The following is a 113,369-nucleotide window of genomic DNA, read 5'->3' on the forward strand; positions in this document are numbered from 1 at the left end:
GCGAACGGGTAGGCGGTGTTGACCCAGGAGAACGGCCGCGACGCGGCGAGGACGTCCCTCACCGCGGCTCCGGGCCGTCGGCCTGGGGCTCGGGCGCGCTGGTGGCCGGTGGGCGGCGCCGGTCGCCGAGCACCGTCCAGAGCACCGGCATCCCCAGCGCCGCGGCGATCGCGTACGCGAAGTCCTCGAGCGGTGCGCCCCAGAGGTAGACACCGAGGATCTTGTCCGGGTCGTAGACGTAGAGGTCGGCGGCGATCATCAGGGTGTCGAACACGAGCGTGAGCACACAGAGCACGACGGTGGTGCGCACCAGCGCGCTGGCGCCCAGGCGCCGCAGCACGCGCCACGAGACCGCGACGAGCACCGCGAGGACGAGGATGTTGAGCACGATGTTCGTCACGCGCCTCCCTCCCCCGTGCCCGACCTCCCGGCCGACCGCGCGGACCGCGCGCGCCGCGCCGTCGTCGGGCCGTCGTGGCGCAGCCGGACCACGCGCTCGAACCAGCGCCAGACGATCAGCGCGACGTAGCACAGCAGCGTGAGGAACACCGCCTCCTCGACGGGCAGGTCCGGGGCGAGCAGGAGGCCCGTCATCCACGGGCTCTCCCCGCGCGCGAAGATGCCCAGCGCCAGCCCGGCCACGTCCCACAGGAGGAACCCGACGACGCCCAGGCCCACCGTGAGGGCGGCGCGCCGCCAGTCGGACCAGAACGCGAGGCGGAACCGCCGGTCGACCAGGGCGAGGCCCCCGAGCGAGACGGCGAGCGCGCCGAGGTACGCGAGGCCGGTCACCGGCGCACCTCGACGGGTCGACGGTCGGCCGGCCCCAGCCGCTCGGGCCGGCGGCTCGCCGCGAGGTAGCCGGTACGCAGCGGCGCGGGCAGCGGGCGCGACGACGTCTCGCCCAGCAGTCTCTTCGCGACGAGCTCAGCGCTGATGAGGCACATCGGCAGTCCCACGCCCGGGATCGTGCCACCTCCCGCGTGGTACAGCCCGTCGACACGACGGGACGCGGTGCCGGGCCGCCACAGCGCGGACTGGCGCAGCGTGTGCTCCATGCCGAGCGCACCCCCTCGCCACGCGGACAGCTCGGTCGCAAAGTGGGCGGGCCCGAGGACACGACGCGTGACGACGCGGCCCGGGAGGTCGTCGATGCCCGCCCACCGGCCGACCTGGGCGAGGTAGCGGTCCGCGAGCGCCTCGAGGGTGCGCCGCGAGGGGTCGTCGGCACCGAGCGTCGGGTCGGGGGGGAACGGGACGAGGACGAAGAGGTTCTCGTGCCCCGGCGGCGCGGCGGGGCGGTCCGACGACGGCCCGTCGGTCGCGGACGTGCGGGACACGTAGAGCGAGGCCGGGTCGGGCACGCGCAGGCCGGCCGGGTCGCTGCGACGGTCCGTGCCGAGCACCGCGTCGAAGTTCGCGGGCCAGTCGCGCGTGAAGAAGAGCGAGTGGTGCGCGAGCTCGGGCAGCTCGCCCCGGACCCCGGCGAGCACGAGCAGCGCGGAGATCCCCGGCCCCTTGTCCTCCCACGCCGCGGCGGGCAGGTCGGCCCACTGGGGGTCGAGCAACGCGGTCTCGATGTGGTGCCGGTCCGCGGCCGACACGACGACGTCGGCCGCGACCACCTCCCCCGAGGCGAGCCGGACGCCGGTCGCTCGCCCGCGCCGTCGGGCACCGGCGACCACCTCGATCGCGGCGACGTCGACGCCCGTGCGCAGCTCGGCGCCCTCGTCGCGCGCGAGACTCGCGACGGCCTCGATCAGCGTGTGCATCCCGCCGCGGGGGTACTGGACGCCGTCGACGAGGTCCAGGTGGCTCATGAGCGAGTAGAGCGCGGGGGCGCGGTAGGGCGACGAGCCGAGGAACACGGCGTGGTACCCCAGGAGCTGGCGCAGCCGCGGGTCCTCGACGGTGCGCGCCGCGCGGTCCGCGAGCGGCTCGCGCAGCAGCGTGGTGAGTCGCGGCAGACGGCGCAGCACCGCCGGGGAGAGCGCGCGGTCGGGCCGCTCGAACGTGGTGTAGAGGAAGTGGTCGAGCGCGAGCCCGTACGCCTCGCTCGCCTCCGCCGCGTAGGCGGCCATGCGGTCGCCGGCGCCGGGCTCGACCGCGTCGAAGCGGGCGCGGTTCACCCCGGGGCTCGCGGAGAGCTCGAACGGCGACGCCACGCCCCCGTCCTCGTCGGGCTCGAAGAACACCCGGTACGCCGGGTCGAGCGGGACGAGGTCGAGATGGTCCTCGACCCGCGCGCCCAGGAGCGCGAAGAAGTGCTCGAACACCTCGGGCATGAAGTACCAGGACGGCCCGGTGTCGAAGCGGAACCCGTCGAGCTCGAGCGTGCCGGCCCGGCCGCCCAGCGTGTCGTGGCGCTCCAGCACCGTGACCCTCGCACCCCCGCGCGCGAGCAGGGCCGCGGTCGCGAGCCCCGAGATCCCGCCCCCCACGACGACGACGCGCGGTGCCCTCACGCGAGCACCTTCCGCGAGCCCGCGGACCGGGAGGACGCCACCTGGCCGAGGAGCTGGCCGCCGGCGGCGCGGGCCGCGAGCGCGACCTTGACGGTGTCGGGGATGCGCACGCGGGCGCGCAGGATGTCCTCCGGCGGCGTCGCCGCGAGGCGGGCGAGCAACCGCTCGTAGACCGCGACGGTCGCCGCGACGGCGATCCGCGGCCGCACCGGGAGCCCGGGGAGCGCCGCGCGCGCCGCGGCGAGGTCCTCCTCGACCTCGCGGCAGAACGCGTCGACGTCGCGGCGGCGTAGGCGGCCGGGGACGACGCCGGGCAGGTAGGCGCGCCCCAGCTCCTCGTGGTCGGTGCGCAGGTCGCGGAGGAAGTTGATCTTCTGGAACGCGGCTCCGAGCGCCCGCGCTCCGCGCACGAGCACCGGGTCCGCGACCCGCAGCGGCTCGCCCGGCCGGCGGTGCGCGTTGAGGAAGACCGCGAGGCACATGAGCCCCACGACCTCCGCCGAGCCGTAGACGTAGCGCTCGTAGCTCGCGCGGTCGTGGACGCGCACCGTGAGGTCGGTCCGCATCGACGCGAAGAACGGGTCGACCTCGTCGTGCCCGAACCCGCACCGCCGCGCGGCGCGGGCGAACGAGTGGACGACGAGGTTGGTCGACCACCCCCGGTCGAGGGCGCGCGCGGTCTCCGCCTCGAGCTCGTCGAGGAGGTCGGCGGCGCCGTCCCCGCGACGCGTGTCGACCACCTCGTCGGCGATGCGCACGAGCCCGTAGACGGCGTCGATCCCGTCCCGGGTGGGAGCGTCGAGCAGGCGCGCACCGAGCCCGAACGAGGTCGAGTAGGACGCGATCACGACCCGGCTCGTGCGCGCGGCGGTCAGGTCGTACAGCCGTGCCGGGTCTTTCTCGTCGCCCACGTCGCCGTCCCGTCTCCCGTCGCCGGGGCCCTTCCCCGGACATTGCTCAGCATGCTGAGGGATTAAGGATCGCACGGACGGGCGTCGATCACACCTCGGGTTCGCCCTGCGTGCCACCGACCCCCGCGACCTCGATGCGGCGCGGACCCGACTGCCAGGCCTCCCAGGCCGAGGAGATGATCTCGGGCAAGCCGTTCGTCGCCCGCCAGCCGAAGAGCTCGTTGATGCGGCGCGGGTCACCGACGAGCTGGGGCGGGTCGCCGGCCCGGCGCGGCAGGACCTCCGGCGTCACGTCGAGCCCGCTCACGCGCCCGATCTCGTCGATCACCTCGCGCACCGACGAGCCCTCGCCCGTCCCCACGTTGAACACGTCGAAGGGTCGCTCGTCGACGTCGAGGTATTCGAGCGCGGCGAGGTGCGCGTGCGCGAGGTCGAGCACGTGGATGTAGTCCCGGATGCACGTGCCGTCCGGCGTCGGGTAGTCGTCGCCGAAGATCTTGGGCTGCTCGCCGCGCTCCAGACGGTCGAGCACCATGGGCACGAGGTTGAGCACGGCGGGGTCGCCGAGCTCGGGCCAGCCCGCGCCCGCGACGTTGAAGTAGCGCAGCGCGACGAAGCGCAGCCCCCACGAGCGCCCGGCCGCGCGGCCCAGCCACTCCCCGACGAGCTTGGTCTCGCCGTAGGGGTTGATCGGCTCGGCGTGCAGCTTCTCCTCGACGAGCGACACCGACGGCATGCCGTACGTGGCCGCGGAGGACGAGAACACGAGGCGGTCGACGCCGGCCGCCTGCATCGCGGTGACGAGGTTCGTGAACCCGCCCACGTTCTGCTGGTAGTACCAGGCCGGCTTCTCGACCGACTCCCCGACCTGCTTGCGCGCCGCGAAGTGGATCACCGCGCGCACGTCGTGCTCGGCGAGGGCGCGCGTCAGCACGTCCACGGCGTCCGGGGACGCGACGTCGACCTCGACGAGCGTCGCGTCGCCGACCCGGTCGGCGCGACCCGTGCTGAGGTCGTCGACCACGACCACCTTCTCGCCGCGCTCCTGGAGAAGGCGCACCACGTGCGCGCCGATGTACCCGGCTCCGCCGGTCACGAGGATCGTCATGCCTCCCACCCTAGTGGCGTCGGGCGCCGCCCCCGCCGGGTCGCCGCACCCGGGGATGCCGGTGCTCAGGCGTGGCCGTGCGCCTCGCGGTCGCGCAGCGCGGCGGTCTCGAGCTGGAACGTCGAGTGCTCGACCGAGACAGGGAAGTGGTGCGCGACGCACGTGCGGACGCGCTCCGTGATCTCGAGCGCGTGCCCGTCCCGGAAGCACGCGTCGTCGACGACGACGTGCGCCGAGATGGTCGGCAGGCCCGTCGCGACGGTCGAGGCGTGGAGGTCGTGCACGTCCTCGACGTGGTCGAGCGAGAGGATGTGCGCCCGGACGTCGTCGAGGTCCAGGCCCTCCGGCGTGAACTCCATGAGGACCGCGGTCGCCTCCCGCAGCAGGCGGAAGGCCCGGGGCACGATGAGCACCGCGATGAACAGGCCGGCGAGGGCGTCGGCCTGCTGGTACCCGGTCGTCGCGATGACGACGGCGGCCACGATCACCCCGACCGACCCCAGCGCGTCGTTGACCACCTCGAGGAACGCCGCGCGCAGGTTGAGGTTCGCGCGACGCCCGGACGCGAGGACGGCGATCGCGACGACGTTGCCGACGAGGCCGACGACCCCGAAGACGAGCAGCTCCGCCGAGGGGACGTCCGGCGGGGAGAACAGGCGCCGGACGCCCTCGACGACGGCGTAGGCGCCGACCGCGAGGAGGAGCGCCGCCTGCGCGAGGGCCGCGAGCACCTCGACGCGGCGGAACCCCCATGTGCGGCGCTTCGTCGCCGGCCGGAGCGCGAGCGACGCGGCGACGAGCGCCACCGCGAGCCCCGTCGCGTCGGTGAGCATGTGCGCGGTGTCCGTGAGGAGCGCGAGGCTCCCCGTGAGGACGGCGCCGACCGCCTGCGCGACGAGGATCGTCGCGGTGATCCCGAACGCCACCGCGAGCCGCGCGCGATGGTCGGGCACGGCACCCCCCGCGCCGTGGTCGTGACCCGCTCCCATGTGCCCTCCGTTTTCATCGTTGAATACCGATGATATCGGTGAACAGCGATGAATGCCAGGCGCACTGCGCCTCGGAGACGCGACGCGCAGGGGTCAGGGAGCCAGCGCGACGTGCTCGGCGTCGGCCAGCAGGTGCGCGACCTCGGGCCGCACGAGCCGGTACCAGGAGGAGCGCCCCTCGCGCCGGACTGCCACGACGCCCACCTCGCGCAGCGTCGTCAGGTGCGCCGAGACCGTCGACTGGGCGAGTCCCAGCTCGCGCGTGAGGTCGACGACGCGCTGCTCCGCGCCGGCGAGCAGGTGCACGATCGCGAGCCGGCTCGGCTCCGCGAGCGCGTGGAGCAGGCGCGCGACGGCCTCGTGGTCGTGCGCACCGTCGTGCCAGGGGCCGCTCGCGGCGCTCGTCGTCACCTGCCGATCGTAGCGAGGCTCGACCGCGCGCCGCGGGCGTCAGCCCCAGCCGAGCTCGTGCAAGCGGTCGTCGTCGATGCCGAAGTGGTGCGCGATCTCGTGGACGACCGTGATCGCGACCTCCTCGACCACGTCCTCGCGCGTCTCGCAGATCGCGAGCGTGGGGTTGCGGAAGATCGTGATGCGGTCGGGCAGCGCCCCCGCAGCCCACATGTGGTCGCGCTCGGTGAGCGGCACGCCCTCGTAGAGGCCGAGAAGTTCCGGGTCGCCGTCGGGGGCGTCGTCCTCGACCAGCACCACGACGTTGTCCATCTGCGCCGCGAGGTCCGGCGGGACCAGGTCCAGCCCGTCGCGCACGGCGTCCTCGAACTCGGCCCGCGTCATCTCCACCACGCGACCATCCTCCCCCGGTCGCGGAGCAGGTCGCGCCCCGCGTCGCCGGGCGAGGAGACGGCGGCGCGCTCGCGGGGAGCGCGCGGTCACCTCGCTGTACACTGGCCGACGTTCCTGAGCCCCCATCGTCTAGCGGCCTAGGACCCCGCCCTTTCACGGCGGTAGCACGGGTTCGAATCCCGTTGGGGGTACGCGAGATCGCGTCGGCACCGGTGGCCACCAGCGGATTTACGGATCGGCTCATCGGTACGGTACGATCCTCTCGGTTCGAATGCGGGCCACCACACCACCAGGTCCACTGGTGAAAACCACCGGTTCGCCTGGTGCTAAGGTGTGTCTCGCGAAGAACAGCAAGGCCCTGTAGCGCAGTTGGTTAGCGCGCCGCCCTGTCACGGCGGAGGTCGCGGGTTCAAGTCCCGTCAGGGTCGCGTGAGGCGAAGAGCCCGGTCGGCATCGGCCGGCCGGGCTCTTCCCCCATGGCTCTGTAGCTCAGTTGGTAGAGCGTTCGACTGAAAATCGAAAGGTCACCGGATCGACGCCGGTCGGAGCCACCGAAGAGACCCCCGCCCGGGATCCGGGCGGGGGTCTTCTGCGTCCCGGCCACTGGTCGCGACCGCCCCTCCCCCGCCACCCGGCACGAGCACGCGGGGAGTTGCGCGCCGACCCGGGTGCCGGTTGAGTGGTGGGGTCACCTGCGGAAAGGCGGAGAGATGAGCGACTGGATCGACGGGCGCATCCCACCCGAGGAGCAGAAGCCGACGGTCGGGCAGCTCGTGGAGCGGCTTTCCGAGCAGGCGACCCGCCTCGTCCGCTCCGAGATCGCCCTCGCGAAGACCGAGCTCACGACCAAGGCCAAGCACGCCGGCGTCGGCATCGGGCTGCTCGTCGTCGGCGGCGTGCTGGTCCTGTACGGCCTCGGCTTCCTCTTCCACTCGGCGATGGAGGGTCTTGCGACCGTCATGCCGCCGTGGCTCGCCGCGCTGATCGTCGGCCTCGTCCTCGTCCTCGTCGCCGGTACGCTCGCGTTCGTCGGCGTCAAGCAGCTTCAGCGCGGCGTCCCGCCGACCCCGACCGGTGCGGTCGACAGCATCAAGGAAGACGTGGCCACCATCAAGGAAGGACTGCGCCCGTGAGCGGAACCGACGAGGCCTCGAAGCCCGCACTGTCCCAGTCCCAGATCGAGGACGAGATCGCGCGCACGCGCGCGGAGCTCGCGGGGACCATCGACGAGCTGACGACCCGCCTCGACCCGCGCGTCCAGGCGAAGGCTGCGGCCCAGCAGGCGAAGCAGGCGGCGTCGGACACCGGAGCGTTCCTCACGGGCGGGGGCCTGCCGGAGGAGGACCCGGACCGGTCGCGCAACGTCAAGCTGCTGCTGGGTGCCGCGGTGGCCGGCGTCGCGCTCGTCACGGCGGCGATCCTGCGCCGACGCTCGTAGTCTCCGACGAGCGCGCGCCCCGGATCATGTCGGGGCGGTTCTCCTGACCTGCCGATCAGACGCGCCGGCCGTGCCGGCGGCAGGGCGCGCGGTCGGCTCAGGCCTTGTCCGTTCCCTCCGCGGGCTCGCTCGCGGCGCCGAGCAGTGCCCGGACCTCGGACTCGCGGTAGCGGCGGTGACCCCCGAGCGTACGGATCGACGAGAGCTTGCCCGCCTTCGCCCAGCGGGTGACCGTCTTGGGGTCGACGCGGAACAGGCTGGCGACCTCGGCGGGCGTGAGCAGAACCTCGGACTCTCCGTGCATGGACATCACGACACCTCCTCCTGGTACGCGCTGGTCCGGCAGATACCCCGGATCACGACGACAGCACGACGCCAGTACCCTCCATTGTCGCAGCATGCGGATTTCGGGCGACTTGACGGACGGGTGAATTAGGCGCTCTATGGTCGGAACGGCCGGATAGGCGCTCGTGCGGCATACGGCACCTGCGGTCACGACCCGCGCGACGCTCGCGGCGCCACCGACCGACCTCTGCTCGTGGAGACTGTGTGACGGTAGGCACGTCCCCGGCCCGTCGCGGTCTTCTGAGTGGATGGAATAGGCCCGGAGCATGTACCGTTGGACCCTGAACAGACGAAACTACACCCCGGGGCCGCACGTCTGAGCACGTTGCCGCCCCGCTTCTACGTTGAGGGGGTCGGAGCCATGGGCCGCGGCCGTCAGAAGGCAAAGCAGACCAAGGTCGCTCGCGCGCTGAAGTACTACAGCCCCGAGACGAACTACAGTGCGCTCGAGCAGGAGCTCACCGGTCACAGCCACACGGATGTCGTGACGGACTCGCGCTTCGGCGCCGAGTCGGCGGACGACCTCGAGCGCTACGACCAGCGCTACAACGACTGGTCCGACGACCGCTGACGGTCGTCGGCCTCCTTCGTTCCTCCGCGATCTGCCGCGGAAGCTTCTCGACCTCGACTGCGCCGTCGCCTGCCCTCGGTAGGCGGCGGCGCGGTCGTCGTTCGTGCGCACGCAGCGCCCAGCACCTCCACGCCGCACCACGTCACGCCCAGACCTCTCCGCGCTGCGTGGTCGCACCTTCCTGGGCAGGCACCACGGCACCCTGACGCGTCGTCGCACCTGCGTGCGGGAGCGCCCTCCTCGAGCGGTCCGGCGCGTGCCGGACCGCCCGGGGGGAGGTCAGGCGCGGTAGTCGCCGACGAGGCGCACGGCGCCCGCCTGGACGCCCTTGGTGCCCGCGACCAGGTCGCCGTCCGCGACGTCGCGGGCCGCGGACGGGTCGAAGGCCTCGACCGAGCCGAGCGTCCACGCGGGGACGCCGAGCGCGGCACAGCGCGCGAGCGCGGCGTCGACGCCGTCCGCGCCGACCACCGCGACCATGCCGACGCCGAGGTTGAGCGTGTTCTCGAGGTCTCCGCGCGGCACGCCGCCCAGCTCGCGCACGAGGCGGAAGACCGGCGGGACGTCCCAGCTCGCGCGGTCGACGACGCCGACGAGCCCCGCGGGCAGGACGCGCGCGAGGTTCGCGGCGAGCCCGCCGCCCGTGACGTGCGTGAACGCGTGGACCTGCGCGGCGTCGTCGGCGGCGAGAGCCAGGCAGTCGCTCGCGTACACGCGCGTGGGCTCCAGGAGCTCCTCGCCGACCGTGCGGCCGAGCTCGTCGACGTGCCGCTCGAGGCCCCAGCCGGCGTGCTTGAGGACGGCGCGCACGAGCGAGTAGCCGTTCGAGTGCAGGCCGGACGACGCCATGGCGACGAGCACGTCGCCCTCGCGCACGCGGTCGGGACCGAGCAGCCGGTCCGCCTCGACGACGCCCGTCGCAGCACCGGCGACGTCGTACTCGTCCGCGCCGAGCAGACCCGGGTGCTCGGCCGTCTCGCCGCCGACGAGCGCCGTGCCCGCGACCTCGCAGGCTGCCGCGATGCCGCGGACGATGCCCGCGATGCGCTCCGGCACGACCTTGCCGCACGCGATGTAGTCCGTCATGAACAGCGGCTTGGCGCCGACCACGACGATGTCGTCCACGACCATGCCGACGAGGTCGAACCCGATCGTGTCGTGCACGTCGAGCGCCTGGGCGATCGCGACCTTGGTGCCCACGCCGTCGGTCGACGTCGCGAGCAGCGGCCGGCGGTACGTCGCGACCTCGGAGAAGTCGTAGAGACCGGCGAACCCGCCGACGCCGCCGAGGACCTGCGGGCCGTGGGTGCGGCGCACGGCGTCCTTCATGAGCTCGACGGCCTTGTCACCGGCCTCGGTGTCGACGCCCGCGGCGGCGTAGGTGAGGCCCGTCCGGGGCGAGTCGGCAGTCACGGTGTCGGCTCCAAGTGGTCGTGCGGCGCGCGCGCCGGGAGGGGATGCGAGCGGTTCGTGGTCAGGGGTGCTGGAGGGCGGTGGCCGCGCCCGCGGTCACCGAGAGGCTGCGCAGCCCGTCCTCGGGTGCGCCGAGCGGCAGCTCGGCCTGCTCGAGGAGGTGCTTGCCGAGCTGGTCGTCCGGCGGCAGCTCGATGGGGTACTTCCCGGTGAAGCAGGCCGTGCAGAGCTGCGACGACGGCTGCTCGGTCGCCGCGATCATGCCCTCGGTCGAGATGTAGCCCAGGCTGTCGGCGCCGAGCGACTGCCCGATCTCGTCGGGCGAGAGGCCGTTGGCGATGAGCTCGGCGCGGGAGGCGAAGTCGATGCCGTAGAAGCACGGCCACTTCACGGGCGGCGAGCTGATGCGCACGTGCACCTCGGCCGCCCCGGCCTCGCGGAGCATGCGGATGAGCGCGCGCTGCGTGTTGCCGCGCACGATCGAGTCGTCGACGACGACGAGGCGCTTGCCGCGGATGACGTCACGCAGGGGGTTGAGCTTGAGCCGGATGCCGAGCTGGCGCAGCGTGTCCGACGGCTGGATGAACGTGCGCCCGACGTAGGCGTTCTTGGTCAGGCCCTGGCCGAACGGGATGCCCGACTCGGCGGCGTAGCCCACGGCCGCGGGCGTGCCGGACTCGGGGACGGGGATGACGAGGTCGGCGTCGACGGCGTGCTCGCGCGCGAGCTGGCGGCCCATCTCGACACGGGCGGCGTGCACGGAGCGGCCGTTGATCGAGGTGTCGGGGCGCGCGAGGTAGACGTACTCGAAGACGCAGCCCGCGCGCTCGGCGGGCGCGAAGCGCTGGGAGCGCAGGCCGTCCGCGTCGATCGCGATGAGCTCGCCCGGCTCGACCTCGCGGACGAACGACGCACCGACGATGTCGAGCGCCGGCGTCTCGCTCGCGACGACCCAGCCCCGCTCGAGGCGGCCGAGCACGAGCGGGCGCACGCCCTGCGGGTCGCGCGCGGCGTAGAGGGTGCGCTCGTCCATGAAGACGAGCGAGAACGCGCCGCGCAGGCGCGGGAGCACCTCGAGCGCCGTGGCCTCGAGCGTGTGGTCCGCGTCGCCCGCCAGGAGCGCGGTGACGAGCGCCGTGTCCGTGGTGTTGCCGCGCGCGAGCTCGCCGCGGCGCTGGCTGCCGTAGCGCTCCGCGACGAGGTTGACGAGCTCCGCGGAGTTGGTGAGGTTGCCGTTGTGCCCGAGCGCGACGGTCCCGGACGCGGTGGCGCCGAGCGTCGGCTGGGCGTTCTCCCACGTCACGCCGCCCGTGGTCGAGTACCGGCAGTGCCCGACGGCGATGTGCCCCGTCAGGGCGTTGAGCGCCGTCTCGTCGAACACCTGGGAGACGAGTCCCATGTCCTTGTAGACCAGGATCTGCTCACCGTTGCTGGTGGCGATGCCGGCCGACTCCTGGCCTCGGTGCTGCAACGCGTACAGCCCGAAGTAGGCGAGCTTGGCGACCTCCTCGCCGGGCGCCCAGACACCGAAGACGCCACAGGCGTCCTGGGGGCCTTTCTCGCCGGGCATGAGGTCGTGGTTGAGAAGTCCATCTCCGCGGGGGGCCACGTACCTCAGTGTCCCACAGCGGGCGAGTCCCGACCGAAGCGCGAGGTCAGACGAGATCCGCACGGCGGCGCGCCGCGAGGCGGCGCAGCACGAGGAGCGCGGCGCCTGCGCCGACGAGAGCGACCGCGGCCGTGCCGGTCCGGGCGTCGACGCCGGTCGCGGCCAGGGCGGTAGGTGCCTCGGCATCGACCGTCCGCACGGACGTCGCGTCCCCGGGCGCCAGGGCAACCGGGGACGCAACGGGTGCCGGGGAAGGCGTGGCACCCTGGTCACCCGGTAGCGCGCCGGGCGGGACGGGCGTCGCCCCACCCGACACGACCCGATCCAGGTAGACCCAGTCCACGGGCTCGGCACGGCCGTCGACGACCTGCCGCACGAAGAGGACGTACTGGTTCGGCTGCGCGTCGGGGTGCTCGGGATGAGGTCCGCCGGGGACGAACCGGAAGGCGAACCCTCCGGCGTCGTCGACGATCACCTCGTGGTGCATGGTCGACAGGTCGATCCCCGTGTACGCGACGTCGACCAGCACCGTCGCCCCCGGCACGAAGCCCGAGCCCGAGAGGAGGAACCCTTCCTCGCGGTCGTCGTCCGTGAACGTGGCACGGTCCACCTCCACGACGGGGGCGACGAGCGTGAGGGTGTACCACCCCACGCTCGCGTAGCGGTCCGGCGCGAGACGCTCCTCGACCCACACGCGGTAGCTGCCGGGACCCGTCGTGGAGCCTTCGTCGCCCGACCGTCCCGGGACGAGGTGGAACTCGACGCCCCCGTCGTCGCCGACGGGAACGGCCTCGTAGAGGTCTGCCCCGCCTTCGCCACCGGCCGGTACCCAGAACACGACGTCCGCACCGGGCGTGAACCCTGTGCCGGTGAAGACGAAACCGTCGGCACGGTCGCGGTCCGTGAACGTCGTCCTGTCCACGTCGAGCACGCGTTCCGTCGACGGGTCGAGCACGACCGGCTCCGGCGGCGCGCCCTCTACGAGGGACGCCGGACCGAGGCCTGCGCTCGGCGAAGACACTGCCGGCTCCCCCGTCCCGCCCGGCGGGGCGTCGTCCGCGGGGGTCGGCGCGACGTTGGCCGGCGCGGCCGCCACCGCGGACCCGGACTCCTCCGCCATCGCCGGGAGCGCGGCCGGCCCGGCCACGAGCAGCACCGCCAGAAGCCCGATCGTCCCGCTGCTTGCGCGTGCCGTGCGCTGGATCACGTGTCGTCCCCTTCGGCGTGGTGCGGCGCCTCGACGCGTGCGGCGCGGCGACAAGGTAGCAGTTCCGCGGATCCCTTGACCACGGCCTCGTGCGGGCGAACGGTGCGTGCGGCACCGGCCCGCCGCCCGACCCTCCGCCATGCCCGCCGTCACGCGATCGACCATTCACGGTGCCGTTACGTCGTCCCATCTGTCGGTCAGGGGTTTCGCTGCGTGGGAACGCCACGCTTGAATCTCGACTTACCCGACCGCGGCAGTCAAGTATCGGCCTCGCTGCGTCGGTCGCTCAGCCCGACCACCCGCTCCCGGCCTCCCGGGACCCCGACGAAGGACGACACCATGCGACGCCTCCGGACGACGATCACCCTCGCGGCTGCCACGGCAGCCACCGCTCTGGTCCTCACCGCCTGCGCGCCGACCGCCGTCGACGGCTCCGGCGGGGGCGACGCCTCGGGAGACTCCACCGCCGAGCCCACCACGCTCTCCCTCGTCGGCTTCGCCGTGCCCAAGGCGGGCAACGACGCCGCGCAGGAGCTGTGGGGCGAGACGGAGGACGGCCAGGGCGTCACGTGGGAGACGTCGTACGGCGCCTCCGGCGACCAGAGCCGCGCCGTCGCCGACGGCCTGGAGGCCGACTACGTGCACTTCTCGCTCGAGGGCGACGTCACGCGCCTCGTCGACGCGGGCCTCGTCGCCGAGGACTGGAACGCGGGCGACAACAAGGGCATCGTCAGCCAGTCCGTCGTCGTGCTCGTCGTGCGCGAGGGCAACCCGAAGAACATCCAGAGCTGGGAGGACATCGTCCAGCCCGGCGTCGAGATCGTCACCCCGAACCCCGGCTCGTCGGGCTCGGCCCGCTGGAACATCCTCGCCGGGTGGGGCAGCGTCATCGCGAACGGAGGCTCGGAGGAGGACGCGACCGAGTACCTGCGGAAGTTCTTCACCAACGCCGTCGCGCTCCCGGGCAGCGGCCGCGACGCCACCACGGCGTTCACGTCCGGCACGGGCGACGTCCTGCTGTCCTACGAGAACGAGGCGATCCTCGCACGCCAGAACGGCGAGACCTTCGACTACGTGGTCCCCGACCAGACCCTCCTCATCGAGAACCCGGCCGCGGTGACGGTCGACGCCGACCCGAAGGCGCAGAGCTACCTCGACTTCGTCCTGACGCCCGAGGGCCAGGAGGCGTTCGCGCACGTGGGCTTCCGCCCCCTGACCGGGGACGACGTCGACTTCGACGTCGAGGGCGCCAACGACCCGAGCGACCCGTTCCCGGCCGTCCCGACGCTCCTCACCATCGCCGACGACTTCGGCGGCTGGTCGGCCACGAACGACAAGTTCTTCGGCGACGAGGGCCTCGTGACCAAGATCCAGGCCGAGACCGGGAAGCAGTGACCCGTGCCCTCGACCCTCGCTGAACGACCGGGCCGGGCGGCGCGCGAGCGCCGCCCGGCTCCGGCCGCGTCCCGACCGCGCCGGGTCCGCCGGGCGCGTCGGACGCCCAACGGCCCCTACCGCCTGACCGCGACCTCGGGCCTCGGTCTCGGGGTGGCGCTCGTGTGGTTCTCCGCGCTCGCGCTCGTCCCCCTCGTCGCGGTGCTCGTCGAGACGTCCGCCGGCGGCTGGCCGGCGTTCGTCTCCGCGGTCACGCAGCCGCAGACCGCCGCGGCGCTGACCCTCACGGTCACGCAGGCGCTCGCCGTGACGGCCGTCAACGTCGTCATGGGGACGCTGATCGCCTGGGTCCTCGTGCGCGACCGGTTCCCCGGCAAGCGGCTCCTCGAGGTCCTCATCGACATCCCGTTCGCGCTCCCGACGATCGTCGCCGGACTCGTGCTGCTCGCGCTGTACGGGCCGTCGGGACCGCTCGGGATCGACGTCGCGAACACGCGCGCCGCCGTCTTCCTCGCCTTCCTCTTCGTCACGCTGCCCTTCGTGGTGCGCAGCGTGCAGCCCGTGCTCGCCGAGCTCGACCGCGACGTCGAGGAGGCCGCGGCGTCGCTCGGTGCGACCCGGTCCACGACCTTCCGCCGCGTCGTCCTGCCCGCGCTCGCGCCCGCGATCACCGCGGGCGCGGCCCTGTCTTTCGCCCGCGCGATCAGCGAGTACGGCGCGCTCGTCCTGCTCTCCGGCAACCTGCCGATGCGCACCGAGGTCGGCTCCGTCCGCATCCTCAGCTATCTGGAGAACGGCCAGCCCGAGCAGGCGGCGGCCGTCGCGTCGGTGCTCCTGCTCGTGTCGCTCCTCGTCATCGCAGCGATCCAGCTCCTCCAGCGAAGGGTGGCCCGCCGTGGATAGCTCCCCCTGGGTGCGGCGCACGCTGCGCACCGTCGTGGTCGTCTACCTCGTGCTGCTCGTCGGGTGGCCGGTCTCGCTCGTCGCGAGGAACGCGTTCGCCGACGGCCTCGAGACGTTCCAGCGCGCGCTCGCCGACCCGTCCGTCGTCTTCGCCCTCCAGCTCACCGCCGCCGTCGCGGTGCAGGTCGTGCTCATCAACACGATCTTCGGCGTCGGGATCTCGATGCTCATCGTGCGGTACGACTTCCCGGGCAAGGCCCTCCTCAACGCCCTGCTCGACCTCCCGCTGTCGGTCTCGCCCATCGTCGTCGGGCTCTCGCTCGTGCTCGTGTACGGCAAGAACGGCTGGTTCGGCGGGTCGCTGGAGGACGCCGGTCTTCAGGTGATCTTCGCGCCCCCGGGCATCGTGCTGGCGACGGCGTTCGTGTGCCTCCCGCTCGTCATCCGCGAGGTCGTGCCCGTCCTCACCGAGATCGGCACCGACGAGGAGCTCGCCGCGACGAGCCTCGGCGCGAGCCGGTTGCAGACCTTCCGGCGCATCACGCTGCCCGCGATCCGGTGGGCGGTGGTCTACGGGGTCGTGCTCACGCTCGCCCGTGCGCTCGGCGAGTTCGGTGCCGTCAAGGTCGTGTCCGGCAACTTCGAGGGCCGCACCCAGACGTCCACGCTCCTCGTCGAGCAGCGCTACCAGGACTTCGAGCAGGGCACGGCCTACGCGGTCGCGTTCCTCCTCGCGTCCGTCTCGGTCGCGTGCATCGTCGCCGTCACGTTCCTGCGTTCCGACGACGCGTCGGCCAGCACGTCCTCCGCCCGCCGCCCCGCCCGCCCCGCCCGTGCCCGTCGCACGGGCGCCCCCACGAAGGCCGACGCATGAGCATCGAGATCCGCAACGTCCGCAAGACCTTCGGCGACTTCGTCGCGCTCGACGACGTCTCCGTGTCCGTCCCCACCGGTCGCCTCACCGCGCTGCTCGGCCCGAGCGGCGGGGGCAAGTCGACGCTCCTGCGCGTCGTCGCGGGGCTGGAGGTCCCCGACTCCGGGGAGATCGAGATCGAGGGCCGCGACGCCACGAACCTGCCGGCCCGACGCCGCAACGTGGGGTTCGTCTTCCAGCACTACGCGGCGTTCAAGCACCTGAGCGTCGCGCGGAACGTCGCGTTCGGGCTTGAGATCCGGCGCACCCCGAAGCCCGAGATCGCCGAGCGCGTCGACGAGCTGCTGCGCCTCGTGCACCTCGAGAGCTTCGCGCACCGGCTGCCGTCGCAGCTCTCCGGCGGGCAGCGTCAGCGCATGGCGCTCGCCCGCGCGCTCGCGATCCGGCCGAGCGTCCTGCTGCTCGACGAGCCGTTCGGCGCGCTCGACGCCAAGGTCCGCAAGGAGCTGCGCGACTGGCTGCGCCGCCTGCACGACGAGATCCCGGTGACCACGGTGTTCGTCACGCACGACCAGGAGGAGGCGCTGGAGGTCGCGGACGAGATCGTCGTCGTCAACGAAGGACGGATCGAGCAGGTCGGCACGCCCGACGACCTCTACGACCGCCCGGCGAACGACTTCGTCATGGGCTTCCTCGGCCCGGTCACGCGGCTCGGCGGCGTCCTCGTGCGCCCCCACGACATCCACGTCGAGATGCTGCCCGACGGCGTCCCGAGCGGAGCTGCTTCGGCGCGCCCGGGCGAGCCCGTGGTGGGGGTCGTGGCCCGCACGACGCGGGTGGGCTTCGAGGTGCGCGCGGAGGTGAGGGCGGGCGACGAGGTGGTGTCCGTCGTCGTGACCCGTGCGGAGGCCCGCGCGCTCGGGCTGGCCCCCGGGGTCGCGGTACGCCTCTCCCCGGCCGAGGGGGCGTCGACCTCCGCCGCGCCCGAGCCGGTCACCGCCACGGCAGCCGTCTGACCGCGTCACCCTGTGTGGCCCGCTCGCCTATCCTTCCCGCGTGGCTCGCTCCCCCGTCGACCGTCCGGCCCGCGACCCCGGCCGCCCGCGGCACCGCCGCGAGCGGGACGCCTACCGGTTCGCCGAGGTCGTCCCGGACGCGCGGCTGGCGCTGCTCGACGGTCTCGCCACCGCGAGCGGGGCGCTCCTCGTCGGCACGGTCCTCGGGTTCCTCTGCCTCCTCGGGATCACGCTGATGGGCGGCGAGCTCGTGCCCGGCGCCGGGTACGAGGCGGAGGAGGTCCTGCGCTCGACGATCGGCCGGTGGGTCCTGGTCCTGGCGGTGGTCGTGCTGCTCTTCGTGCCGACCCGTGCCGCGGCGACGCTCGGCACCGCGCGGGTGCTGCTGCAGGAGGGACGCCCGGCCACCGACGTGCCCCCGCGCTCGGTACGGCGGCGTGTGGCCGGGTCGAACCCTCCGGGGGCGCTGGCCGGGCTCGCCTGGACGGTCCTCGCCCTCGCGCTCCTCGCCGGCGGCCTCGTCGCCCCCTTCGCCATGGACCACGACGACCCGGCACGGACGCCGACGATCGCCGTCGCCGCCGTCGCCGCGGCCGGGGCAGGGGCCGTGCTGCTCGCCGTCCCGGGGCTGCGCGCCGGGTGGGCCGCCGCGCAGGAGACCGTGCGCACGACCTGGGGTCCGAACGAGGTGCGCTTCGCCGAGTCCGCCGAGCGACGACGCCGGGCGGCGCTCGGCCCGCAGGACGCGTCGACCGACGGGCGCCGCCGCGCGGCGCGGAACAGCCGTGCGGCGGCCGTCCTCGGCGGGACCGGGCTGGTCGGTTTCGTGCTGTTCATGGTGGGCGCCACGATGCGCCACCCCCGCCGGCACGGCCCCGACGAGCACTACGGGCCGGTGGGCGAGACGGCGATCGACGTCCTCGTCGGCGTCGGCGGCGCGCTCGTGGGCGCCGCGCTGCTCCTCGGCGCGCTGTGGCTCGTGGCGCCGGGCGCCCGGGAGAACCGCAGACGCCGCGAGGCGCTGACCGCGCTGCGCTCGACCGGTCCGTCCGCCCCGCCCTGCGACGACGTCCTCGCAGAGCTCCTCGCGCCCTGGACGGGGCCCACGGTGCTCGCGCTCGTCTGGCTCGTCGGCGTCGGGCTGACGATGCCGTCGGTCCTCGCGGCCGTGGCGGGCAGCGGCCTGGCGACCGTGGTCGACGGCGTCCCGTGGCCGGCGGTCTCCGTGGCTCTGGCCGCGTCGGCCCTCGGTGCGACGGCGCTCGTCGTCCGGTCCGGGCCGCGGGCCGCGGCCCGGCGCGTCGCGGTCCGCGCACGGTGGCACCCGGGCGACGACGACGCGAGCTGACGACCCACCCCGGACCGGTCGGTCCCGGGGCCGGGAACCGCGAGGGTCAGCGCCGCCCGCGCACGCTCCGCCGGTCCGCGAGGACCGCCCACAGGCCTGCGACGCCCGCGCCGAGCGCCGCGAACGTGACGACGATGACCGTGAAGTAGACACCGGGCTTGAAGACCGGCACCGACACCGGCGACTGGAGCCACGCCCCGCCGACGCCGAGCCCGAGCACCGTCCCGAGCACGACCCCGACGGCGAGGAAGCGCCCGTAGCGCGGTGCACGGCGCACGGTCGTGGGGTCGACGACGTCCTCGACCTCGACCTCGTCGGTCGCCTCGTCGGTCGCCTCGTCGGCCGCCCCGGGCGCGACCGCCGCGGGGGCCGCCACCGCCTCGGGGGCGTCGGACGTGTCGGGGGCTGCGCCGTCGGGCACGGGGGACTGCTCGGAGCTCACGAGCACGACCCTACCCGCGGTTCCTGGGAGGTCTGCACGTCTCACGGCTGCTCTCGCGCGGGCCCGTGCGCACGACGCGGACGCACCGCGGCCCGGGTCCGTCGGACGGAACCCGGGCCGCAGCGTCACCTCCTCGTGATCAGCGCGCGGGCGTCACCCGCACGAGAACGCGTCGAACGCGACGGGGTACTCCCGCACGCCCGTGCCGTCGGCGAACGACCCGGTGACGGTCACCGAGCCGGCCGGGACGGACGTGGCGCGGACCGCGAACGACTGGTACGCGGCAGCCCCCGGGGCGACGCCCGTGAACGTGCGCGACCCGTACGGCGTGCTGAGCACGACGTCCACCGGGACGTCGTCGCCGTTGACGGCCTTCACCGCCACGTAGACCTTCCCGGCCATGCAGCGCGGGCTCACGACGACGTCCGTGAGCACGGCACCCGTCGGCTCGCCGGCCTCGACCGTGACCGGGATCCGGGCGGTCGTGCCGCTCGGGGAGGCCACGACCCACAGGTCGTACTCGCCCGCCGCAGCGTCGGCCGGGACGGTCGCCGACAGCGTCGCCGCCCCGCCGGTCACCGTGGCGGTGCCCGCCGGGGTGCCCGGGTTCGCCGGGTCGAACGTGGCGTCCGCGGCGACGAGGTAGCCGTCCACGGAGGTGTTCGCCGGCGAGCCGAGCGACGTGAGGTTCAGGCCCGAGAGCCCCACGCTCACGTCGGCACCCGCGGCCACGGGGCCGGGGAGCTCGTCGACCACGACGCGCGAGCGGTCGAACGACGGCGACACCGGCGAGCTCGCCTGGAGGTAGGCGATCCACGCGTCCCGGTCGACCAGACCGGAGTCGCGCGGGTCGGTGCCGTCCGTGAACACCCGGAAGTTGTCGCCACCGGTCGCGAGGAAGGAGAACGTCGCCACGCGGTACTCGCCCGCGAGGTCGATCGGCTCTCCGTCGATCGTCACCGACGAGACGTTGCTCCCCGGGGTCGCGTTCGGGTCCGCCGTGGACGCTGTCCAGGAGACGTTGTCCGAGAGACCCAGTGCGAGGTACGGACGCGACGGGCGCGTACCGTCCGCGAGGGTCTGCCACTGCTGCTCGAGCATCTCGACGACCTGCTCGCCCGTGAGGGTCACGGTCCACAGGTTGTTGACGAACGGGAGGACCGCGTTCGCCTCGGCGAACGTGATGACACCGTCGCCGTTGTGGAACAGCTCGTTGCGCAGGCCGCCCGGGTTGACGACGCCGATGTCCGCGCCGCCGCGCGCCGGGTCGGCGAGCGTCGCGAGGAGGGAGTCGGCGACGAGGTTCCCGAGCGTCGACTCCGACATGCGGTCGTCACGACCCGAGCTCGGCGACGGGCCGGGGCCCACGTATGTGCCACCGGGGCCGGTGTACGCGCCACCGGTGTACGCCGTCGTCACGTCCGCCGTGACCTCGCCCACCGGCTGCGAGCCGATGACCTCTGCCTCGGCCAGCGCCGGGTCCAGGACGTCCTTGACGGCCTGGACGCGCGGGTACGTCGTGACGAGCTGCTCCCACGGGGTGGTCGTGCGTCGCACGTTGACCGCGGCGTGGTCGACGACCTCGTTCGTGGCCGTGTCGACGGTCAGCGTGATGCGCCCGACGAACTCGCCGTAGCTGCCCGTCTGGACGATCGGGCGCGTCGCGCCCTCGACGCCCGGGACGGGGGCCTCCCACGCGTACTGCTTGTGGGTGTGGCCCGTGAAGAACGCCGCGACGCGCGGGTCCGTCCCGGTCACGAGCTCCGCGAAGGCGCCGCCCGCGGCGACCTCCTCCTCGAGCGTCGACCCGTCCGGCGTCCCCGCGCTGGCGCCCTCGTGCACGAGCGCGACCACGACGTCGGCCTCGCCGTTGGCGGGGTCGCCGTCCTGGAGCTGCGCGGTCACACGGTTCAGGGCCTCGACCGGGTCCCCGAAGTCGAGCGACGCGATCCCCGCGGGCGTGACGAGCGTCGGCGTCTCCTCGGTGACGACACCGACGAAGCCGACGTCCACGCCGTCGATCTCGACCACGTCGTACTCCGGCAGCGCCGGGGTGGTCGTGCCCTTCTCGTAGACGTTCGCACCGAGGTACGACCAGTCGGCCTCGTCGGTCACGCGACCCGTGAGGTCCGCGAAGCCCTGGTCGAACTCGTGGTTGCCCACCGCGGACGTGGCGAGGTCGAGCGCGTTCAGCACGTCGATGGTCGGCTGGTCCTGCTGCAGCGCCGAGGCGAACAGCGACGCGCCGATGTTGTCACCGGCCGACACGAAGGCCGTGCCGTCGGGGTTCTGCGCGCGCAGCTCCTCGACCGTCCCGGCGAACGACAGCGTGTTGTTCGTGACGACCCCCGTGGTCGAGTTCGTCGAGTACGGCTCGATCCGCCCGTGGAAGTCGTTGATCGCGAGCAGGTCGATCGTCGTCGTGCCCGGCCCGACGTCGCCGCCGAGGTCGAGGCCGACGAGGACCGGGTCGTGGTCGGAGGACCGGAACGGCGTCGTGTCGTAGAGGATCGACGCGTTGTAGTTGTACCGGCTGTACTCGTTGGCGATCGGCTCGACGGAGTTGATGTTCCACACGTCGGTGCCCGTCACGGCCTCGACCGCACCGGGCGAGGCGAAGACGTGGTCGAGCGAGCCGACGTAGCCGTCGAACAGGTAGGTCTGCTCGCCCGTGGTCTTCCCCAGGTCGGCGTAGCCGGCGTCCTTGAGGACCTCCAGCGGGTCCTCCTGGGAGTACGAGTTGAAGTCGCCCGCGAGCAGGACCTTGTCCGTGCCCGCGTCCGCGGCGACGTCCTCCGCGAACCCGACGAGCGCCGTCGCCTGCGCGACGCGCGACGCGTTGAACGCACCCTGGCCGTCACCCGAGTCCTCGTCGCCGTCGAGCACGGGCGTACCCGAGCCCTTCGACTTGAGGTGGTTCGCCACGACGAGCACGTCGTCGCTCCCGGCGTCCTCGCCCTCGGAGACCCCGCCGACGGGCTGGAATACCTGCGCGAGCGGCTCGCGCGCGTTGACGAACGCCGCGTCGTCGAGCAGGATCTGCGACCCGCCGACCGGCTCGGCCGCGTCGACCTGGTAGATGTACGCGAGGCGGATGACGTCCTCGTCGGCCGGCACGCCGGCCGGTGACGGGACGAACGCCCACTCGTCGGCACCGGCGGCCGTGTTGAGCGCGTCCACCAGGTCGGAGAGCGCCTGGTCACGGTCCTTGCCGAACGCCGCCGAGTTCTCGATCTCCATGAGCGCGACGACGTCCGCGTCGAGGGCGTCGATCGCCGCGACGATCTTCGTCTCCTGGCGGTCGAGGTTCTCCGCGTTCGCGGCGCCGCGTGCGTCGCAGCCCGTGCGGACCGTGATCGGGTTGCCCGCGCGGTCCGTGTAGAACTGGCAGCCGGCGACCTGGTCGCCGGTCGTCGTGAAGTAGTTCAGCACGTTGAACGTCGCGACCGACAGGTTCCCGCCCACCTCGACGGGAGCGTCCTCACGCGTGTCCACGAACGTCGCGGGCTGCACCGACGTGGCGTTGCCGCCGTCACCCGCGACGAGCTGGGTGAGCGGCTGGAACGTCCACGCGTCGAACCGGTAGTCGAGGACGACCGGCGTCGTGAAGTCGACGCCCGCGCCGACGCGCGCCGGAGCGCCGCCCGTGAGGTACGGGAGCGGGATGCCCTTGTTCGCGGCGTTGTTGAAGTTCGTCGTCGCGCCGTCGTCGAGGACGACGCCGCGCGCCGCCCGGTCCGCCACCGCGGCCTGCGCCTCGGCAGACCCGGGGCGACCCGCCGACGTCGGCTGGAGGAACGGCTCCGTCCCGGCGGCGAGGAGGAACGACCCGTAGTAGTTCGTGTCGTAGTTGTCCGCGACGACGTAGTCACCCGCCGGCGCCACGAGCATCCCCTCGAGCACCTCGCGCTCGGCGTCGGTCGCCGGGAACGCGACGTTCGCCGGCTTGACCTCCTCGGCCGCCTCGTCGAGGACCGTCACACCGCCCGCGCCGGGGGTGATCTGCGTGAGCGTGAAGTACTCCGACACCGCGCCCGTGACCTCGACGTGGTCGCCCGCCTGGACGGCGGCGGCCCCGGCCTTCGAGTAGACGAAGATCGCGTCCGACGCCGTGTGCGACGCGTCCAGGTCGCCGCCCGTCCCCTCCGTCTGGAGGTAGAAGCCGTCGTATCCGCCCGTCGGGTAGGTCGCCGTGACGACGCCGCGCGTCGTCACGCTCTGCCCGACGAGGGGGCTCGCCGCGCCGGTGCCCTGGATCTCCGCGATCGGGACGACCTCGCCGGGCTCGGGGTCCGGCCCGCCGCCGTCGCCGCTGTTCTGCGGGGTGACGGTGCTGGAGAGCGAGAAGTCCGCGCTGTTGTCGTCCGTGTCCGCGAAGCCGGTCCGGTTGATCGACGCCGGCACGTTGTTGGCCGACGGCGCCGGGCTCACCGCGGTCTCGAAGGTGTTCGAGGTGCCGTACCCGACGAGGTCCACGACGTTCGTGGCGCCCGCGGCGTTCCCGGCGGGCAGCGTCACCGCCGACGTGGAGCGGACGAGAGCGAGCGTGCCCGTCGTGCCCGACGGGTTGAGGCCACCGGTGGCGTCCGGCGTCGGCAGCGCCGCGCCGTTCGACCCGTTGGAGCCGCCCTGCACGAGGAAGTAGCCGCCGGGCGCGACGCTGCCGGTCAGCGGCGTCACCCCGGTGAAGGCGCCCGTGCCCGTCGCCGAGCGGTACTGCAGCGACATGCCGGACAGGTCGATCGCCGCCTGCGTCGGGTTGTAGAGCTCGACGAACTTGTGGGTGTAGGGGGCGTTCGCGCTGCCCCCGCTCAGGTAGGCCTCGTTGATGACGAGGCCCGAACCGTCGGGCGCGGCGCTGGCGGCGGTGGCCGCCGCGACGGAGAAGGGCGCGGCGAGCGCCACGGTCAACGTGCTCGCCACCACCCTCCGTCGCCGCAGGTGCTGGTGGTCGGTCACGCTGACTCCTTCATCTCGTGCGGACGGCCGGGCAGCAGCTCGCGCACGTCCATCGCTCGAGGACGAGCCTCGGACGGGTCGACGCCCTGCCTCCGCAGGTCATCGCACACGGTCCCGATGAACGGACGGTTGCTGCCACGTCACCGCCGCGAGAACGTCGTCGCACGTCGTCGTGCTGGGAGCGCCCCCGCGGTCGGCGGCCGGTCATCACCGGACGCTAGCCCTCCGCGCCGAGGTCCGCCAGACCTGGGGCCGAGAACGTTACGCACCGGTAACACCCGCCCCGTCGGGCAGGGAGGGATCAGCGGGAGCGTGCGGCCTGGAGCGGCAGCAGCCACGAGATGTCGGCCCGCTCGCCCGACGCTCGGACGCGACCGTCCGCGACGGCGTCCCGCCACGCGACCTCGCCGGTCACCAGCCCGAGCCACGTCTGCGGGTCGGTCTCGACGACGTTGGGCGGCGTCCCCCGGGTGTGCCGCGGGCCCTCGACCGCCTGGACCGCGCCCGCAGGCGGGACCCGCACCTCGACGGTGTGCCCCGGCGCGACGTCGGCGAGCTCCTCGAGCGTGAAGCGGACCGCCGTGGTCACGGCCTTCCGGTCGGCCGGGTCGGCGCGCCACGCCGCCAGGGCGAGTCGGCCGGCGGCAGGGTCGGTACGTCGTCGAGCAGGCACGACAGCCAGGCTAGACGAGCCGGACCCGAGGTCGGCGGTCGCCGCCGAGGTCGGCGGTCGTGGCTGCCGATCTCGGCACGACCTGCCGACCTCGCTCAACCGACGGTGAAGCGGACGCGGCGCGCGGTCACCGACGCCTCGCGCAGCGTGACCCGGACGGGGTCGCCGAGGGGCAGGTCCGTCCCCTCGACCGGGGCGCGCACCGCCGGGTCGGCGAGGACGACCTGCCCGCGCCGGGTGCCCGTCCCGCCACCGCCCTCGCGATCGAGACGCCGGGTGCGCTCCCGGTCGTCCTCGACGTCGACCACGACGCCGTCGAACTCCTGCCCCTCGCGCCCGGCGAGCAGCGCGGCCTCGACGACGTCGACGATCGCGCGCTCGTACGACCCGGCACGCTGACCGGTGCGCGCCATCGTGCGGGGCAGGCCGGGCAGGGCGTCGAGCACCCACCGCGGGACCTCCTCGTCCGCGCACAGCGCGAGGCACACCTCGGTCCCGTAGCGGTCGACGAGGCGACGCAGCGGGGCGGTGACGTGCGAGTACTCGGCGCCGATCGCGGCGTGCGCCGCGTCGTCGGGCACACCGGGCTCCTGGCCCGTCCCGCCGAACGCCTCGTACGACGCGCCCCGGAACAGCGACGTCGCCTCGTTGAGGAACGCCGCGTGCCGCGGGACGCGCGAGTCGAGCGTCGGGACGAGCTCGGCGTACGGCGTCTCGCGCGGCCAGTCGATCCCGAGCGCGTGCGCCGTGCGGCGCAGCCGGGAGAGGTCGCGGGGGTCGGCGGCGGGCAGCGCCCGGAAGACGCCCACCCCGCCGGCGCGCATGAGGCGCGCCGCCGCGATGCCCGTGAGCAGGGAGATCTGCGCGTTCCACGCCTCCGCGGGCAGGGTGGACCGGAACTCCAGGCCGAACGTGCCGTCGTCGTGCGGGACGATCTCCTGCTCCGGCACCTCGAGCGACACCCCTCCCCGGTCCCGCTCGCGCGCGAGCCGCAGCTCGCCGACCTCGCGGAGCAGCAGCAGCGCCCCTGCGTCGGGGTCGGGGGCGTCGATCCGTGCCTGGGCCTCGTCGTAGGTCAGACGCCGGGTCGAGCGCACGACGGCGCGGCGCACCGTCGCGTCGAGGATCTCGCCGCGAGCGTCGAGCACGATGCGCCACGCCGCCGCCGGGCGGTCCTCGTCCGGCAGGAGGCTCGCGGCTCCCTCCGAGAGCACGGCCGGGTGCAGCGGGGTGCGGGCGTCGGGGGCGTAGAGCGTGGTGCCGCGCTCGTGCACCTCCGCGTCGATCGCGCCGCCCGGCTCGACGAACGCCCCCACGTCCGCGATGGCGTAGTGCACGACGAACGCGGCTCCTGCGGGGTCCGCCGACGACGCCCCTGCCCGCTCCAGGTGGAGCGCCTGGTCGAGGTCCATCGACCCCGGCGGGTCGATCGTGACGAACGGGACGTCGCGCAGGTCGGTGCGACCGTCCCCGACGACCGCACGGTCGACCCGGACGACCGCCTCCGCCTCGGCGAGGACGGCGTCGGGGAACGACCCGGGCACCTCCATCTCCCGGCGCAGGGCGGCGAGCGCGTCGGCCACCTCGGCGACGGGGCGGGGGTCGGGATCCGGCGCGGGACGCGCGAGGCGCAGCTGACGGGCGGGCACGAACCGACCCTACCCATCCCCCGGCCGGGCCGTCGCCACGGACCCGCCCCGGCGCGGCTCGCCGACGAGCGCACCCGACGGCGCGCTCGCGGACCGGCCGGCAGAGGGTCGCGCGGGCCAGGGCGTCCGACAGACCTGGCCCGCGCGTGCGTGCACGCCACCACCGACGCGCACACCGTGAGGCGGCACCCGCCGCCCGGATCGAGCGGTCGGCGGGTGCGCCCGTCTCACATGCCCCGCGTACCGAACCGGTCGCGGTCGGCGTCGCCCGCACCGGCGGCAGCGGCGGCGAGCTCGGCACGGACCTGCTCGCGCAGGCGGCCGTGGTTCTGCGGCTCGGGCGCGGCGCCGAGCAGCAGCTTCGTGTAGTCGTGCTGCGGGTCGAGGATCACCTGGTCCGACGGACCGCGCTCGACGACGTTCCCGCGGAACATCACGAGGATCTCGTCGCTGAAGTGCCGCGCGGTCGCCAGGTCGTGCGTGATGTAGAGGACCCCGAGGTTCTCCTCGCGCTGCAACCGGGCCAGGAGGTTCAGCACCCCGAGCCGGATCGAGACGTCGAGCATCGAGACCGGCTCGTCGGCCACGAGGAACCGCGCCCCCGGCGCGAGCGCCCGGGCGATCGCGACACGCTGCCGCTGGCCGCCCGACATCTCGTGCGGCTGCTTCGCCGCGAACACCGGCGCGGGCGTGAGGTTCACCCGTTCGAGCAGCTCGTGGACGCGCGCGTCGAGGGCCTCCCGGCCGCGGGCCACCTTGTGCAGGCGCAGCGGCCGCTCCAGGTGGTGGCCGACCGTGTGGAACGGGTTGAGCGACGCGAACGGGTCCTGGAACACCATCTGCACGTCGTGCCGATAGGCGTCGAGGCCCCGACCGCGCGTGGCGGACGGCTTCCCGTCGAGGAGGATCTCGCCCGACGTCGGCCGCTCGAGCTGGGCGATCATGCGCGCGACCGTCGACTTGCCCGACCCGGACTCGCCGACGACCGCGATCGTCTTGCCCGGCTCGAGCGTGAACGACACGTCGTTCACCGCGCGCAGCCGCGTCCGACGCAGGCCCTTGCGGATCGCGAAGTCCTTGACCAGGTTCCGGACCTCGAGGGTGCTCATGCGTGCGGTCCTTCCTGGTGCTCGCCGGTTCCCTCGCCCGTGCGGACGAACGAGCCGCGGTCGCCCGTGAGGCTCGGGAACGAGCCGAGCAGGCGACGCGTGTAGGGGTGCTGCGCGGACTGGAAGATCGACTCCGCGGTGTCGAGCTCGACGATCTCGCCACGCAGCATCACGGCGATGCGGTCGCTGATCTCGAGCAGCAGCGGGAGGTCGTGCGTGATGAACACGACCGCGAACTCCAGCTGCTCGCGCAGGCGCATGATCTCGCGCAGGATGCCGCGCTGGACGACGACGTCGAGCGCCGTCGTCGGCTCGTCCATGATCATGACCTGCGGGTTCAGCGCGAGGGCCATCGCGATCATGACGCGCTGGCGCATGCCGCCCGAGAGCTCGTGCGCGTAGCTGTCGAGGCGGACGGGGTCGACACCGACGAGCTCCAGCAGCTCCGCGGACCGCACCGCGCGCTGCGCGCGAGACATACCCGGGCGATGGGTCTTGAGGACGTCGCCGATCTGGTCGCGCACGCTGATGACCGGGTTGAGCGAGTTCATCGCCCCCTGGAACACCATCGACACCTTGTCCCACCGGAACGCGCGCAGTGCGTCGCCGGAGAGGGCGACGACGTCGATGTCCTCGCCGCCCTGGTCGTGGAACGTCACGGCCCCGCTCGTCAGGAGCGCCGGCGGCTTGAGGAGCCGGTTGAGGCCGTACGCGAGCGTCGTCTTGCCGCAGCCGGACTCACCGGCGAGGCCGAGGATCTCGCCGCGGTGCAGGGTGAGCGAGACGTCCTTGACGGCGTGGACGACGGGCTCGACCTCGTAGTCGATCGAGACGCCCCGGGCCGTGAGCACGGGCTCCTTGCCCACCAGGTACGCGCCGTGGGCGTCGCTCGTCAGCGGACCGGTGGTCGCGTCCGGTGCGGTGATGGCGGTCATGCGCGCACCGTCTCCTTCTCGTCGTCGGAACCCGCCTGCGTCGTCGCGTCCGCGACCTCGTCCGGCGCCTGGGGGGCCTCCGGGTCGGCGTCCACGCCGAGACCTGCCTTGCGCGCCCGACGCACGCTCTTGACGGCGGCGGGCGCCAGGCGCAGCCGCGGGTTGATGATCTCGTCGAGGCTGAAGTTGATGAGCGCCAGACCGCAGCCGAACAGGGCGATGAGCAGGCCCGGCGGGACGAACCACCACCACATGCCGAGGCTCAGCGCGTTGTTGGCGCTCGCCTGGTTGAGGATCGTGCCCCACGTGATCGACCCCGAGGGCCCGAGCCCGAGGAACGAGAGCCCCGCCTCCGCGAGGATCGCGAGCAGCACCGCCCCGAGGAACTGGGCGGTGAGCAGCGGGAGCAGGTTCGGGAAGATCTCGACGAGGATGATCCGCGGCGTCTTCTCCCCCGCGACGCGGGCCGCGGAGACGTAGTCCCGCGAGCGCAGCGACTTGGCCTGCATGCGGAGCACGATCGCCGCACCCGGCCAGGCCGTCAGGCCCAGGATCACGGCGACGATGAGGAGCGACCGCGTCTGCAGGTATGCCGAGATGACGATGATGAGCGGCAGGCCCGGGATGACGAGCATGACGTTCGTGATCAGGGAGAGCGCCTCGTCGGTGAACCCGCCGCGGTACCCCGCGACGATGCCGAAGACGATCGACAGCACGAGCGCGATCGAGCCCGCGATGAGGCCGACCATGAGCGAGCCCTGCCCGCCGTACGCCACCTGGGCGAAGATGTCGTTCCCGATGTGGTTGGTGCCGAGCAGGTGCTCGGCACTCGGCGGGAGGAACCGCTCGTTCGCCGTCGAGCGCGGGTCCTGCGTGAAGAACGGTGCCACGAACGTGAACAGCAGGATGCCGGCCACGAGGACGATCCCCGCGGTGAGCTTGCCGGACCGTCGCGGGAGCATCGCCCGCAGGCCGCGGCGCGGCGGCGCGCTCGGCACGGCCTGCTCCTCGGGGATGTCGCGGACGTCCGGGACGATCCCCTCGGTCGTGCTCGCCGGTGCGAGGCCGTCGACGACGACGGTGGCAGCGGGCGCCGCGTCGGCGGCGGGGGTCACGATCTCCGTGTCGCGGGTGTTGTCAGACATTGGCGCGCGCCCTCGGGTCGATGAAGCCGTAGATGATGTCCATGAGGAAGTTCGCGGCGAGCACGGCGAGCGTGATCACGAGGAACGTGCCCTGCATGAGCGCGAAGTCGCTCGCCTGGACGGCGTTGAACAGCAGCTTGCCCAGACCCGGGTAGCTGAAGACCTGCTCCATGACCACCGAACCGGCCACGACGAACCCGAGCGCGACGCCGAACCCGGCGAAGGAGGGGAGCGCGGCGTTGCGCGTCGCGTAGGTGAGGGCGACGCGCATGCGCCGCAGGCCCTTCGCCTCGGCCGTCGTGACGTAGTCCTCCGAGAGCGTGGACACCATCATGTTGCGCATCCCGAGCAGCCAGCCGCCCACGGACGAGAGCACGATCGTCAGCGCGGGCAGGAACCCGTGGTAGATCACGCTGCCGACGAACGCCCACGACCACTCCGGGCCGTTGTCGAAGCCGAAGATGTCGTAGCTGCCGATCCGCGGGAACCACCCGGTCGTCACCGAGAAGACCGAGACGAGGATCAGGGCGAGCCAGAAGTAGGGCACCGCCTGGAGGAGCGTCGACGCGGGGATGATGCTGTCCACCCACGTGCCGCGCTTCCAGCCGGCCCACGCCCCCAGCCCGACACCCAGGACGAACGAGATGATCGTCGCAAGTCCCACGAGCCCGACCGTCCAGGGGAGGGCCTGGCCGATCAGCTCGGTGACGGGCTGGGGGTAGTAGGTGATGGAGATCCCGAGATCTCCCTGGAACAGGCGCCCCCAGTAGGCCACGTACTGGTCCCACAGGGAGGCGTCGTCGTCCGCGCCGAAGAGGAGGTCGATGCTGTTCTGCATCTGGGGCGTCAGCTCGCCGCCCCTGCGCATCAGCTTGTCGATGAAGATCTGCCGGGGGTCGCCCGGCATGAGCTTCGGGATGAGGAAGTTCAGCGAGACCGCTGCCCAGAGGGTGATCACGTAGAACGTGATCCGCCGGACGTAGTACCTCATGTTGCGTGCCTCTCGTTCCCTGTTCCTCCTCCTCGGCGCGGTCGCATCAGCTCGCGGGCTCGAGCTTCGAGAGCACGATGCCGAGCGAGACGGTGTCCCACGACGGCGGGAACGCGTACAGGTCGTCCTCCGTCGGCCAGCCCGTGAAGTCCTTCGTGTCCACGAAGGTCTGGGAGGCGTTCACCACGACCGGGATGTAGGGCAGGTCACGGGCGATCTCGGTCTGGATGATCGCGTACTGCTCCTTCTTGGCGTCCTCGTCGTTCGTCGCCGCGGCCGCCTCGACGGCCGCGTCGACGGTCGGGTTGGTGTAGCGCGGGTAGTTGAAGAGACCCGACTCCATGACCTCGCCGACCGGGCGGGTGTAGTCGGTCGTCATCCACTGGCGGTAGATGCTGAACGGGTCGTCGAGCACCGGACCCGTGATGCCGCCGACCATGAGCTGGTAGGTGCCGGCCGCGCGCGCGTCCGACATCTCCTGCTGCGTGACCTTGTTGTGGACGATCGAGATGCCCGCGGCCTTGGCCTGCTCGACCAGCAGGTCGCCGACCGCGTTGTAGTCGTTCCAGCCGTCGACCGTGACGAGGGCCATCTCGACCTTCTGGCCGTCCTTCTCGTAGATGCCGTCCGCACCCTTGGTGTAGCCGGCCTCCTCGAGGACCTTCGACGCCGCCGCGGCGTCGGCCGTCTGCGGGCTCTCGGCCTCGACGTCGGGCGAGATCCAGCGGTCGTCACGGCCGAGCAGGGCGAAGGTCGGGGACGCCGTCGCGGAGAGCCCGGCGAACGCCTTCTCGTTGATCTCGGTGCGGTCCATGGCGAGGTCGATCGCCTGGCGCACGGCGACGTCGGTCTGCGGACCGGTGCAGCCGAGGTCGACCGAGACGCAGGTGTAGATCGTCGTCGGGTTCTGCGGCGTGTTGAGCATGCTCAGTCGACCGTCGGCGGTGATGCGCTCGGGGTCGGCGACGAACATCGCGGTCCAGTCGACCTTGCCCGTCGTCATCAGGTCCTCGGCGCTCTGGTTCGCGTCGATACCGAGGTAGCGGACCTTCTTGACCTTGGGGGCGCCGCCCCAGTAGTCCTCGTTGGCGACGAGGGTGTAGGCGGCGTCGGTCACCGTGTCGGCCTTGTAGGGGCCGGTGCCGACCGGGTTCTCGTTCGCGAAGGTGACCAGGTCGTCGACCTCGGAGAAGATGTGCTCGGGCACGACGAGCGCGGTCCCGATGAGCTGTGCCTCGGAGGTGAACTGCGGCGAGTTGAACGTCCACTTCACCGTGTACGGGTCGACGGCCTCGACCGAGACGATGAAGTCGCGCTTCGCGGCCTCGTTGGTCTGGGAGAACACGACGTCGTCGGCGTCGAACGCCTCGCCGTCGGTCCACTTGACGCCCTCGCGGAGCTTCACGGTGAGCTCGAGCCCGTCCTCGGTCCACTCGAACGACTCGCCCAGGCGGGGCTCGGGGTCGCTGGCCTGCGCCTTGTTGTAGTAGAAGAGCGGCTCGTAGATCGCGCCGTTCGCGGCGTGGAGCGGGTTGGGGAAGTACGGGTTGAAGTTCGCGACGATCGGCGTCTGCGTACCGGCCCACACGTTGAGCGTGCGCCCACCGTCCGCGGTCTCCTCGCCCTCGCCGTTCCCGGAGCCGGAGCAGCCCGTCGCCATGAGGGTCACGCCGGTCACGAGCGCAACCGCCGTGAGCAGACGCTTGCGCGCCCTGCTTCGAATCATCATCGGTCCTTTCGCATGGACGACGCGTCCTCGCGTCGTTCGTCGTGGCGCCCGGAGGCGTGTGGCAGGAACACTAACTAACCCGGGAGCCGCCGCCGACGAATACAACAGGAAAGTTACCTAACTGAGACATCCCGCACCGACACGGCTCGAGACGACGACGGCCGGCCCCCGCCGTGGCGGGGACCGACCGGTCCGCGAGGGCGACGCGCGCGTCGGCGCGTCGCCGTGTCGGTGCGGCGTCAGCGCACGGCGTCGAGCGCCGCGCGGGCAGCCCGCGCGACGTCGGGGTCCGTGACCTCGTAGCCGGCGTCGCCCCCGCCGCCCGGCCCCGCGTCGTCGGCGACGACGCGCTTCGCGGACAGGTGCACGGCGTCGACCCCCGCGGCGACGAGCGCGCCGACGTCCTGCGGACGCACGCCCCCGCCCGCCATGATCTGGAGCCGGCCGCCGAGCGGCCCGCGGGCGTGCGCGGCCATGACACCCAGACGGCCGACGCCGTCGATGCTGCGCGGTGCGCCACCCGACGTCAGGACGCGGACGGCGCCTGCGGACGCGAGCGCGTCGAGCGCCGCGACCGGGTCAGCCACGACGTCGACCGCGCGGTGGAACGTGACCTCGCGTCCGTCCGCGGCCTCGACGAGGGCCGCGAGGGCGGCGACGTCGACGAGGCCCTCCGGGGTCAGCACCCCGACCACGACGCCCGCCGCGCCCGCCTCGACGGCGGCGCGGACGTCGCGCACCTGGACGTCGAGGTCGTCGGGGCCGAGGACGAATCCCCCGGGTCGCGGACGCACGAGGACGTGTACCTCGACCGGGGTGGAGCCGTCGGCCGCGACGGACCGCGCCGTGGCCACGGCGGCCTCGACGAGACCTGCGCTCGGCGTGAGGCCGCCCGTCGCGCCCAGGCCGACGCACAGCTCGACCCGGCGGGCGCCCACGCCGGCCGCGACCCGGACGCCGTCCGGGTCCTGCACGGCGAGCTCGAGCAGGACGTCGCGGCCCGCGCGCGGCGCGGTGCCCTCGGGGTCGGTGGTCGTCACAGCGTTCTCCCGTCGTCCGGTCCGGCGGCCGTCGCGTCGCGCGTCAGCACGACGGCGGCCGTCGGCCAGGGTAGACGACGGTCAGATGACGCCGAGCGCGATGATGGCGTCGGCGACCTTGGTGAAGCCCGCGACGTTGGCGCCGAGCACGTAGTTGCCGGGCGCCCCGTACTCGTCCGCGGTCTCGACGCAGCGGTCGTGGATGCCCGCCATGATCTGCGCGAGCCGCTCCTCGGTGTACTCGAACGACCAGGAGTCGCGCGACGCGTTCTGCTGCATCTCGAGCGCCGACGTCGCGACGCCTCCGGCGTTCGCGGCCTTGCCGGGGGCGAACAGGACGCCCGCGTCCTGGAGCAGCGCGACCGCGGCCGGCGTGGTCGGCATGTTGGCGCCCTCGGCGACGGCCACGACGCCGTTCGCGACGAGCTGCTTGGCGGCGCCCTCGTCGAGCTCGTTCTGCGTCGCGCAGGGCAGCGCGACGTCGCACGGCACGTCCCAGATGGAGCCGTCGGTGACGACACGCGCCCCCGGGCGGCGTGCCGCGTAGTCCGCGACGCGTCCACGCTCGACCTCCTTGACCTGGCGCAGCAGGTCGAGGTCCACGCCCGCCTCGTCGACGACGTAGCCGGACGAGTCGGAGAACGCGACGACGGTCGCGCCGAGCTCCTGGGCCTTGGCGGTCGCGTAGGTCGCGACGTTCCCCGAGCCGGAGACCACGACGCGGCGGCCGTCGAGCTCCTGGCCGCGCGTGGCGAGCATGCTCTGCGCGAAGAGGACCGTGCCGTAGCCCGTCGCCTCGGTGCGCACGAGCGAGCCGCCCCACGAGATCCCCTTGCCCGTGAGGACGCCGGACTCGTAGCGGTTCGTGATGCGCTTGTACTGGCCGAACAGGTAGCCGATCTCGCGTCCGCCCACGCCGATGTCACCGGCCGGGACGTCGGTGTTCTCGCCGATGTGCCGGTACAGCTCGGTCATGAACGACTGGCAGAAGCGCATGACCTCGCCTTCGGAGCGCCCGCGCGGGTCGAAGTCCGACCCGCCCTTGCCCCCACCGATCGGCATGCCGGTGAGCGAGTTCTTGAAGATCTGCTCGAAGCCGAGGAACTTCACGATCCCCAGGTAGACCGACGGGTGGAACCGCAGACCGCCCTTGTACGGGCCGAGCGCCGAGTTGAACTCGACGCGGAAGCCGCGGTTGATCTGCACGCGGCCCGTGTCGTCCACCCACGGGACCCGGAAGATGATCTGGCGCTCGGGCTCGCACACGCGCTCGAGGACGGCGGCCTCGACGTAGCGCGGGTGCTTGCGCAGCACCGGGCCGAGCGAGTCGAAGACCTCGCGCACGGCCTGGTGGAACTCGGCCTCGCCGGGGTTGCGACGCAGGACCTCGTCGTAGACGGACTGCAGTCGGCTGTCCATGGGCACTCCTCGTCTGGACGCGGACGGAACTCCCGACGGTACGCCTGTGCCAGAAGTTCCCGTACCGCCGTCTCACTCCCGGGCCTGCCCACCGCCGGGCGCCGCAGGAACGGGCACCGACACATCCGTCCACCCAGTGAGAAACCCGACCGATCTGGTGCGCTTTTCCTGGCGGCGTTGCTATACCCGTCCCCAGGTCACGAGCACCAGCGCCAAGCCCCGGCTCGCTGGTCGGCAACCCCCAGTCACGGCGGGGTGCTCCGGGAGATGACCAGGTCTTCCGCACCCGTGCCCGCACGGGCCGAGCGGCAGGCAAGCGTGATCGACGACTACTGCGAGGTAACCATGACCCACCGCTCCCCCTCCCCGACGGTGCTCGCCGTCTCCGGCAACCCCCGGCCCGGCTCGCGGACGCTCGGCGCCGCCGAGACCGTGGCGCGACGCGTCGCGACCCTGCTCGGCGTGACCGACGTCACGACCATCGATCTGGCGACGCTCGCCGGCGAGGTCCTCGGCACCGAGCACCCCGCGGCCGACGCCGCGCGCGACCGGCTCGCCGCGGCGACCGTCGCCGTCGTCGCGACGCCGGTCTACAAGGCGTCGTACACCGGCCTCCTCAAGGCGTTCCTCGACCTCTACGGCCCGGACGGGCTCGCGGGCGTCGTCGTGGTGCCGCTCGTCGTCTCGGGCAACCCGGCCCACGCGCTCGTCGGCGAGGTGCACCTGCGGCCCGTGCTCGTCGAGCTCGGGGCCGTCGTCCCGACCCGCTCGCTCACCGTCACCGAGCCGCAGCTCGCGGACCTCGGGCCGGTCGTCGACACCTGGGTCGCGCGCGAGGGCGAGTCCCTGCGCCGTGCCGCGACGCCGCTCCTCGCGGACGGCGACGACCCGCTCCCCCAGGCCGGCCAGGACCGAGCTGTCGCCGACGCGCTCGCGGGGGTGGCCCGATGACCGCCGAGCTCACCCACCTGGAGGCCCTCCTGGCCGAGCAGGACGAGCCGCAGCTCTCCCCCGACGAGTACAAGTCCGTGTTCCGCGGCCACCCCGCCGGGGTCGCCGTGGTCGCGCTCGAGCACGACGGCCGGCTCGTCGGGTTCACCGCGACGTCGGTCATCTCCGTCTCCGCCGCGCCGCCGCTCCTCGCGTTCTCGCTCGCGTCGACGTCGTCGTCGTGGCCCGCCGTCTCGGCCGCGCGCACGCTCACGGTGAGCTTCCTCGCCGACCACCAGGACGACGTCTCGGCGCGGTTCGCGACGAGCGGCATCGACCGGTTCGCCGACGGCGGCTGGTCCCGCCTCGACACGGGCGAGCCCGTCGTGGACGGCGCGCTCTCCTGGGTCCGGGGCCGCGTCGTGCAACGCACGCCCGTCGGCGACTCCTACCTCGTGTCGCTGCGCGCCCTCGCATCGAGCATCGGTGACGACGAACCGCGGCACGGGTCGGCCGGCGCACCGTCGCCCCTCGTCTACCACGACCGCACGTACCACCGGATCGGCGACCACTCGGCGCTCTGACCGGCGGCGAACCGGCACCACGGGCGAGGGGCCCGACGGCGGACGCACCGCCGTCGGGCCCCTCGCCCGTCCCGTGCCGCCCCTCACGGGTGGACCGGTCACCAGCTCCAGCCGCGCGCGCTGAGCTCGAGCTCCTCGCGGAACCGCTCGTCGTCACCCGTGCGGAACCCGGCCCGCAGCGGGGCGTCCTCGACCGAGAGCCCGGTGAGCCGGCACGCTTCCCGCAGCAGCGCGTCGTACGCGCCCTGCACCGCCAGGTAGTGGTGCGCGCGGGCGAAGACGTCCGGGTCCGCCTCCAGGCGTCGCATCTCCGCCGCGAGCTCGCTCAGCCGCACCTGGAGCGCGAGCGTCGCGAGCGGGTCGGGAGGCGCCGGGCGGCGGCGCAGCAGACGCGGCCGGCTGTTCGTCCGGTGGCTCGGGGGCCGGCCGGCGCGGCGCAGCACCCACCACGCGGCGGCGACCGTGCACGCCGTCGCGCACCAGATCATGAGCAGCCACGACATCGGAGCCGACCTCTGCGCGGGGGAACCCACAGGACACCTCCATCGTAGGTCCGTACGGCGCCCCGAGCCATGGGTCTCCCGTACCGTCCCCCGGACGACGGCACGGCCGTACGATTCCGGCGACGGCGCGACACGAGGACGGGGACCGCGCATGAGGACAGCACGGCGGTTGCGGACGGTCGCCTTCCGCGGCCGGTTCTGGGCCGCGCTCGTGCTCCCCCTGTGCCTCGTGGCCGGGGCCGTCGCCGCGGGCGGCGGTCTGCTCATGGCGGGGTTCGTCGTCGCGGCGGTCCCGATCGCCGGCCTGCTCGCACTCCCGCCCCTGCTGGCGACGTGGGTCGGGCACGTACGGTCCGCCGACGACGTCCCGCTCCCCTACGCCGTCGTGACCGTCGTCCTGTGGGTCGTGGCGATCCCCGTCGGCTTCCTCCTGACGTACACCCAGCCGCTCCCGGCGGCCCTCCCGATCCCGCGCGGGTACCACGCCGCCGAGGTCGCGAGCGCCGTCGTGATGCCCGCGATCCTCGTGCTCTGGGTCGCGCAGGTCGCACTGGCGCTCGTCGGGCGCCGGGCGCGTCGACGCCCGAGCCACGTGGCCTCCGGACCGGGGACCGCGGCGCTGCCGTACTGACCGGGTCAGCCCGCGAGGAGGTCCGCCTGCGGGTGCCGCACGCCCTGCACGTCCTCGCGCGGGATGGTCGCGCCGATCGCCGCGACGTCGTCCGCGGTGAGCTCGACCGACGCCGCGGCGACGTTCTGCTCGAGGTAGGCGAGGCGCTTCGTGCCCGGGATCGGGACGATGTCCTCGCCCTGCGCGAGGAGCCACGCGAGGGCGAGCTGCGCCGTCGTGACGCCGCGCTCCGCGGCGAGCTGCTCGAGCGAGCGGACCAGGCCGCGGTTGTGCTCGAACGCCTCGCCCGCGTACCGGGCGTGGGCGCGGCGCACGTCGTCGGCGGCGAAGCCCTCGGGCGTGTCGACCGTCCCGGTGAGGATGCCGCGACCCAGCGGCGAGAAGGGCACGAACCCGACGCCCAGCTCGAGCAGGGTCGGCAGGACCTCGTCCTCCGGGTCGCGCGTCCACAGGGAGTACTCGCTCTGGACGGCCGTGACCGGGTGGACCGCGTGCGCGCGGCGCACCGTCGCCGCCGAGGGCTCCGAGAGCCCGATCCCCCGGACCTTGCCCGCCTCGACGAGCTCCGCGAGCGCCCCGACGGTCTCCTCGACCGGGACCTGCGGGTCGATGCGGTGCAGGTAGTACAGGTCGAGGCGGTCCGTGCCGAGACGGCGCAGGCTCGCGTCGACCGCCGCGCGCACGTACTCGGGCCGACCGTCGACGCGACGGCCGTCCGGGTGCCCGCCCGCGGGCGGGAGCCCGAACTTCGACGCGAGGACGATCTCGTCGCGATGGGCGCCGAGCACCCGTCCGATGAGCTCCTCGTTGCGGCCGTGCCCGTAGACGTCGGCGGTGTCGATCAGCGTCACGCCGAGCTCGAGCGCACGTCGCAGCACGGCCTCGGCCTCACCGACGTCCGCGGGGCCGTAGGCGTCGGTCACGGACATGCCGCCGAAGCCGACGGCGGAGACGGTGAGTGCGGCCTCCCCGGAGCCGAGCGTGCGCTGGGGAAGCAGGCGCGGGGCGGCTGTGACGGCAGGGGCGGCGAGGTCGTCGGTCATGACCTCAGCCGACCACTCCGCGCGCCCTCCGGCAAGGGGCGCGGCGGGTCCTCTCACCTGGCGAGAGAACGTGACGCACCCCGGCCTCGCGGGAGCCGCACCTCCGTGTCGGCGCAGGTCAGGCACGCCTGTCCTTGCTGGCGGAGGCCGGGAATCCTGCCTAGTCTGGAATCGTTCAAGTGAACGAGTCACGAGGACGGCACCGACGGAAGCCGGGTGACCGCCGCACGTTCCGGGAGACCCCCGAGAGAGCGAGGAGCACCATGTCCGCACCCACCATCCACCGAGCCACGGCACGCTTCGAGGCGTCGGAGACGCTCCGCGCGAACTTGCAGCGGGTGCTCGTCGCGCTCGTCGACCTGCACGTCCAGGGCAAGCAGGCCCACTGGAACGTCACGGGCCGCGGGTTCCGCGACCTGCACCTCCAGCTCGACGACGTCGTGGACGTCGCGCGCGAGCACAGCGACACCGTCGCGGAGCGCATGCGCGCCCTCCAGGTCGTGCCCGACGGCCGCACCGAGACCGTCGCGACCACGACGGACCTCTCCCCGTACCCGGCCGGTCTGGTCTCCGTCGGCGACACGGTCGACGCGATCGTCGAGCGCCTCGCCCAGACGGTCGAGGTCGTGCGCGAGGTGCACGACGGCGTCGACGCCGAGGACCCGACGAGCGCCGACATCCTGCACGAGATCATCGCGGACCTGGAGAAGCAGGCCTGGTTCCTCTCCTCGGAGAACCGCGAGGCCTGATCACGCCGCCTCCGCGGGGCAGGAGCGCAGGCCGCGAGGGAGACACCTGGTGTTCTCCCTCGCGGCCTGCGCTTCTATCTCGTGGCGGGTCGAGCAGCGTCCTGCGCGGGCCGAACCCCCGCGCGGCGGCCGGGGATGGCCGCGACGAGCTCGCGCGTGTACTCCTCCTGCGGGTCGAGCAGGATCTGCTCGGCCGCCCCCTGCTCGACGACTCGCCCGCGGTGCATGACGCCGACGTGGTCGGACACCTGCCGCACGACCGCGAGGTCGTGCGAGATGAACAGGTACGCGAGCCCGTGCTCGGCCTGGAGCCGCACGAGCAGCTCGAGGATCTGCGCCTGCACCGACACGTCGAGCGCCGAGACGGGCTCGTCGAGCACGACGAGCGCGGGGTTCAGCGCGAGCGCCCGCGCGATGGCGACGCGCTGACGCTGGCCGCCCGAGAGCTCGCGAGGCCCGCGCCGCAGCACGTCGGCGGGGAGCGCGACGTCCTCGACGAGCGCGCGCGCCCGGTCGGCCCGCTCGGACGGCGACCCGACCCGGTACGCCCGCAGCGGCTCGGTGACGATCTGCTCGACGGTGAACCGCGGGTCGAGCGACGCGTACGGGGACTGGTAGACCACCTGGAACCCGCGGCGCAGCGACCGCAGGCGCTCGCCGCGCGCCGTCGTGATGTCCTCGCCCGCGAACTCGACCGTGCCCGCGGTGGGGCGCTCGAGACGCAGGGCGAGCCGCGCCGTCGTGCTCTTGCCGGAGCCGGACTCCCCCACGAGCGCGTACGTCTCGCCGCGCCCGACGGCGAGGCTCACGCCGTCCACCGCGACGAGCGTGCGGTGCGCGGCGCCCCGCGGCAGCGTGAACTCCTTGCGCAGGTCCCGCACCGCGAGGACGGGCGTACTCGCGGTGTCCGGGCCGGCGCCGTCGGGCACCACGATCCCCCGATCGACGGCGCGGCTCGCCTCGGCGCGCGGGACGACGGCATCGCGCGGCTCCGGGGTGCCGCCCGCGACGAGGCGCGAGCTCGCGAGGCTCGGCGCCGCGGCGATGAGCTGCTTCGTGTACGGGTGGCGCGGGTCGTGGAGCACCTGCTCGGCCGCCCCCTCCTCGACGACGACCCCGCGCTCGAGCACGACGATCCGGTCGGCGCGGTCCGCCGCGACGCCGAGGTCGTGCGTGATGAGCAGGACCGCGGTGCCGAGGTCGCGCACGAGGCCGTCGAGGTGGTCGAGGATGCGGCGCTGGACCGTCACGTCGAGCGCGCTCGTCGGCTCGTCGGCGACGACGAGCCTCGGGCGCGCGGCGACCGCGATCGCGATGAGCACGCGCTGACGCATGCCGCCGGAGAGCTGCGACGGGTACTGCCGCGCACGGGCCTCCGGGTCGTCGATCCCGGCCTCGCGGAGCAGCTCGACCGCCCGCTCGCGCGCCTCCTTGCGCCGCGCGAGCCCGTGGATGACGAGCACCTCCGCGACCTGGTCGCCCACGCGCGTGACGGGGTTGAGAGAGACCGTCGGGTCCTGCGGCACGAGGCCGACGTCGCGGCCCCGCACCTGCTGCCACTCCTTCTCGGAGAGGTCGCCGACGTCGCGTCCGCCGAGCCGGATGGTCCCGCCCGTCACCGCGCCCCCGCGCGACAGCAGGTGGAGCGCCGCGTGCGCCGTCGTGCTCTTGCCCGACCCGGACTCGCCCACGAGCGCCACGACCTCGCCCGCCCCGACCGTGAGGTCGACGCCGCGGACGGCGGCGTACGAGCCGCCGTCGCGCGTGCGGTAGGCGACCTCGAGCCCGCGGATCTCGAGCGCGGGCGCCTCGTCCGGCGTCGTGCCGGGGCGCTCCTGCGTGGTCGGCGTCGTGGCGGTCATGCGTCCCCTCCGGTCCGTTCCAGGGCCCGCGCGATGCGGTTCGCCGACAGCACGACGGCGACGATCACGAGGCCCGGCATGGTCGTGAGCCACCACGCGGTGGCCAGGTAGTCGCGCCCGCCCGAGACGAGCGACCCCCACTCGGGCGCGGGCGGCGGCGTCCCGTAGCCGAGGAAGCTCAGCGCCGAGATCGCGAGCACGGCCGTGCCGAGCTCGAGCGCGACGAGCGCGAGCACCGGGCCTGTCGAGTTGGGCAGCACGTGCCGCCCGAGCACGCCGTACCAGCGCACGCCCGACGCGCGGGCCGCCTCGACGTACACCGACGTCGAGGTGCGCAGGACCTCCGCCCGCATGACGCGCGCGAACGTCGCGACGCTCGTGATGCCGACGGCGATCGCGACCTTCACCGTCCCGAACCCGAGCGCCGTGATGATCGCGAGCGAGAGCAGGATGCTGGGGATCGCGAGCAGCACGTCGACGAACCGGCCGACGACGTCGTCCACCCACCCACGCACGAACCCCGCGAGCAGGCCGAGCAGCGATCCCGCGACGAGCCCGACCGCGACCGCGATCACGGTCGCGCTGAGCGACGCCGACGCGCCGTGGACGACGCGCGCGTACACGTCGCGCCCCAGGTGGTCGGTGCCGAACAGGTGCGCGCCCGACGGCGGCTGGAGCCGGTCCGCCGGCACGCCCGTCAGCGGGTCGTACGACGTGAAGAGCTGCGGGACGACCGCCCACGCCGTGACGAGGAGGACGACGAGCACGGCGACGACCAGCCCGGGACGCCGCACGGCGTACCGCACCCCGCGGCGCCACCGGCCCCCGGGGCCGGCGCCGCGGACCCGGCCGTACCGGATGATCGCACGGGCGTCCTCGCGGTCCGCGACCTCGATCTCCTCGGGCGTCCGCGGCTCGGGGACCTCCGGGGTCCCGGGCAGCGCGTCGTCCGACGGCGGGACGTACGTCCGCGGGACGTCCCGCGCCGGAGCGGCGGCGCGATCGCTCGCGATCGTCGGGACCTCGACCGCGTCGCGGAGCACGATGCGCACTCCCGGCCTGGTGCTCATGCGGCCACCGCCTTCTGTCGTGCGTCGATCCGGGGGTCGAGCAGGGGGTAGAGCAGGTCGACCACGAGCGTGACGACCACGAACACGAGGGCCGAGAGGACGACGACCGCCTGCACCACGGGGATGTCCTGCGCGTCCACGGACGTGACCGTGAGCCGCCCGAGGCCCGCGCGCGAGAACACCGTCTCCGTGACGACCGTGCCGCCGAGCAGTCCGCCGACGAGGACCCCGAGCACGGTCAGCGCGGGGATCGCGGCGTTGCGGAGCGCGTGACCGAAGTGCACGCGCGCCCGGCTCGCGCCCTTGGCGCGCGCGGTCTCGACGTACGGCTCGTCGAGCGTCCCGCGCAGGCTCCGGGCGAGCACCTGGGCGAGCGCGGCGCTCGCCGGCACGGCGAGCGTGATCGCCGGCAGCACGAGGCTGATCGCACCCTCGTTGCCGATCGCCGGGAACACCGGGAGCTGGAAGGAGAGCCACTGCAGGAGCAGCAGGCCCAGCCAGAACGGCGGCAGGGCGACGCCGAGCGGCGGGAGCGAGGCGAGCGCGTGGCGCAGCCAGGTCGCGCGCGGGAACGTGCTCGCGATCGCGATGCCGGCACCCGCCACGACCGCGAGGACGAGCGCCGCAGCCGTGAGCTTGAGCGTCTCGGGCAGCGCTTGGAGCACGAGCTGGGTCGCGGGCGCGCCCGACGAGTACGACGTGCCGAAGTCGAGGCGCAGCGCGTGCCACAGCGCGTCGCCGTACTGCACGAGCACGGGCCGGTCGAGGCCGTACTGCGCGCGCAGCGCGTCGAGCAGCGCGGGGTCCACCTGGTCCGCCTCGCCGCCGCCGCTCGCCATGAGCGCGGCCGGGTCGCTGGGCAGCAGGTAGAGGACGAAGAACGAGATCGTGAACGCCGCCCAGAGCACGAACAGCCCCTGCCCGGCGCGACGCAGGACGTATCGGCCCATGGTCGGCCTCCTTCCGTGGGGGGACGGTCCGCCTGCCCGACGCCGCGGCGTCGGGCAGGCGGACCCGGCGGGTCAGCCCTGGGTGACCCAGGCGTCGTAGAAGTCGAGGCGTGAGGACGCCTCGAACGTCAGGCCGTGGACCGTGTCGGCGGCCGCGATGATCGTCGACAGCTCGTAGACCGGGATCGCGTGGCCCTTCTGGACCAGGAGGCGCGACGCCTCCGTGACGAGCTCCTGCCGCTCGGCCGGGTCGGTCGCCGCGGCCGACGCGTCGAGCAGGTCGTCGACCTCCTCCGCGTCGCGCTGGTTGATGTTGCGCGCGTTCGCCGAGAAGATCGTCCGCAGCACGTCCGGGTCGGAGCGCGTGAGGTTGTAGTAGTCGAAGTCGAAGTCGCCGCTCTCCGTGATGGCCTGCGACTCCGCGACGGTCACGTGCTGGAGCTGGAGGTCGACGCCGATCTGCGCGAGCTGCTGCTGGACCAGCTCGAGCGGCTCGGGCACCTGCCAGAAGGTCACCGTCGTCGAGAGCTTCTGGCCGTCCTTCTCACGGACGCCGTCGGCGCCCTCGACCCAGCCCGCGTCATCGAGGATCTTCTTGGCGCCCTCGGGGTCGTAGGCGAGCTCGTCCGCGACGCTCTCGTAGAGCGGCGTCGAGTGGGACAGGACGCCGGTGGCCGGCTCGTCCTGCTCGCTCAGCACCGTGTCCGCGATCTGCTCGCGGTCGATCCCCTTGAGGATCGCCGTCCGCACGGCCTCGTCGCCCGCGAGCGGGCTCGACTCGTTGGGGAACAGGTTGAACACGACGCCCGGGTTGGCCCGGTACTCGAGCCAGAACCCGTTGCCGTCGAACTGCGGGAGGTCGACGGTCGAGATCGCGGCGGTCGCGTCGATCTGCCCGGACTGCAGGCTGCCGCTGCGCACGCTCGCCTCGGGGATGACCTTGAACGTCACGGTGTCGAGGTAGGCCTCGCCCTGGTGGTCGTTCGCCTCCGAGCCCCACGCGTAGCCCGCGACCTTCTCGAGCACGATCTCCTGGTCCTGCGTGTAGGACTTCACCGAGAACGGGCCGGAGCCGACGAACTTCCCGGCGCACCGGTCCTCGACGCTCAGGTCGGCCGACGACGGCGCGAGCAGGCCGAGCGAAAACGTCGACGTCGCCTGGAGGAACTGGGCACTCGGCGCCGCGAAGTCGACCGTGAGGGTCTGCGGGTCGGTGACCGTGGTGCCCTCGTAGCCGACGAGGTACTGCGACCCGAGCGACGCCGTCGCGCCGAGGGCGACGATCGCGTCGAAGTTGGTCTTGACCGACTCGGCGTCGATCGGCGTGCCGTCGGCGTACGTCGCGTCGTCTCGCAGGTGGAACGTGTAGCTCGACGCGTCGTCGTTCACCTCCCAGCTCTCCGCGAGCCACGGCAGGATCTCGCCCGACTCCGGGTCCTGCGCCGTGAGCGACGCGACGGTCTGGCGGGCCGCGGCGATGGCGTCGTTGTTGCCGACCTGCTGCGGGTCGATGCAGTGCGAGTCGACCGTGATCGCGAAGGTCAGGTCGCCGCCCGCCACGGGCTCGCCCGTCGGGCTCGGCGACCCGCCGCCGTCGGACGCGCCGGAGCCTCCGCCCGCGCACGCGCTGAGCAGGAGGCCCGTCGCGGCGGCCGCCGCGGCGACGGTCAGGGACCGGCGTCGGTGAGGTGTGGGGATCATGTCGTGCTGCTCTCCTCGTGTGCCGGCTGAGGACCGGCGATCGTCCGGCGCCGGTGGTCGTCCGCGCCGGGCCGAGGGCCGACGCGGCGGGGGATCCCACCGGGGTGCCGTGCTTACCGCGCGGCGGGAGCCACGCGGTCAGGTCGTTCCCGGAGCACCCCGTCACGTCGAAGGGTTGCTGGTCAGCGAGCCGGGCCTGGGTGCTGACGCTCGTCACCTGGGGGCAGGAAAGACAATCCCGACGGGTTGAGTCAAGTTTCGAGACGGCCGTCCCGCCAGGCGGACGGATGTTTCGTCTCCCCGCCGTGGGCATGAGAAGGGCCCGGTCTCGCCGCGCGAACCGGGCCCCTTTCATGCCCACGACCGGTGGGGCGGGTCAGGTGGCGGTGAAGCCCGCCGCGCGACGGGCGTCTGCCGGGCTCCACAGGTCGGTCTTCACCTCGGCCTTCACGACCGGGACCACCTCCTCCGCGAACCGGCGCAGCACGTCCTCCTGCTGCGTCGCGGGGATGAGGTGGTTGACGGACACCGACTGGAGGTCGTGCCCGTAGGAGGCGTGGTAGTCGAGGATCTTCTCCGCTACGCGCTCCGGCGAGCCCACCAGCGCCGGGCCGCGCTCGACGGCGTCCTCGACCGTCCGGAAGCTCGGCGCCTTCCCCACGGCATCCGGCCCGTAGCCGCGACGTGCCGCCGCCGCGACCTGGCCCTCGTAGATCGGGCGGTACTGCTCGACCGCCTCCTCCGTCGTGTCGGCGAGGAACAGCCCGCCCGAGCCCGACCCCACGAACCCGTACGCCGGGTCGTGCCCGTGCGCCGCGTACCGCTCGCGGTAGCGGTCGATGAGCACCTGGTAGTTCTCGCGCGGCTGCAGCGCGTTGGCGCTGACGATCGGGTCCCCGTACCGCGCCGCGAGCTCCACCGCGAACTGCGACGTCGCCGACCCGTGCCAGATGCGGAACGGCCCGGCGAACGGACGCGGCAGCGTCGTCGCGCGCTCCAGCGCGTGCCGGTGCCGCCCGCTCCAGCTCACGTCCTCCTCCGACAGCAGCAGGCGCAGGAGCTCGTAGTTCTCCTGCAGGTACTCGTACTGCTTGTCGATGTCGAGCCCCAGCAGCGGGTACTGCAGCACCTCGTTGCCCTTGCCGATGACGATCTCCAGCCGCCCGCGGCTCAGCTGGTCCACCGTCGCGAGGTCCTCGGCGACGCGGATCGGGTCGAGCAGCGACAGCACCGTCACGCCGGTGCTCAGGAGGATCCGCGACGTCCGCGCCGCGACCGCCCCGAGGATCACCGTCGGTGCCGACGACAGCACCTCCCCCGCGTGCCGCTCCCCCACCGCGAACGAGTCGAACCCGAGCTCCTCCGCCAGCACCGCCGTCTCCACGACCCGGTTCAACCGGTCGGACGGCGCGACCGCCTCCCCGGTCACCGGATGGGGCGGGTTGAACACGATGTCGAGTAACTGGAACCGCACGGTCCTGCTCCTTGCTGTCGTCGTTCGTGGTCGGGCCGAGCGGGCTCGCCACCGAGATCGGCAGTGCCAGTCGAGGTCGGCACGTGCACGTGCCGATCTCGGCCGGGGCCGCCGACCTCGTCCTTCTCTGCCGATCTCGGTCCCGGACCGTCAGGCCGCGGCCGCCTCCGCGGTGGCGGCGTCGCGCTTCGCGACCTCCTCGCGGACGATCGGGATGACGTAGCGGCCGAAGTCGATCGCGTCGTCGAGCAGGTCGTAGCCGCGGGCGGAGATGACGCGGACGCCGAGGTCGTAGTACGCGAGGAGGGCCTCGGCGACCTGCTCGGGCGTCCCGACGAGCGCGTTGGAGTTGCCGGCGCCGCCGGTGGCCTTGGCCGTCGCGGTCCACAGGGCGGTGTCGAAGCGCTCGCCCTGGGCGGCGATCTCGAGGAGTCGCTGAGACCCGGCGTTCTCGGGCTTGTCGATCGGGTGCCGACGGCTGAGCTGCCCGCCCGCGGCCGCCTTGCGCGCCTCGATCCGGTCGAGGACGCGGTGCGCCTTCTCCCAGGCGAGCTCCTCGGTCGGGGCGACGATCGGCCGGAACGCGGCGTGGATGCGGGGCGGCGTCGCGCGGCCCGCGGCGGCGGCCTCGGCGTGCACGCGCGCGATCTGCTCGGCGGTGCGGTCGAGGGGCTCGCCCCAGACGGCGTAGATGTCGGCCTCGGCCGCGCCGACGCGGAACGCGGCGTCGGACGACCCGCCGAACGAGATGGTCGGGGTGCGTCCCTCGAACGGCTTGGCGTCGAGCACGAAGTCGTCGAAGTCGTAGAACGGGCCGTGGTGGTCGAACGGCTCGGCGCTCGCCCAGGCCTGCTTCACGATCTGGATGTACTCGTGGGTGCGCGCGTACCGCTCGTCCTTGGTCAGCGTGTCACCCTCACGGCCCTGCTCGTGGTCGTTGCCGCCGGTGATGAAGTGGACGGAGAGCCGCCCGCCGGAGAGCTGGTCGAGCGTCGCGAACGTCTTCGCGGCGTAGGTCGGGTAGGACACGTTGGGCCGGTGCGCGAGCAGCAGCTCGATCGAGTCGAGGCGCGCCGCGGTGTAGGCGGCGAGCGCTGCGGGCTCGGGGCCGGAGGAGCCGTACGCGAAGAGCACGCGCGTCCACCCGTTGTCCTCGTGCGCGCGCACGATGCGCTCGAGGTAGGCGGGGTCGAACGCGGCGGTCGTGCGCTCGGTGGTCTCCGAGGCGTCGTTGGTCGTGGCGATGCCGAGAAACTCGACGGGCACGGTGGTCTCCTTGTCGTGGGGATGGGTGGTTCAGGGCTGGCGGGTCGGGCAGTCGACCCCGCAGCGACCGGACGCCGGGTGGCCGGACGTCGTCGGGCACCGCGGCGAGGGTCAGGCCTGCGCCGGTGTCGGGTCGGCGGGTACCTCGACCGGGTCGGACGCCGGTAGGCCGGCGTCCTTCCAGGCCGGGAAGCCGCCGTCGACGTGGGACACGTTCGTGTAGCCGCGCTGGGCGAGCGCCTCGGCGACGGGGCCGGAGCCGTTCGGCGACCCGCACACGACGACGACGGGCGTGTCGAGCGAGATCGCCGGGTTGCCGGCGGGACCGAACAGCGCGTCGAGGTCGTTGCGGTCCGCGAGCGTGGCACCGGGGATCTCGCCGTGAGCGGCGCGGCCGCCGGCCGAGCGCACGTCGATCAGCAGAGCGCCGTCGGCGACCTTGGCGCCGGCGTCGGTCGCGGTCTGGAGGGGCGGGGTCGTCATGGTGGAGCGTCTCCTTCGAAGGTCGTCGCGAGATCGACCCGCACGCCCGAGATCGACCTTCAGGAGGTCGATCTGGCGACGCAGGGGTCGATCTCGCGTCAGGGGGTGGTGGCGAGTGCGGGAGCGACGACGGCGCCCGCGGCCGCGTCGGGGGCAGAGCTCGCGAACCAGTGCTCCGCGAGCAGCTCGAACGAGCGGCGCGCGTCGTCGGCGTCGTGGGTCGCGGTGGTGACGAGCAGCTCGTCGGCGCCGGTCGCGCGGCGCAGCGTCTCGAGCCGCTGCACGACCGTCTCCGGGTCGCCGACGATCCGCGTGTCGACGCGGTCGGCGACGAGCGCGCGCTCGGCCTCCGGTCGCTCCTCCCACGCGGGCGAGGTGCCCGGCTCGGGGTACGCGATCGCGCCGTCGACGCCGCTGCGGATGGAGAGCACCCAGTCGGCGAAGGGCGTCGCAAGCTCGCGCGCCCGCTCGATCGTGTCGGCGACGAGCACGTCGGCGGACACGACGACGTACGGCTCGTCGAGCACCCCGGGCCGGAACGCCTCGCGGTAGGCGGCGACGGTGTCGATCGTCGCCGACGGTGCCACGTGGTAGTTCGCGGCGATCGGCAGCCCGAGCTCGCCCGCGACGCGCGCGCTCTCACCGGGGCTCGACGCGAGGACCCACAGGTCCCAGTCGGCACCCTCGACGGGCGGGCTCACGTACGGCGTCCCGTGCTCGTCGCGGTACGTCCCGGCACGCAGACCGAGCACGAGGTCGAGCTCGTCGCGAAAGCTGACCGGCGTGCGCGAGGCGCCGACGATCCGCTTCTGGGCGAGGATCCGCTCGCGCAGCACGGAGTCGTTGACGTTCGACGGCGGCGCTCCCGGGACGTAGAGCCCCTCGACGACGCGCGGCCCGGTCGTACCGCGCGGCGCGGTCCGCAGCGGACCGCCGGTGCCTTGCGTGCTGCCCTGCGCGCCCGTCGCGTCCTTCGGCGGAGTGAACGCCCGCCCCAGACCGAGGTCGACGCGGCCCGGGTGCAGCGCGGCGATCGTCCCGAACTGCTCGGCGGCGACGAGCGGGCTCGTCGTGCTCAGCAGCACGGCTCCGCTGCCGACGCGGATGCGCTCGGTCCGGGCCGCGACGGCCGCGGCGAGCACGGCGGGCGAGGCCGAGCCGACCCCGGGCGACAGGTGGTGCTCGGCGTACCAGACGCGGTGGTAGCCGAGCCGGTCGAGGTCGCGCGCGAGCCCGACGGCGCGGCGCACCGCGTCCTGGCCCGTCGCCCCCTCGGGCACGATCGCGAGGTCGAGGACGGACAGCGGGACGCGGCCGGACGCCGGTCGCGGCCCGCCGGCGGTGGCGGTCTGGTGCGGGTGCTGGTGGGACGACATGGCTTCCTTCAGTGGTGGAGCGGCGACCGGTGGTCGAGCGGCGGCTGGTGGTGGAGTGGTGGCTGGTCGTGGAGCGGTGGATCCCGGCTGCTCCCGACCGCGGGACGGGACCGGGCTACTTGGACGGGAACCCGAGCGCGGCGAGCGTGGGTCGCAGGTGGGCGCGCCCGCGCAGGGCGCCGGGGACGCGCAGGCGGTCGACGACGCGGTCGCGCCACCCGCCGTCGAGCCCTTCCTCGCGGTAGAAGGGCGCGATCCGCTGCTCGTACGCCGCGACGTGCTCGTGCTGGCCCGCGGCCCGGTAGCGCTCGGCGTGCAGCACCGCGGCCTGCGGCAGCCGCGGCTTGACGCGCTCGCCGCCCGCGGGGTCGGGGTGGCCGACGACGAGCCCCACGACCGCGACGACGCCCTCGGGCAAGCCGAGCTCCGCCGCGACCTGGGCCGGGTGGTTGCGCAGCGCCCCGATGTAGACGGTGCCGAGGCCGAGCGACTCGGCCGCGACGACGGCGTTCTGCGCGGCGAGCGCGGCGTCGAGGAACGCGACGACGGTCGTCTCGAGGTAGTCGGTCGCCTCGAGCCGGACGCCCTCGCGCTCGCCGAGGGCGCGCGCCCGGGCGACGTCCGCGAGCCACACGAGCAGCAGCGGCGCGGTCCGGACGTGCTCCTGGTCGCCCGCGAGCGCCGCGAGCCGGTCCTTGCGCGCGGGGTCGGCGACGGCGACGACGCTCCAGAGCTGGAGGTTCGACGACGTCGGCGCGGACTGCGCGGCGGCGACGAGCGTCGGCACGACGTGGTCGGCCAGCGGGTCGGCGAGGTAGCGGCGCACGGTGCGGTGCGCGAGCTGGATGTCGAGCACGCCCCCCGGCAGCCCGGCGGCGCGCGCCAGCCCTTCGGCGGCTCCAGGCGCGACGTCACCGGAGGCCTCCGGGCCGACGCCGTAGCGTGCCCCGAGCGTCGCGTGGACCCGGTCGAGCACAGCGTCGGCGGGCCCGGCGTCGGGTACGGCGTCCGCGGGCACGGCAGCACGCCCGCTCGCGGGGTCGGTCGGGTCGGTCTCCCGGTCGTCGCTCGACGTGGTCGTCGCGGTGGCGGGATCCGTGGCGGGGGCGATCGTCATGACGCAGTCCTCTCGGGGAGTGCAGCGAGGCGGGCGAGCGCGAACCGCTCGACCGCGGGGACGCCGTCGGGAAGGGTGACGAGGTCGGCGAGCACGCGGCCGACCGCCGGGGCAAACTTGAAGCCGTGGCCGGAGAACCCCGCGCCGACGACGACCGGGCCGCGGCGGTCGAGCACGAAGTCGTGGTCGGGCGTCGTGGTGTACGTGCAGCTCACGGGGACGTACGCGTCGGGGTCGAGGCCGGGCAGCCAGGTGCGCACGTAGTCGCGCAGCGCGGCGAGCTGGCCCGGCTCCGGCCGGTAGGAGCGCCGGTCGGGGTCGACGACGGGGCCGACCCCGTGGAAGCCGACCTTGACGCCCTCGCCCGGGGTCGCGAGGCCGTAGACGCCGCTCGGCCACGCGGTCCCGGGGCCGACGTCGTGCGTGAACGCGGGCCACCCCTGCGGGGTCGCGCCCGGGGCGAGCGCGAAGTGCGCGGGCTGCTCCTGGGTGACGACGAGCGGGAGCTCCTGCCCCAGCAGCCCGCCGGCCGGGCCGCCGAGCAGGCCCGCGCTCCACGCCCCGACGGTCACGACGACGACCCGCGCGACGATGTCGCCGCCGTCGGTCACGACGCGGACGCCCTCCGGGACCCGCTCGACGTGCCGGACGGCGACCTCGTGCCGGACGTCGGCGCCCCGGGCGGCCGCGGCGCCCTGGAGGGCCGCGACGGCGCGGTCGGCGTGCAGCCGCCCGGCCGTCGCGACCTCGTGCAGCACCCGGCCCTCGAACCGCAGTCCCGGCCACCGCTCGGCCGCGGCCGCGGGGTCGAGCCACTCGTGCTCGATCCCGCGGGCCGCGAACGCCGCGCCGATCGCGTCCGCGCGGCGCTCGGCGGCGCCGTCGCGCCGCCCGTGGCTCACGCCACCGGTGACGTCGAGGAGCTCGGTGCCGGTCTCCGACTCGACCTCGCGCCACAGGCCGAGCGCCTCCTGCGCGAGGTCGAGGTACTCGGGCTCGGCGTACGTCGTGCGGTAGATGCGCGACGTCCCGTGCGAGGCGCCGTGCGCGTGCCCGGGCGCGAAGCGCTCGAGCAGCACGACGTCGCGCCTGCGCCGGGCGAGCTGCCACGCGGCGGCCGAGCCCATCACGCCGCCCCCGACCACGAGGTGGTCGACGTGCTGGGTGCTGGTGGTCATGTGCCGGTCACTCCGTCTTCGGCAGGCCGGGTGGGTTGGTCTGCGACTCCTCGACGGCCTCGGACTCCAGGCCCCACCGCTGGAGCACCTCGAGGTATGTGCCGTCCTCGATGGCGTGGTTGATCGCGGCGGTGATGGCCGGGGCGGCCTCGTTGCCCTTCTTGGTCGCGACGGCGATCTGCGCCGTGTCGGGCCAGCCGCCGTTGAGCGTGCCGACGACCGAGAAGTCCTGCGGGGAGATCGCCGCCTGGTACGCGAGGGAGGCGTTGGGGCCGACGTACGTCTCGATGCGCCCGGACTGGAGCGCGAGCAGGACGTCGGAGAACTGCTCGTAGTACTCGGGGCCCTGGATGGGCTCGAGGCCGTCCTCCTGGTTGAGGCGGTCCCACTCGAGCACGATCTTCTCCTGGTTCGTCCCGGAGCCGACCGCGACGACCTTGCCCGCGATGTCCTCGCGCTTCGTGATCGACGTGATGTCGGAGTCGGCGCCCACGAGCCAGCCGAGCTCGTCGTTGCGGTACGTGGAGAAGTCGATGGTCTCCTTGCGCTCCTCGGTCACGGTGACGTTGGAGATCACGGCGTCGACGTCGCCCGAGCCCAGAGCGAGCGGCCAGTCGGCCCACGCCTTGACCTCGAGCCGCAGGTCCTTGCCGAGCGCGTCGGCGACGAGCTGCGCGATGTCCGTCTCGTTGCCGATGGGCGTCTCGTCGTCGTCGGCGAGGAAGCCGAGCGGCGGTGCGGAGCCGGCGGAGATCGCGACGACGATCTCGTCCTTGTCCTTCCAGGCGTCCGGGAGGAGCGCGATCGCCTCGGGCGACTCGGTGGTGCGGAGGCGGTCCTGGTCGGGGCTCGTGCTCACGTCGAGGGCGTCCGACACGGACGTCGTGCTCTCCGTCGTGCCGTCCGAGGAGGCCGCGCCCTCCTCCGCGGCGGCCGGGGCCTCGGTGCTCACCCCGGAGCAGGCCGCGAGCGCCAGCAGGGGCACGACGGCGAGGGCGGCGAGCGCGCGGGGGGCGCGGGCGCGGGTGGTCGTTGCGGTCACGGGTGTCCTACCTCTCGGGTGGTGCGTCGGTCGACGCGGGGAGTGCGGTGCGGGACGGCCGGGCGGCCGGTCGCGGGTGACGACGTCGGGGGGTCGAGGGCTGTGTCGGTCCCCGGGTCGTGGACCCGGGCTCGCGCAGCCGGTCAGAGGACCTTCTGGAGGAAGGCCCGGGTGCGGTCGTGGCGCGGGTGGTCGAGCACCTCGGCGGGCGTGCCCTGCTCCACGACGACGCCGTCGTCCATGAACACGACGGTGTCGGCGACCTCGCGGGCGAAGCCGATCTCGTGCGTGACGACGACGAGCGTCGTGCCGGTGCTCGCGACGTCCTTGATGACCTCGAGCACCTCCCCCACGAGCTCGGGGTCGAGCGCCGAGGTCGGCTCGTCGAACAGCAGCACCTTGGGCCGCAGCGCCAGCGCGCGGGCGATGGCGACGCGCTGCTGCTGGCCGCCGGAGAGCTGGCGCGGCCGCGCGTCGGCCTTGTCCGCGAGCCCGACGCGCTCGAGCAGCGCCCGGGCCTCGGGCTCGACGTCCTCGCGACGGCGACGCTGCGCGGAGCGCGGCGCCTCGACGACGTTCTCGAGCGCGGTGAGGTGCGGGAAGAGGTTGAAGCTCTGGAAGACGAACCCGATCTGGGTGCGCTGGCCGAGGATCTCGCGCTCCTTGAGCTCGCGCAGGGTGTTGCCCTTGCGGCGGTACCCGATGAGCTCGCCGTCGAGCGAGATGAACCCCTTGTCGACCTTCTCGAGGTGGTTGATCGCCCGCAGGAACGTCGACTTCCCGGAGCCCGACGGGCCGAGCACGACCGTCACGGACCCGGGCGGCACGGTGAGCGACACGTCACGCAGCACCTCGAGCGTGCCGAAGCTCTTGTGGACGCCGTGGATCTCGACGAGCCCGGCGGTCGCGACGCCTGCGGTCGCGGTGGCGCCGGTCGCGGTGGCGGCGCTCATGCCGCACCTCCCGACGTGCGCGCGGTGCGCGTCAGCACGCCCACGCGGGCGCGGGCCGCGTACGCGGGCGGGACGGAGTCGGGCACCGGCCGGCCGGAGAGCCGCGCCGCCCAGACCAGGACGGTCCAGCGTGCCTTCTGCAGCGGCGTCGGGGGCAGCGTGCGCACGGCGCCCTTCGCGTAGTGCCGCTCGACGTAGTACTGGACGACCGTGATGAGCGTGGTCAGCACGAGGTACCAGATCGACGCGACGATGAGCAGCGGCACGACGCGGCCGTTGCGGCCGTAGATGACGCTCACGATGTAGAACAGCTCGCCGTACGCGAGGACGTAGACGATCGACGTGCCCTTGAGCAGCCCGATCACCTCGTTGACGGCCGTCGGGATGATGGAGCGCATCGCCTGCGGCAGGATGATGCGGCTCACCTGGCGCCGCTTGGGGATGCCGAGCGACGCGGCCGCCTCCTGCTGCCCCTGGTCGACCGAGAGGATCCCGGCGCGCACGATCTCCGCCGAGTACGCGGCCTGCGAGAGCCCGAGGCCGAGGATCGCGGCCCAGAACTTGTCGATCACGGACAGCGTGTCGAAGTACAGGAACTCGGGCCCGAACGGGATGCCGACGCTGAGGTACGGGTAGAGGTACGCGAGGTTGTACCAGAGCAGGAGCTGCAGCAGCAGCGGCACGGACCGGAACACCCACGTGTACGTCCACGACACCGACTGCAGGAGCGGCGAGCGCGACAGCCGCATGAGGGCGAGCACGGTGCCGAGCGCGAACCCGACGACCGACGCGACGAGCGTCAGGCGGATCGTCGCCCACGCGCCCTCGAGGATCGAGGGCCACGTGAGGTACTGCGCGACGACGTCCCACTCCCAGCGGTCGTTCGTCACGAGCGAGCTGACGACCATGGCGAGCAGCACGGCCACGCCGGCCGTCGCTGCCCACCGGCCCGGGTGCCGGGCGGGGACGATGCGCAGGCTCTCGAGCGGCAGCGCGTCCTCGACACCGCCGCGCGGGTCGGCGGGGTGCCGGCCCGACGGCGGTGCGAGCTGCCGGGACTCGTCCTGCGGGAGCGACACGGTGCTCATGGCGCGACCTCCAACCACTTCTCGAAGGCGAGCGGGCCGATCTCCTCGGGATCGGTCCCGGTGTCGAACAGGGGCGTGTAGCCCGTCGCGAGGTAGAGGCCAGCGGCCTCGGGCTGGCGCGGGCCCGTCGTGAGGTACACGCGCCGGTAGCCGCGCTCGACGGCCCGGCGCTCGAGCTCGGCGAGCACGAGGCGCGCCAGCCCGCGGCGCCGGTGCGCCGAGTGCGTCCAGATCCGCTTGAGCTCGGCGGTCCGCACGGCGGGCGCCCCGTCGGCGCGGCGCGCGGCCGGCCGGGCGAGGCGGGCCGGGTCACCCAGCTCGGGCTCGGTCCGACGCCGGAACGCGCCGCCCGCGACCGGGTCGCCGTCCTCCAGCACGAGCACGAGCTCGCCGTGCGGTGCCGCGAAGTCCTGCGCGGGGTAGTGCTCCATCTCCGCGCGGAGCTCCTCGGCGGTGAGCACGCGCTGGTACCGCGTCCAGTATTCGTGGGACAGCTCGTCGAGGAGGGGGCGGACGAGCGGGTCGTCCATGAGGACGGAGCGGACATCGCGCGCTGCTGCGCTCGGCCCCGCCTCCCCGGTCGATCCCGTCGTGGCCGGTCCCGCCGCGAGCGCGGTCATCGGGGTGCCCTCTCGCCCGCGGTGACGGCGAACGGCACGTGGTTGCCCTCGACCGGCGCCGGGCAGGTGCCGAAGTCGCTGAACGCGTACGGGAGGTTGATCGTGCGGTTGAGGTCGAGGCGCACGCGCCCCTCGGTGCCGGGCGCCACGTCGGCCTCCACCCACAGCACGCGCCAGGGCGCGACGGCCTCGTCGAGGTGCAAGGCCTCGTCGCTGAACAGCAGCGTCACCGCGCCGCCGGGCTTGCCCGTGAGGACGAGCGTCGCGCGGTGGGAGCCCCCGTCACGCTCGACCACGAGGTCGACCTCGCCGACCGTGCTCACGTGGTGCACCAGCCCGGGGCGCGCGGCGCCGACGACCACGGGCCGCGGCGCGTCGTACCAGCGCACCGCCGCGTCCACGACCCAGGCGGGGTCGTACGCGAACGTCGGGACGCCGTCGAACCCCGTCCTGGCGGGGGCGAGTGGGTCGCGCAGCCGGACGGCGTACCGGCCCGTGCGGCGCACGACCTCCACCGCGACCTCGCGCGTCTCACCCCCGTCCGCCGGGTCGCCCGCGTCCCGGCCGTCCGGCAGGAACGTGCCCGCGACCGACGACCCGCCCTCCGTGACGACGACGGTCCCGACGGAGTCGCCCGTCGTCGTGCGGACGGCGCCGCCCTCGCCCGCGCGGTGGTGCGCGCCGTCGGCGTCGGCCCACCAGAGCCCGGGCACGCCGGGCAGTGCGGCGGGCTCGGCCGGGAGCCAGTGGTACGCGACGAGGCTCAGCCAGCCGTGCGGCGGGCGCAGCCCGTCCTCGCGCTCGGCGTGCCACGCCGCCCACGCGGCGGCGTCCTGCGCGTCGGCGGCCGGCCCGGGGGCGGCGGGGTCGTCGGCCACGGCGCCCGTGGCGGTCGGCGTGCTCGTGCTCATGGGTCCTCCGAGGTCGGTGCGGTGCAGGTCTGCGGGACTGGTGCAGGTCGGGCTGCGGTCAGCCGACGAGCTCGGCCGAGGCCGGCTCGGGGTCGGCGGCCCGCGGCGCGGCTCCGGGCCGGGCGAGGCCGAGATGCTCGCGCAGGGTCGTGCCCTCGTACTCCGTGCGGAACGAGCCGCGCTCCTGGAGCAGCGGGACGACGCGGTCGAAGACGTCGTCGAGCCCGCCCGGCGTGAGGTGCGGGACGAGGATGAAGCCGTCGGAGGCGTCCTCCTGGACGTGGCGGTCGATGTCGTCCGCGACCTGCTGCGGCGTGCCGACGAACCCGCCGCGCGACGTCACCTGGATGACGAGCTCGCGGATCGACCAGCCGTTCGCCTCGGCCTGCTCGCGCCACGCCGCGGCGACCGCCGCCGGGTCTTTCGCGTGCCGCACGCGCCCGCGCGTGATCGACAGGTTCTCCGTGTCGGGGTCGACGTCGGGCAACGGCCCCTCGGGGTCGTACGCCTCGAGGTCGCGGCCCCAGACCTGCTCGAGGAACGCGATCGCCGTCGGGCCCGAGACCTGCTGGAGCCGGATCTCCCGCGCGCGCTCCTCCGCCTCGGCGGGCGTGTCGCCCAGCACGACGACGGTCGCGGGCAGGATCTTCAGGGAGTCCCGGTCGCGCCCGTGCGCGGCGAGGCGCCCCTTGACGTCCTCGTAGAACGCGCGACCGGCGTCGAACGTCGAGTGCGCGGAGAACACGACGTCGGCGGTCCGGGCGGCGAAGTCGCGGCCGTCGGCGGAGTCGCCCGCCTGGAACAGGACCGGGTGGCCCTGCGGCCCGCGCGGCGTCTCGAACAGCCCGACGACGTCCGCGTACGTCCCGTGGTGCGCGACCGGCCGCACCGACCCAGGGCGCAGGAACTCGCCCGCGATGCGGTCGGCCAGCACCGCGTCGTCGTCCCACGAGTCCCACAGGGCGCGCGCGACCTCGACGACCTCGGCCGCCCGGGCGTAGCGCTCCGGGTACGGGAGGTAGCCGCCGCGGCGGAAGTTGGCTCCCGTGAAGGCGTCGGGGCTCGTCACGAGGTTCCAGGCCGCGCGGCCCTCGGAGAGCAGGTCGAGCGTCGCGAACTGCTTCGCGAGCTCCCACGGCTCGTTGAACGTCGTGTTGATCGTGCCCGCGAGGCCGAGGCGGTCCGTGACCGCCGCGAGCGCGGCCAGCACGGGCAGGGTGTCGGGGCGCCCCACGACGTCGAGGTCGTGGATGCGGCCCTTGTGCTCGCGCAGGCGCAGGCCCTCGGCGAGGAAGAAGAAGTCGAGCTTCGCGTCCTCGGCGCGACGCGCGAGGTGCTCGAACGAGGCGAAGTCGATCTGGCTGCGCGAGCGGGGGTCGCTCCAGACGGTGGTGTTGTTGACGCCCGGGAAGTGGGCGCCGAGGTGGATCTGCTTGCGGGGGCGCGTGCTCATGTCGTCGGTCCGTCCGGGTTCAGGCGATCGCCGCGTAGCGGTTGGCAGGGAGCGGGAGGCCGAGCGTGTCGCGCAGGGTGGTCCCGGGGTAGGCGGTGCGGAACAGGCCCGCGCCCTGCAGGAGCGGCACGACGCCGTCGACGATCGCGTCGAGGTCGGTGCTCAGGGACGACGGGCGCAGGAGGAAGCCGTCGGCCGCGCCGGCGTGCGCCCACTCCTCGACCGTGACGGCGAGGTCGCGCGCCGTGCCGACGTGCGTGAGCGAGTCGGTGTCCCACGAGACGCCCTCGAGGTCCTCGAGCAGGTCGAGGCGGGCCTGGGCGCTCGCGCGCGTGTCGCCGACGACGACGTACGCGTCCACGAGGACCCGGAGCGTGTCGGGGTCGCGCCCGGCGTCGGCGGCCGCGTCGCGCACCTGCGACCGGAGCGCGGTGGCCTCGTCGCGCGTCGCGGCGCGGACCCGCACGACGTCGGCCCGGCGGGCCGCGAGGTCGAGCGAGGCAGGCGTGTCCGCCCGGACGACGACGGGCGGCTGGCCCTGCGGCGGGCGCGGCGTGATCGACGGCCCCTTGACGGCGAAGCGGATGCCCTCGTGGTCGACGTAGTGGAGCTTCTCGCGGTCCACGAACCGGCCCGTCGCGACGTCGCGGATCTCCGCGTCGTCCTCCCACGAGTCCCACAGCCGTGCGACGACCTCGACCGCCTCGTCGGCCTCGGCGACCGCGTCGGGCTCGTCCTGGGCGCCCTTGCGACCGAAGGCCGCGGCCTCCGCCGGGGTCGTGGACCACCCGACCTGCCACCCGGCGCGGCCCGCGCTCACGTGGTCGATCGTCGCGATCGCCTTGGACACGTGGAACGGCTCGGTGTGCGTGGTCGTCACGGTCGGGACGAGACCGATGCCCGCGCTGCGGGGCGCGAGGCGGGACGCGACGAGCGCGGCGTCGAGCCGGCCCCGCACGGACCCGTTGCGGCCCGGCTGGAGCGTGAACGCATCGTCGAGCGTGACGAGGTCGAGCAGTCCGCGCTGGGCGGTGGCGACGAGCTCGACGAGGCGCTTGGCGTCGAAGAGCCGCTGGGCCTGGGAGCCCACGGTCCGCCAGGCGGCGGGGTGCGCGCCGGCGTCGGTGAGGTCGACGCCGAGGTGGACGGTACGGGCGGGGCGGGGGTCGGGCATCGCGAGGATCCGTTCTCGGTGGAGCGCCGACGGCGCGCTCAGGGCGCGGCGGGGGCGCGGCGGGGTGCCGGAGGGGTGGGCAGGGTGGTCCCGCCGCGCGGCGACAGGACGGCGGTGGGGATGCCGGGGCGACCGGCCCGCGCGCCGTGCGCGCGGGGGGTCAGGGGCGGGTCGTCGTCAGCGACAACAGGCGGCGCGCGCGGGAACCGCGGTCCCCAGGGCTCGGGCGACGGGGGCGCCCGCGGGCGGACAGGGGCACGTCGACGCGTGCACGGCGCGCACCGGGGTGCGCACCGCCGTGCTCGACTCTCGCCGGTCCATCGTCCGTCTCCTTCGTGCCCGTCGCCGGGCTCCGCGTCGTTGCCCCGTGCCACGCGCTGTCCGCGCGACGCGGGGCCTGGTCCTCACCCGGGGCACCCCGCCGCGCGGGAGGGTTGCCGTCCGACGAGCCGGGGCTTGATGTCGGAGCTCATGACCATGTCCTGTGACCGGGGTGCGACGACCTCGGTTGCGCGGGAACTTACGAGCGACCACCGAGGGGTGTCAACGCACCGAGGAGACCTTCCCACATACTGGACTTGATCGGTCAACTTTGAGTCGCCCAGGGCGCTATTTGCACCGAGTGCATCAATGCACTTAGTGTCAAGAGGTGCCCCTCCCCTCCGCGACCGAGCCGTCGGGCGTGCCCGTGACCGACCCGGCGACGAGATCTGCGACGAGCTCCGCGTCCGGCCGCGTGACCGGCCTCGTGACCGGCCCCGCGCCCGACCGCCGTACGGCGCTGCGCGCTCGGCACCGACGGGCGATCGTCGACGCCGCAGCCTCGCTCATGGAGGAGAACGGCGGTGCCCGCTTCACCGTCGACGAGCTCGCGGCCCGGGCGGACGTCGCACGCCGCACGATCTTCAACCACTTCGCGTCGCTCGACGACGTCGTGGTCGAGGTGTGCGAGGACGTGCTCGGCACGGTCGTCGACGCGCTCGGGGCGAGCGCGGCGGAACCCGGCACCGACCGCACGACGCCGCTCGACGACCTCACCGCCGCGCTCCGCGGCACCGACCTCGTGGGCCCGATGGCCTACCTCACGCGCGCCCTCGGCGGGACCGCGACCGAACCCACGCCGCGCGTCACGACGATGGTCGTGCGCACGTTCACCCACCTCGCCGAGCGCCTGGTCGCCGAGACGACGCGCCGGCACCCCGACGTCGACCCGCTCGAGATCGAGATGCTCGTCGCCGCGCTCATGGCGGGCGTGCTCGTGATCCAGCGACGCTGGTGGGCCGCCACCGGCGCGGCCGACGACGACGCGTCACGCCGCACGTGGGACGACCTGCTCGACCGGTTGGTCACGCGTACCCGCACCGGCCATGCCGCCACCGCCTGACGCCCGAGAGCACCGCCGACCAGCCCGCACCCGACCCGCTCCACGACCCGCTCCACGACGCACCCGGACCTCACCGGACCTCCCACCGAAGGATCCTCATGGCTGAACTCCTGTACCGACTCGGCCGCGCGTGCGCGCGGCGGGCGAAGACCGTCCTCGCGGCCTGGCTCGCGGTCCTCGTCCTCGCCGGCGCGGCGTTCGTCGCGTTCGGCGGCACGCTCGCCACCAGCTTCTCGATCCCGGGGACGCCGACGGCGGAGGTGACCGACCGGCTGCAGACGGCCCTCCCCGAGGCGTCCGGCGGGAGCGGCACGATCGTCTTCACCACCGAGGACGGGTCCGCGTTCACGTCCGAGCAGGAGGCCGCGGTCGCCGACCGCATCGCCGACGCCGAGGAGGTCGACGGCGTCGAGACGGTGATCGACCCGTTCGCGACGCAGGCCGAGCTCGCCGACCAGGCCGCCCAGGTCGAGGACGGCCGCACCCAGATCGAGGCGGGACGGACGCAGATCGAGGACGGTCGCACCCAGCTCGACGCCGGCCAGGCGCAGATCGACGCCGCGCGCGCCCAGCTCGACGCCGGCCAGGCGCAGATCGACGAGGCCCGCGCGCAGGCGGAGGCCGCCGGCGCGCTCGCCCAGGCCGCCCCGCAGCTCGACGCGCAGCAGGCGGAGCTCGACGCCGGCCGGGAGGAGCTCGACACCCAGGCCGCGGCGCTCGCCCAGCAGCGGACCGCGCTCGAGGACCAGAGCGCGACGCTCGAGGAGCAGTCCGCCCAGCTCGAGGCCTCCGCGCCCCTGCTCGAGATGGCGTCCGAGATCCGCATGGTCTCCGAGGACGGGAGCGCCGCGGTCGCGAGCGTCGCGTTCACCGAGCCCAACATGGACATCGAGCAGCAGACCAAGGACGACCTCGTCGCCGTGTTCGCCGACGCCCCGGTCGACGGCGTCCAGACCGACTTCTCGGCCGACATCACCCAGGGCGTGCCCCAGGTCTTCGGTGTCGGCGAGGCGGTCGGCCTGGTCGTCGCGGCGATCGTCCTCGTCGTCATGCTCGGCACGCTCGTCGGCGCCGGGCTGCCGATCCTCACGGCCCTCGTCGGGGTCGGGATCGGCGCGCTGACCGCGATGGCGTTCTCCGGCGTCGTCGAGATGTCGTCCGTGACCCCCGTCCTCGGCCTCATGCTCGGGCTCGCGGTCGGGATCGACTACTCGCTGTTCATCGTCAACCGGCACCGCCGACAGCTCAAGCAGGGCGACGCCGTGCACGAGTCCATCGGGCTCGCGAACGGGACGTCGGGCAACGCCGTCGTGTTCGCGGGCGCGACGGTGCTCGTCGCGCTGCTCGCGCTCAACGTGACCGGCATCCCGTTCCTCGGGCTCATGGGCACCGTCGGCGCGCTGTGCGTCGCGATCGCGGTGCTCATCGCCGTGACCCTCACCCCGGCGCTGCTCGGCATGATCGGACCGCGCATCCTCAGCAAGCGTGAGCGCGCCGCGCTCGCCGGGGCGACCGCCGGCGAGGGCGCGTCGGGCACCGAGGGCCCCGCCGCGCCGTCGGGCCCGGCACCCGCGCGGCCGATGTCGACCCTGCGGGCCGTGGGCACCGCGCTGCTGAGCGTCGCCGCGCTCGCCGTGATCGCGATCCCCGCGCTCGACCTGCGGACCAACCTCCCCGACGGGTCGTCGGAGGCCCACGACTCCACGCAGTACCGCGCCTACTCGACGATCGCCGAGCAGTTCGGCGAGGGCACGAACGGGCCGCTGCTCGTCGTCGCCGACCTCCCGGGCGAGCCCACCGAGGCCGAGGCGCTGGAGTACCAGGTGCGCGTCGCCGAGGAGCTCTACGCCCAGGACGACGTCGTCGCGGTCGCCCCGATCGGCACGTCCGAGGACCGCACCGTCGCCGCCTTCCAGGTGGTCCCCGCCGAGGGCCCGACGAGCGAGTCCACCGAGCAGCTCGTCCACGACCTGCGCGCCCTCGAACCGCTCGACGGCGAGGTGACGCTCGGTGTCGCCGGCTCCGCGAGCGGCAACATCGACATCTCCGACAAGCTCGCGCAGGCGCTGCCGATCTACCTCGCGGTCGTCGTCGGGCTGTCGCTAATCATCCTGGTCCTGGTGTTCCGCTCGATCTTCGTGCCGGTCGTCGCGACGCTCGGGTTCATCCTGTCCTACTTCGCCGCGCTCGGCGGGGTCGTGGCGATCTACCAGTGGGGCTGGCTGTCGGGGGTGTTCGGCGTCGAGACGCCGGGCCCGATCCTCAACTTCCTGCCCACGATCCTCGTCGGCATCCTGTTCGGCCTCGCGATGGACTACCAGCTCTTCCTCGGATCGGGGATGCGCGAGGCGTACGCGCACGGCGCCCCCGCGCGCGTCGCGATCGTGCAGGGCGTGCGCGCGGGCCGGTCCGTCGTGACCGCGGCGGCGATCATCATGATCTCCGTCTTCGGCGGGTTCGTCTTCTCGCACAGCGCGATGATCCGGCCTATCGGGTTCGCGCTCGCGTTCGGCGTGCTGGTCGACGCGTTCGTCGTGCGGATGCTGCTCGTCCCGGCGCTCATGCACCTCGTGGGCGACAAGGCGTGGTGGCTCCCCCGCTGGCTCGACCGCGTCCTGCCCGACGTCGACGTCGAGGGCGCCGCCCTGGAGCGCCGCCACCCGCACCACCACGACGTCGACCCGGACCACGCCGCCACCGACCCCGGCACGGCTGAGCCGGAGCCCGCCCGCGGCTGACCCCGCCCGCCCCCGGGTGCCGAACCCAGGGTTGCTCCCGGGTTCGGCACCAGGGCCCGGGAACAACCCCGGGTTCGGCGTCAGGGGCGGGGCACGTGGACCGTCGCGACGATCGCGCGGTGGTCGCTGCCGGGCACGGGCAGGGAGCCGACGTCGGTCACGACGTTCTCCCGGTCCGTCACCACGTGGTCGAGGTTCAGCACGGGCGGGACGGTGCCCGGGCGCGGCGACCACGACAGGTCGAGCCCGCCGCCCGCCGCGCGGCTCGCGTCGTGGAACCGGTCACCGAGGAGCCGCCGGAACGTCGCGTGGTCGTGGGTCGCGTTGAAGTCGCCGACGAGCACCTGCGGGAGCGGGTCCGACGCCGCCCGGTCGGCGAGGGCGGCCGTCTCCTCGCCCCACACGCGCACGTACGCGGGGATCGGCGGGATCGGGTGCACGGCGGTGACCCGCACCGGCACGCCGTCGACCTCGACCGTCGCGGACGGCATCGCGTCGTGGGAGAACGGCTCGACGTCGACGTCGTCGAGCGGCAGCGCGCTCCACAGCCCGCTGCCGAGCGCCCCGGACCCGACCTGCGCGTCGGCGCTGTACGGGAGCACGTCCTCGATGCCCGCCGCGACGAGGCGCTCACGCAGGTCGGTCGTCAGCTCCAGCACCGCGAGCACCTGGACGTCCTGCTCGCGCACGAGGTCGACCAGCGCGTCCGCGTCCGCCGACCCGAGCCACGCGTTGGCGCCCAGCACGCGCAGGGAGGCCGCGTCGTCGGGCGGCGCCGGACCGGGCACGAACGCCGGCACCAGCCACACCGCCTGCGCGGCGACGCACACCGCGAGCAGCGCCGCGAGGACCCACCGGCGCGCGACGAGCGTGACCGCGAGGCCGACGACGGCCGCGGCCGCGACGAACGGCGTGAACCCGACGACCTGCGCGAACGGCGTCACAGCGTCGTACGGCACCGCCCGCACGAGCGTGAGCAGGACGACCGTCGCGGTCCCCGCGGCCAGCAGCACGGTGAGCACCGGGCCGCCCGGCCGCCGCCGGGTCGTGACGCGCGCGGGGCCGCTGCCGGGAAGTGCTGACGTGGTCGCCGAGGTCATGCCGGGACTCTCGCAGCGTCGGAGGCGACACTGCGACCCGCCGCACCACCCCGACCACCGACCTCCACGAAACCCGCGCAGCACGGCGCCCGGTCCGCCGAGCACGACATGAGGGTCGCAATCCGCCCGACAACGCACCCGTGGCGTTCTCGACAGCGGGCAGGGTCGTGGTCGGCCAGGGCTCGCCGACGACGCCCCGGTCACCTGGGAGGTGACCGGGGCGTCGGTGGAGCGGGTGTCAGCCGAAGATGGCCGGGAGCGTGCCGCGGTAGGCCGCGTCCGCCTCGCTGAGCGGGACGGTGAACAGACCCGCGACCTCGAGCGTCTCGCCCGCGTCGGCCGCAGCCGCCGGGTCGGTGCCCGTCTCGCCGATCTTCAGCACGGGGACGCCGCGCGCGACGCACGCGTCGACGAGCTTCGACTCCTCGCCGCGCGGCACGGCGACCAGCGCGCGGGCCGTGGACTCGGAGAACAGCGCCTCGAACGGGGTGACGCCGTCGCGCTCGGTCAGGGCGTCGAGCGACACGCTCGCCCCGACGCCGAAGCGCAGCGACGCCTCGAGGAGCGCCTGCACGAGCCCGCCCTCGGACAGGTCGTGCGCGGCCGACACGAGGTCGTCGCGGCTCGCGTTGACGAGCACGCCCGCGAGCGCCTTCTCCGCCGCGAGGTCGACCTGCGGCGGGAGGCCGCCGAGGTGCCCGTGCGCGACCTCGGCCCACGCCGACCCGTCGAGCTCGGCGCGCGTGGTGCCGAGCAGGTAGATGCTCTCGCCCGTCTCGCGCCAGCCCGACGGGGTCGCGTGCGCGACGTCGTCGAGCACGCCGAGCACGCCCACGACCGGGGTCGGGTGGATGGACGAGTCGATCTGACCGGGCTCGCCGGTGCCGTTGTAGAGCGACACGTTGCCGCCCGTGACGGGGACGCCGAGCTCGCGGCACGCGTCCGCGAGGCCCTCGATCGCCTCGACGAGCTGCCACATCGAGTCCGGGTCCTCCGGCGAGCCGAAGTTGAGGCAGTCGGTCACGGCGAGCGGGCGGGCGCCCGTCGTCGCGACGTTGCGGTACGCCTCGGCGAGCGCGAGCTGCGCGCCCGTGCGCGGGTCGAGCTTGCCGTAGCGGCCGTTCGCGTCGGTCGCGAGGGCGACGCCGAGACCCGTGGACTCGTCGACGCGGACCACGCCCGAGTCGTCGGGCTGGGCGAGCGCGGTGTTGCCCTGGACGAACCGGTCGTACTGGTTCGTCACCCACTCCTTCGACGCGAGGTTCGGCGACGCGAGGAGGCGCAGCGCGGTGGCGCGCAGGTCGTCGCCGGACTCCGGGCGGGCGAGGCCCGCGGCGGTGTCGGCGTTGAGCCCGTCCTGCCACGACGGCCGCGCGTACGGGCGGTGGTACACCGGGCCCTCGTGCGCGACGGTCTTCGGGTCGACGTCGACGATGCGCTGCCCGTGGTGGTCGATCGTCAGGCGGCCCGACCCGTTGACCTCGCCGATGACCGCGGTCTCGACGTCCCACTTGCCGGTGATCGCGAGGAACGCGTCGAGCTTGTCCGGCGCGACGACCGCCATCATGCGCTCCTGCGACTCCGACATGAGGATCTCGCCCGCGTTGAGCGTCGGGTCGCGCAGCAGGACGTCGTCGAGCCACACGTGCATGCCGCCGTCGCCGTTGGAGGCGAGCTCCGACGTCGCGCACGAGATGCCGGCCGCGCCGAGGTCCTGGATGCCCTCGACGACCTGCGCCGCGTAGAGCTCGAGGCAGCACTCGATGAGGACCTTCTCCATGAAGGGGTCGCCCACCTGGACGCTCGGGCGCTTGGCGGGGACGCCGTCCTCGAACGTCTCCGAGGCGAGGATCGACGCGCCGCCGATGCCGTCGCCGCCCGTGCGCGCGCCGAACAGGATGACCTTGTTGCCCGTGCCGGACGCGTTCGCGAGGTGGATGTCCTCGTGGCGCAGCACGCCGAGGCACAGCGCGTTGACGAGCGGGTTGCCCTGGTACGAGGCGTCGAAGACGAGCTCGCCGCCGATGTTCGGCAGGCCGAGCGAGTTGCCGTAGCCGCCGACGCCGGACACCACGCCGTGCACGACGCGCGCCGTGTCCGGGTGGTCGACGGCGCCGAATCGGAGCTGGTCCATGACGGCGACCGGGCGCGCGCCCATCGAGATGATGTCGCGCACGATGCCGCCGACACCCGTCGCGGCGCCCTGGTAGGGCTCGACGAACGACGGGTGGTTGTGCGACTCGACCTTGAACGTCACGGCCCAGCCGTCACCGATGTCGACGACGCCGGCGTTCTCGCCGATGCCGACGAGCAGGTGCTTCTTCATCTCGTCCGTCGTGGCCTTGCCGAACTTCGACAGGTGCACCTTGGACGACTTGTACGAGCAGTGCTCGGACCACATGACCGAGTACATCGCGAGCTCCGCGGCCGTGGGGCGGCGCCCCAGGATGTCGCGGATGCGCTGGTACTCGTCGGGCTTGAGGCCGAGCTCGGCGTACGGCTGGACCTCGTCGGGGGTGGCGGCGGCGTTCTCGACGGTGTCCAGCGTCGGTCCAGCGGCGGGACGGGCGTCGGAGCGTGCGGAAGCCTGGGGTGCGGGGGCGGTCATCGTTTCCCTCGGGTGGGCGCTGATGCGGGGAGCGCACGACGGCGCGCGCCCAGTCTACCGGCGGCTCACCGGACGTCGTGGTCCCGTCCGCCCTCCGGTCCGCGCGCCGCCGTCCGGTCACCCGCGCGGCGGCTGCCCGGCGGCGCGGCGCGGGAGCACCACCCTCGTCGGCGTCGCGTCAGGCGACGAGCCCCACGACGACCCCGACGACGCCGAGCAGCGGCGGGACGAGCTGCACGAGCGCGGCGCGCGCCTTCGACGGCGACGAGAGGATCAGCACGAGCCCGGCCGCGACCATCGACCCGGCCCCGGCGACGACGAGCGTCAGCCCCACGTCGTGCCGGTCCGTGGCGTACAGGACGATGCCGAGCACGACGAGCACCGCGAGGAACAGGTTGTAGAAGCCCTGGTTGAACGCGAGCTCCTTCGTCGCCTCCGCCTCCTCGCGCGACGTGCCGAACGTCGCGCGCGTGCGCGCGCTCGTCCAGGTGAGCGACTCCATGACGAAGATGTACAGGTGGATCGCCGCGCCGACCCCCACCAGCGCCAGCCCGAACCCGATCACGGTCGGCCCCTCCCGGTCCGCGAGGCCGCACGGTGCACGACCTCCCGCCGGCGGGCCGGCCCGGGTCGCTGCCTCAGCGGTCCTCAGCGTTCCACAGGAGCGGCTCGGCTGCCGCGAGCGCCACGGCGAGCGCGCCGAGCGCGAGCCCGACGCGCGTGTGCGGCAGGCGCACGCCCCGCGCGCGCAACCGCTCGCCGCGGCGGTACGCCCACTTCTCCCCCGCGACGGCGAGCGTCGTCGCGAGAGCGACACCGCCCACGGCGCCCGCTGCGAGCACCGCGGGCGGGGCGAGCGTCACGTCGTCGTGGTCCGGGACGTAGGTGTTGTCCTCGCGCACCACGTCGTCCGGACCGTCGCCGAGCGCGACGTCGTCGGGCGGGACGTCCACGGGCGCGTCGGGCGAGGGGGTGCCGACCTCCCGCACCGCGTCCCGCAGCGAGCGGACGCCGTCGCGCGCCTCGCGCCCCTCGGCCGTCGCGGTCAGCATGAGCGCGACCCCCGCGGCCCCGACCGCGGTCTTGGCGAGCGCGCGCCCCCAGCGCGGCCGGACGACGTCGGGCACGGCGTACCAGGCGACGGTCATCAGGCCCGCGATCGCGACGGTGCGCGGGTCGGCGGGCTGTCGGGTCGGCTCGTGCTGGGTCATCGTGCCCTCTCGTCGGACGGTGCGGTGGCGGGTGCGCTCGCGGTGCCCAACGGCCCGCGCCCGCCCGGAGTTCCTGCGTCGCGCAGCCGCTCGCGCAGGTAGCGGACCGACGGGGCGTCGGTCATGGTCGCGCGCCAGACGACCGTCACCGGGCGGGTCGGGACGGGCTCGCGCACGGGCACCGCGACGACGTCGGCGGGCAGGGGGCCGCGGCCGAGCCGCGGCACGAGCGCGACGGCGAGGTCCTGCGCGACGACCTCGACCTGCGACGCGAACTCCAGGCACCGGAAGTCGATGCGCGGGACGCGCGGCTCGCGCGCGAACATGTGGCAGAACCACTCGTAGCAGATCGTGCCGTCCGGCGTGCAGACCCACGTCTCGTCGAGCAGGTCGGCGGGCGTGAGCGCGGGCCGTCCGGCGAGCGGGCTCGACGCGTGCACGAGCACGTCGGCCTCGTCGCGGAAGAGCTCCTCGGCGCGCAGGCTCGGGGGCAGCGCGAGCCCCACGCCCTCCCAGTGGTGGACGAGCGCGAGGTCCAGGGTCCCTGCCGCGACGGCCGCGACGGCGTCCCACGGCTCGGTCTCCTCGACGACGAGCCGCAGGTCGGGGACGTCGTCCCGCACCCGCGCGAGGAGAGGCGCGACGACGCCGCGCACGGCTGTCGAGAACGACCCGAGGCGCACGGTCCCGGTGGGGCGGGCGCCGGCGTCGTGCAGGCGGGCGCGCAGCGACTCGACCTGCTCGCGCAGCACGCGGCCCTCCTCGACCACGCGCCGCCCCGCGGCCGTGAGGACGACGCCGCGGCCCTCCCGGTCGAGCAGGCGCGCGCCGAGGTCGCGCTCCAGGCGCTTGACCTGCTGCGAGACGGCGGACGGCGTGTACCCGAGGTCGCGCGCGGCCGCGTGCACGGTCCCGGTGCGCTCGACGGCGAGCAGCGCGTCGACGGCGGCGAGGTCGATCATGCCTCCAGCCTATCCGGTAGCGCGACTACCGGGAATCGTGCACGACCGTGCGCTGGACGTGCACGATGCCGAAGGCGCACCCTCGATCCCATGCCCCTGCGCTCGTCCCTCCTCGCCGTCCTCGTCGCCGTCGTCTGGGGCGTGAACTTCGTCGTCATCGACCTCGGCCTCGGCGACATGCCGCCCACGCTGTTCGTCGCCCTGCGCTTCCTCGTCGTGCTCGTCCCCGCGATCTTCCTCGTCCCGCGGCCCCGCGCGCGCTGGCGGGACGTGCTGCTCGTCGGCACGTTCATGAGCCTCGGCCAGTTCGGCCTCCTCTACACCGCGCTCGCGATCGGCATGCCCGCCGGGCTCGCGTCGCTCGTGCTCCAGGCGCAGGTCGGGCTCACCGTGCTGTTCGCCGCCGCAGCGCTGCGCGAGGTCCCGACGCGCGCCCAGCTCCTCGGCGTGCTGGTCGGGGCGGCGGGGCTCGTCGTCGTCGGCGTGGGACGCAGCGCGTCGACACCGGCGCTCGCGTTCGTCGTGACCCTCGCCGCCGCGGCGTCGTGGGCGGTCGGGAACGTGATCGCGCGCGGCGCCGGACGTCGTGACCACGGTTCTCCCTCGGCGGACCGGGGTTCTCCCTCGGCGGACCAGGGTTCTCCCTCGGCCGAACAGGGCTCCCGCTCCCGGCCCGGGCTCGACGGGCTGTCGATGACGGTGTGGTCGGCGCTCGTCGTGCCGGTCCCCATGCTCGGGCTGTCGCTCGCGCTCGACGGGCCGGACGCCGTCGGGCACGCGCTCACGCACCTCACGCTCGCGCCCGTGCTGTCGACCCTGTACACGGCGTGGCTCGCGAGCCTCGTGGGCTACGGGATCTGGAACACGCTGCTCGCCCGGTACCCGGCGTCGGCGGTGGTGCCGTTCACGATGCTCGTGCCGCCGGTGGGCATGCTGGCCGCGTGGGTCGTGCTCGACGAGGTGCCGAACACGGCCGAGCTGGTGGGCGGCGCCGTCCTCCTGCTGGGCGTCGCCACGACGACCGGTGTCCTGCGCCGTCGTCCGCCGCGCGGCGTGATCATCCCCCACGCGCCGGACGCCGAACCTGGGGTCGTCGCACCCCACACGGCCGAGCCCGGGGACGTCCCCGGGTTCGACGGAGCTCCGGACAGCAGCCCCGGGTTCCGGGACCAGGGGGCGACACGCGCGCGTTCGCGCTGACAGGAGGCCCTGGCCGGGGGTTCCATGGAGGTCCGGGGACGTCCGAGACGCGAGGGAGCCTCTCATGAGCCAGACCGCGGGTCGCACGGAAGAACGCCAGCAGCCGGAGCTCAAGCGCGTCATGGGGCCCAAGCTCCTGCTCCTGTTCATCGTCGGGGACATCCTCGGCACGGGCGTGTACGCGCTCACGGGCCAGGTCGCGGGCGAGGTCGGCGGGGCGGCGTGGCTGCCGTTCCTGCTCGCGTTCGTGGTCGCCACCATCACGGCGTTCTCCTACCTCGAGCTCGTCACCAAGTACCCGAGCGCCGCCGGCGCCGCGCTCTACACGCACAAGGCGTTCGGCATCCACCTGCTGACGTTCGTCGTCGCGTTCATGGTCATGAGCTCGGGCATCACGTCGGCGTCGACGGCGTCCAACGCGTTCGCGGGGTTCGTCTCCGACGGGTTCGGGCTGGCTCTCCCGACGGGCGGCGACGGCCGCCTCCTCATCGCGCTCGGCTTCATGGCTCTCGTCGCGCTCGTCAACTTCCGGGGTGTCGGCGAGAGCGTCCGGGCGAACGTCGTGCTGTCGCTCGTCGAGCTGTCCGGCCTGCTGCTCGTGATCTTCGTCGGGCTGTGGGCGACGACGCAGGGCAGGGCCGACTTCTCCCGCGTCGTCGTGTTCGAGAGCGCGGACGACAAGAGCGTGTTCCTCGCCGTGACCGCCGCGACGACGCTCGCGTTCTTCGCCATGGTCGGGTTCGAGGACTCGGTGAACATGGCCGAGGAGTGCAAGAACCCCGTGCGCGACTTCCCGCGCACGATGCTCACCGGGCTGTCGATCACGGGCGCGATCTACGTGCTCGTCGCGATCACCGCCGTCGCGCTCGTCCCCGTCGGCGACCTCGTGGACGACTCGAAGGGCTCGGCGCTCACGCAGGTCGTCGCGGCAGGGGCGCCGAACCTGCCGTTCGACACGATCTTCCCGTTCATCGGCATGTTCGCCGTCGCGAACTCGGCGCTCATCAACATGCTCATGGCGTCGCGCCTGCTCTACGGCATGTCGAACCAGGGCGTGCTGCCGCGCGCGTTCGGTCAGGTGCACCCGTTCCGGCGGACGCCGTGGGTGTCGATCCTCGTCACGACGGCCATCTCGTTCGCGCTCATCGTCTACGTGGTGCGGCAGTCGGGGACCGAGTCGGGCACCAACGCGATCGCGCTGCTCGGCGGCACGACGTCGCTGCTCCTGCTCGTCGTCTTCACGATCGTCAACATCGCGCTCCTCGTGCTGCGCCGCGACCGCGTGGACCACCAGCACTTCCGGACCCGTACCTGGCTCGCGGTCCTCGGGGCGCTCACGTGCGCGTACCTCGCCGGGCCGTGGGCGCGCAGCGCCGAGCAGCAGGAGCAGTACGTCATCGCGGGCGCGCTCGTGGGCCTGGGGATCGTGCTCTCGTTCGTCACGTGGCTGTACAACCGCTCGGTACGGCACCGCCAGATCGCCTTCTCCGACGTCTCCCGCCTCGAGGACGAGGTCGACGACGGCTCCGACGACGACGGTCGCTCCCGCTGAACGGCGACGTCCGTCGCGCATGATGGGTCCATGCCGCCCATGCAGATCCGTGTCGCCGCCTACGCCGTGATCGTCCGCGAGGACGGGAGGATGCTCCTCCCTCACTGGAGCGAGGGGGACCACGACGGGTGGACCCTGCCCGGGGGTGGCATCGACCCCGGCGAGCACCCCGAGGCGGCCGCCGTGCGCGAGGTGCGCGAGGAGACCGGCTACGACGTCGAGCTCGACGGACTGCTCGGCGTGGACAGCATCGTCGTCGACGCCGCCGACCGGCTCCGCCCGGAGGATCGCGGCCGGTCGATGCAGGGCATCCGCATCGTGTACCGCGCGCACGTCGTGGGCGGCGAGCTGCGCGTCGAGGAGGACGAGTCGACCGACGACGTCGGCTGGTTCACGCCCGACGAGGTCGACGCGCTCGACCGCGTGGGGCTCGTCGACCTCGGCCGGCGCTGGGCCGGGCTGCTCCCCGTGCCGTCGTGACCCGGACCGGCCGCGCCGGTGCGCGACGGCGACGCGGAGCCGTCGTGCTCGCGCTCTCCGCCGGAGCCCTGGCATCGGCCGTCCTCGCCGGGTGCACGCCCGGCGACGGCGCGGCACCGAGCTCCGGCGCTGCCACGACGACGCTGGCGGACGACACGTCCGCCGCCGACGATGACGCCACGGAGTCGGGCAGGGCTGATACCGCAGAGCCCGACGTCGTGCGCGTGCCCGCTGGACCCGTCGTCGTCGAGATCGCGGCGCCCCCGCCCCCTTCCACCACTCCGGGTGAAGGCGACCCGGCGGTAGCGGTCTCGGCCGGCGACGAGGGGACGTCGGACGTCCGCCTCGTCCTCGCCGACGCCCCTGCGCGGATCTCGGTCGAGGACGGCTCGCTCGTGCGCCACGCCGACGGCACGCTCACCGTCCTGGACGACGCCGGCACATCCGTCGGAGGGCTCGACGCCCCGCGCGTCCTCGGTGCGCACGACATCGCCCCGCACGGCGCGGCGGTGGACGGCAGGCCGGGCTCTCCCGGCGTGCAGGTCGTGCTCGTCGACGCGCACCACGCGGAGGTGACGCTCGTGCCCGCGGCGGGGGCGCCGTCGGGCATCACGACGGGCTCCGCGGCCGGTGCCGACAGTGCGGACAGCGCCCCGGGCGACGACGCGGGCGGGACGGGTTCGGCCGGCGACGGCCCGGCGGCGGCGTGGGACGTCGTCGTGACGCTCGGCACGCAGGCCGTCCGGAGCACCGACTGGGGCGACCGGGAAGGCGGGCGCTCGCTCGCCGTCGACCCGACCGCGTGGGCGCGCGGTGCGGGCCAGGCGGGCCAGGAGCTCGTGTGGGCGCAGGTCGTCGCCGCCGAACCGGAGTCCGACACCCCGACGATGCACGACCAGCTCGTGTGCCACGCCGTCGGCGCCCCGGACAAGGCGACGTGGAACCTGGAGCCGTGGCGGCCCGACGTCGGGCTGCTCGCCACGATGGCGGCCCGCTGCAACCCGACCTGACTTCCAACGCCTCGGCTCACGCCGAGCACGATGCCGCCCGCGGTCGAACACGACGGCGAGGCCGGACCGGGCCGGGACAGCAACGGCCCGGGCGGCACGACGGCTGGTGGACGTCGTGCCGCCCGGGCCTGACCCTCGGCGGCGGTACCGCTCCGCCTGCTGTGCCGAGGACGTTCCGGGGACCTGCCGACCGGCGGCCCTCTCAGGGCCCGCCGGTGGGCGTCAGCGGGCCTGAGGGCCGCCCTTGGCGGCCTTGCGCAGCGACTTCTCGCTCCGCGGCTCGTCACCGCTCGCGCGCAGGCGCCGGTAGTAGTCGCGCGCCTCGTCCTGGCGCTCCTTCTCGATGCCGGACGCGATCGTCGCGCGCAGGTGCTCGGGGCCGTACCCCCACGCGTCCACGAGGTCCTGGGCGTGCGGGCGCAGCCGGTCGATGAGGCGGTCGAGGTAGCTCGTGACCGTCCGGGCGCGCTGCGTCGAGAGGCGGCCGTTGAGCAGGTACCACGCGAGGTGGCGCTCGACGAGGCTCAGGCCGAACAGGTCGCGGACCGTGGTGAGGACCTCGCGCGTGCCCGCGTCCTCGATCGTGTCGAGCGCCTGCGTGAACGCCTCCCAGCGCAGCAGCTCCGCGTGGGCGCGCGCCGCCTCGACGAGCTCGACCTGGTGGGCGTTGAAGAGGTTCGTCGCCGTCTCGGGGTCGGCCTTCTGCGCGGGGCGCAGCGCCTGCGCGACGTCCGCGACCATCGTCTCGACCCGGTCGGTCAGCAGCGCGCGCTGCGTCTCGGGGTCGCGCAGGTGGCCGGCGGCGCGGCGCGGGTCGCCGACGTCCGCGAGCGCCTGCGCCGCGCGCTTGAGCGGGGTGCGGTGCAGCGCCATGTCGCCCGCGCGCTCGACGACGACGCGCGCCATCTGGCCCGGGGTGATGCCCTTGAACTGCTTGCCGTAGTCGGCGAGCAGACGCTTCGCGACGAGCTGGAGCAGGACCGTGTTGTCACCCTCGAACGTCGCGTAGACGTCGAGGTCCGCGCGCAGGCTCGTGATGCGGTTGGCCGTGATGAAGCCCGCGCCGCCGCACGCCTCGCGCGTCTCCTGGAGCACGTCGAGCGCGAACCGCGTGCTCGTCGCCTTGAGCGCGGCAGCCGTCGTCTCGAGGTCCTCGCGCTGCTCCGGGGTGTCCTCCTCGCCGGAGAACACCGAGTGGAACAGGTCGAGCAGGCGGTCGTGCGCGAAGTGCGCGGCGTACGTCTCCGCGATGGGCACGATGAGGCGGCGCTTGTGCGTGCCGTAGTCGAGGAGCACGACCTCCTCGGTCGCGCTCGCGCCGGTGAACTGGCGGCGCTCGTTGCCGTAGCGCACGGCGATCGCGAGGCCGAGCTTCGACGCGGTGACCGCGGCGCCGTCGAGCGACACGCGGCCCTGGACGAGCGAGCCGAGCATCGTGAAGAACCGGCGTCCGGGGCTCTCGATGGTGCTGGAGTACGTGCCGTCCGCGTCGACCGAGCCGTAGCGGGCGAGCAGGTCGGTGCGCGGGATCCGCACGTGGTCGAAGTGCAGGCGGCCGTTGTCGATGCCGTTGAGCCCGCCCTTCTGGCCGTCGTCCTCGCCGCCCACGCCGGGCAGGAACGGCAGGCGGCCGAGCTCGTCGCGCTCGCCGTCGGTGTCGCGGATGGGCACGTAGAAGGCGTGCACGCCGTGGTTGACGTTCTTCGTGATCAGCTGCGCGAACACCACCGCGGCCACGCCGTGCACGCCGGCGTTCCCGAGGTAGTCCTTCCACGCCCCGCGGAACGGGGTGTGGATGACGAACTCCTCGGTCTCCGGGTCGTACGTCGCCGTGGTGGCGATGCTCGCGACGTCGGACCCGTGGCCGATCTCCGTCATCGCGAACGCACCCGGTACCGAGAGGTCCATCGCGCCCGGGAGGAGGCGGTCCTGCTGCTCGGGCGTGCCGAGGTGCAGGATCGCCGCACCGAACAGGCCCCACTGCACGCCCGCCTTGATCTGGAGCGACGGGTCGGCCGCGACGAGCTCCTCGAACCCGGCGAGGTTGCCGCCCGCGTCGTCCGCGCCGCCGAGGCGCTCGGGGTACCCGCGCCAGACCTGCCCCTTGCCGACGAGCAGGTGCATCTGCTCCAGCACGCGCTCGCGGTGCTCGCGCAGGCTCAGGCCCTCGATGCGCTGGAACGCCTGCTCGCCCGCGGTGGCGCGCGCCGTCGCGCGCAGGTCGGCCCAGCGGCCGAGCAGGAGCTTCTCGAGGGAGGCGACGTCGACGCGGGCCTCGCCCTGCGGCGTCGCGCTCGCGTCACCCGGGGTCGACGCGCGCGGCGCGACGGCGGGACGGTCGGACGTGGCGGTCATGGGATCTCCTTGAGGTCTGAGGCGGTCGCCGGGTGCTCGGGGCGGTCGGTGGCGGGGCGGACGCCGTCGCGACGGGTCGCGGGCGTGCGCCGGTCGTCGTGGGAGCGGGGGGTGCCCGGGTTGTGGGAGAGGACGCCGACCGGACCGGCCCAGAGCCAGGCGGCGACGCGCTCGGTGAGCTGCTCGCGGTCGGGGACGTCCGGGCGGTCGCGGTGGCCGAGCCACCACTCCCCCGCGCCGCGCACGAACCCGACGGCACCTGCGGCCCACGCCGCGGCGTCGGCGGGCGAGACGTCGGTGACGCGCGCGAACGGCTCGGCGACGAGCTCGATCACCGAGTCGAGGAACGCCGCGAGGGGCGCGCGGTCCGCACCGCTCACGCCGTTCGTCAGACCGCTGGCCGCGAGCTGGGCCGCCGGTTCCTCCGTGCCCGCGACGGCACTCGTACGCGTCACGAAGTAGTAGACGTTGGGCGAGCTCTCGATCATCTCGAGGTAGACGCCGACCATCGCGCGCAGCGCGCGCTTGGGCGTCTCGGCCGACTCGGCCGCCTGGGTCAACGCGTCGTGCATCTGTCCCACGACGGCGGAGCCCAACGCGACCTGCAGGCCCGTCTTGTCGTCGAAGTAGCGGTAGATGATCGACTTCGACGTCCCCGACGCCGCCGCGATCTCGTCCATGGAGACCCCGGGTCCTCCGCGGTGCACGGCCTTGCTCGCCGCCCGGATGAGCTCCGCGCGGCGTGCCGCCCGGTGCTCGTCCCAGCGGGTCGACCTGCCGTCCACCGCCGCGCCCGGCTGCACCCGCCCTCGGGTGGCCGCTCGCGCGTCGGCACCTGTGTTCACGTCGCCCTCCGTCTGCGCCCGACCTCGATGTCGTCGGCACCTGTCTCTCGGCACCGCGTCGGGGCAGGGCACGGCCCTGTGACCCGACTCACGAAACCGAGAGTATCAGGTACTCTTGGTATTGGACACCATCCGGCCCTCTCCCCCGCCTCCCCGCGCCGTCGAGCACGACGTCGCACCGAGGCGCACTCCCCGGGCCGGGACCGACGCAGCGCAGCGAGCACGGACAGGAAGTGAGGCACAGTGGCCATCCGCAAGAGCCCCCGCCAGACCCCCGAGCAGGCCCCCGCGACCAGCACCCCCGGCGCACCCCGCGACGCCTGGGTCGTGGGCGGGAACCGCATCCCGTTCGCGCGCGCCGGGAAGAAGTACTCGTCCGCGAGCAACCAGGAGATGTTCACGGCCGCGCTCGAAGGACTCGTCGCGCGCTTCGGCCTCCAGGGCGAGCGGCTCGGCGAGGTCGTCGGCGGCGCCGTGCTCAAGCACTCGCGCGACTTCAACCTCGTGCGCGAGTCCGTGCTCGGCTCGTCCCTCTCCCCCGAGACCCCGGCCTACGACCTCCAGCAGGCGTGCGCGACCGGCCTCGAGGCGACGATCACCGTCGCGAACAAGATCCGGCTCGGCCAGGTCGAGTCGGGTGTCGCGGGCGGCTCCGACACCGTGTCCGACGCACCGATCGCCGTGAGCGAGGGCCTGCGACGGGCGCTCCTGGAGGCCAGCCACGCGAAGACCTTCGGCCAGCGCGTCAAGGCGTTCGCGAAGGTGCGCCCCTCCGACCTCGCGCCCCTCACCCCCGCGACCGACGAGCCGCGCACCGGCCTGTCCATGGGCGAGCACCAGGCGATCACGACGGCTCGCTGGGGCATCACGCGCGAGGCGCAGGACGAGCTCGCGCTCGCGAGCCACGAGCACCTCGCGGCCGCGTGGGACGCCGGCTTCTTCGACGACCTCGTCACCCCGTTCCGCGGGCTCGTGCGCGACGACAACCTGCGCACCGACTCGTCGCTCGAGAAGCTCGCCGCGCTCAAGCCGGTGTACGGGAAGCGCCTCGCGGGGGCGGCGGCGGGCGACGGGAGCAGCGCCGAGCCGACCATGACCGCGGGCAACTCGACGCCGCTGACCGACGGCGCGTCGACCGTCCTGCTCGCGTCCGCCGAGTGGGCGCGCGAGCGCGACCTCCCGCTGCTCGCGCGCGTCGTCGACGCCGAGACCGCGGCCGTCGACTTCGTGCACGGGCACGAGGGCCTGCTCATGGCCCCGGCCCACGCCGTGCCGCGCCTCCTCGCGCGCAACGGCCTCGCGCTCGGCGACTTCGACCTCTACGAGATCCACGAGGCGTTCGCCTCCACGGTCCTCACGACGCTCAAGGCCTGGGAGGACGACGAGTACTGCCGCACCGAGCTCGGGCTCGACGGCGCGCTCGGGTCGATCGACCGCTCGCGGCTCAACGTCAACGGGTCCTCGCTCGCCGCGGGCCACCCCTTCGCCGCGACGGGCGGGCGCATCGTCGCGACGGCGGCCAAGCTCCTCGCCGCGAAGACCGCCGAGACCGGAGCGCCCGCTCGCGCGCTGATCTCCGTGTGCGCCGCCGGAGGGCTCGGCGTCGCCGCGATCCTCGAGTCGGTTCCCGCCGCGGACCGCACCGACGACACCACCGCCGCCTGACGGCCCGACCGACGACCCGAGAGGAACCACCCGTGACCGACTCCTACGTCAAGGCCGTCAACTCCGGCGTCACCAAGACGCTCGCCAAGAAGCTCGGGCTCCCGCGCCCGGCGGTCCTGCGCCGCTTCCGCGCGGGCGACCCCCTCACCGTCGGGCCCGTGCTCGTCCTCGGTGGGACGCCCGGCGTCCGAGACGACGCCGACCGCGTCGCCGAGGCCCTGCTGGCCTGGGACCTCGACGTGCGCCAGACCGCGGACGACACGACCCGCTGGGGCGCGGTCGTCGTCGTGCTCAGCGGGATCGAGCGCCCGGAAGACGCGTCCGCGCCCGTCCTGGCGCTGTCGGCGAGCCTGCGCCGCCTCGCGCCGAACGGCCGCGTCGTGACGATCTCGCGCGCGCCCGCCGACACCGACTCCCCCGAGCTCGCCGCCGCCCGCGAGGGCGTCGACGGCCTCCTGCGCTCCGTCGCCAAGGAGCTCCGCTACGGCGCCACCGGTAACGGCATCCAGGTCACCGACGACGCCCCCGTCGACAGCCCGAACGTCCTCGCAACCCTCCGCTTCTTCCTGTCGGCGAAGTCCGCCTTCGTCGACGGCCAGCTCCTCCGCGTCGGCGCCGGCGCGCCGTCGGACCAGGGTGCTCCCTCGGGGGACCAGGGCTCCGGCGCCGGACTCGACCAGCCCCTCGCGGGCAAGGTCGCCGTCGTCACCGGCGCGGCGCGCGGCATCGGGGCGCAGGTCGCCCGGACGCTCGCGCGCGACGGCGCGAAGGTCGTCGTGGTCGACGTCCCCGCGGCGGGCGAGGCGCTCGCCAAGGTCGCGAACGAGATCAAGGGCACGGCGCTCCAGCTCGACGTGACCGCCGACGACGCGGGCGCACGCATCCTCGAGCACGCCCGCGCACGGCACGGCGGGATCGACGTCCTGGTGCACAACGCCGGGATCCTGCGCGACAAGCTGCTCGCCAACATGTCCGCGGACAAGTGGGACGCCGTCGTCGCGGTGAACCTCGCCGCGCAGCTCCGGATCACGGAGTACCTGCTCGGCGCGAACGGGTTCTCCTCGGAGCCGCGCATCGTCTCGCTCGCGTCCACGAGCGGCATCGCGGGCAACCGCGGCCAGTCGAACTACGCGTTCTCGAAGGCCGGCGTCATCGGGCACACGCGGGCGTTCGCTCGGCTGCTCGCCGCGCCGGGCGGGCCGGGCGGCACGGCGAACGCCGTCGCGCCGGGGTTCATCGAGACGGACATGACGGCGTCGATCCCGTTCGTCCAGCGCGAGGTCGCGCGTCGCGTCGCGTCGCTCCAGCAGGGCGGCCAGCCCGTGGACGTGGCCGAGGCGATCGCGTTCCTCGCGTCGCCAGGAGCCGCGGGCGTCAACGGCCAGGTGCTGCGCGTGTGCGGGCAGAACGTGGTGGGCCGGTGACCGCCGCGCCCACGTCGCCCGACGGCGCCGCGGCGTCTCCCGTCGGCGCCGCGCCCGAGCGCGTCGAGACGCTGCCCGCGATCCCCGGGCTCGGCGGGCTGTACGTGCGCGGGGTCGCGGCGTCGGGGCGGATCGCGGCGGCGCACCGACTCCCCGGCCGGGGACGGCACGATCTCGCGCTGCCCGACGTCACGTACCGCGTCGCAGGTGTGCCGACAGGCGACGCCACCGCTCCCGGCCACGTGGGCAGCGCCGCGCACCTGGCGCGGTACGCGCGCCTCGTGGGCGAGGCCCCGTCGGAGGTGCTCCCCGCCGGGTACCTGCACGTGCTCGGGTTCCCGCTCGCGACGGCCGTCATGGTCCGGACCGACTTCCCGCTGCCGCTGCTCGGCATGGTGCACCTCGCGAACTCGGTGTCCGTGCTGCGCCCGGTGCGGCTCGGGGACACGCTCGAGGTGCGGGCCTGGGCCGAGGGGCTGCGGCCGCACCGGCGCGGGGTCCAGGTGGACCTCGTCACGGAGGTCTCCGTCGAGCGCACCGACGACGAGCGCGCAGCCGGGAGCGGGCTGTCGGCGACGACGCTCGCCTACCGGGGGGTCTCGACGTACCTCGCGAAGGGCGTCACGCTCCCGGGCGGCCCGGTGGACGAGGACGCCGCGGCGGCGCCGGGCACCGAGACGTTCGTCCCCCCGCTCCCGACGGCCCGGTGGGCGCTCGGCGCGGGGACCGGCCGCGCGTACGCGGCCGTCTCCGGCGACCGGAACCCCATCCACACGTCGGGGCTCGGCGCCAAGGCGTTCGGTTTCCCGCGCGCCATCGCGCACGGGATGTACACCGCCGCGCGGGCGCTCGCCGAGGCAGGGCCGCGCCGCGGCGACGCCTACGACTGGACGGTGTCGTTCGCGAAGCCCGTCCTGCTGCCCAGCACGGTCGACGTCGCGCTGCGCCCCGCGCGCGACGTGCCCGCTGCGGTGCGGGACGCCGTCGGACAGGTCGCCCCTGCCGTTCCCGACGGTGCGGGCAGCCCGGCGACGGGCGTCGTCTACCAGGCGTGGGACGGCAAGGGCCGGTTGCACCTCTCGGGCCGGGTCACGCCCCGCTCCTGACCAGTCTCGTCGCCGCCCGGGCCGACCGGCGCGCCTGCCGGACGGCCCGGGCGTGGTCACGCACGTCTCCCCTCAGCGCGACGTACGCCGACACGATGTCGACGGCGGCCGTGAACAGCATCCCGATGACGGCCGCGGCCCAGTACGGGCTCGCGACCGGGATCAGCACCGTGATCCATGCGACGGCGCCGAGGCTCATGGCGCCGCCGAGGGCACACGAACCGAAGAGCACCCACCGGGCGACGCCCGCGCTCGTCAGCACAGCGCCCAGCACGCTATGGACGAGTCCGAGCGAGCCGACGGCCAGGACGAGGAGGAGCACACCGTCGAGCGTCGTACCGCCCCAGGCCCAGTCGAAGAAGGCGACCAGGAGGAGCGTGGCGAAGCTGAACGCCGTGCACACGAGCGCGGCAAGCCCGAGAAGCGTCACGACGAGTCCGGCGCGATGAACCGTGCGTGGAGCACGAGGCACGTCGACAGTCACTCGGGGAGCGCGCGGTCGCGGCCGCTCCCTCTTCTGCCAGTCCCAGACGGGCTCGGGCGGTTCGTGGTGCATGGCGTGCGGCCCCCTTCGTCGACGACCCCGAGCGTCGGGGCGCGTCGCACGCTAGCGGCGCACGGGCCTCTCCGAACCGTTGTCCACAGGCCCCGTCGGCGCCGAGGTCACGAGGGCGTCGAGGCGGGCCAGCAGCCCGTCGCGGACGGTCGGCCACTCGTCGAGCAGGATCGAGAAGTACGCCGTGTCCTGGCGGGACCCGTCGGGTGCGACGCGGTGGCCGCGGAGCACGCCCTCGGGCACGGCGCCCAGGCGCCGGATCGCGCCGATGGAGCGGCTGTTGCGCGCGTCGGCCCGCAGCGCGACGCGCGCGACGTCGAGGTCCTCGAACGCGTGGCGCAGCAGCAGGTACTTGCACGCCGGGTTGGTCACGCCGCCCCACCACTCGCGCGCGTAGAACGTCGAGCCGAGCTCGATCCGGCCCTGCGAGGGCACCCACTCGTAGAGGGACGTGGACCCGCGGACGACGTCCGCGTCGCCGGGCGTGCCGCCGGACCCCGAGTCCGACCCAGCGCCGACCACCGCGAACGCCAGCCGACCGGGTGCGGCGACGGCGTCGCGGACGTAGGCGGTCATCGCTTCCGTCCCGCTCGGCACGCGGCTGGACATGCCGGCCCAGATGCCGTCGTCGACGAGGGCGCCGAGCGCGGGAGCGTGGGTCTCGTCGAGCGGGACGAGGCGGACGCCGAAGCCGTCGAGGGTGGTGTCGTGCTGCACCCGCACATCCCACCACACCCCCTCGGCCCGACCGCGTGCGAGTCACGGAACCCGTGCTTACGGTCGTGCCTCCGACGAGAGGAGCACCCATGGGACTCGGAGACAAGGCGAAGCACGCGGCCGAGGAGGCCGGCGGCAAGCTCAAGGAAGGCGCGGGCAAGCTCACGGACAACGAGCGGCTCGAGGCCGAGGGCAAGGCCGACCAGGCGAAGGCCGACCTCAAGCAGGCGGGCGACGACGTGAAGGACGCGTTCGACAAGTAGTCCGCCTCCGATGCGCTCACGAGGGCCCCGCTCCGGCGGGGCCCTCGGTGCGTCCGGGACGGAGGGTTGGGTCCGGAGCGTCGGGCGCCGTGACTACGACGCGGCGAGCGGCAGCGGGACGACCGGGTGCGCCGGGGCGAGCACGGGCACGACGCGCGGCGTGTTGATCCGCTCCAGCAGCCCGACCTCGACGGTCGGCCACTCGGGCGCGAGGATCGAGAACATCACGGAGTCGGCGCGCGTCCCGTCGGGCGCGGTGCGGTGGCCGCGCATGACGCCCTCCTCGTACGCGCCGAGGCGTCGCATCGCCCCGAGCGAGCGCGTGTTGCGCGTGTCGACGCGGAAGCCCACGCGGTGCACGTCCCACGTCTCGAACGCGTGCCGCAGGAGCAGCCACTTGGTCACGGGGTTGACGAGGCTCCCCCACGTCGAGCGGGCGTAGAACGTCCGGCCGACCTCGACGCGGCGGTCGACGAGCGACAGGTCGCGGAAGGCGGTGCTCCCGAGCACCTCGCCGGCGCCGCCGTCAGTCCCTGCGGCGCGCACGACGAAGCCCGTCAGGTCGGGCGCGGCGCGCGTCGCGGCCACGAGCTCGGCCATCCCCGCGACCCCGAAGGGCATGGGGATGCTCATGCCTGACCACATCGCCTCGTCGACGAGGCCGGCCAGTGTCTCAGCGTGCTCCAGGGCCAGCGGTTCCAGGCGGAATCCGTGCCCCGAGAGGACGACGTCGTGCAGCACAGCGCATATCAGAGCACACGCGGACGACGCCGCCAAGAGGGTCCGGCGACGTCGTGGACAACGCTTGTCGACGGCCCGGTGAACGGCTGTCCCGGCGGTCCCGCCGGCGCCAGGTCAGACGGCGGGGCCGCACCCCGCGGCGTCGGCGAGGAAGCCCGCCGCGGCGGTCGCGAAGAGTCCCTCGAGACCGGACCCCACGGGCACCGGGCGCGGGTCGTCGGCCACGGCCCAGCAGCCGTCGACGACCTCGTACCGCGTCGCAGGGCCGTGCTCCACGTACGACCGCACGGCCTCGACGAGCCGGACGACGTCCGCACCCGTCGTCCCGACGCCGACGGACGCGCGGATCGCGCCCGCGTCGTACCCGAGGCGCGCGAGCAGCGGGTGGGCGCAGAAGCGGCCGTCGCGCACGCCGATTCCGTGCTCGGCGGAGAGGTACGCGGCGACGAGGCCCGGGTCGTGACCCTCGACGGAAAACGTGACGACCCCGACCGGGTCGACCGCGTCCTCCCAGACCCGCACGACCCGCACACTCGGGACCGCCTCCAGCCCGGCGACGAGCGCCGCGCGCAGCGTCGCCTCGTGCGCGTGGAGGTCGGCCGGGTCGAGCGTCGCGAGCGCGTCGCACGCCGCCGCGAGCGCCGCGGCACCCACCACGTTGGGCGACCCGGCCTCGTGGCGCGCGGGCGCCGTCTGCCACTGCGTGCCGGTGACGGATACCTGCCGCACCGCACCGCCGCCGGCGAGGTAGGGCGTGCCCGCGTCGAGCCAGTCGCGACGGCCCACGAGCGCGCCCGCGCCGAACGGCGCGTACGTCTTGTGGCCGGAGAACGCGACGTAGTCGACGCCGGAGTCGGCGAGCGAGAACCCGCGGTGCGGGACGAGCTGGGCGCCGTCGAGGACGACGCGCGCCCCGGCGTCGTGCGCGATCCGCACGACGTCCGCGACGGGCAGCGACTCGCCCGTGACGTTCGACGCGCCGGTCACCGCGACCAGGGCGTAGGGAAAGCGCGCGAGCTCGGTGCGCAGGCCGGACAGCGTCTCCGCGACGGACGCGCCGCCCGCGAGGACCGTCGCGCCGCCCGCGCGCTGCCACGGCAGCAGGTTCGCGTGGTGCTCGACGTCGAGGACGAGCACACGACCAGGCGTCCCGTCCGCGTTCGCCGGGACGCAGCCCGCGAGCAGGTTGAGCGAGTCGGTCGTGTTGCGTGTGACGACCGTGACGTCGTCCTCGCGCGCGCCGACGAACGCGCCGATCGTGCGGCGCGACGCCTCGTAGAGCGCCGTCGAGACCTGCGACAGGTAGCCCGCGCCGCGGTGCACGCTCGCGTAGAGCGGCAGCACCTCGGTCACGCGGTCCGCGACGGAGCGCAGCGCCGGGGCCGAGGCCGCGACGTCGAGGTTCGCGTACGGGACGCTGCGGCCGTCGACGAGCGGCACGAGCGTGTCCGCGCCGACGACAGGCAGGAGGGCGGGCGCGGCAGCGATCTCCGCCAGGTCAGGGGCCGAACACTCGACGTCCGCGAGAGCAGTCATGGCACAGTCCTCCAGGGTCGTCCGGGGAGAACCTCCCCGCGCTTGCCACCCGCCGGTCGGCGTGCGGCCTGGTCGTCACCCGGGGCACCCCGCCGCGAGAGGAGGGTTGCCGGCCAGCAAACCGGGGTTTCACGCTGGCACTCATGACCTGCGTCCCAGGATGTGCGCGGGGACGCGCCGTGTCAACCGGTGGTCAGGGCGTCTCGGATGGCGGGACGCAGTCCACGGGCACGTCGAGGCGCCACCCGGACTCGCCGATCGCGTCGGGCACCCTGCCCAGGGGCTGCTCGGCGAGACGGACGTTTCGCGCGTCGGACACGTGGCGTACGATCCCGAGCAACCATCCGGAGCGGCCGAGTGACGTGGCACGTCGACGCCGCAGCAACCCCCCGGTCCGTCGCGAGGCGGTCGGGCGCAGGGTGCTACTGCCACGATCGATGGAGGAGGACTCATGAGCGACCAGTCCCAGCAGACGTCGGCAACCGGGGCGGCACTGCCCGACGCCCGACCCGCCGTCGGCTACGCCGGCGACATCACCCCGCAGCAGGCGTGGGACCTGCTGACGAACGACGAGCGCGCGGTCCTCGTCGACGTCCGCACCGAGGGCGAGTGGCGCACCATCGGCGTGCCCGACGCGACGGACCTCGGCCGCGGCGTCGTGTTCGACGAGTGGGTGACCCCGGCCGGGCCCAACCCGCGCTTCGTGGACCAGCTCGTCGAGGCGGGCCTCACGCCCGGCGACGAGCGCCCCGTCGTGTTCCTGTGCCGCTCGGGCCAGCGCTCGATCGGCGCGGCGCGCGCGGCCACGGCCGCCGGGCTCGGGCCGTCGTACAACGTGCTCGAGGGCTTCGAGGGCGCGCAGGGCTTCTCGGGCCTGCGCGACGTCGAGGGCTGGAAGGTCCGCGGCCTGCCCACCACGACCTACGACGAGGCGGCCCGATGAGCGCCGCCCAGCCCGGGAGCGTGCCCGGCGGCTCCGGCCGCAAGCCCCTGCCCGCGAGCGCGCGCCCCGCGACGCTCGCCGTGCGCGGCGGGCACCACCGCACGGAGTTCCAGGAGACCTCCGAGGCGCTGTTCCTCACGCAGGGCTACACGTACGACCGCGCCGCCGACGCCGAGGCCGCTTTCAAGGGCGAGCTCGACCGGTTCGTCTACTCGCGCTACGGCAACCCGACGGTGCACGCGTTCGAGGAGCGCCTGCGTCTGCTCGAGGGCGCAGAGGCCTGCTACGCGACGGCGTCCGGCATGTCCGCGGTGTTCACGTCGCTCGCCGCGCTCGTGGGTTCCGGGTCGCGGATCGTCGCGGCCCGCGCGCTGTTCGGGTCCAGCATCGTCATCTTCGACGAGATCTTCGCCAAGTGGGGCGTGCGGACCGACTACGTCGACGGGCACGTGCTCTCCCAGTGGGAGGAGGCGCTGTCCACGCCGGCGGACGTCGTGTTCTTCGAGACGCCGTCCAACCCCATGCAGGACATCGTCGACGCGCGGCGCGTGAGCGAGCTCGCGCACGCCGCGGGCGCGGTGGTCGTGCTCGACAACGTCTTCGCGACGCCGCTGCTCCAGAAGCCGCTCGAGCTCGGCGCGGACGTCGTCGTGTACTCGGCGACCAAGCACATCGACGGCCAGGGCCGCGTGCTCGGCGGCGCGATCCTCGGGACCGAGGAGTACGTCAACGGTCCCGTGCAGACGTTCATCCGCAACACCGGACCGACCCTCTCGGCGTTCAACGCGTGGGTGCTGCTCAAGGGCCTGGAGACGCTGCCCGTGCGCGTCGCGGCGCAGAACGCGGCGGCCGCGCAGGTCGCGGAGGCGCTCGAGCAGCTCCCGGGGATCGGGCGCGTGCGGTACCCGTTCCTCGCGTCGCACCCGCAGCGCGAGCTCGCGCTGTCGCAGCAGAGCGGCGGCGGAACGGTCGTCACGTTCGACCTCGCCGTCCCCGAGGGCACCGACCCGGAGACGGCGAAGAAGCGCGCGTTCACGTTCCTCGACGCCCTGCAGGTCGTCGACATCTCGAACAACCTCGGCGACGCCAAGTCGCTCGTCACCCACCCCGCCACGACGACCCACCGCAAGCTCGGCCCCGAGGGCCGCGCCGCCGTCGGGATCGCGGAGACGACGGTGCGCCTGTCGGCGGGCCTGGAAGACCCGAGCGACATCATCGAGGACGTCGAACAGGCCCTCAACACCTGACCCCCCTCCCGCTCGACGGCGGCAGGACGCCCTAGCCTGACAGCGTGACCGCCTACGTCCGCCCGCCGCTCCCGCGTCAGGTCTTCCACGACGACGCCGGCGACCCGTTCGAGTACGGCGGACGGTGGGACCACCTCGACGGGCCGCCCGAGGACACCTACTCCGTGGACTCCCACCCAGAGCGGTTCGCGCCACTCATCGACGTCGTGGACGCACTTCTCCGGCACCTCGTGACGACGTACGCCGTCACGGTCGAGGACGTCCGCCTGCGGAGCGTCGAACTGACGGCGCACACCCCGGGAGCGCCCGCCCACCCCGTGCTGGCGGGGGTGCGCAACGTCGGTACTGACGCGGTGCGCGCGGTGCGCGCGGTGCGCGTCACCCCGTCGTCCGACGCCGCCGCGCCGCTGACACTCCTCGTCACGGAGTACCCGAGCGTCGTGGTCCGTGCCGGCGTCCTGCACGAGGACACGTTCCCGTCGTGCGGGTGCGACGCGTGCGACGACACCGCGGAGAGTGCGGCCCAGTCGCTCGAGGACCTCGTCCTCGGCGTCGCGGAAGGACGGTTCTCGGAGGCCCTCCGCAGGGCGCTCCCGGGTCGGCGCGAGTGGTGGGTCGCGCACCGTCTCGACCTGCCCGACGACGGGTACCGGTCCGGCGAGGGCCGCACCCGGCTGCCGGGCGCCGCCGGGCAGCAGGCACGACGACGCCTCGCCGCTGTCCCAGGCGGCCGGTGGCGGCCCTGGCCCGTCTCTGCCTGACACCCGCCGACCTGGTGTCGTGGGCCTGTTCGGACCTTCGCAGGGCCACGACACCAGGTCGGCGGGCGTCAGGCGCAGGGTCGACACGGCGTGGTCGGGCGAGGCGTGGACCGGACGCGCCTCAGCCGATGCTGCCGCCCAGGACGACGACGTCCGTCCGGCGACCCCCCGACCGTGCGACGTGCGCCCGGACGGCGTCCAGCTCGTGGGGCAGCAGCACGAAGGTCGTCGACGTCCCGGTGTCGTTCACGTCCCAGAGCAGCTGCCAGCGCTCGTCGAACCCCGATCCGCAGATCGTGTACGGAGCGATCGCGAGCGCCAGCCCGAGCTCATGGTCGTCGCGCGGGTCGAGGTCGAGCGAGATCGAGGGCTCCCTCCCGAGACGCGTCGCGAGACGGCTGCGCCGGGCATGCCGGAGCTCGTCCAGCTCCTGCACGGCCTCGACCGCGTCGGGAGGCCACGGACCGTCCGAGTACACGTCGACCTGGAGCGTGGTGAGCCGGTCACGCACCGCCAGGAGCGCACCTCGGCACGCGGCCGCGACGGCGCCCGGGGCCGCGCCGTCGCCGATCGCGCACAGGACGCCGCCCGACCTCGTCGCTCTCGTCATACACCCTCCGTCCGCGGCCACCCGGACCTGGCCCACCTGGGTCGCGGTGCCGACACCGTAGTCCCCGGTGGGCTCTGTGGACGACGGTTCGACGGTGTGGGACGCACCTCGTAGATTCCTCGTAGCGCTCGGTCACCGGCCCGGCGCGAGACCACGCCCGACCACCACCGACAGGGGTCCGCTGTTGCTGCACGTGCACCGCTCCGAGCGTGCCGAGGCGCTCGTGGCGCCGCTCGCCGCCGTGCTCGCCGAGGCGCCTGAAGACCCGTTCACGCCGGACGTCGTGGCGGTCCCGACGCGCGGTGTCGAGCGGTGGCTCGCGCAGCGGCTCTCGCACCACCTGGGCGCGGGCGAGACGTCGGGCATCTGCGCGAACGTGGACTTCCGCGGGCCGCGCCGGATCGTGGAGCAGGTCGTCGCGGACCTCACCGACCTCGATCCCGACGACGACCCCTGGCGGCCCGAGCGGCTCGCCTGGTCGGTGCTCGAGGTGCTCGACACGCACCTCGCCGAGCCGTGGGCGGCGCCGCTCGCGCGGTACGTCGGCGACCCGGGCGACGAGGTGCGCCGGGGCCGGCGGCTGACGCTCGCGCGCCGGCTCGCGGACCTGCTCGTCGACTACGCGCGCCAGCGCCCCGAGGTCGTGCTCGCGTGGTCGGCCGCGGCCCCGGTCGCGGACCGGGCCGGGGAGCCGGGCGGTACCCCGGACGATCTCGCGTGGCAGCCCGAGCTGTGGCGCCGCCTCGTCGACCGCGTCCCGGCCACCGACCCGGCGCGTCGTGTCGAGGAGGCCGTCGCGGCGCTGCGCGCGGACCCGGCCGCCGTCGACCTCCCGCCGCGGTTGTCCGTGTTCGGACCGACGCGGCTCCCGGAGGACGAGCTGCGGGTCCTTCGCGCCCTCGCCGAGCACCGCGACGTCCACCTGTGGCTCGTGCACCCGTCGCCCGCGCTGTGGGAGAAGGTCGCGGCCCGCGACGGCGACCCCGCCCCGGCCGTCGACGCCACCGGGGACGGGAGCGGCGGGCACGACGACACGGAGGGCGCGCCCACCCGGCGCCGCGCCGACCTGCCGACGCCGGCCCGCCACCCGTTCCTCGCGTCGACCGGTCGCGACGCGGTCGAACTGCAGCTCTGCCTCGCCGGTGGCGGGCCCACGAGCGAGAAGCACCATGCGTCCGCGCCGACGCCGCCGACCCTGCTCGGGGCGCTCCAGTCCGCGCTGCGGGCCGACGAGCCCGACGGCGCGCACGTCCTCGACCCCGGCGACCGGTCGGTCCAGGTGCTCGCGTGCCACGGCCGGAGCCGCCAGGTCGAGGTTCTGCGGGAGACGCTCGTCGGCCTCTTCTCCGCCGACCCGACGCTCCAGGCGCGCGACGTCATCGTGCTGTGCCCGGACGTCGAGACGTTCGCGCCCCTCGTCACCGCGACGTTCGGCGCCGTCCCCGAGCTCGGCGAGGACGCGCACCCCGGCCAGCGGCTGCGCGTGAGCCTCGCCGACCGCGGCGCCGGGACGACGAACCCCGTGCTCGCGCTGCTCGCGACGCTGCTCCGCCTCGCCGACGGCCGCGTCACGGCATCGGAGGTGCTCGACCTCGCGGCGAGCGCACCGGTGCGCCGCCGGTTCCGGTTCTCCGACGACGACGTCGACCGCCTGCGCCAGTGGGCCGTCGAGGCGGGCGTGCACTGGGGCGAGGACGGCACGCGCCGGGCACGGTTCGGGATCGACGGTCACGTGCGCCAGGGCACGTGGGACGCGGCGCTCGACCGGCTCCTGCTGGGCGCGGCGATGGCCGACGAGGACGCGAGGTTCGTCGGGCCGGCGCTGCCGCTCGACGACGTCGGCTCGACGGACGTAGACCTCGCGGGCCGGCTCGCGGAGCTCGTCGCACGCCTCACGGAGATCCTCCGCGGCCTCGACGGGGTGCACCCGCTCGCGCACTGGCTCGACTCGCTCGACCGCGCGCTCACGCTGCTCGCCGAGGCGCCGCCCACGGAGGCGTGGCAGATCGGGTCCGCGCGCCGCGTGCTGGGCGACGTCCGTGGCGCGGGCGCGGCGCACGGCGGGGTCGCGCTGCGGCTCGCGGACGTGCGCGCGCTGCTCGACGACCGCCTCGCGGGGCGACCGACCCGCGCCGGGTTCCGCACGGGCGCGCTCACGGTCTGCTCGCTCGAGCCGATGCGCTCGGTACCGCACCGGGTCGTGTGCCTGCTGGGTCTCGACGACGGCGTCTTCCCCCGCACCGCCGCGCCCGCGGGCGACGACCTGCTCGCACGGCACCCGGAGATCGGCGAGCGCGACGCGCGCAGCGAGGACCGGCAGATCTTCCTCGACGCCGTCGCGGCGGCGGGCGACCACCTCGTCGTCGTGCACACCGGTGCCGACGAGCGCACGGGTGCCGCGCGCCCGCCCGCCGTCCCCGTCGCCGAGCTCCTCGACGCGCTCGACCGCACGGCGACGACCGTCGACGGCCGCCCCGTGCGCGAGCACGTCGTCGTGCGGCACCCGCTCCAGACCGTGGACGACCGCAACTTCACGCCCGGCGCGCTGGGCGTGCCCGGTCCGTTCAGCCACGACGGCGCCGCGCTCGGCGGCGCACGGCAGGCGCGTGAGAAGCGTCAGCCGGTCGGGGCTCTCGTCGGCGCGCCGCTGTCCCTGCCGGCCGACGCCGCGAGCGACCCGACCGGGGGCGGCGTGCTGGCCGCGACGGCGGGGGGCCACGCCGACGTCGAGCTCGACGACCTGGTCCGCCTGCTGGAGAACGCGCCCCGCTGGTTCGCCCAGCACACGCTCGACGTCGGCCTCGTGCTGGAGGAGGACGACGTCGAGGACCGCCTCCCGCTCGCGCTCAGCGGCCTCGCGGGCTGGGGCGTGGGCGACCGCGTGCTGCGGGCCGCGCTGGCCGGCGTCGACCCGAACCGGGCGATGCAGGCCGAGTGGCGTCGCGGCCAGGTGCCGCCGCGCGAGCTGGGGAGATCGGCGCTGCAGGAGGTTGTCCGCTGCGTCGGGCCGCTGCGCGTCGCCGCGGTGGAGGCCGCGCGCGAGGCGGACCTCGCCGCAGGCCGTCCCGTGAGCCAGGACGTGCTGAGCTCGGCCGAGACGGTCGACGTCCGCGCCACGCTCCCCGACGGCCGCGCGCTCGTCGGGAGCGTGCCGGGCGTGCACGGCGCGCGGGTCGTGCGCACCGAGTACTCGCGCCTCGGCCCCAAGCACCGGCTGCGTGCCTGGGTGCAGGCGCTCGCCCTCACGGCGAGCGACCCGGGGCGCCCGTGGGACGCCGTCGCGATCGGTCGCTCGCCCCGGGGTCCCGGCGTCGCGTGGTCCACCCTCACCCCGCCGGACCGCGACACGGCGGCCGCGGTCCTCGCCGACCTCGTGGCGCTGCGCGACGAGGCGGCGCGCGAGCCGCTGCCGCTGCTCCCCGAGGTGTCGCTGCGCTACACGGAGGAGCGGCGCTCGAGCGACGCGCGCGACGCCCTGATGCGCGCGGGCTGGGCGTGGAACAAGGGCTTCGAGCGCAAGGACCCGTACGTCGTCCTCGCGTGGGGCCAGGACCCGGCCCTCCCCGACGTCGCGGGGCTCGCCACCACGGCCGACCTGGGCCGCTTCCCCGACGACCCGACCCGTCTCGGTGCGCTCGCGCGCCGCGTGTGGGAGCCCCTGCTGGAGAACGAGCTGCGAGGTGCCCGGTGAACGGCGCGACGTCCCGGACCACGACCGACCGCACCGCCACGCCCGCGGGCGCACCGGGAACGCCTCGGCGCTTCGACCCGTTCGGTGACCTGCCCAGCGGGACGGTCGTGCTCGAGGCGAGCGCCGGCACCGGCAAGACCCACACGATCGCGACCCTCACGACCCGCTACGTCGCCGAGGGCGTGGCGGCGCTGCCGGAGGTCATGCTCGTGACCTTCGGCCGCGCCGCGACGTCGGAGCTGCGCGACCGCGTGCGCGAGCGCCTCGTCGCGACCGAGCGCGCGCTGCGCGGGCCCCACCCCGCGGACGACCCGGAGCCCCTCGTCGCGTTCCTCGCCGCGGTCGACGCAGACGAGCTCGACCGTCGCCGCGAGCGCCTGCGCGTCGCGCTGTCCCAGCTCGACGCGGCGACCATCACGACGACGCACGGCTTCTGCCAGCAGATGCTCACCGCACTGGGTACGGCGGCCGACGTCGACCTCGCGACGAGCTTCCTGCCCGACGTCGCGGACCTCGTCGAGGAGGTCACCGACGACCTGTACGTGCGGCGGTTCGCGGACGAGCCCGAGCCGATCCTCTCGCCGCGCGACGTGCGCGACGTCGCGCGCGCGGCGGTGAGCGACCACGGGGCGGTGGTCGCGCCGTCGGACGCGGCCGAGGGCTCGGTGGGCGCGGCACGCTACGAGGCCGCGGTCGCGGCCCGCCGCGAGGTCGAGGCGCGCAAGCGCGCGATGCACCTGCTCGACTACGACGACCTGCTCGTGCTCCTGCGCCGCGCGCTCACGGACCCCGAGCACGGCGCGACGGCGGCGGAACGGGTCCGGTCGCGGTTCCGCATCGTCATGGTGGACGAGTTCCAGGACACCGACCCCGAGCAGTGGGAGATCCTGCGGACGGCGTTCCACGGGCACCGCACGCTGGTGCTCATCGGTGACCCCAAGCAGGCGATCTACGCGTTCCGCGGCGCGGACGTCGTGACGTACCTGCGCGCCGTCGAGGACGCCGCGGACACGGCGACGCTCAGCACGAGCTGGCGCAGCGACGGGCCGCTGCTCGCGGGCCTGCACGCGCTCCTCGGCGAGACGGCGCTCGGTGACCCGCGCATCGTCGTGCGCCCGGTCGACGCAGCCCACCCCGAGCCGCGCTTCTCCGGCGGTGCGCCGGTGCGGCTGCGGCAGGTCACGCGACGCGCCTACCGGCTCGGGGGGTCGTCCGCGCCGTCGGCCCCGGACGCGCGCGGCCTGCTGGCCCAGGACGTCGCGGCAGACATCGCCGGGCGGCTGGGGACCGCCGACGGCGGCGGTGACCGCGTGCGCGACGACGGGCCTGGCGCGGTGGGCGGCGAGGAAGTCAGCACCGCGGGCGCGGGACGCTGGCGGCCGCTGGAGCCGCGCGACGTCGCGGTCCTGACCCGGACGAACGCCCAGGCCGAGGCGGTGCGCTCGGCGCTCGTCGCGCTGGGCGTCCCGGCGGTGGTGTCGGGGCCGTCGAGCGTGTTCGGCTCGGCCGCCGCCCAGGACTGGCTCACGCTGCTCGCGGCGCTGGAGCAGCCGGGCCTGCACCGCCGCGCGACCGCGCTCGCTCTCACCCCCTTCGTCGGCTGGGACGCGCAGCGGCTCGCGACCGCCGACGACGCCGACCACGACGAGCTCGGCGACACCGTCCGGGCGTGGGCGCGACTGCTCGCGGACCGAGGCGTGGCCGCAGTCGCGGAGGTCGCGGCCCGGCGGGGGGCCACGGCGCGGGTCATGGCCCGGGACGACGGCGAGCGCTACCTCACCGACCTGCGCCACGTCACGCAGACGCTCCACGAGGCCGCCCAGACCGAGGGCCTCGGCACGGCGGCGCTCACGGCGTGGCTGCGCGCCCGGATCGCGGAGGTCGGCACCGTGTTCACCGACGAGCGCACCCGCCGCCTCGAGACGGACGCCGCGGCCGTGCAGGTCGTCACCGTGCACGCGGCGAAGGGCCTGGAGTTCGGCGTCGTGTACGTCCCGTTCGGCTGGGAGCGGTTCGAGTCGGACGACCAGGAGCTGTTCGCGTTCCACGACGACCACGGCCGGCGCGTCCTGCACCTCGGCGGGATCGGCTCCCCCGGGTTCGTGGACGCCAAGGCGCGCTGGCGTGACGAGGAGCTGGGCGAGGACCTGCGCCTCCTGTACGTGGCGCTCACGCGGGCCCGGCACCAGGTCGTCGTGCACTGGACGCCGACCAAGCGCAGCACCGGTTCCGGACCGCTCACACGGCTGTTGCTCGCGGATCGGATGCTCGGTGGCGAGCCCGGCCGCCACGCCCGGCCCGACGCGATGCGCGACGACGCCGTCCGGTCCGCGTTCGAGGCGGTCGCCGCGCGCTCGGGGGGCACGGTCGTCGTCGAGCAGGTCGAGAGCAGGCCGAAGGGCGTGCGCTGGTCGCCCGGGACCCGGACGGCGACAGCCCTCGGTCTCGCGACCACCGCGCACCTGCCGGACCGCGAGTGGCGGCGCGCCTCGTACTCGGCGCTCACGGCCGCCGCCCACCACGGGCCCGTCGGCGGGATCGAGAGCGAACCCGAGGACCCGGGCGTCCAGGACGAGCCGGAAGGGACGCCGGACGACGACGGGACCGGCACCGCCCCGGCCGCAGCGCCTTCCACCGAACCTGCTGCTCGCCCCGGTGCCGACGTCCCCTCCCCCTACGAGGGGCAGCCGGGCGGCACCGCGTTCGGCACGCTGGTGCACGAGATCCTCGAGTACGTCGACACTGCCGCCGCCGACCTCGACGCCGAGGTGCGCGCGCGGTGCGCGCAGGCGGCGACCGTCCGCGTGCCCGGCGTGGAACCGATCTCGCTCGCCGTGGCGCTCGGCCTGTCGCTGCGCACCCCGCTCGGGCCGATCGCGGGCGGTCTCACTCTCGCCGACGTCGACCCGCGCGACCGGCTGCCCGAGCTCGAGTTCGAGCTCCCGCTCGCGGGCGGCGACGAGACCGAGGGCGTCCGGCCCTCGACGCTGCGCGACCTCGCCGAGCTCCTGCGCGCCCACCTGCCCGCCGACGACCCGTTCGCCCGGTACCCCGACCTGCTCGCGGCGCTGGCCGAGGAGGCAGGGAACGGCACCGGGGCGGGCGGCGGAGCGAGCACGGCGTCGGGTGGCGGGGCCGGGACCGGCGGGGTCCCGCTGCGCGGGTACCTGACCGGCTCGATCGACGCGGTGCTGCGCGTGCCCGCCGCGGGACCGGACGGCCGTCCCGACCCCGACGGCCGCCGCCGGTACCTCGTCGTCGACTACAAGACGAACCGTGTCGGCCCGCCCGGCGTCCCGCTCGCCGTCGGCGACTACCACCCGGACGCGACCCGCGACGCGATGCTCGCCTCGCACTATCCCCTGCAGCTCGTGCTCTACCTCGTCGCGCTCCACCGGTACCTGCGCTGGCGCGTGCGCGACTACGACCCCGACAGCGACCTCGCGGGCGGCGCCTACCTGTTCGTGCGCGGCATGGCCGGCCCGGACACCCCGACCGGTCCCGACGGCGCCCCGTACGGCGTCGTCGCGTGGACGCCCCCGCCGGGGCTCGTCGTCGCCCTGTCCGCCCTGCTCGACGGAGGTCGCGCATGACCACGACCCCTCCCCGCACGCCGGTGCCCGCCGCTCCCGCCCCCGCGGTGCCCCCGGCGGACGAGGGCGACCCGCGCCTCGCCGTCGGGGTGGCGGCGTGGCTCGGCGCGTTCAACGCCGCGCGCGTCGTCTCCGCGGCCGACCTGCGCGTCGCGCTGCGGCTCGGCAGGCTTACGGGCGAGCAGGACGACCAGGTGCTGCTCGCCGTCGCGCTCGCCGTGCGCGCGGTGCGCAGCGGGTCGGTCTGCGTGCGCCTCGACGACCTCGGGTCGCTCGAGCTGCCCGAGGACGAGGAGGCCGCGCGCGCGGACGCCGCGGACCTGCCCTGGCCCGACCGTGCCGCGTGGGCGGCCGCGGTCGCGCGCAGCCCGCTCGTCGCCGTCGGGGTCGACGGTCCCGCCGACCGCCCGGCGCGCTGGGTGGGCGGCGCCCTGTACCTCGACCGGTACTGGCGCGACGAGCTCGCGGTGCGTCACGACGTCGACGGCCGGCTCGCGGCGGGCGACCTGCCGGTCGACCCCGACCGCCTCGACCTCGCCCTGACGCGCCTCTTCCCTGCGGCGGACGACACCCGGCAGCGGCTCGCCGCCGCGCACGCCGCGACGCGCCGGCTCACGGTCCTCACCGGTGGTCCCGGTACGGGCAAGACGACGACGGTCGCGCGCCTGCTCGCCGTCCTGCACGACGCCGCCCTCCCGTCCTCGTCGTCGGTCGTCACCTCGTCCGGGGTCACCTCGTCCGACGGCTCGTCCGCTTCTGTGCCTCAGGGCACCGCGGTGACTCCGTCGGCCGCGGTGGTCCCTCCCCCTGGGGACACGGCCCCGGTCTCCGGCGCGGCGCTGCGGGTGGCGCTCGCCGCCCCGACGGGCAAGGCCGCCGCGCGCCTCCAGGAGGCGGTGCGCGAGGTCGTCGCCGCGTTCCCCGACCCGGCCGACCGTGACCGTGTCGGCACCCCCGTCGCGACGACGCTGCACCGCCTGCTCGGGTACCGTCCCGGCAGCAGCACGCGGTTCCGGCACGACGCGCACCACCACCTGCCCCACGACGTCGTCGTGGTGGACGAGACGTCGATGGTCGCGCTGCCCCTCATGGCACGGCTGCTCGAGGCGCTGCGCCCGGACGCCCGGCTCGTGCTCGTCGGCGACCCCGACCAGCTCGCGTCCGTCGAGGCCGGCGCCGTCCTCGGCGACCTGGTGCACCGCGAGCCGGTCGCCCCGCCCGCGACCGCGTCAGCCGTCGTCGCGACGGCCGACGTCGCGCTCGCCGGCTCCCCGCCGCCCGCCGACGGGGAGGTCGACGACCGCGCGGTGCTGGGCAACGGCGTCGTCCGCCTGCGCACGGTCCACCGCCAGGACCGCGACTCCGAGATCCTGCCGCTCGCCGCGGCGATCCAGGGTGGCCGCCCGGACGAGGTCCTCGTCCTCCTGCGCGCCGGGCACGAGAGCGTCCAGTTCCTCGAGACGCCCGACGACTCCCCCGACGACGCCGTCCTGGCCGCCGTCCGCGCAGACGCCGTGGCCGCGGGCGCGTTGCTGGTCGAGGCGGCCCGCGCGGGTGACGCGCCCGCCGCCCTCGCCGCCCTCGCCCGGCACCGCGTCATGGTCGCGCACCGGCGCGGCCCCGCCGGGCGCGGCCGGTGGGCGGCGCAGGTCGAGGCGTGGGTCGAGGAGGCCACGGGCCACCACGCCACCGACTCCCCGTGGGTCGCGGGCCGGCCGCTCCTCGTCACGACGAACGACGCCGAGGTGGGTCTCTACAACGGCGACACGGGGGTGCTCGTCGCGGAGGGTGACGGGGTCGTCGCCGTGTTCGGCGACCCGCGCGCCCCGCTGCGCGTGCGCACCCACCGGCTCCCGCCGGTGGAGACCGTGCACGCGATGACGGTCCACCGCGCGCAGGGCAGCCAGTTCGACCGCGTCACGCTCGTGCTGCCGCCCGCCACGTCGCCGCTGCTCACCCGCGAGCTGCTCTACACGGCGGTGACACGCGCGCAGACGTTCGTCCGCGTCGTCGGCTCCGAGGACGCCGTGCGCACGGCGGTCACGAGCCCCGTGCACCGTGCGAGCGGGCTGAGGAGCGCCCTCCCGGTCGGCTGACCCGCGCGTGCGGGGCCGCGCCTGCCGGGCCCGCGTGCTGGCTGCACGACGCGGAGCAGGTCGGGGCGGGAACGACGATCGGTCCGCCGTCGGGACGGGCGCTCAGCCGTCACGACGTGCCTGCAGGAGCACGTCCAGCTGACGCTGCGCGATCGAACGCACCCCGGCGAGCACGAGCGCGCTCATCAGCGCGGCGACGCCCACCCAGAACAGGGCGATCCCCACGACGGCGGACAGCCTCGTGGCGTCGTAGGTCGAGCTCGACGACCCCAGGAACGTGAGTGCACCGGGGACGGCGAGCAGGGGCGCGAGGACGAACAGGGCCGTGGCGACGCCCGGCAAGGGCAGCCGCTGCGGCGAGGACACGGAGACGCCGGTCGGCGCGGAGTTCGACACGCCCCGACCCTACCGGCACGCCGGCCGCGGAATGCCTGCCCGCCGCAGAGGGTTGACGACGACGATGAGCACCTCGCCGAAGCCCCGCCTGTCCGTCCTCGACCTCGTCCCCGTCCGGTCGGGCCAGTCCAGCACCCAGGCGGTGCGGGCGTCGCTCGACCTGGTCCGCCTCGCGGACCGGCTCGGGTACGAGCGCTACTGGTTCGCCGAGCACCACAACATGCCCGCGGTCGCGGCGTCCACGCCGCCCGTGATGATCGCCGCGGCGGCGTCGGTGACCGACCGCATCCGGGTCGGCTCGGGCGGGGTCATGCTGCCCAACCACGCGCCGCTCGTCGTCGCGGAGCAGTTCGCGGCGCTCGAGGCCATCGCGCCGGGGCGGGTCGACCTGGGGATCGGCCGCGCGCCGGGGTCGGACCCCGTCGTCACGCAGCTCCTGCGGATCACGGGCCCGACGGCCGACGTCGACCGGTTCCCCCAGCACGTGACCGACATCCTCGCGCTCATGAGCCCGCAGGGTGCGACGCTGCGCCTCACGAGCGGGCAGGTGTACGACGTGCACGCCACGCCCGCCGCCGACGGCACCCCGACCGTCTGGCTCCTCGGGTCGAGCGACTACTCCGCGCGCCTCGCGGCCGAGCTCGGGCTGCCGTACGTGTTCGCGAACCACTTCTCCGGGCAGGGCATCGACGAGATCCTCGCGCTGTACCGCGAGGGCTACCGCCCGAGCGAGGCGTTCCCCGAGCCGCGCACGTTCCTCACGCTCAACGCCGTCGTCGCGGAGACCGACGACGAGGCGCGCGCCCGCGCGCTCCCGCAGGCCCGCATGATGGCGCGGCTGCGCACGGGCCAGTCGCTCACCGCGCTGGAGAGCGTGGAGGAGGCCCAGGCGGCGCCCCTCGACGGCACGGCAGGCCAGATGGTCGAGGACAGCCTGCGGCGCTGGGCCGTCGGGACGCCCGACGACGCCGCGGCCGAGGTCCGCCGGCTCGCCGAGCGCCACGGCGTCGACGAGGTGATGGTCGTGCCGGTCGCGGCGTCGCGCGCCGACGAGGCGCTCGACTCCACCCCGGGGCGCGCCCGCACGCTCGAGCTCCTCGCAGAGGCCCTCGCCGGCACGCCGGCCGCCTGAGCCGCCGACCGCCGTCGGCCGCACCACCCGCCCCCCGCCGCCGAGCCCGACCTGGCGCCGCGTCGAACACGACCTGAGGGTCGTTGTCCGCGGGTTCACGACCCTCAGGTCGTGGTCGGCGGGAGGGGGTAGCGTCGCGCGCATGACGACGAAGTATGACGACGCGTCCTGGCACGACGGTGGCGAGGGCTACCCGCCGGAGGCGGGGCCCGAGGCCGGAGCGACGCACATCGGCATGTTCCTCGCGTGGGCGGTGCTCGGCGGGCACGCGTCGGAGGACCTTGCCGACGACGCCGCGACGGAGGTCGCCGCGCTGCGCGACCGGGTGACGACGCCCGGTGCGTTCGTGCGCGAGGTGTGCGACGGCAAGCTCGTCGACGAGGACCTCGACGACGTCGCCGCGGCGTTCGCGAGCGCGTACTACGCAGGTGACGAGGACGACGGGGGCCTCTACCTGGAGGACTACGTCGACGCGGTGAGCCCCGGTGACGGCGAGCCCGAGGACGTGTACCGCGTCCCGGACACGTGGGAGACGTACGAGCTCGTCGGACCGCTCGTCGACGCCAGGTTCTCCCAGTGGGAGGACGAGGGGCGGCCCGCGGTGCTGCGGCACCGCGCCTGAGGCGGCCCGCGATGACCACGCCCACGCCCGTCACCCGTCTCGCCGCGGTGCTGCGGGCCGACAACCCCGGGCCGATGACGCTCGACGGCACGCGCTCGTACGTGCTGCGCGCGCCCGGGGCGTCGACGTGCGTCGTGGTGGACCCGGGGCCCGACGACGCGGCGCACCTCGACGCGCTCGCCGCGTCGGGGCCGGTCGAGCTCGTGCTCGTCACGCACCGCCACGCCGACCACACGGCCGGTGCACCCGGGCTGCGGGTACGGACCGGCGCCCCGGTCCGCGCGGCGGACCCGGCACACTGCCACGGCGGCGAGCCGCTGCGCGACGGCGAGGTGATCGAGGCCGCCGGGCTCCGCGTCGTCGTCCACGCCACGCCGGGCCACACGGCCGACTCGGTCTGCCTCCTCCTGCCCGACGACGGTCCGGTCGCCGCGCCCGCCGACCTCGCCCCGGGCGGCACGACGGTCCTCACCGGGGACACGGTGCTCGGGACGGGCACCACGGTGATCGCAGCGCCCGACGGCTCGCTCGGCGCGTACCTCGCGAGCCTCGACGCGATCGAGGCCGTCGCCTCCGCGGGCCCCGGTCGGGCGACCGGGCTCCCGGGGCACGGACCGGTCGTCGACGACCTCGCGGAGCGGGTGCGCGCGTACCGCGTGCACCGGCTCGAGCGGCTGACCCAGGTCCGGGCGGCGCTCGACGCGCTCGGGCTGGCAGCGGGTGCGCACGACTCGGTGGAGCAGGTGGTCGAGCGCGTCTACGCCGACGTCGATCCCTCGGTCCTCGGTGCGGCGCGCCAGTCCGTCACGGCGCAGCTCGCCCACCTCGCGGAGACCGAGGGCGGTCGCGGCGCGGAGGCCGACGACCGTGCGCCGCGAGGACGGGACGACGCGCGCTGAGTGTCGGTGGGGCCGGGCAGGATGTCGGGATGACGACACCACGGCTCGGGATCGCGTTCGTGCCCACCCACGCGCCGGAGAGCCTGCGGCGGCTCGCCACGACCGCGGAAGAGGCGGGCCTCGACGACCTCTGGGTGTGGGAAGACTGCTTCAAGCAGTCGGGCCTCGCGTCGGCGGCCGCGGCGCTGGGCTGGACCGAGCGCGTGCGCGTCGGCATCGGCCTCATGCCCGCCCCGCTGCGCAGCACGGCGGTCACCGCCATGGAGGTCGCGACGCTCGCCCGGATGTTCCCGGGGCGGCTCGTCGCGGGCGTGGGGCACGGGGTCCAGGAGTGGATGGGGCAGGCGGGCGTCCGCGTCGCGTCGCCGCTGACGCTGCTGCGCGAGCACACCACCGCGCTGCGGAGCCTGCTCGCCGGGGACGAGGTCACGACGGCGGGGCGGTACGTCACCCTCGACGCCGTCCGGCTCGACTGGCCTCCCACGGAACCGGTCCCGCTGTGGCTCGGCGGCTCGGGCCCACGGTCGCTCGCCCTGGCCGGTGAGCTCGGTGACGGGCTCATCCTCACGAACGCCCTCACGCCGGACGACGTCCGGGCCGCCGTCACCACGGCCCGCGAGGGCGGAGCCGCGCGCGGGACGAGGACGGCCTTCGACGTCCACGCGACGCTCATCGCGGCGACGGGGCCGGACGCCCAGGGTCGTGTGGACCGGGAGGTCCCGCTGTGGGGGCGGGAGGCCGGTCAGGGCATCGGCGCCGGCGGCGACGCCGAGACGATCGCCGCGGCCGTCCTGGCTCTGGCGGACGCCGGGGCGAGCGCCGTCGCGGTGCAGCCGACGGCCGACGAGCCGGACGTCGAGGGCTTCGTCCGGTTCCTCGGGCGGGAGGTCGCGCCGCTGCTCAGCGGCCGCTGACGCGCGCCGCGTCCTCGGACGCCGTGGCGCGGTGCCGCTCGCGCAGCCCGTGGACCAGGGCGACGACCGCGCACACGAGCGCGACGGCCCCGACGGCGAGCGCCAGGTGGACGGGGAAGGCGGCGTAGACGTCGGTCACGTCACCGACGGGGAGTCCCCACCCGACCGCCGTCTCGCGCAGCTCGCCCGCGAGCACGCCGACCCGGCCGGGCACCCTCGTCGCGACGGCGGTCACCCAACCGAGGAGCTCGACCACGACGGACGCCACCGAGTAGGCACCGGACGCGAGGGGGATCACGCGGACACCCTACCGGGACCGGACACCGCGGGCATATCCGGCAGACCCCCGGGTGCGTCCCTGGCGTGACCCTCAGACCAGCGGCTTGGCGAAGCAGAGCGCGACGTGGTTGTCGCCGACGTACGGCGGGAAGGTCTGGACGGCCCGGTACCCGAGCGAGCGGTAGAGCGCGATCGCGCCCGGCTGCCGGATGCCCGTCTCGAGCAGCAGGCTCGCCACCCCGCGCTCGCGGGCGACGTCCTCCAGCGCGTCGAGCAACCGGCGTGCGGTACCGGTCCGGCGCGCACGCTCGCGGACGAAGACCTTCTTCACCTCGAGCGCGTCCGCGGGAGCCCCGGGCGCGGGGCGGCGCAGCGACGCGCACCCGACCGCCTCGCCACCGCGGTACGCGACGAGAGTCGTCACGACGTCGACGCCCAGGCGCGTGTCGACCGCGTCGAACCCGCCCGAGGCGTCGAACCCGGCGCGCAGCTCGGGGTAGAGCACCGCGGACGACGTCTCGTGCATCTCCCGCCGCAGAGCCACCGCGTCCGGGTCGGCCCACGGGACGGCGCAGACCTCGACGTCCCCGGAGGCGGGCACGGTCGCGGACGCGCGGGGCGTCGAGGGCGCGGTCGCGGACGTCCGGGCGTCTCGGGCCCCGACCGGGGCCGTCGTCGTCGACGCCCGGTCCGCGACGTCGGAGCGGTCCCTCGCGCCGTGAGTCGTCGCGAGGTCGAGCGCGAAGCAGCGCGAGAGCGGATGTCCGGCGTAGTGGCCGTACGACTCGATCGGGACGTAGCCGAGCGAGAGGTACAGGTCGATCGACTCGGGCTGGAGCGTCCCCGTCTCCAGGACGAGGCTCACGAGCCCGGCGTCGACCGCGTGCCGGTGCGCGGCCCGCATCGCTGTGCGCGCGTGCCCCCGCCCGCGGTGGGCGGGCTCGACCCAGAGGCGCTTCACCTCGCCGGTGCGCTCGGGGTGCGTGCCTCCGCGGCCGTCGGGCGTGCCCGAGACGTCACGCAGGGCGACGAACGCCACGGGCTCGCCGCCCTCCCGGACCACGACGTTCGCGAGGGCGGCGTCGGCCTCGAAGGTCCCTGCGTCCGGCTCGCCGTAGCGGACCGCGAGCTCGGCCTGCTGCCGGGCGCGCAGGCGCGTGGCCGCGGCGTCGTCCCCGGGGACCGCATCGACAGAGACGCGTGCGCCCGCGTGCCCGACGCCGTCGGGCAGGACAGGCGGAGGCACGCCCGTCACACGAACCCTGTCATGCAAAGGTCATGCGCCGACGAGCGCGCCCAGGACCGACGTGAAGAAGCCGAGACCGTCGGTCCCCGCGCGCGGGCCTGCGTCGCTCGCCGGACCGAAGCCCACCTCGACCGCGTGCTCGGGGTGCGGCATGAGGCCGACGACGTTGCCCGCGGCGTTCGTGATGCCGGCGATGCCGCGGCGCGACCCGTTCGGGTTCCAGCCGTCGTAGCGGAAGACGACGCGGCCCTCGGCCTCGAGCTCGTCGAGCGTCCGCTCGTCGGCGACGAACTGTCCGTCCTGGTTCTTCAGCGGGATCGTGATGCGCTGGCCGGCCGTGTAGTCGCGCGTCCAGGCGGTGTCCGCGTTCTCGACCACGAGGACCTGCTCGCGGCAGACGAAGTGCAGGTGGTCGTTCTTCACCATGGAGCCCGGGAGCAGGTGCGCCTCGGTGAGGACCTGGAACCCGTTGCAGATGCCCAGGACGGGCATGCCGCCCGCTGCGGCGTCGACGATCGACTCCATGACGGGCGCGAAGCGGCTGATGGCGCCCGCGCGCAGGTAGTCGCCGTAGGAGAAGCCGCCGGGCAGGACGACCGCGTCGACGCCGTGCAGGTCGGCGTCCGCGTGCCACAGCGACACGGCCTCGCCGCCCGCGAGGCGCACCGCGCGCGCCGCGTCGCGGTCGTCGAGCGTGCCGGGGAAGGTGACGACGCCGATCCGCGCCGTCGCGAGCGTCGCGCCGGACATCAGGCCAGGCCCTCGGACGTGATCGTCGCGGCCGCGTCGGCCTCGATGTCCGCGACGCGCACGACGTCCTCGATCACCGGGTTCGACAGGACCTTGACCGCGGCCTCCTCGGCGGCCGCGAGGACCTCCGGCGTCACCGGGCCGTCGACCTCGAGCTCGAAGCGCTTGCCCTGGCGGACAGAGGTGAACTGGGTGAAGCCGAGGCGCGGCAGCGCCCCGACGACGGCCTTGCCCTGCGGGTCCAGGATCTCGGGCTTGGGCATGACCTCGACGACGACGCGTCCCACGGGGGCTCCTTGGCGAGAGAGTTCGGGAGGGCCGGGGCTCCGGGATCCCGCCCACGTCACGGCCGTCGAGGACGGTCGGTGGGACGGGACGAGCGGGAGCCGACGGCGGGATTCCGCGGCCAGTCTACCGGGCGCGCGAGCCCGGTCCGGCGGGCGTCCGCACGGTGGCACGACGCCACCTGAGCGCCGAGGCAGAACCCTGGTCCACCCAGGGAGAACCGCGGTCCACCCAGGGAGAACCCTGGTCCGCCGAGGTAGAACGCTGGTCCGCCCAGGTCCAGGCGAAGTCGCTCCGGTCGCGCTCCGGGCCTCAGGCCCCCGCCGAGCGGGGCGGATCGACCGGGATGTGGCCGTCGAGCACGTGCTTGCGCCACGCCCGCTCGACGTGGGAGCGACGAAACACGATGCCTCCGAGCGCGAACGCGACCACCCACACGACGACGAGCCACCCGGCGGGCGAGGACACGTCGAGGGCGAACAGCACGTGCCCGAGGACCGGCCAGCCATAGAGGACCGCCACCGCCGTCCCGAGGCTGGTTGCCGTCACCCGCCAGGGGTAGAGCGCACCGTGGATGTCGTCGGCCACCCACCACCAGTAGCGCGCGGGCAACCGGGCGTCGAACACCCGGTACAGGAGCCAGCGCCCGAGGGGCGGGTGCTCGCGCCGTCGCAGCGCCCACCCGGCGCGGACCAGGCCCCAGGCTTCGCGAGCACCGATGCCCGGGACGGGCCGCGCGCCGTCGGGCACGGCGCGGGGCGGTTCGAGGTCGAGCAGGACGGCGAGCGCCTCCTCGCCGTGGCGCTCGCGCCAGCGCCGCGGGTACGCGCGCAGCCAGAACCGCGCGGACCGCTCGTAGCGGGTGGCGCGGCCCGGACCACCCGCCCCGGGCCCACCTGCAGCCGCACCGCCCGCCGCGGGGCTACCCGCCCCGGACGCGGTCATGCCCCGCTCCCCGCGAGACCGCCCCCGCGCACGGAGGTCTCCCCGCGAGCGAGGGACCGTCGCGCCCGTTCGGCGAGCTCGGCCAGCCGCAGGGTCTCTGCCCGCGCCGCCCGGCGCCCGTCGTCGGTCGCCCGGTAGTAGCGGCGCAGGCGGCCGTCGACGACCTCCTCGCCCGTCGGCTCGACGAGGCCCGCCGCGACGAGGCGGTCGAGGTTGCCGTAGAGCGTGCCGGCCCCGAGGCGGGTCCGGCCGTCGGAGAGCTCGCGCACCGCCTGGATCACCGCGTACCCGTGGCGCTGCTTGGCGCTGAGCGAGAGCAGCACGAGGTACGCCTGCTCGGTCATGCGGAACGCCGGAGAGCTGGTCGCCATGATCGATATATATCGGAGTACGACCTATCGCGCCAGCCCTCGACGCGTGTCGGAGGGTGCCGCTAGAGTCGAACACGTGTTCGAGACGCACGCTCGGGCACGGCGCGAGGGCGGGGTCCTGCCCCTTCCCCGCCCTCGCACGAGCCGTCCGGACGACGCAGGAGGTCAGCGTGGCACCACCGCTCGCACCCGCCCCGACCGCGGATCGCGGCAGGGCACGACCGTCGTCGCAGACCGTCGCGCGGGTCCTGACGCGCGACGGGACGTGCGTGTTCCCCGGCTGCCGCGTCCCGGCGTTCCGCTGCGACCTGGACCACGTCGTCGCGCCGCACCCCGGCGCGGACGACGACGCCCGCGCTGCCGCAGAGGTGGCCGACAACCTCGTCGCCCTGTGCCGGCACCACCGGGTCGTCCGCGCGCGGGACGGCTGGCGCCCGGACCTGCGCGCCGACGGCTCGGTCCGGTGGACGGCACCGAGCGGGCACACCTACGTCCGCCCGTTCGCCGCGCGGACGGCGTGACGCGCCGCACCTGGTCGACCGTGTCGTCGACCGCGGCGGGCGCGACCGGCCCCACGACGGGCGGTGGGCTCGGCGGCTCAGCCGAGCGTCGAGCCCGTGAGCCGCTCGTACGCCTCGAGGTACCGGGCGCGGGTGCGCGTGACGACGTCGGCGGGGATCGACGGCGGCGGGGTGGAGGCACGGTCCCACCCGGACGCGGGCGACACGAGCCAGTCGCGCACGAACTGCTTGTCGAAGCTCGGCTGCGCCTGGCCCGGCTCCCACTGGTCGGCGGGCCAGAACCGCGACGAGTCCGGCGTGAGCACCTCGTCGCCGAGGACGGTCTGGCCGTTCGTCGGGTCCACGCCGAACTCGAGCTTGGTGTCCGCGAGGATCACGCCGCGCTCGCGCGCGATCTGCTCGGCGCGCGCGTAGACGGCGAGGGTGAGGTCCCGCAGGCGCGTGGCGTCGTCGAGGCCGATCTGCTCGGCGACCACGTCGAACGAGACGTTCTCGTCGTGCTCGCCCACGGCGGCCTTGGTCGCGGGCGTGAAGATCGGCTCCGGCAGGCGCGACCCGTCCACGAGCCCGGCGGGCAGCGGCACGCCGCAGACCTCTCCCCCGGCGCGGTACTCGACGAGCCCCGAGCCGGTGAGGTATCCGCGCACCACGCACTCGACGGGGAACATGTCGAGGCGGCGGCAGATCATCGCGCGCCCGGCGACGACGTCGGGCACCAGCCCGTCGCCCGGCTCCGCGGAGACCTCGGTCGACACGACGTGGTTCGGCACGAGGTCGGCGAGCTGCTCGAACCACCACAGGCTGAGCTGGGTGAGCACGACGCCCTTGTCCGGGATGCCCGGGGACAGCACGTGGTCGTACGCGCTGACCCGGTCGCTCGCGACGACGAGCACGACGTCACCGAGGGGGTGCACACCGCCGACGGCGGGCAGGTCTGGGACGTAGAGGTCCCGCACCTTGCCGGAGTACGCGTGCGTCCAGCCGGGAAGGTCGAGGGCCGCGGTGTCGAGGGCGTCCGCCTCGCCGAGCGAGAGGGCCGAGGCAGGATCCTGAGGGGTGTCCGTCACGGCCCCTAGTCTCGCACCGGCCTCCGCAGGCGCGGCACCGTGTCCGACGACCGGTCGGTCGGTCGGCCTGCCGACCCGCCTCGCCGAACCGGCGGCACGACCTGGCGACCCGACCTGGCGACCCGACCTGGCGACCCGACCTGGCGACCCGTCCCTGCGGCCCTCGGGGGCCGCGCCGCGACGCGTCGCCCGGTGGCACGGGACCGCGACCGTCGCGAGCCCGGACGCGACGAACGCCGCGGAAGTCGCTACTGTGCCAACAGGACGGTCGTGGGAGCGCTCCCTCACCGTCGGGGGCCGCATCGGAGCGACCCCCTCGGGGGCGCCTGCACCGCTGTCCCGGCCCGGCCGACGACGGCGGGCCGACATCCGCACCGAGGAGGCAACGATGCACCACGGCTCGATGCACCATCGCCTGACAGCGCTAGCAAGCGGGATCGGGGTGGTCGTCGCGAGCGTCGGGCTCGCGACGACCGCGAGCGCGAGCGCGCCCGACGGCACGCCGACGTCCACCGGGAGCGCGGTCCCCGCGCTGCTCGCCGGCCCGGTCCCCGGGCCCGACGACCTGTCCGACGGCCAGCTCCGCGCGCTCGAGCGCGACCTGGGACTCGACGCCGACGGCGTCGCCGACCGGCTCGCGCTCGACGCCGCGACCGGCGCCGTCGAGCAGGCGCTGAGCGACGACCTGGGCGCGGCGTACGCCGGCACGTGGGTCGACGCCGACGCCGCGACGCCCGTCGTCGCCGTCACCGACCCCTCCGTCGTCCCGGAGGTCGAGGCGGCCGGCGCCGAGGCCGTCGTGGTCGAGCGCGGCCTCGCCGAGCTCGACGCCGTCGCCGCCGAGCTGGATCAGGCGTCGACACCCGACGCCGTCCAGGCCTGGTACGTCGACGTGACGACGAACGAGGTCGTGGTGGAGTCGCTCGACCCGGCCGCGGCGGACGCGTTCGTCGCGTCGTCGGGGGTCGACGCGGCCGCCGTCCGGACCGAGGTCGTCGACGCGCCGTACGAGCTCACGGCGGACGTGCGCGGCGGCGACCGGTACATCACCCGGGACCCGGGCGCGTCGTCGGGCTCGGCGTGCTCGATCGGCTTCGCCGTGCAGGGCGGCTTCGTCACGGCCGGGCACTGCGGCGCCGCGGGCAAGGAGGTCCTCACGGCGAGCTGGGCGCGCATGGGGACGGTCCAGGCGGCGTCGTTCCCCGGCCACGACTACGCCTGGGTGCGCGTCGACGCCGGGTTCTCCCCCGTCCCCCGCGTGAACAACTACGCGGGCGGTACGGTCGACGTCGCCGGGTCCGCCGAGGCGCCGGTGGGCGCGTCGGTCTGCCGGTCCGGCGCGACGACGGGCTGGCGCTGCGGCGTCATCGAGCAGAAGAACATCACGGTGAACTACGGCAACGGCGACATCCCCGGGCTGGTCCGCGGCTCGGCGTGCGCCGAGGGCGGCGACTCGGGCGGCTCGGTGATCTCGGGCAACCAGGCGCAGGGCGTGACCTCGGGCCGTATCAACGACTGCTCCAACGGCGGCAAGTTCATCTACCAGCCCGTGAACCCGATCCTCTCGGCGTACGGGCTCTCGCTCGTCACCACGGGCGGCGGGTCGGGCAGCGCGCTCGTCGGCCTTGCGGGCAAGTGCATCGACGTGCCGGGCTCGGACTTCAGCGACGGCAAGCGCCTGCAGCTCTGGACGTGCAACGGGACGAACGCGCAGAGGTGGACGTTCGAGGCCGACGGCACGGTCCGTGCCGGCGGCAAGTGCATGGACGTCGCGTGGGCCAGCACCGCCGACGGCACGGCCGTGCAGCTCGCGAACTGCAGCGGAAACCCCGCCCAGCAGTTCGTGCTGAGCGGCGCGGGCGACCTCGTGTCCGTGCTGGCGAACAAGTGCGTCGACGTGCCGAACAGCAACAGCAACAACGGCACACAGCTTCAGATCTGGACGTGCAACGGCACCGCGGCCCAGAAGTGGCACCGCGCCTGACACCTCGCCCTGGTCATCCCTAGGGCGCCGAACACGACATGGCGGTCGCTATCAGCGTGATAGCGACCGCCATGTCGTGGTCGCAGGCGTGGAGAGTCGGGGTCGGGCGGGGCGGCCCGACGGCGGGACGTCAGCCCGCGAGCGTGACCTCGCCCGCGGCCGCCTTCGCCGCGATGTCGGTGCGGTGGTGCGAGCCCGGGAGCACGATGCGGTCGACCGCCGCGTACGCCCGACGGCGCGCCTCGGCCAGGTCGGCGCCGCGCGCCACGACCGACAGCACGCGGCCACCCGAGGCGACCAGACCGCCGTCGTCCCCGCGCGAGGTGCCCGCGTGCAGCACGTGCACGCCCTCGACCTCCTCGGCCGCGTCGATGCCCGTGATCGGGTCGCCGCCGCGCACCGCGCCCGGGTAGCCGTGCGCCGCGACGACGACGGTGACCGACGCGTCGTCGCGCCACCGCAGCGCGCCGATCTCGGCGAGGCGCCCCTGCGCCGCCGCGAGCATCACGGCGGACAGCGGCGTCGCGAGGCGCGTGAGCACCGACTGCGTCTCGGGGTCACCGAACCGCGCGTTGAACTCGACGACGCGCGTCCCGCGGCTCGTCAGCGCGAGCCCCACGTACAGGACGCCGACGAACGGGGTGCCGCGCCGCGCCATCTCGTCGATCGTCGGCTGCGCGACGCGCGTGACGACCTCGTCGACCAGACCCTCCGGCGCCCAGGGCAGCGGGCTGTAGGCGCCCATGCCGCCCGTGTTGGGGCCGGCGTCGGCGTCGAACGCGCGCTTGAAGTCCTGGGCGGGCGCGAGCGGGACGACGGTCACGCCGTCGCTCACGCAGAAGAGCGAGACCTCCGGGCCGTCGAGGTACTCCTCGACGACGACGCGCGGGTCCTCCGGCGTGCCGTCCGCGGCGCGACGCGGGGTCGCGAAGCACGCCGCGGCGTGCTCGAGCGCGGCCTGCCGGTCCTCCGTGACGACGACGCCCTTGCCCGCGGCGAGGCCGTCGTCCTTGATGACGTAGGGGGCGCCGAACGCGTCGACCGCGGCCGCGACCTGGTCGACGTCGGTGCACACGTGCGCGAGCGCCGTCGGGACGGACGCCGCCGCCATGACGTCCTTGGCGAACGCCTTGGAGCCCTCGAGACGCGCGGCCTCGGCGCTCGGCCCGAACACCGGGATCCCGGCGTCGCGCACCGCGTCCCCGACACCCGCGACGAGCGGCGCCTCCGGGCCGACGACGACGAGGTCGACGCCCAGACCGGTCGCGAGCGCGGCGACCGCGGTGCCGTCGTTCTGGTCGACCGCGTGGAGCGTCGCGAGGTCCCCGATCCCGGGGTTGCCGGGGGCGGCGTGCAGCTCGTGCGGCTCGGCGCCCGGGCGGTCGGCCTCGTGCGCGAGGGCGTGGACGATGGCGTGCTCGCGGGCACCGGTCCCGACGACGAGGATCTTCACGGGCGACGAGTCTACCGAGACGGCCCGGCCACCCCGCGGGGCGTCCGGGCCGTGGTCGGCGTGCAGTGGTCGACTCAGTGGATGAGGTCGTGGCGCGGGATGATCGCGTCGCGGCTGGGGCCGACGCCGATCGCGGAGATGCGCGTGCCCGACATCTCCTCGAGCGCGAGCACGTAGCGCTGCGCGTTCACCGGCAGGTCCTCGAACGTGCGGGCACCGGAGATGTCCTCCCACCAGCCGTCGAGCTCCTCGTAGATCGGCTTCGCGTGGTGGAACGCCGTCTGGTCGAGCGGCATCTCGTCGTAGCGGACGCCGTCCACGTCGTACGCGACGCAGACCGGGACCTTCTCGAAGCCGGTGAGGATGTCGAGCTTGGTGAGCACCATGTCCGTGATGCCGTTGACGCGGGTCGCGTAGCGCGCGATCACCGAGTCGTACCAGCCGCAGCGGCGCGCGCGGCCGGTCGTGACGCCGTACTCGCCGCCCTGCTTGAGCAGGTACTCGCCGTTCGCGTCGAACAGCTCGGTGGGGAACGGACCCTCGCCCACGCGCGTCGTGTACGCCTTGATGACGCCGATGACGGAGCTGATGCGCGTCGGCCCGACGCCCGAGCCGGTGAGGGCGCCGCCCGCCGTCGCGTTGGACGACGTGACGAACGGGTAGGTGCCGTGGTCGACGTCGAGCATCGTCGCCTGACCGCCCTCGAAGAGGACGTTCTTGCCGGCGTCGAGAGCCTTGTTCAGCTCGAGCGCGGTGTCGGCGACCATCGGCTTGAGGCGCTCGGCGTACTGGAGCAGCTCGGCCACGGTCTCGTCGACCGTGATCGCGCGGCGGTTGTAGACCTTCACGAGCAGATGGTTCTTCTGGTCGAGCGAACCCTCGATCTTCTCCGCGAGGATCTTCTCGTCGAACAGGTCCCAGATGCGGATGCCGACGCGGTTGATCTTGTCGGCGTACGCCGGGCCGATGCCGCGGCCGGTCGTACCGATGCGGCGCTTGCCGAGGAACCGCTCGCTCACCTTGTCGATCGTGCGGTGGTAGCCCGCGATGACGTGCGCCGAGCCCGACACGAGCAGCTTCGAGACGTCCACGCCGCGCGCGATGAGGTCGTCGAGCTCCTGGAAGAGCACCTCGATGTCGACGACGACGCCGTTCGCGATGACCGGCGTGACGCCCGGGGACAGGATGCCCGACGGCAGCAGGTGGAGCGCGTACTTCTCGTCCCCGATGACGACCGTGTGGCCGGCGTTGTTGCCGCCGTTGAACTTGACCACGTAGTCGACCCGGGAGCCGAGCAGGTCGGTCGCCTTGCCCTTGCCCTCATCGCCCCACTGGGCACCGACGAGCACCACGCCTGGCATGGAATCCCCACTTTCGCACTGCCTGTTCCTCGGGCCGGTCATGGTCGTGGGCGTACCGCGTCCGGAGCGGAGCGGGCAGTCGTGCCCGACGGCGCTGGGCCCGCGGGCCCGAGGCGTCTCCCGGGCGGCAGTCACCCGGGGACCGGCGCCGAGTTTACCGGTCGGATGACGGAAATTGACCTTCGGAGCCACGCGTCGCCCGTGGCGCGCCCATCCCCGGGTTCGGTGTCCGCCGGTGCCGCGGGAGCCGGAGGCGGGCAGAATGGGGCCATGAGCGACACGCACGCGAACCTCCTCGACGGCCCCGCACCCGTCCGGCTCCCTGACGACTACGCGGCCGTCCGCGAGGCGATCGCCGCCGACGGCGACCCGTACGAGGTCGCGGCGAAGCACCCCGCGAGCTCGCTCGCGTGGGCGTACCTCGCGGAGGACTTCCTCCACGAGAACGGGTCCCGCGGTGCCGTGACGGCGTACGCGTTCGCGCGCACCGGGTACCACCGCGGTCTCGACTCGCTGCGTCGGGCCGGCTGGCGCGGGCAGGGCCCCATCCCGGCCGACCACGTCCCCAACCAGGGCTTCCTGCGCGCGCTGCTCGCGCTCGCGGAGTGCGCCGCGTACATCGGCGAGGTCGAGGAGGCCGGGCGCTGCGAGCAGTTCCTGCGCGACTCCGGCACCTCCGCCGACGAGGTCCGCGCCCTGCGCTGACCAACAGGCGATCCTGACCGACCGAGCAGGTGCTCCTGGCTCGTCCGGATACCTGGACGAGCCGAGACCACCTGCTCGGCGGTGGACGGGCGACCGGCTCGGGCGGCGTCTAGAGTCGTCTGCATGATCGAGATCGCCACGTCCCCCGCGACGACGACCCTCGTCATCGCCGGAGACCTCGATCTCGCCGAGCGCGACCAGTTCCCGGAGATCGCGGCGCGCGTCGTGGGGCTGCGTCGTCAGCTCCTCGTGATCGACATGTGCCGCGTGACGTTCATGGACTCGACGGGTGCCGCGTTTCTCATCTCGCTCGCGGACGCCGGCCGCAAGCGCGGCGGCGCGACGGTGCTGCGGGGTTGCGACGACCGCGACCTGTTCGTCCTCGAGGTGTGCGGGGCGCTCGAGCTGTTCCGCATCGACTCCGACCACCGCTGCGAGCCGGCGACACCGCCGTCCGGGTTCGCCGTGGTCGACCCCACGGGCTGACACCCGGCCCCACCGCACCCGGAGAGGCCGCGCGCGCCTGCACGGCGACGGTCCGCGCGCTACCGGTCCGACGGTCGCAGCTTGGCCCAGACGAGCTTGCCGGACGCCGTCGGGCGCCAGCCCCAGTCCGCGAGCCGCTCGACGATCTGCATGCCGAACCCGCCCATGCGGTTCGGGTGCCCGTCCGTCGGGACGGGCGGCGCCGGGTTGGAGTCCTCCACCTCGACGCGGATGCCGTCGCCCGTGTCGAACAACCGCAGCGCGAGGTGCCCCCAGCCGTGCAGCACGCCGTTCGCGACGAGCTCGGAGACGACGAGCTCGGCGTTCGCGCTGTCGCGCACGCCCCACGCCTGGCACGTGCGCACGACGGCGTGCCGTGCACGACCGATCGAGGCCGGCTCGCTGGGCAGCAGCCAGCGGCGGCTGCGCGGGCTCAGGACGACCGCCGACGCGTCGTGGACCGGGTCGGGGATGCGCACGACGACGAGCGCGACGTCGTCCTCGGGGGCGTCGGCGAGGCGTGACAACAGCTCCTCGCCCACGCCCGCGGCGTCGACGGCCGTCACGGCCGCGGATGCCGCGACGAGCGACTCCAGCCCGACGCGCAGGGCGCGGTCGCGGCGCTCGATGAGTCCGTCGGTGTAGAAGACGAGCGTGTCGCCGGGCGCGAGCGTCGCGACGCCCGTCGAGCGGCTGCGACCGCCGAACCCGACGAGCGCGCCCCCGGCGTCGTCGAGCTGGGTCACGGTGCCGTCCCGGAGCAGGAGCGGCGGCAGGTGCCCGGCGCGCGAGTACTCGATGCGCCACGCGTCGTCGGGCTGCTCGGCGTCGGGCTGCGTGAGCGCCGCGTACACGAGGCTCGCGGACCGCGGGATGCGCATGCCCTGGACGAGCTGGTCGACGCGCTCGAGCAC

Annotated in this window: 103 protein-coding genes, 3 tRNA genes and 5 riboswitches (2 of these 111 running past the window's edge); of the genes, 39 read left to right on the forward strand and 67 right to left on the reverse strand. The window is 74.4% G+C overall.

Annotation, left to right across the window (positions count from 1 at the left end):
- The 9 genes from FIC82_RS18530 to FIC82_RS18565 all read right to left on the reverse strand — a co-directional run.
- A protein-coding gene (locus tag FIC82_RS18530; protein WP_168732096.1) for a prenyltransferase crosses the window boundary here: on the reverse strand, positions 1-62 show its 5' portion. The gene continues 808 nt to the left of window position 1, outside the view; only the first 62 of its 870 coding nucleotides appear in the window; the start codon lies at positions 60-62; the stop codon falls past the left edge of the window.
- The gene (locus FIC82_RS18535; RefSeq protein WP_168732097.1) at positions 59-400 is read right to left on the reverse strand and encodes a lycopene cyclase domain-containing protein; all 342 of its coding nucleotides are present in this window, start codon (positions 398-400) and stop codon (positions 59-61) included. The genes FIC82_RS18530 and FIC82_RS18535 overlap by 4 nt, the downstream gene beginning before the upstream one ends.
- Positions 397-792 (reverse strand): lycopene cyclase domain-containing protein, encoded by a 396-nt coding sequence (locus tag FIC82_RS18540; RefSeq protein ID WP_168732098.1) that lies wholly within the window; start codon positions 790-792, stop codon positions 397-399. The genes FIC82_RS18535 and FIC82_RS18540 overlap by 4 nt, the downstream gene beginning before the upstream one ends.
- Positions 789-2,465: a phytoene desaturase family protein gene (gene crtI / locus FIC82_RS21130; protein WP_253691279.1), complete on the reverse strand. Its 1,677-nt coding sequence runs from the start codon at positions 2,463-2,465 to the stop codon at positions 789-791. Before crtI ends, FIC82_RS18540 begins: the two co-directional genes overlap by 4 nt.
- Entirely contained in the window at positions 2,462-3,376 is a 915-nt protein-coding gene (locus FIC82_RS21135; protein WP_253691280.1) for a phytoene/squalene synthase family protein, read from the reverse strand. The genes crtI and FIC82_RS21135 overlap by 4 nt, the downstream gene beginning before the upstream one ends.
- Before the next feature lie 88 nt (positions 3,377-3,464).
- Positions 3,465-4,484, reverse strand: coding sequence for a UDP-glucose 4-epimerase GalE (gene galE, locus FIC82_RS18550; protein ID WP_154799465.1), 1,020 nt, complete (start codon positions 4,482-4,484; stop codon positions 3,465-3,467).
- Between the two features lie 65 nt (positions 4,485-4,549).
- Positions 4,550-5,473: a cation diffusion facilitator family transporter gene (locus tag FIC82_RS18555; protein WP_154799466.1), complete on the reverse strand. Its 924-nt coding sequence runs from the start codon at positions 5,471-5,473 to the stop codon at positions 4,550-4,552.
- A gap of 93 nt (positions 5,474-5,566) precedes the next feature.
- Complete coding sequence (locus tag FIC82_RS18560) at positions 5,567-5,884, reverse strand: ArsR/SmtB family transcription factor (RefSeq protein ID WP_168732099.1); 318 nt, start codon at positions 5,882-5,884, stop codon at positions 5,567-5,569.
- Positions 5,885-5,923: 39 nt separating this feature from the next.
- Positions 5,924-6,268: a metallopeptidase family protein gene (locus FIC82_RS18565; protein WP_154800551.1), complete on the reverse strand. Its 345-nt coding sequence runs from the start codon at positions 6,266-6,268 to the stop codon at positions 5,924-5,926.
- A gap of 127 nt (positions 6,269-6,395) precedes the next feature.
- On the opposite strand from FIC82_RS18565, the gene FIC82_RS18570 reads away from it, so the two are divergent.
- The 5 genes from FIC82_RS18570 to FIC82_RS18590 all read left to right on the forward strand — a co-directional run bounded on the left by FIC82_RS18570 (position 6,396) and on the right by FIC82_RS18590 (position 7,715).
- Positions 6,396-6,468 (forward strand) — tRNA-Glu (locus FIC82_RS18570).
- Positions 6,469-6,631: 163 nt separating this feature from the next.
- Positions 6,632-6,705, forward strand: a tRNA-Asp gene (locus tag FIC82_RS18575).
- A 50-nt stretch (positions 6,706-6,755) separates the two neighbouring features.
- Positions 6,756-6,828, forward strand: a tRNA-Phe gene (locus FIC82_RS18580).
- 159 nt (positions 6,829-6,987) lie between these two features.
- Positions 6,988-7,410, forward strand: a complete 423-nt coding sequence (locus FIC82_RS18585; RefSeq protein ID WP_154799467.1) for a phage holin family protein — start codon at positions 6,988-6,990, stop codon at positions 7,408-7,410.
- A complete protein-coding gene (locus tag FIC82_RS18590; RefSeq protein WP_168732100.1) occupies positions 7,407-7,715 on the forward strand; it encodes a DUF3618 domain-containing protein in 309 nt (102 codons plus the stop codon). Before FIC82_RS18585 ends, FIC82_RS18590 begins: the two co-directional genes overlap by 4 nt.
- 97 nt (positions 7,716-7,812) lie before the next feature.
- Here the strand turns inward: FIC82_RS18590 and FIC82_RS18595 are convergent, their stop codons facing one another.
- Positions 7,813-8,025: a BldC family transcriptional regulator gene (locus FIC82_RS18595; protein ID WP_154799468.1), complete on the reverse strand. Its 213-nt coding sequence runs from the start codon at positions 8,023-8,025 to the stop codon at positions 7,813-7,815.
- A 396-nt stretch (positions 8,026-8,421) separates the two neighbouring features.
- Here FIC82_RS18595 and FIC82_RS18600 point away from each other — a divergent pair, with 396 nt between their 5' ends.
- Positions 8,422-8,631 (forward strand): DUF3073 domain-containing protein, encoded by a 210-nt coding sequence (locus FIC82_RS18600; protein ID WP_154799469.1) that lies wholly within the window; start codon positions 8,422-8,424, stop codon positions 8,629-8,631.
- A gap of 279 nt (positions 8,632-8,910) precedes the next feature.
- Here the strand turns inward: FIC82_RS18600 and purM are convergent, their stop codons facing one another.
- The 3 genes from purM to FIC82_RS18615 form a co-directional block, all read right to left on the reverse strand.
- Positions 8,911-10,044, reverse strand: coding sequence for a phosphoribosylformylglycinamidine cyclo-ligase (gene purM / locus FIC82_RS18605; RefSeq protein WP_168732101.1), 1,134 nt, complete (start codon positions 10,042-10,044; stop codon positions 8,911-8,913).
- 61 nt (positions 10,045-10,105) lie between these two features.
- A complete protein-coding gene (purF, locus tag FIC82_RS18610; protein WP_168732102.1) occupies positions 10,106-11,653 on the reverse strand; it encodes an amidophosphoribosyltransferase in 1,548 nt (515 codons plus the stop codon).
- A 46-nt stretch (positions 11,654-11,699) separates the two neighbouring features.
- Entirely contained in the window at positions 11,700-12,860 is a 1,161-nt protein-coding gene (locus tag FIC82_RS18615) for a hypothetical protein (RefSeq protein WP_154799471.1), read from the reverse strand.
- Between the two features lie 339 nt (positions 12,861-13,199).
- Here FIC82_RS18615 and FIC82_RS18620 point away from each other — a divergent pair, with 339 nt between their 5' ends.
- Genes FIC82_RS18620 through FIC82_RS18640 form a run of 5 tightly spaced genes read left to right on the forward strand, consistent with a single transcriptional unit; the run spans position 13,200 to position 18,396 of the window.
- Positions 13,200-14,255, forward strand: a complete 1,056-nt coding sequence (locus tag FIC82_RS18620; protein WP_154799472.1) for a sulfate ABC transporter substrate-binding protein — start codon at positions 13,200-13,202, stop codon at positions 14,253-14,255.
- 3 nt (positions 14,256-14,258) lie between these two features.
- Positions 14,259-15,158 (forward strand): sulfate ABC transporter permease subunit CysT, encoded by a 900-nt coding sequence (gene cysT / locus FIC82_RS18625; protein ID WP_253691281.1) that lies wholly within the window; start codon positions 14,259-14,261, stop codon positions 15,156-15,158.
- The gene (locus FIC82_RS18630) at positions 15,151-16,032 is read left to right on the forward strand and encodes a sulfate ABC transporter permease (protein ID WP_168732103.1); all 882 of its coding nucleotides are present in this window, start codon (positions 15,151-15,153) and stop codon (positions 16,030-16,032) included. The genes cysT and FIC82_RS18630 overlap by 8 nt, the downstream gene beginning before the upstream one ends.
- Positions 16,029-17,048, forward strand: coding sequence for a sulfate/molybdate ABC transporter ATP-binding protein (locus FIC82_RS18635; RefSeq protein WP_154799473.1), 1,020 nt, complete (start codon positions 16,029-16,031; stop codon positions 17,046-17,048). The genes FIC82_RS18630 and FIC82_RS18635 overlap by 4 nt, the downstream gene beginning before the upstream one ends.
- A gap of 40 nt (positions 17,049-17,088) precedes the next feature.
- Positions 17,089-18,396, forward strand: a complete 1,308-nt coding sequence (locus FIC82_RS18640; protein ID WP_154799474.1) for a hypothetical protein — start codon at positions 17,089-17,091, stop codon at positions 18,394-18,396.
- Between the two features lie 46 nt (positions 18,397-18,442).
- Here the strand turns inward: FIC82_RS18640 and FIC82_RS18645 are convergent, their stop codons facing one another.
- From FIC82_RS18645 to gdhA, 11 genes are all read right to left on the reverse strand, one after another.
- Positions 18,443-18,838, reverse strand: a complete 396-nt coding sequence (locus FIC82_RS18645; protein ID WP_154799475.1) for a hypothetical protein — start codon at positions 18,836-18,838, stop codon at positions 18,443-18,445.
- Positions 18,839-18,991: 153 nt separating this feature from the next.
- Entirely contained in the window at positions 18,992-23,797 is a 4,806-nt protein-coding gene (locus tag FIC82_RS18650) for an ExeM/NucH family extracellular endonuclease (protein WP_253691282.1), read from the reverse strand.
- A gap of 301 nt (positions 23,798-24,098) precedes the next feature.
- Entirely contained in the window at positions 24,099-24,470 is a 372-nt protein-coding gene (locus FIC82_RS18655) for a sterol carrier family protein (RefSeq protein ID WP_168732104.1), read from the reverse strand.
- Positions 24,471-24,565: 95 nt separating this feature from the next.
- Positions 24,566-26,119 carry an RNB domain-containing ribonuclease gene (locus FIC82_RS18660; protein WP_336240128.1) on the reverse strand — a complete coding sequence of 518 codons (1,554 nt, stop codon included), beginning with the start codon at positions 26,117-26,119 and terminating at the stop codon, positions 24,566-24,568.
- Between the two features lie 227 nt (positions 26,120-26,346).
- Positions 26,347-27,228, reverse strand: coding sequence for an ABC transporter ATP-binding protein (locus FIC82_RS18665; RefSeq protein WP_154799476.1), 882 nt, complete (start codon positions 27,226-27,228; stop codon positions 26,347-26,349).
- A complete protein-coding gene (locus FIC82_RS18670) occupies positions 27,225-28,154 on the reverse strand; it encodes an ABC transporter ATP-binding protein (RefSeq protein WP_418884364.1) in 930 nt (309 codons plus the stop codon). Before FIC82_RS18670 ends, FIC82_RS18665 begins: the two co-directional genes overlap by 4 nt.
- A gap of 5 nt (positions 28,155-28,159) precedes the next feature.
- Positions 28,160-29,308, reverse strand: coding sequence for an ABC transporter permease (locus tag FIC82_RS18675; protein WP_253691283.1), 1,149 nt, complete (start codon positions 29,306-29,308; stop codon positions 28,160-28,162).
- On the reverse strand, positions 29,301-30,299 hold the full coding sequence (locus FIC82_RS18680) for an ABC transporter permease (protein ID WP_154799478.1): 999 nt from the start codon (positions 30,297-30,299) through the stop codon (positions 29,301-29,303). The genes FIC82_RS18675 and FIC82_RS18680 overlap by 8 nt, the downstream gene beginning before the upstream one ends.
- Before the next feature lie 46 nt (positions 30,300-30,345).
- Positions 30,346-32,025 (reverse strand): ABC transporter substrate-binding protein, encoded by a 1,680-nt coding sequence (locus FIC82_RS18685; RefSeq protein WP_154799479.1) that lies wholly within the window; start codon positions 32,023-32,025, stop codon positions 30,346-30,348.
- Positions 32,026-32,267: 242 nt separating this feature from the next.
- The gene (locus FIC82_RS18690) at positions 32,268-33,068 is read right to left on the reverse strand and encodes a copper homeostasis protein CutC (RefSeq protein WP_216609936.1); all 801 of its coding nucleotides are present in this window, start codon (positions 33,066-33,068) and stop codon (positions 32,268-32,270) included.
- 81 nt (positions 33,069-33,149) lie between these two features.
- On the reverse strand, positions 33,150-34,487 hold the full coding sequence (gene gdhA / locus FIC82_RS18695) for an NADP-specific glutamate dehydrogenase (protein ID WP_154799480.1): 1,338 nt from the start codon (positions 34,485-34,487) through the stop codon (positions 33,150-33,152).
- A 195-nt stretch (positions 34,488-34,682) separates the two neighbouring features.
- A riboswitch (SAM riboswitch) is annotated at positions 34,683-34,812 on the forward strand.
- Positions 34,813-34,832: 20 nt separating this feature from the next.
- Here gdhA and FIC82_RS18700 point away from each other — a divergent pair.
- Together FIC82_RS18700 and FIC82_RS18705 are read left to right on the forward strand one after the other, a co-directional pair.
- The gene (locus FIC82_RS18700; protein ID WP_154799481.1) at positions 34,833-35,438 is read left to right on the forward strand and encodes an NADPH-dependent FMN reductase; all 606 of its coding nucleotides are present in this window, start codon (positions 34,833-34,835) and stop codon (positions 35,436-35,438) included.
- Entirely contained in the window at positions 35,435-36,001 is a 567-nt protein-coding gene (locus FIC82_RS18705) for a flavin reductase family protein (RefSeq protein ID WP_154799482.1), read from the forward strand. The genes FIC82_RS18700 and FIC82_RS18705 overlap by 4 nt, the downstream gene beginning before the upstream one ends.
- A 98-nt stretch (positions 36,002-36,099) precedes the next feature.
- Here the strand turns inward: FIC82_RS18705 and FIC82_RS18710 are convergent, their stop codons facing one another.
- A complete protein-coding gene (locus tag FIC82_RS18710) occupies positions 36,100-36,504 on the reverse strand; it encodes a hypothetical protein (protein ID WP_168732105.1) in 405 nt (134 codons plus the stop codon).
- Positions 36,505-36,655: 151 nt separating this feature from the next.
- Here FIC82_RS18710 and FIC82_RS18715 point away from each other — a divergent pair, with 151 nt between their 5' ends.
- Positions 36,656-37,135 (forward strand): hypothetical protein, encoded by a 480-nt coding sequence (locus FIC82_RS18715; protein ID WP_154799483.1) that lies wholly within the window; start codon positions 36,656-36,658, stop codon positions 37,133-37,135.
- 5 nt (positions 37,136-37,140) lie between these two features.
- On the opposite strand, the gene FIC82_RS18720 is transcribed toward FIC82_RS18715, so the two are convergent.
- On the reverse strand, positions 37,141-38,178 hold the full coding sequence (locus tag FIC82_RS18720; RefSeq protein ID WP_154799484.1) for an aldo/keto reductase: 1,038 nt from the start codon (positions 38,176-38,178) through the stop codon (positions 37,141-37,143).
- Positions 38,179-38,441: 263 nt separating this feature from the next.
- Between FIC82_RS18720 and FIC82_RS18725 the strand changes: the two genes are divergently transcribed.
- Positions 38,442-38,927 carry a Dps family protein gene (locus FIC82_RS18725; protein WP_154799485.1) on the forward strand — a complete coding sequence of 162 codons (486 nt, stop codon included), beginning with the start codon at positions 38,442-38,444 and terminating at the stop codon, positions 38,925-38,927.
- 74 nt (positions 38,928-39,001) lie between these two features.
- On the opposite strand, the gene FIC82_RS18730 is transcribed toward FIC82_RS18725, so the two are convergent.
- The 17 genes from FIC82_RS18730 to FIC82_RS18810 all read right to left on the reverse strand — a co-directional run bounded on the left by FIC82_RS18730 (position 39,002) and on the right by FIC82_RS18810 (position 58,645).
- Positions 39,002-40,789: a dipeptide ABC transporter ATP-binding protein gene (locus FIC82_RS18730; RefSeq protein WP_154799486.1), complete on the reverse strand. Its 1,788-nt coding sequence runs from the start codon at positions 40,787-40,789 to the stop codon at positions 39,002-39,004.
- Positions 40,786-41,859: an ABC transporter permease gene (locus FIC82_RS18735; RefSeq protein ID WP_154799487.1), complete on the reverse strand. Its 1,074-nt coding sequence runs from the start codon at positions 41,857-41,859 to the stop codon at positions 40,786-40,788. Before FIC82_RS18735 ends, FIC82_RS18730 begins: the two co-directional genes overlap by 4 nt.
- The gene (locus FIC82_RS18740; RefSeq protein ID WP_154799488.1) at positions 41,856-42,809 is read right to left on the reverse strand and encodes an ABC transporter permease; all 954 of its coding nucleotides are present in this window, start codon (positions 42,807-42,809) and stop codon (positions 41,856-41,858) included. The genes FIC82_RS18735 and FIC82_RS18740 overlap by 4 nt, the downstream gene beginning before the upstream one ends.
- Before the next feature lie 72 nt (positions 42,810-42,881).
- Positions 42,882-44,510: an ABC transporter substrate-binding protein gene (locus FIC82_RS18745; protein ID WP_154799489.1), complete on the reverse strand. Its 1,629-nt coding sequence runs from the start codon at positions 44,508-44,510 to the stop codon at positions 42,882-42,884.
- A gap of 104 nt (positions 44,511-44,614) precedes the next feature.
- A riboswitch (SAM riboswitch) is annotated at positions 44,615-44,728 on the reverse strand.
- 158 nt (positions 44,729-44,886) lie between these two features.
- Positions 44,887-45,984, reverse strand: a complete 1,098-nt coding sequence (locus FIC82_RS18750; protein WP_168732106.1) for an LLM class flavin-dependent oxidoreductase — start codon at positions 45,982-45,984, stop codon at positions 44,887-44,889.
- Positions 45,985-46,134: 150 nt separating this feature from the next.
- Positions 46,135-47,250: an LLM class flavin-dependent oxidoreductase gene (locus tag FIC82_RS18755; RefSeq protein WP_168732107.1), complete on the reverse strand. Its 1,116-nt coding sequence runs from the start codon at positions 47,248-47,250 to the stop codon at positions 46,135-46,137.
- 111 nt (positions 47,251-47,361) lie between these two features.
- Positions 47,362-47,733: a rhodanese-like domain-containing protein gene (locus FIC82_RS18760; protein WP_154799490.1), complete on the reverse strand. Its 372-nt coding sequence runs from the start codon at positions 47,731-47,733 to the stop codon at positions 47,362-47,364.
- A gap of 98 nt (positions 47,734-47,831) precedes the next feature.
- Complete coding sequence (locus tag FIC82_RS18765; protein WP_154799491.1) at positions 47,832-49,109, reverse strand: LLM class flavin-dependent oxidoreductase; 1,278 nt, start codon at positions 49,107-49,109, stop codon at positions 47,832-47,834.
- Positions 49,110-49,224: 115 nt separating this feature from the next.
- Positions 49,225-50,226 (reverse strand): NADPH-dependent oxidoreductase, encoded by a 1,002-nt coding sequence (locus FIC82_RS18770; RefSeq protein WP_154799492.1) that lies wholly within the window; start codon positions 50,224-50,226, stop codon positions 49,225-49,227.
- Complete coding sequence (locus FIC82_RS18775; RefSeq protein ID WP_154799493.1) at positions 50,223-51,404, reverse strand: FAD-dependent oxidoreductase; 1,182 nt, start codon at positions 51,402-51,404, stop codon at positions 50,223-50,225. Before FIC82_RS18775 ends, FIC82_RS18770 begins: the two co-directional genes overlap by 4 nt.
- A gap of 7 nt (positions 51,405-51,411) precedes the next feature.
- Positions 51,412-52,446 (reverse strand): ABC transporter substrate-binding protein, encoded by a 1,035-nt coding sequence (locus tag FIC82_RS18780; RefSeq protein ID WP_168732108.1) that lies wholly within the window; start codon positions 52,444-52,446, stop codon positions 51,412-51,414.
- Between the two features lie 143 nt (positions 52,447-52,589).
- A complete protein-coding gene (locus FIC82_RS18785; RefSeq protein WP_154799495.1) occupies positions 52,590-53,399 on the reverse strand; it encodes an amino acid ABC transporter ATP-binding protein in 810 nt (269 codons plus the stop codon).
- On the reverse strand, positions 53,396-54,487 hold the full coding sequence (locus tag FIC82_RS18790; RefSeq protein WP_154799496.1) for an amino acid ABC transporter permease: 1,092 nt from the start codon (positions 54,485-54,487) through the stop codon (positions 53,396-53,398). Before FIC82_RS18790 ends, FIC82_RS18785 begins: the two co-directional genes overlap by 4 nt.
- Complete coding sequence (locus tag FIC82_RS18795) at positions 54,484-55,107, reverse strand: GNAT family N-acetyltransferase (RefSeq protein WP_154799497.1); 624 nt, start codon at positions 55,105-55,107, stop codon at positions 54,484-54,486. Before FIC82_RS18795 ends, FIC82_RS18790 begins: the two co-directional genes overlap by 4 nt.
- Positions 55,104-56,018: a DUF1684 domain-containing protein gene (locus FIC82_RS18800; RefSeq protein ID WP_154799498.1), complete on the reverse strand. Its 915-nt coding sequence runs from the start codon at positions 56,016-56,018 to the stop codon at positions 55,104-55,106. Before FIC82_RS18800 ends, FIC82_RS18795 begins: the two co-directional genes overlap by 4 nt.
- A gap of 58 nt (positions 56,019-56,076) precedes the next feature.
- Positions 56,077-57,471 carry an NtaA/DmoA family FMN-dependent monooxygenase gene (locus FIC82_RS18805; protein WP_154799499.1) on the reverse strand — a complete coding sequence of 465 codons (1,395 nt, stop codon included), beginning with the start codon at positions 57,469-57,471 and terminating at the stop codon, positions 56,077-56,079.
- A 19-nt stretch (positions 57,472-57,490) separates the two neighbouring features.
- Positions 57,491-58,645 carry an LLM class flavin-dependent oxidoreductase gene (locus FIC82_RS18810; protein ID WP_154799500.1) on the reverse strand — a complete coding sequence of 385 codons (1,155 nt, stop codon included), beginning with the start codon at positions 58,643-58,645 and terminating at the stop codon, positions 57,491-57,493.
- A 369-nt stretch (positions 58,646-59,014) separates the two neighbouring features.
- Positions 59,015-59,122, reverse strand: a riboswitch (SAM riboswitch).
- Between the two features lie 259 nt (positions 59,123-59,381).
- Here FIC82_RS18810 and FIC82_RS18815 point away from each other — a divergent pair.
- Together FIC82_RS18815 and FIC82_RS18820 are read left to right on the forward strand one after the other, a co-directional pair.
- Entirely contained in the window at positions 59,382-60,029 is a 648-nt protein-coding gene (locus FIC82_RS18815) for a TetR/AcrR family transcriptional regulator (protein WP_216609937.1), read from the forward strand.
- A 98-nt stretch (positions 60,030-60,127) separates the two neighbouring features.
- Complete coding sequence (locus FIC82_RS18820; RefSeq protein ID WP_154799501.1) at positions 60,128-62,767, forward strand: MMPL family transporter; 2,640 nt, start codon at positions 60,128-60,130, stop codon at positions 62,765-62,767.
- Between the two features lie 80 nt (positions 62,768-62,847).
- On the opposite strand, the gene FIC82_RS18825 is transcribed toward FIC82_RS18820, so the two are convergent.
- From FIC82_RS18825 to FIC82_RS18845, 5 genes are all read right to left on the reverse strand, one after another.
- Positions 62,848-63,867 carry an endonuclease/exonuclease/phosphatase family protein gene (locus tag FIC82_RS18825; protein WP_154799502.1) on the reverse strand — a complete coding sequence of 340 codons (1,020 nt, stop codon included), beginning with the start codon at positions 63,865-63,867 and terminating at the stop codon, positions 62,848-62,850.
- 238 nt (positions 63,868-64,105) lie between these two features.
- Complete coding sequence (gene purL / locus FIC82_RS18830) at positions 64,106-66,475, reverse strand: phosphoribosylformylglycinamidine synthase subunit PurL (RefSeq protein ID WP_154799503.1); 2,370 nt, start codon at positions 66,473-66,475, stop codon at positions 64,106-64,108.
- 178 nt (positions 66,476-66,653) lie between these two features.
- On the reverse strand, positions 66,654-67,040 hold the full coding sequence (locus FIC82_RS18835) for a DUF1304 domain-containing protein (protein ID WP_168732109.1): 387 nt from the start codon (positions 67,038-67,040) through the stop codon (positions 66,654-66,656).
- A 73-nt stretch (positions 67,041-67,113) separates the two neighbouring features.
- Positions 67,114-67,686, reverse strand: a complete 573-nt coding sequence (locus FIC82_RS18840) for a hypothetical protein (RefSeq protein WP_216609938.1) — start codon at positions 67,684-67,686, stop codon at positions 67,114-67,116.
- Positions 67,683-68,648: a LysR family transcriptional regulator gene (locus FIC82_RS18845; protein ID WP_154799504.1), complete on the reverse strand. Its 966-nt coding sequence runs from the start codon at positions 68,646-68,648 to the stop codon at positions 67,683-67,685. Before FIC82_RS18845 ends, FIC82_RS18840 begins: the two co-directional genes overlap by 4 nt.
- Before the next feature lie 90 nt (positions 68,649-68,738).
- Here FIC82_RS18845 and FIC82_RS18850 point away from each other — a divergent pair, with 90 nt between their 5' ends.
- The 4 genes from FIC82_RS18850 to FIC82_RS18865 all read left to right on the forward strand — a co-directional run bounded on the left by FIC82_RS18850 (position 68,739) and on the right by FIC82_RS18865 (position 72,890).
- Positions 68,739-69,848 (forward strand): EamA family transporter, encoded by a 1,110-nt coding sequence (locus FIC82_RS18850; protein ID WP_154799505.1) that lies wholly within the window; start codon positions 68,739-68,741, stop codon positions 69,846-69,848.
- 64 nt (positions 69,849-69,912) lie between these two features.
- Entirely contained in the window at positions 69,913-71,400 is a 1,488-nt protein-coding gene (locus FIC82_RS18855; protein WP_154799506.1) for an APC family permease, read from the forward strand.
- A gap of 39 nt (positions 71,401-71,439) precedes the next feature.
- A complete protein-coding gene (locus FIC82_RS18860) occupies positions 71,440-71,880 on the forward strand; it encodes an NUDIX hydrolase (protein WP_154800564.1) in 441 nt (146 codons plus the stop codon).
- 44 nt (positions 71,881-71,924) lie between these two features.
- Positions 71,925-72,890, forward strand: a complete 966-nt coding sequence (locus FIC82_RS18865; RefSeq protein WP_154799507.1) for a DUF2599 domain-containing protein — start codon at positions 71,925-71,927, stop codon at positions 72,888-72,890.
- A gap of 222 nt (positions 72,891-73,112) precedes the next feature.
- On the opposite strand, the gene FIC82_RS18870 is transcribed toward FIC82_RS18865, so the two are convergent.
- Both FIC82_RS18870 and FIC82_RS18875 read right to left on the reverse strand, forming a co-directional pair.
- Positions 73,113-75,245, reverse strand: coding sequence for an acyl-CoA dehydrogenase family protein (locus FIC82_RS18870; protein WP_154799508.1), 2,133 nt, complete (start codon positions 75,243-75,245; stop codon positions 73,113-73,115).
- On the reverse strand, positions 75,242-76,090 hold the full coding sequence (locus tag FIC82_RS18875) for a TetR family transcriptional regulator (RefSeq protein WP_253691284.1): 849 nt from the start codon (positions 76,088-76,090) through the stop codon (positions 75,242-75,244). The genes FIC82_RS18870 and FIC82_RS18875 overlap by 4 nt, the downstream gene beginning before the upstream one ends.
- Before the next feature lie 249 nt (positions 76,091-76,339).
- On the opposite strand from FIC82_RS18875, the gene FIC82_RS18880 reads away from it, so the two are divergent.
- From FIC82_RS18880 to FIC82_RS18890, 3 genes are read left to right on the forward strand one after another with little or no spacing between them, the layout of a single operon-like run.
- Positions 76,340-77,755, forward strand: a complete 1,416-nt coding sequence (locus FIC82_RS18880) for an acetyl-CoA C-acetyltransferase (RefSeq protein ID WP_168732352.1) — start codon at positions 76,340-76,342, stop codon at positions 77,753-77,755.
- A gap of 32 nt (positions 77,756-77,787) precedes the next feature.
- Entirely contained in the window at positions 77,788-79,179 is a 1,392-nt protein-coding gene (locus FIC82_RS18885) for a 3-oxoacyl-ACP reductase (RefSeq protein ID WP_168732110.1), read from the forward strand.
- Positions 79,176-80,285, forward strand: coding sequence for a MaoC/PaaZ C-terminal domain-containing protein (locus FIC82_RS18890; RefSeq protein ID WP_168732111.1), 1,110 nt, complete (start codon positions 79,176-79,178; stop codon positions 80,283-80,285). Before FIC82_RS18885 ends, FIC82_RS18890 begins: the two co-directional genes overlap by 4 nt.
- On the opposite strand, the gene FIC82_RS18895 is transcribed toward FIC82_RS18890, so the two are convergent.
- Together FIC82_RS18895 and FIC82_RS18900 are read right to left on the reverse strand one after the other, a co-directional pair.
- Positions 80,269-80,715 (reverse strand): hypothetical protein, encoded by a 447-nt coding sequence (locus tag FIC82_RS18895; protein WP_154799509.1) that lies wholly within the window; start codon positions 80,713-80,715, stop codon positions 80,269-80,271. The two genes, FIC82_RS18890 and FIC82_RS18895, sit on opposite strands and share 17 nt — an antisense overlap.
- A 177-nt stretch (positions 80,716-80,892) precedes the next feature.
- The gene (locus FIC82_RS18900) at positions 80,893-81,558 is read right to left on the reverse strand and encodes a GNAT family N-acetyltransferase (protein ID WP_168732112.1); all 666 of its coding nucleotides are present in this window, start codon (positions 81,556-81,558) and stop codon (positions 80,893-80,895) included.
- A gap of 89 nt (positions 81,559-81,647) precedes the next feature.
- Here FIC82_RS18900 and FIC82_RS18905 point away from each other — a divergent pair, with 89 nt between their 5' ends.
- Entirely contained in the window at positions 81,648-81,821 is a 174-nt protein-coding gene (locus FIC82_RS18905) for a CsbD family protein (protein WP_154799510.1), read from the forward strand.
- A gap of 93 nt (positions 81,822-81,914) precedes the next feature.
- Here the strand turns inward: FIC82_RS18905 and FIC82_RS18910 are convergent, their stop codons facing one another.
- The 3 genes from FIC82_RS18910 to FIC82_RS21205 all read right to left on the reverse strand — a co-directional run bounded on the left by FIC82_RS18910 (position 81,915) and on the right by FIC82_RS21205 (position 84,417).
- Positions 81,915-82,562: a GNAT family N-acetyltransferase gene (locus FIC82_RS18910; protein WP_168732113.1), complete on the reverse strand. Its 648-nt coding sequence runs from the start codon at positions 82,560-82,562 to the stop codon at positions 81,915-81,917.
- Between the two features lie 114 nt (positions 82,563-82,676).
- The gene (locus FIC82_RS18915) at positions 82,677-84,098 is read right to left on the reverse strand and encodes an aminotransferase class V-fold PLP-dependent enzyme (protein WP_154799511.1); all 1,422 of its coding nucleotides are present in this window, start codon (positions 84,096-84,098) and stop codon (positions 82,677-82,679) included.
- 33 nt (positions 84,099-84,131) lie between these two features.
- Positions 84,132-84,247: riboswitch (SAM riboswitch) on the reverse strand.
- A gap of 44 nt (positions 84,248-84,291) precedes the next feature.
- A complete protein-coding gene (locus FIC82_RS21205) occupies positions 84,292-84,417 on the reverse strand; it encodes a hypothetical protein (protein WP_256390401.1) in 126 nt (41 codons plus the stop codon).
- A gap of 18 nt (positions 84,418-84,435) precedes the next feature.
- Positions 84,436-84,542: riboswitch (SAM riboswitch) on the forward strand.
- A gap of 7 nt (positions 84,543-84,549) precedes the next feature.
- Between FIC82_RS21205 and FIC82_RS18920 the strand changes: the two genes are divergently transcribed.
- From FIC82_RS18920 to FIC82_RS18930, 3 genes are read left to right on the forward strand one after another with little or no spacing between them, the layout of a single operon-like run.
- The gene (locus tag FIC82_RS18920) at positions 84,550-85,041 is read left to right on the forward strand and encodes a rhodanese-like domain-containing protein (protein WP_154799512.1); all 492 of its coding nucleotides are present in this window, start codon (positions 84,550-84,552) and stop codon (positions 85,039-85,041) included.
- Complete coding sequence (locus FIC82_RS18925) at positions 85,038-86,288, forward strand: O-succinylhomoserine sulfhydrylase (RefSeq protein ID WP_154799513.1); 1,251 nt, start codon at positions 85,038-85,040, stop codon at positions 86,286-86,288. The genes FIC82_RS18920 and FIC82_RS18925 overlap by 4 nt, the downstream gene beginning before the upstream one ends.
- Positions 86,289-86,332: 44 nt before the next feature.
- On the forward strand, positions 86,333-87,049 hold the full coding sequence (locus tag FIC82_RS18930) for a DUF6226 family protein (protein WP_154799514.1): 717 nt from the start codon (positions 86,333-86,335) through the stop codon (positions 87,047-87,049).
- 121 nt (positions 87,050-87,170) lie between these two features.
- Here the strand turns inward: FIC82_RS18930 and FIC82_RS18935 are convergent, their stop codons facing one another.
- Positions 87,171-87,659 carry a hypothetical protein gene (locus FIC82_RS18935; protein ID WP_154799515.1) on the reverse strand — a complete coding sequence of 163 codons (489 nt, stop codon included), beginning with the start codon at positions 87,657-87,659 and terminating at the stop codon, positions 87,171-87,173.
- 193 nt (positions 87,660-87,852) lie between these two features.
- Here FIC82_RS18935 and recC point away from each other — a divergent pair, with 193 nt between their 5' ends.
- From recC to recD, 3 genes are read left to right on the forward strand one after another with little or no spacing between them, the layout of a single operon-like run.
- Positions 87,853-91,350: an exodeoxyribonuclease V subunit gamma gene (gene recC / locus FIC82_RS18940; RefSeq protein ID WP_253691917.1), complete on the forward strand. Its 3,498-nt coding sequence runs from the start codon at positions 87,853-87,855 to the stop codon at positions 91,348-91,350.
- Entirely contained in the window at positions 91,347-94,943 is a 3,597-nt protein-coding gene (locus FIC82_RS18945; protein ID WP_168732114.1) for a UvrD-helicase domain-containing protein, read from the forward strand. The genes recC and FIC82_RS18945 overlap by 4 nt, the downstream gene beginning before the upstream one ends.
- Complete coding sequence (recD, locus tag FIC82_RS18950) at positions 94,940-97,039, forward strand: exodeoxyribonuclease V subunit alpha (RefSeq protein WP_154799517.1); 2,100 nt, start codon at positions 94,940-94,942, stop codon at positions 97,037-97,039. Before FIC82_RS18945 ends, recD begins: the two co-directional genes overlap by 4 nt.
- 102 nt (positions 97,040-97,141) lie before the next feature.
- Here the strand turns inward: recD and FIC82_RS18955 are convergent, their stop codons facing one another.
- On the reverse strand, positions 97,142-97,435 hold the full coding sequence (locus tag FIC82_RS18955) for a hypothetical protein (protein WP_154799518.1): 294 nt from the start codon (positions 97,433-97,435) through the stop codon (positions 97,142-97,144).
- 64 nt (positions 97,436-97,499) lie between these two features.
- Between FIC82_RS18955 and FIC82_RS18960 the strand changes: the two genes are divergently transcribed.
- From FIC82_RS18960 to FIC82_RS18975, 4 genes are all read left to right on the forward strand, one after another.
- Positions 97,500-98,567 carry an LLM class flavin-dependent oxidoreductase gene (locus tag FIC82_RS18960; protein ID WP_154799519.1) on the forward strand — a complete coding sequence of 356 codons (1,068 nt, stop codon included), beginning with the start codon at positions 97,500-97,502 and terminating at the stop codon, positions 98,565-98,567.
- Between the two features lie 142 nt (positions 98,568-98,709).
- Positions 98,710-99,189 carry a DUF7832 domain-containing protein gene (locus FIC82_RS18965; protein WP_154799520.1) on the forward strand — a complete coding sequence of 160 codons (480 nt, stop codon included), beginning with the start codon at positions 98,710-98,712 and terminating at the stop codon, positions 99,187-99,189.
- Between the two features lie 11 nt (positions 99,190-99,200).
- Complete coding sequence (locus FIC82_RS18970; RefSeq protein WP_154799521.1) at positions 99,201-100,088, forward strand: MBL fold metallo-hydrolase; 888 nt, start codon at positions 99,201-99,203, stop codon at positions 100,086-100,088.
- 29 nt (positions 100,089-100,117) lie between these two features.
- On the forward strand, positions 100,118-101,002 hold the full coding sequence (locus FIC82_RS18975; RefSeq protein WP_154799522.1) for an LLM class flavin-dependent oxidoreductase: 885 nt from the start codon (positions 100,118-100,120) through the stop codon (positions 101,000-101,002).
- Here the strand turns inward: FIC82_RS18975 and FIC82_RS18980 are convergent.
- The 6 genes from FIC82_RS18980 to FIC82_RS19005 form a co-directional block, all read right to left on the reverse strand.
- Positions 100,989-101,300, reverse strand: a complete 312-nt coding sequence (locus FIC82_RS18980; protein WP_154799523.1) for a hypothetical protein — start codon at positions 101,298-101,300, stop codon at positions 100,989-100,991. The two genes, FIC82_RS18975 and FIC82_RS18980, sit on opposite strands and share 14 nt — an antisense overlap.
- Before the next feature lie 72 nt (positions 101,301-101,372).
- Entirely contained in the window at positions 101,373-102,527 is a 1,155-nt protein-coding gene (locus FIC82_RS18985; protein WP_253691285.1) for a GNAT family N-acetyltransferase, read from the reverse strand.
- Positions 102,528-102,557: 30 nt separating this feature from the next.
- Complete coding sequence (gene purQ / locus FIC82_RS18990; RefSeq protein WP_154799524.1) at positions 102,558-103,277, reverse strand: phosphoribosylformylglycinamidine synthase subunit PurQ; 720 nt, start codon at positions 103,275-103,277, stop codon at positions 102,558-102,560.
- Complete coding sequence (gene purS / locus FIC82_RS18995; RefSeq protein ID WP_168732115.1) at positions 103,277-103,564, reverse strand: phosphoribosylformylglycinamidine synthase subunit PurS; 288 nt, start codon at positions 103,562-103,564, stop codon at positions 103,277-103,279. Before purS ends, purQ begins: the two co-directional genes overlap by 1 nt.
- 310 nt (positions 103,565-103,874) lie before the next feature.
- The gene (locus tag FIC82_RS19000) at positions 103,875-104,507 is read right to left on the reverse strand and encodes a hypothetical protein (protein ID WP_154799525.1); all 633 of its coding nucleotides are present in this window, start codon (positions 104,505-104,507) and stop codon (positions 103,875-103,877) included.
- Positions 104,504-104,878: a PadR family transcriptional regulator gene (locus FIC82_RS19005; RefSeq protein ID WP_253691286.1), complete on the reverse strand. Its 375-nt coding sequence runs from the start codon at positions 104,876-104,878 to the stop codon at positions 104,504-104,506. Before FIC82_RS19005 ends, FIC82_RS19000 begins: the two co-directional genes overlap by 4 nt.
- A gap of 170 nt (positions 104,879-105,048) precedes the next feature.
- Between FIC82_RS19005 and FIC82_RS19010 the strand changes: the two genes are divergently transcribed.
- Entirely contained in the window at positions 105,049-105,399 is a 351-nt protein-coding gene (locus FIC82_RS19010; RefSeq protein WP_154799526.1) for a hypothetical protein, read from the forward strand.
- Between the two features lie 77 nt (positions 105,400-105,476).
- On the opposite strand, the gene FIC82_RS19015 is transcribed toward FIC82_RS19010, so the two are convergent.
- Positions 105,477-106,466, reverse strand: a complete 990-nt coding sequence (locus FIC82_RS19015; protein ID WP_168732116.1) for a phosphoribosylaminoimidazolesuccinocarboxamide synthase — start codon at positions 106,464-106,466, stop codon at positions 105,477-105,479.
- A 388-nt stretch (positions 106,467-106,854) separates the two neighbouring features.
- Here FIC82_RS19015 and FIC82_RS19020 point away from each other — a divergent pair, with 388 nt between their 5' ends.
- Positions 106,855-108,450 carry a ricin-type beta-trefoil lectin domain protein gene (locus tag FIC82_RS19020; protein WP_253691287.1) on the forward strand — a complete coding sequence of 532 codons (1,596 nt, stop codon included), beginning with the start codon at positions 106,855-106,857 and terminating at the stop codon, positions 108,448-108,450.
- Positions 108,451-108,580: 130 nt separating this feature from the next.
- Here FIC82_RS19020 and purD read toward each other — a convergent pair whose 3' ends face one another.
- Both purD and FIC82_RS19030 read right to left on the reverse strand, forming a co-directional pair.
- Positions 108,581-109,903, reverse strand: a complete 1,323-nt coding sequence (purD, locus tag FIC82_RS19025) for a phosphoribosylamine--glycine ligase (RefSeq protein ID WP_168732117.1) — start codon at positions 109,901-109,903, stop codon at positions 108,581-108,583.
- A 74-nt stretch (positions 109,904-109,977) separates the two neighbouring features.
- Positions 109,978-111,264: an adenylosuccinate synthase gene (locus FIC82_RS19030; RefSeq protein WP_154799527.1), complete on the reverse strand. Its 1,287-nt coding sequence runs from the start codon at positions 111,262-111,264 to the stop codon at positions 109,978-109,980.
- Between the two features lie 270 nt (positions 111,265-111,534).
- On the opposite strand from FIC82_RS19030, the gene FIC82_RS19035 reads away from it, so the two are divergent.
- A complete protein-coding gene (locus FIC82_RS19035; protein WP_154799528.1) occupies positions 111,535-111,969 on the forward strand; it encodes a DUF3151 domain-containing protein in 435 nt (144 codons plus the stop codon).
- Between the two features lie 123 nt (positions 111,970-112,092).
- A complete protein-coding gene (locus tag FIC82_RS19040; RefSeq protein ID WP_154799529.1) occupies positions 112,093-112,455 on the forward strand; it encodes an STAS domain-containing protein in 363 nt (120 codons plus the stop codon).
- A gap of 59 nt (positions 112,456-112,514) precedes the next feature.
- On the opposite strand, the gene FIC82_RS19045 is transcribed toward FIC82_RS19040, so the two are convergent.
- Positions 112,515-113,369, reverse strand: the end of a protein-coding gene (locus FIC82_RS19045; protein ID WP_154799530.1) for a SpoIIE family protein phosphatase. 1,374 nt of this gene lie beyond the right edge of the window; the window shows 855 of its 2,229 coding nt (coding positions 1,375-2,229); its start codon lies beyond the right edge, outside the window — the gene reads right to left on this strand; it ends in the stop codon at positions 112,515-112,517.

This window comes from Cellulosimicrobium protaetiae (assembly GCF_009708005.2).
GTDB classification, from domain to species: Bacteria; Actinomycetota; Actinomycetes; order Actinomycetales; family Cellulomonadaceae; genus Cellulosimicrobium; species Cellulosimicrobium protaetiae.

What these genes read in the sequence shown, in the direction of transcription:
- galE (WP_154799465.1), bottom strand. Translation starts at nt 4,484, where the DNA reads ATGACGATCCTCGTGACCGGCGGAGCCGGGTACATCGGCGCGCACGTG.
- FIC82_RS18555 (WP_154799466.1), bottom strand. Translation starts at nt 5,473, where the DNA reads ATGGGAGCGGGTCACGACCACGGCGCGGGGGGTGCCGTGCCCGACCAT.
- FIC82_RS18565 (WP_154800551.1), bottom strand. Translation starts at nt 6,268, where the DNA reads ATGACGCGGGCCGAGTTCGAGGACGCCGTGCGCGACGGGCTGGACCTG.
- FIC82_RS18585 (WP_154799467.1), top strand. Translation starts at nt 6,988, where the DNA reads ATGAGCGACTGGATCGACGGGCGCATCCCACCCGAGGAGCAGAAGCCG.
- FIC82_RS18595 (WP_154799468.1), bottom strand. Translation starts at nt 8,025, where the DNA reads ATGTCCATGCACGGAGAGTCCGAGGTTCTGCTCACGCCCGCCGAGGTC.
- FIC82_RS18600 (WP_154799469.1), top strand. Translation starts at nt 8,422, where the DNA reads ATGGGCCGCGGCCGTCAGAAGGCAAAGCAGACCAAGGTCGCTCGCGCG.
- FIC82_RS18620 (WP_154799472.1), top strand. Translation starts at nt 13,200, where the DNA reads ATGCGACGCCTCCGGACGACGATCACCCTCGCGGCTGCCACGGCAGCC.
- FIC82_RS18635 (WP_154799473.1), top strand. Translation starts at nt 16,029, where the DNA reads ATGAGCATCGAGATCCGCAACGTCCGCAAGACCTTCGGCGACTTCGTC.
- FIC82_RS18665 (WP_154799476.1), bottom strand. Translation starts at nt 27,228, where the DNA reads ATGAGCACCCTCGAGGTCCGGAACCTGGTCAAGGACTTCGCGATCCGC.
- FIC82_RS18675 (WP_253691283.1), bottom strand. Translation starts at nt 29,308, where the DNA reads ATGTCTGACAACACCCGCGACACGGAGATCGTGACCCCCGCCGCCGAC.
- FIC82_RS18680 (WP_154799478.1), bottom strand. Translation starts at nt 30,299, where the DNA reads ATGAGGTACTACGTCCGGCGGATCACGTTCTACGTGATCACCCTCTGG.
- FIC82_RS18685 (WP_154799479.1), bottom strand. Translation starts at nt 32,025, where the DNA reads ATGATTCGAAGCAGGGCGCGCAAGCGTCTGCTCACGGCGGTTGCGCTC.
- gdhA (WP_154799480.1), bottom strand. Translation starts at nt 34,487, where the DNA reads ATGGACAGCCGACTGCAGTCCGTCTACGACGAGGTCCTGCGTCGCAAC.
- FIC82_RS18700 (WP_154799481.1), top strand. Translation starts at nt 34,833, where the DNA reads ATGACCCACCGCTCCCCCTCCCCGACGGTGCTCGCCGTCTCCGGCAAC.
- FIC82_RS18705 (WP_154799482.1), top strand. Translation starts at nt 35,435, where the DNA reads ATGACCGCCGAGCTCACCCACCTGGAGGCCCTCCTGGCCGAGCAGGAC.
- FIC82_RS18710 (WP_168732105.1), bottom strand. Translation starts at nt 36,504, where the DNA reads ATGTCGTGGCTGCTCATGATCTGGTGCGCGACGGCGTGCACGGTCGCC.
- FIC82_RS18715 (WP_154799483.1), top strand. Translation starts at nt 36,656, where the DNA reads ATGAGGACAGCACGGCGGTTGCGGACGGTCGCCTTCCGCGGCCGGTTC.
- FIC82_RS18720 (WP_154799484.1), bottom strand. Translation starts at nt 38,178, where the DNA reads ATGACCGACGACCTCGCCGCCCCTGCCGTCACAGCCGCCCCGCGCCTG.
- FIC82_RS18725 (WP_154799485.1), top strand. Translation starts at nt 38,442, where the DNA reads ATGTCCGCACCCACCATCCACCGAGCCACGGCACGCTTCGAGGCGTCG.
- FIC82_RS18730 (WP_154799486.1), bottom strand. Translation starts at nt 40,789, where the DNA reads ATGACCGCCACGACGCCGACCACGCAGGAGCGCCCCGGCACGACGCCG.
- FIC82_RS18735 (WP_154799487.1), bottom strand. Translation starts at nt 41,859, where the DNA reads ATGAGCACCAGGCCGGGAGTGCGCATCGTGCTCCGCGACGCGGTCGAG.
- FIC82_RS18740 (WP_154799488.1), bottom strand. Translation starts at nt 42,809, where the DNA reads ATGGGCCGATACGTCCTGCGTCGCGCCGGGCAGGGGCTGTTCGTGCTC.
- FIC82_RS18745 (WP_154799489.1), bottom strand. Translation starts at nt 44,510, where the DNA reads ATGATCCCCACACCTCACCGACGCCGGTCCCTGACCGTCGCCGCGGCG.
- FIC82_RS18760 (WP_154799490.1), bottom strand. Translation starts at nt 47,733, where the DNA reads ATGACGACCCCGCCCCTCCAGACCGCGACCGACGCCGGCGCCAAGGTC.
- FIC82_RS18765 (WP_154799491.1), bottom strand. Translation starts at nt 49,109, where the DNA reads ATGTCGTCCCACCAGCACCCGCACCAGACCGCCACCGCCGGCGGGCCG.
- FIC82_RS18770 (WP_154799492.1), bottom strand. Translation starts at nt 50,226, where the DNA reads ATGACGATCGCCCCCGCCACGGATCCCGCCACCGCGACGACCACGTCG.
- FIC82_RS18775 (WP_154799493.1), bottom strand. Translation starts at nt 51,404, where the DNA reads ATGACCACCAGCACCCAGCACGTCGACCACCTCGTGGTCGGGGGCGGC.
- FIC82_RS18785 (WP_154799495.1), bottom strand. Translation starts at nt 53,399, where the DNA reads ATGAGCGCCGCCACCGCGACCGGCGCCACCGCGACCGCAGGCGTCGCG.
- FIC82_RS18790 (WP_154799496.1), bottom strand. Translation starts at nt 54,487, where the DNA reads ATGAGCACCGTGTCGCTCCCGCAGGACGAGTCCCGGCAGCTCGCACCG.
- FIC82_RS18795 (WP_154799497.1), bottom strand. Translation starts at nt 55,107, where the DNA reads ATGACCGCGCTCGCGGCGGGACCGGCCACGACGGGATCGACCGGGGAG.
- FIC82_RS18800 (WP_154799498.1), bottom strand. Translation starts at nt 56,018, where the DNA reads ATGAGCACGAGCACGCCGACCGCCACGGGCGCCGTGGCCGACGACCCC.
- FIC82_RS18805 (WP_154799499.1), bottom strand. Translation starts at nt 57,471, where the DNA reads ATGAGCACGCGCCCCCGCAAGCAGATCCACCTCGGCGCCCACTTCCCG.
- FIC82_RS18810 (WP_154799500.1), bottom strand. Translation starts at nt 58,645, where the DNA reads ATGCCCGACCCCCGCCCCGCCCGTACCGTCCACCTCGGCGTCGACCTC.
- FIC82_RS18820 (WP_154799501.1), top strand. Translation starts at nt 60,128, where the DNA reads ATGGCTGAACTCCTGTACCGACTCGGCCGCGCGTGCGCGCGGCGGGCG.
- FIC82_RS18825 (WP_154799502.1), bottom strand. Translation starts at nt 63,867, where the DNA reads ATGACCTCGGCGACCACGTCAGCACTTCCCGGCAGCGGCCCCGCGCGC.
- purL (WP_154799503.1), bottom strand. Translation starts at nt 66,475, where the DNA reads ATGACCGCCCCCGCACCCCAGGCTTCCGCACGCTCCGACGCCCGTCCC.
- FIC82_RS18840 (WP_216609938.1), bottom strand. Translation starts at nt 67,686, where the DNA reads ATGACCCAGCACGAGCCGACCCGACAGCCCGCCGACCCGCGCACCGTC.
- FIC82_RS18845 (WP_154799504.1), bottom strand. Translation starts at nt 68,648, where the DNA reads ATGATCGACCTCGCCGCCGTCGACGCGCTGCTCGCCGTCGAGCGCACC.
- FIC82_RS18850 (WP_154799505.1), top strand. Translation starts at nt 68,739, where the DNA reads ATGCCCCTGCGCTCGTCCCTCCTCGCCGTCCTCGTCGCCGTCGTCTGG.
- FIC82_RS18855 (WP_154799506.1), top strand. Translation starts at nt 69,913, where the DNA reads ATGAGCCAGACCGCGGGTCGCACGGAAGAACGCCAGCAGCCGGAGCTC.
- FIC82_RS18860 (WP_154800564.1), top strand. Translation starts at nt 71,440, where the DNA reads ATGCAGATCCGTGTCGCCGCCTACGCCGTGATCGTCCGCGAGGACGGG.
- FIC82_RS18870 (WP_154799508.1), bottom strand. Translation starts at nt 75,245, where the DNA reads ATGACCGCCACGTCCGACCGTCCCGCCGTCGCGCCGCGCGCGTCGACC.
- FIC82_RS18905 (WP_154799510.1), top strand. Translation starts at nt 81,648, where the DNA reads ATGGGACTCGGAGACAAGGCGAAGCACGCGGCCGAGGAGGCCGGCGGC.
- FIC82_RS18915 (WP_154799511.1), bottom strand. Translation starts at nt 84,098, where the DNA reads ATGACTGCTCTCGCGGACGTCGAGTGTTCGGCCCCTGACCTGGCGGAG.
- FIC82_RS18920 (WP_154799512.1), top strand. Translation starts at nt 84,550, where the DNA reads ATGAGCGACCAGTCCCAGCAGACGTCGGCAACCGGGGCGGCACTGCCC.
- FIC82_RS18925 (WP_154799513.1), top strand. Translation starts at nt 85,038, where the DNA reads ATGAGCGCCGCCCAGCCCGGGAGCGTGCCCGGCGGCTCCGGCCGCAAG.
- FIC82_RS18935 (WP_154799515.1), bottom strand. Translation starts at nt 87,659, where the DNA reads ATGACGAGAGCGACGAGGTCGGGCGGCGTCCTGTGCGCGATCGGCGAC.
- recD (WP_154799517.1), top strand. Translation starts at nt 94,940, where the DNA reads ATGACCACGACCCCTCCCCGCACGCCGGTGCCCGCCGCTCCCGCCCCC.
- FIC82_RS18960 (WP_154799519.1), top strand. Translation starts at nt 97,500, where the DNA reads ATGAGCACCTCGCCGAAGCCCCGCCTGTCCGTCCTCGACCTCGTCCCC.
- FIC82_RS18965 (WP_154799520.1), top strand. Translation starts at nt 98,710, where the DNA reads ATGACGACGAAGTATGACGACGCGTCCTGGCACGACGGTGGCGAGGGC.
- FIC82_RS18970 (WP_154799521.1), top strand. Translation starts at nt 99,201, where the DNA reads ATGACCACGCCCACGCCCGTCACCCGTCTCGCCGCGGTGCTGCGGGCC.
- FIC82_RS18975 (WP_154799522.1), top strand. Translation starts at nt 100,118, where the DNA reads ATGACGACACCACGGCTCGGGATCGCGTTCGTGCCCACCCACGCGCCG.
- purQ (WP_154799524.1), bottom strand. Translation starts at nt 103,277, where the DNA reads ATGTCCGGCGCGACGCTCGCGACGGCGCGGATCGGCGTCGTCACCTTC.
- FIC82_RS19000 (WP_154799525.1), bottom strand. Translation starts at nt 104,507, where the DNA reads ATGACCGCGTCCGGGGCGGGTAGCCCCGCGGCGGGCGGTGCGGCTGCA.
- FIC82_RS19005 (WP_253691286.1), bottom strand. Translation starts at nt 104,878, where the DNA reads ATGGCGACCAGCTCTCCGGCGTTCCGCATGACCGAGCAGGCGTACCTC.
- FIC82_RS19020 (WP_253691287.1), top strand. Translation starts at nt 106,855, where the DNA reads ATGCACCACGGCTCGATGCACCATCGCCTGACAGCGCTAGCAAGCGGG.
- FIC82_RS19030 (WP_154799527.1), bottom strand. Translation starts at nt 111,264, where the DNA reads ATGCCAGGCGTGGTGCTCGTCGGTGCCCAGTGGGGCGATGAGGGCAAG.
- FIC82_RS19035 (WP_154799528.1), top strand. Translation starts at nt 111,535, where the DNA reads ATGAGCGACACGCACGCGAACCTCCTCGACGGCCCCGCACCCGTCCGG.
- FIC82_RS19040 (WP_154799529.1), top strand. Translation starts at nt 112,093, where the DNA reads ATGATCGAGATCGCCACGTCCCCCGCGACGACGACCCTCGTCATCGCC.